The sequence below is a fragment of the Streptomyces sp. VTCC 41912 genome (genome assembly GCF_045799175.1).
In the GTDB taxonomy this organism is placed as follows: domain Bacteria; phylum Actinomycetota; class Actinomycetes; order Streptomycetales; family Streptomycetaceae; genus Streptomyces; species Streptomyces albulus_C.
In genome coordinates, this window is sequence record NZ_JBJMAB010000018.1 from 57,106 (window position 1) to 154,776 (window position 97,671).

The following is a 97,671-nucleotide window of genomic DNA, read 5'->3' on the forward strand; positions in this document are numbered from 1 at the left end:
ACGGGCGCCCGGCGGGGACGGCGGCACCGCGCACGCCCTCGACGTCGGGGCGAGCTACGGCTTCTACGCCACCCTCGGCGCGCTGGCCGCGTCGCTGCCCCACCGGGGCACCCGGGCGGCGGCGACCGGCGGGTTGCTGGCGCTGGGCGCGGTGCCGGTGGTCCGCCGCGGCCGGACGTTCACCGACGTCGGACACCTGACGGCGTTGGTGCTCGGGGTGGGCATGGGGGCCGCCGGGGCACCGGTGCGGGGGCGAGTTCCGGCCACCGGTTGGTGGCGCCGCCGACCGGCGGGCTCCACAACTCCGGCGCGGTCAGGGGTAGTCGGGACGGGCCCGGCGGCGGTCCGTCGGGGAGCGGGGTCGACGCACGGCGGGATCGCGTCACCACGGGGAGTGGTGTGAAAGACAGATCAGTGACCGTCTGGTTCAATAGGGCCATGGCCAGCCTCACAGATACCGCGACGGGTCGCAGCGACCTCGAGCCGTTCTGGCCGTCCCGACAGGCGCACGCCTTCGACCGTCTGTGTTGCCGCGCGCACTGAGCGCGGGCCCGCACCCTCCTCTTCGACACCGCTGACCGGTGTCGCCAGCCCTGCCCGCGCGCATGACGTCCCCCGACGGTCCCCTGCGCGAAAGAGCTGACGTTCGATGACCAATCTCCGTACCGTGCCTGCCGGTTCCCCCACGGCCGCCGTTCCGCATCCCGCCCACCACCGTCACCGACTGCGCGCCGTCGCACCCGACGAAGCCGTCCCGGTGCCCGCCGCCCCGGGCGCCGGCGCCACCCGCCACAGCGCCCAGCAGGTCGCCGAACTGCTGAACTCCGGGGCGACCTGGCTGCCGGCGCCGCAGCACAGCCTGCCCGCCCTGCCCGGGCAGCCGCCGATGGTCGGCTACCTCGTCCTGGTGCCGGCCGAGCAGGCCCCCGCCGCGCCGCAGCCGCCCGTCGGGCCCGCCCCGGCGTCCCGGACCGGCGACGCGACGGTGCGGATCGACCCCGAACAGCGCACCGTGCACGTCCAGGGCCGGCAGCTGGACCTGACGTACCTGGAGTTCGAGCTGCTCGCCCATATGGTCGCGCATCCGCACCGGGTGCACACCCGCGACCAGTTGGTGACCACCGTGTGGGGCTACGGGCACGTCGGCGACGGCCGCACGGTCGATGTCCACGTCGCCCGGCTGCGGCGGAAGTTGGGCACCGAGCTCCGCGGGTCGATCGTCACCGTCCGACGGGTCGGCTACAAGTACGTGCCGAGCGCCTGACCGGCCCGGTCGGGCACCCGGCCGCCGCTCGGCGGCGACCAGATGCCGCGCGACGGCCGGGTGCCGCCGAGCACCACCCGCTCGGCGGCGGCCGCCAGGGCGCGCCGGTCCAGGCCGCGCCCGGCGGTCGGCAACGCCGGATGGACGGTGGCCCGTACGGCCAGTCCGCGGGCGGCGACGACCCGGCGCAGCGACGCGGCGAAGGTGTCGGCGCCGCAGAAGGCGGCCACCGTCGTGGGGCACCCCTGCTGGACGTAGTCGACGGTGACCGGGCGGACGGGGGCGCCGGCGTCCAGCGCGGCCTGGAAGGTGGCCCGGCGGAAGCCGCCCTGGTCGGCGGTGCACCAGGTGGTGGCCTGGGGGAAGACCGCGACCGAACGGCCGGCGGCCAGGAGCGCGGACAGTTCCGCGACGGTGCGCGGGAGTCGGCGGGGGTGTGTGCGGTCGATGAAGTGGGTTCCGGCGCGCCGGGCCAGGCCGCCGACCAGCGGCCAGCTGCCGACCTCGCGCTTGGCGAGCAGGACGGCGGGCTCGACGGCGAGCAGGGCGACGATGTCCAGCCACGAGATGTGGTTGAGGACGATCAGGGTGCCCGGGGTGCGCGCCCCCGCCCCGGGGCCGGGCACCGTCAGCGGCCCGTTCGCAGCCGCCCCGCGGACCTCCAGCCCGACGCCCAGCGCCGCCAGCAGCGCCCGGGCGTGGGTCCGGAGCCGCACCGGGTCCGCCAGGTGCGGGCCGGCCGACAGGGCGCGGGCGGCCGCGCCGGTGAACGCGGCGGTGCGGCGGGCGGCCGTGGGGAGGGGGACGGGCGTGGTGGCGTGCGCGGCGCAGTGCGGGGTGCACACCGCGCGGACGTCCCAGGGGCCGTTCACCGCTCCCCCAGGAAGAAGCGGCGGTAACGGTCGCCGAGCCGCTCGATGTCCAGGACGGTGAAGAAGTCGGCGACCCCGAAGTCCGGGTCGTGGGCGGGCGCGCCGCAGATCCAGGCGCCGATGCGGAGGTAGCCGCGCAGCAGCGGGGGGAGTTGGGTGAGGACGGGGCGCTCGGGCAGCGGGCCGGTGGGGTGCCAGGGGCGGCGCGGGGCGACCAGGAACGCGGCCGGCGCGGTGTGGCGGGTGCGGGCCAGGGCCCAGGCGTGGGTGGCGGCGGTGCCGCCGTCGGCGAGCGGCACGGAGGCGCAGCCGGCGAGGTAGCGGTGGCCGGAGAGCAGGGTGTAGCGGGCCAGGGCGGCCCACATCTGGTTGATGACGGCGCCGTTGCGGTGGTCGGGGTGGACGCAGGAGCGGCCGGCCTCGATGAGGGCGGGGCGTACGGCGTCGAGCGCGGTGAGGTCGAACTCGCCGTCGGAGTAGAGGTGTTGGGTGCGGCCCGGGGGCAGCAGGCGGTAGGTTCCGACGACCGTGTCGGTGGCGGTGTGGACGACGACGAGGTGGTCGGCGAGGTCGTCGACCGGGTCGACGTCGTGGCCGGGCAGGGGGGTGTCGAGGGTGGCGCCGAGCTCGTCGCCGAAGACCTGGTGGCGCAGCCGCTGGGCGGCCCGGACCAGGTCGGGGGTGTCGGCGATCAGCGCGGTGTAGTCGGGGGCGGCGGCCGGGGCGGCGGCAGTCGCCGCGGTGGGGCCGGTGCTCGCGGCGGGGGCGGGGGTGTGCGGGGTGCCCGCTCCGCGGGTCGTCGTGGGTGCCGTGCTCATCGGAGCCTCCGTAGGTGGTGCTGGGTACACCCCCATGGGGTGCGCAACCCAATGACCTGGCGTTCTCCTACGCGGCAGACTGTTCCCGCGCCCGAGGTCCGGTCGCGTGAAGCCCAGGGAGCGTACGGATGAGGGTCCGCAGAACACTGGTCGCCGCGGCGCGGGGGCTGGCGCTGGCGGTGGCCGCGGAGGCGGGATCGGTCGTCCTCCTGGTGCTGGTCCTGCTGTCGTTGGCGCTCCTGGTCATCGGCGTGGGGGTGCTGACCACGCCGGTGGTGCTGACGTGGGCCCGCGGCCACGCCGATCTGCGGCGGGTGTGGGCGCACGCGCTGAGCGGGGTGCGGATCCCGGCCGGGTACCGCCCGTTCCCGCCGGGGCTGCGGCGCGGCCCCGCGGGCCAGTGGCGGCGCTGTGCGGTCATGTTGCGCGACCCGGCGACCTGGCGGGAACTGCTGTGGTTGGTGGTCGACCTGTCGGTGGGGCTGGCCCTGGCGCTGCTGCCGGCGACGCTGGTGGTCTACGGCGCCGGGTTCGTGCTGCTGCCGGTGGTGCAGGGGCTGACCGGAGCGGGCGGCGAACTGCTCGGGGTCGGGTCGCTGACCGTCGACCACCCGTTGCTGCTGCTCGTGGCGCCGGTGCTCGGCGCGGGGTTGCTGCGGCTGGCGTGGCGCGGCAACCCGGCGCTGTTGCGGGCGCACTTCCGCCTGGCGGCGGTGTTCCTGGCCCCGCCGCAGGCGGAGTTGGCGGACCGGGTGGCGCGGCTGACCGAGACCCGGGCCGACGCGGTGGACGCCTCGGCGGCCGAACTGCGCCGGATCGAGCGCGATCTGCACGACGGGGCGCAGGCCCGGCTGGTGGCGATGGGCATGGAGCTGGGCGTCGTCGCGGCGCTGATCGAGAAGGACCCGGCCCGCGCCAAGGAGCTGGTGGGTCGGGCCCGGGAGTCGTCCGCGGAGGCGCTGGCGGAACTCCGCGACCTGGTGCGCGGGATCCACCCGCCGGTGCTGGCCGAGCGGGGCCTGGGGGACGCGGTGCGGGCGCTGGCGCTGCGGATGGCGGTCCCGGTCGAGGTGACGGTGGAGCTGCCGCGGCGGTTGACGGCACCGGTGGAGTCGGCCGCGTACTTCGCGGTCGGCGAGCTGCTGACGAACGCCGCGAAGCACTCCGGCGCCGACCGGATCGCGGTGGACCTCCGGCACGTCGACGGCCGACTGCGGGTCACGGTGTGCGACGACGGGCGGGGCGGGGCCGCGGTGCGTCCCGCCGGGGCCGGCGGGGGCGCGGAGGGTTCGGGACTGCGCGGGGTGGCGCGCCGGCTCGGTACATTCGACGGCGTGCTCACCGTCGACTCCCCGGCGGGCGGCCCGACGTCGGTCACGATGGAGATCCCGTGCGCGTAGTCCTCGCCGAAGACCTCTTCCTCCTGCGGGACGGTCTGGTCCGGATGTTGGAGGCGTTCGACTTCGAGATCGTGGCGGCGGTGGCGTCGGGGCCCGAACTGAGCCGGGCGCTGGCCGAGCTGGAGCCGGACGTGGCGGTGGTGGACGTCCGGCTGCCGCCGTCGTTCACCGACGAGGGGTTGCAGTGCGCGCTGCGGGCCCGCGCGGCCCGGCCGGGGCTGCCGGTGCTGGTGCTGTCGCAGCACGTGGAGCAGTTGTACGCGCGGGAGTTGCTGGCGGACGGCAGCGGCGGGGTGGGGTACCTGCTCAAGGACCGGGTCTTCGACGCGGAGCAGTTCGTGGAGGCGGTGCGCCGGGTGGCGTCCGGGGGGACCGCGATGGACCCGCAGGTCATCGCCCAGCTGTTGTCCCGTCGGGCCGGGGACCGGCCGATGGCGGGGCTGACGCCGCGCGAGGTGGAGGTGATGGAGTTGGTGGCGCAGGGCCGGTCCAACGCCGCCATCGCGGCCCGGCTGGTGATCACGGAGCGGGCGGTCGCCAAGCACACCTCCAACATCTTCGGGAAGCTGGCGCTACCGCCGTCGGACGACGACAACCGCCGGGTGCTGGCGGTGCTGGCCTACTTGGACCGCGGCTGAACGCGCGCGCGGCGCCGGCTCGTCGCGGGCGTATGTGCGGTGAGTTTCGGCCAATCGGCGGCCCGTGGGCGGGGTGCACGGCGTCCCGCCGGCCGCCGTACGCCGCCAACTCCCCTGCCGGGCGGGGCGGACGGCCGTCCCGGCGCCGCTGGTGGGCGCCCCGGGCGCCGCGTACGCTGACCGGCACGGCTCACGCGAGTAAGGGGATCAGACATGGGCACCGCAGCCGACAAGGAATGGCTCTACGGCCTCGACATCTCCGACGCCGTCTGGCAGCGCCCGCCCGGCGACCCCGAAGCGGAGGCGGTGGAGATCGCCTTCCTGGAGCGCGGCGCGGTGGCGATGCGCAACTCCACCGACCCCGACGTCGTGCTGCGCTACACCGAGGCGGAGTGGCGGGCGTTCGTCCTGGGCGCCCGGGACGGGGAGTTCGACCTGGACCGGCACCAGTCGGCCTGACCCCGGCGTCGGGTCCGCCCGGGGTGCGGTCACCCGTTCGGGTCGGCCCGGTCGGTCGGTGACCATCACAGGATTCACTCGTTCCACCGAACGTGGAGCAGCAGCAGGCGGCAACCCCGCGCCCGGACCGCACCTCCCCCGTCGGTCCTGCCGACGGGGGTGACCCCATCGACGTCGAGCAGGCCGAGGCGGCCCTGGTCGAGCACTACCCCCGGCTGGCCCGGCTGGCCTACGTGGTACTGCCGCCGGGGCCCAGCCGCGGGCGGCGGGTGCTGGCCGCCCACGCCGTGGTGCAGCGGGCCCTGCCCCGGCGGGCCGGCCCCGGCGTCGTGCTGCCCGCGCAGCGCGGCGGGGACGAGGCCGTCGATCCCGGTTACGCCCTGATGCGGCTGCGGGTGCTGCGGGCGGCGCTGGCCGCCGGGCGGCGCCGGTGGCAGCCGCCGGCGCCGCTCCCCCAGGTGTGGGGCCTGCGGTTGTTCCCGCGCTCCGGCGGTGCCGACGAACTCGCCCTGGACCAGGCCCTGTCGGCGCTCTCCGGGCCGGCCCGGGCCGCGTTCGTGCTGCGGGACCTGGAGCGGCTGTCGGTCCAGGAGACCCGGCGGGTGCTGGAGGCCGCGGGGGTCGCCGACGTCCCCGCGGCACTGGCCGCCGCCGACGGGGCGGCGCTGCCGGCCGGGAGCCGGGACCGGGCGCTGCTGGAGTCGGTGGAGTTCGACCCGTGCGCCCTCCAGGCCCGCCCGACGGACCTGATCCGGCGCCGTCAGCACGGCCGGGCGGCGCTGGCGGCCGGCGCGGCGGTGCTGGTCTGCGGGGCGCTGCTGGGCCTGCCGGGCGGGGGCTGGGGGGCGGACGGCGCCGCGGCCCCGCCGTACGCCCGCAACGCCGCGGCCGAGGCGGCGCTGGACCCGGGCCGGTTGACGGTGTCCTCGGCGTCCGCCTGGAAGGGCGCGCCCCGGCCGGACTTCTCGTCCTGGCCGGCCCGCGGCGACCGGCTCGGCGACAAGGCGCTGCTGCGGCGGGCGTTGGCGGTGTGGGCCCGGCCCGGCGACGGCGTGCCGGTCACCGCGACCCCCGGCACGCCCACCGGTCCCGCCGCCGGGCCGCCCCAACTGCTCTTCGCGGGCGTGGTGGACCACGCCGTGGTGGTGCTCTTCCACGACGGGCTGCGAGTGGTGCGGTACGCGGAGCGGGTCGACGGCCAGGGGCAGGGCGACGGCTCGGGGGCGAGCCTGGACTTCGCCCGGACGGACGGCGCGACGGCGGACGTGGCGAGCGCGTTGGTGGTGGGCCGCACGGAGGGCAACGTCCGTTATCTGACGGCCCCTTGGGTCACCTCGGTGCGGCTGCTGGACCTGCTGGCGCCGGCCGCGGCGGGCCAGCCGGTCGCCGTCGAGGCGGACGGCCTGACCGCACCGGTTCCGGCGCCGCGCGCCGACGGGAACTGCGCCGGTTGGCCCGCCCTGCGGGTCGGCGGCCGGTTGGACGGGCAGCCGGGCGGGGTGCCGGGCGGGCGGTCCGACGGCGAGTTGGTGACCGACCTCGGGGAGTTGTCGCCCGCGCGCCTGACCTACGGCCCGCCGGACGCGCCGGATCCGGTGGTCGGGCCGGAGGGGCGGACGGCCTGGGCGCGGACCGCCTGCCAGCTGCCGGCGGTCCGTTCGCAGGGCGTGCGGTCGGTGAACACCTGGCGGTTCGCCCAGCAGCCGCTGCCCGAGGGCGCCGGGGTCGCGGCCTGGCTGTGCACCCGGGCGGAGACCTGGCGCGGGGCGGGCAGCCGGACGATGGCGCAGTTCCAGGCGCCGCCGCCGAGCGGGCAGCCGTACCCGACGGGGGCGGTGACCGCGCGGGCGGACGGCGGTACGGCCTGCGGTCCGCGGGCGCCCCGGGTGCTGTCGGGCGTGCTGTGGAAGAGCGGCGGCGGCCGGTGGTGGCTGCTGGCGGCGGGCAGCGAACAGGTCAGGTCGGTCGCCGCGAGCGGCGGGGTGCGGGGCCGGGCGGCGGGCCGGCTGCTGGCGGTGCCCGCCGCGGCGGGCGCGCACGCCGATCTGGTGGGCGAACTGGCCGACGGCAAGAAGGTGCGCGCGCTGCGCTGAGCCCGCGGGGCGCCGGTCGTGGCCGGCGCCCCACCCGCCCTCCCGTTTTCTCGGCTTTCGGTGTCCGGGGGGTACCGGCATTCCTTACCCGCCAGTACATTGACGCCATGTCTAATACGGCCTCGTTGCGGCCCCAGCCGGTCGCGTCCGAGCACACCCCGCTGAAGGCCCGCAACGTGGCCTTCGACTGGGCGGACACCCCCTTGCACTGGATCCCCGGCGATCCGGCCAGCACCCACACGATCAACGTCCTGCACCTGCTGCTGCCGGCCGGCGAACGCTGGTTCGTGCACGTCTACAAGCAGGCGCTGCCGTACGTCCGCGACCCCGAACTGCGGGCCGACGTCATCGGGTTCATCGGCCAGGAGGCCCTGCATGCGCAGGCGCACGACGACGTCCTGCCGCACTTGAAGGAGCAGGGGCTGGACCCGACCCCGTACACCGCGCAGGTCGACTGGCTCTTCGAGAAGCTGCTGGGTGACCGGACGCTGCCGCCGGGGCGGGCCCGCGCGTGGTGGCTGCGGGAGCGGGTGGCGATGATCGCCGCCATCGAGCACTACACGGCCTTCCTGGGCGACTGGGTGCTCAACGCCGAGGCCCTGGACGCCAAGGGCGCCGACCCCACCATGCTCGACCTGTTGCGCTGGCACGGGGCGGAGGAGGTCGAGCACCGCTCGGTGGCGTTCGACCTCTTCGTCCATCTGGACGGCGGCTACCGGCGGCGGGTGCGGACCTGGGCGACGGCCTTCTCCGCGCTGGTGTTCCTGTGGCAGCGCGGCACCCGGTTCTTCATGGAGAACGACCCGACGCTGGTGGGCCAGAAGGCCGCCGTGAAGGACTTCGTACGGGGCGGGCGGCAGGGCGTGCTGCCCACCACGGGGGCCATCGCGCGCTCCATCCCGCAGTACCTGAGCCGGACCTACCACCCGTCGCAGCACGGCAGCAGCGCGCAGGCGCTCGCCTACCTCGACCGTTCGCCCGCCGCGACCGCCGCCGCCTCCGAAGGAGCCTGAGATGCCCGCGCCCGTCCGCGTCCCGTCGTCCACCGGCCGGGGCGGCCCGCTCCGTCCGGGCCTGCCGCGGCTCCGCACCGTGCTGACGGTGGCCGGTACCGCCCTGGTGGTCCAACGGGCGCTGCGCCGGCGGATCCGGCGTTCGCCGCTGTGGCCGTTGCCCGCGTTGGAGCAGCCGATCTCCGGGCGGGGACGGGAGGCGGCCCGGAGAGCGGCCCGGGCCAACGGCCTCGACGGGGCGCAGCCGGCGCCGGGGCGGCCGGCGACGCTGCGGCTGCGGGTGGCCGAGCGCACCGAGGTGGCCGACGGGGTGGTGGCGCTCCGCCTGGAGGGCGAGCGGCTGCCCGTCTGGGAACCAGGTGCGCACCTGGACCTCGTGCTGCCCTCGGGGGCCGTGCGGCCGTACTCGTTGTGCGGCGAACCGGCCGACGCGGTACGGGCGGACGGCGGCTCGTACACCCTGGCGGTCCGGCTGATCGAGGACGGTCGGGGCGGTTCGCGGGAGGTGCACGAGGTGCTGCGGGCGGGCATGACCGTCGAGGTGCGCGGCCCCCGCAACCGCTTCCCCCTGGAGGACTGCCACGCCTACCTGTTCGTCGCGGGCGGCATCGGCATCACGCCGATCCTGCCGATGGTGCGGCAGGCCGAGGCGGAGGGGGTGCCGTGGCGGCTGGTGTACGCGGGGCGTTCGCGGGCGTCGATGCCGTTCCTGGCGGAGGTCGAGAAGCTGGCCGGGGGCGGGGCCGGCGGCGCCGGCGGCGAGCGGCTGACCGTCGTCGCGGAGGACGTGGACGGACGGCCCGATCTGGCCGCGGCGCTCGCCGACGCGCCGCCGCACGCCGCCGTCTACTGCTGCGGTCCCGAGCCGCTGATGGACGCCGTGGCCGACCTGCTGCCGGACGGGCCGGCCGGGCTGACCCTGCACACCGAGCGGTTCGCGCCGACCGCCACCGGCCCGGCCGCGGCGGGGGGCGCGGACGGGGCGTCGGACGACGTGGCGTTCGCGGTGGAGCTGCGGCGGACCGGCCGCACGGTGACCGTCCCGGCCGGCACCAGCGTGCTGCGCGCGATCCGCGAGCAGGCCCTGCCGGACCTGGCGTACTCCTGCGAGGAGGGCTTCTGCGGCACCTGCCAGCAGCGGGTGCTGGCAGGTGAGGTGGACCACCGCGACGCGTTGCTGACGGACGCGGAACGCGACGACTCGCTGCTGGTCTGCGTGTCCCGGGCGAAGCGGGGGTCCGGGCTGGTGCTGGATCTCTGACGTCGGCTCTTCGGGGCGGTGGGCGGGGGCGCAGGGCGTGCGGCACCGGGGCGAGGCGGGCGGTCCGCGCGCTGGTGCCGCCGCGCGGCCGGTCGTTAGGGTGGACGCATGACCACCGGGGCACGCCGCAGGATGGGGGTCGAGGAGCGACGGGAGCAGTTGATCGCCGTCGCGCTCGGCCTGTTCAGCCACCGCTCCCCCGACGACGTCTCGATCGACGAGATCGCCGAGGCGGCCGGCATATCGCGACCGCTGGTGTACCACTACTTCCCGGGCAAGCAGCAGCTCTACGAGGCGGCGTTGCGGCGCGCCGCCGACGAGTTGACGGCCCGGTTCGTGGAGCCGCACGAAGGCCCGCTCGGCGCCCGGCTGTTGCGCGTCATGCAGCGGTTCTTCGACTTCGTCGACGAGCACGGGCCCGGTTTCTCGGCGTTGATGCGCGGCGGCCCGGCGATCGGCTCGACCCGTACCAGCGCACTGATCGACGGCGTGCGCCAGGCCGCCTTCACGCAGATCGTCGCGCATCTGGACGTGCAGGAGCCGTCGCCGCGGCTGGAGTTGGTGGTCCGGTCGTGGATCTCGCTCGCCGAGACGACGGCGCTGCTGTGGCTGGACGGGCAGCGGCTGCCGCGCGCCGAGTTGGAACGGCAGCTGGTGCACGACTTCGCGGCCCTGGCGGCGGTCAGTGCCGCGTACGACGAGCGGATGGCGCAGGTGGTGCGCCGGATGTTGGCGGACGAGCCCGCGGACGGGATGTTCGCGGACCTGGTGGGGCGGTTGTTGGAGCTTCCGCAGCCGGCGTGACGCCGCGGGCGGTCCGGGCCCGGCGGGCACCGCCCGGCTGCGGCAGAATCCGGCCATGGACGAGATCACGTACCGGCTGGCGGAGACGGCGGGCGACCCGGCGGTTCTGGTCGGCCTCCACGACGCGGCGGCCCGTTGGATGGTGGCGCACGGCGTCGACCAGTGGAAGCCCGGCGGCAAGGACGAGGAGCACTTCCGGCTGCGGATCGCGCAGGGCGAGGTCTGGTTGGCGGAGGCCGCCGGGCGGGTGGTCGGCGGTTTCGAACTGTGGTGGGAGGACGAGCCGGCGTGGGGTCCGCAGCCGCCGGTGGCGGGGTACGTGCACCGGCTGATGGTGGACCGCTCGTGCGCGCCGGCCGGGACCGGGCGGGCGATGCTGGCCCGGGCCGAGCGGCGGATCGCCGCGTCGGGCCGGGTCTGGTCCCGTCTGGACTGCATGGCGAGCAATCCGCGGCTGCGGACGTACTACGAGGGGGCGGGCTACGCGGTCGTGGGCGAGCAGCCGTTCAAGGAGGGGGCCGGGGGCAGCCGGTACGGCGTGACGTTGCTGGAGAAGCGGGTGGCCCAGGAGGAACCGCCACCGCGCGCCCCGGGCGTCCGCCTTCCGTCCGCCGGCCCGGGTCAGCCGCGGCGGAAGACGGCGACGGTGCGGGGCGGGACGGTGAAGGTGCCCGAGGCCGGGTCGTAGGCGGCGGTCGCGGTGGTGCGGTCGGCGCCGTGCGCCTGGACGGGGTGCAGGGCGTAGGGGTGGCCGGCGAGCGCCGGGACGCTCTGGGCCTGGCGTTGCGGGGTGGCGTTGAAGACGACGACGAGGTCGGCCAGGCGCATGGTGAGGACGCCGGGGGTCTCGTCCGGGCCGGAGCGCGGGAAGGAGAGCGCGGACTGGACGGCGGCGGTGGTGGCCAGGCCGAAGGCCGGTTCGGTGGCGTGGATGCGCAGCAGGTCGCGGTAGGCGGCCGACGCGGCGTTCCGGGTGGCGCAGTCCGGGCGGAGGGCCGGGTCGGCCAACAGGGGTTTGGCGTAGGGCCACTTGTCCTTGTTGTCGGCGGCCGGCGGCAGGCCCCGGCCGAAGCCGTTGCCGGCCGTGGCGCCCCCCGGGTCGTCGGTGCACTCCCAGTGCAGCGCGTTGAACCAGTCGCCGCTGTTGAAGGAGTTGCGGTCCAGGGACTTGGAGCGCAGCAGGTCGGAGCCGGCCTGGGAGAGCGCCGGGCCCTGTGCGAGGGCGGCGGTGGCGAGGGCGACGACCTGCATCCGGGCGCGGTCGGCGGCGGAGGTGCCGGGCGGCAGTTTGTAGGCCAGGGCGTCGTAGAGGGTTTCGTTGTCGTGCGCGTCGACGTAGGCGAGGGCGTCGCCGGGGGCGGCGGCGTAGCCGGCGGGGGCGCCGCCGTAGTCGACCTGGGCGCCCGTGACGCGGCGGCCGGTGGTGTCGGTGAAGGCGTAGCCGGCGAGGTTGCCGGTGAGCCCGACCTTGATCAGGTCCTGGTAGTGCAGGAGGCGGGCGCGCTGGGCGGCGGAATCGCCGTTGGCCGGCGAGGCGTTGGGGTCGGTGGCGAGGCCGGAGGCGAAGCCCTGGACGCGGGGGTCGGCGTCGAAGGGGCCGCCGCCGCGCACCGCGTCGCGGGCCCGGTCGTTGAAGGTGGCGATGCCGGTGCCGGCCATGTTGCGCTGGGTGGCCTGGACGAAGCGGGCGTCGTCGGCGACCTCGCCGAAGTTCCAGCCCTCGCCGTAGAGGACCACCGCCTTGCCGTCGACGCCGTCCCGGGCCGGGGTGAGGGCGTCGAGGGCCTTGCGGACGGCGAGGACGTTGGCCTTGGGGTGGTGGCCCATGAGGTCGAAGCGGAAGCCGTCGACCTTGTACTGCTTGGCCCAGGTGACCACGGAGTCGACGACGAGCTTGCCCATCATGGTGTGTTCGGGTGCGGTGCCGGCGCAGCAGGTGGAGGTGGCGACGGTGCCGTCGTCGAGCAGCCGGTGGTAGTAGCCGGGCACGATGCGGTCGAGGACGGCGCGCGGATCGTCCTGACCGGCGGCGGCGGCGGTGTGGTTGTAGACGACGTCCATGACGGTGCGCAGGCCGATGCCGTTCAGGCCCTGCACCATGCGGCGGAATTCGACGGTCCGGGCGGTGCCGTCGGGGTCGGAGGCGTAGGAGCCCTCGGGGACGGTGTAGTGCAGGGGGTCGTAGCCCCAGTTGTAGCCGTCCCGGTCGGCCGTCGCGGCCACGCACTCCTGCTGACGCGCGGAGTCGGCGGGCAGGGCGGGCAGGTCGCAGGCGGGGCGCTGCTGGTCGGCGCGGCGTTCGGGGACGGAGGAGAAGTCGAAGACCGGCAGCAGGTGGACGTGGGTGGTGCCGGCGGCGGCGAGGGCCTTCAGGTGGCGCATGCCGGCGGAGTCGTCGGTGAAGGCGAGGTACTGGCCGGGGTGGCGCGAGGTGGGGTCCTCGATGGAGAAGTCGCGGACGTGGAGTTCCTGGATGCGGGCCCGGCGCAGCGGCACCGCGGCGGGCTTGCGCAGCGCGGCCCAGCCCGCGGGGGCGAGCCGGGGGTCGGCGAGGTCGACGACGAGGCTGCGGGCGGAGTCGGTGGTCAGGGCGGTGGCGTACGGGTCGGTGACCGCGTTGGTGACGGTCCGGCCGGCGTCCGGCGCCCAGACGGTGACCAGGTAGCGGTACGGCTTCCCGGCCCAGGCCCGGTCGCCCCGCACGCTCCACACCCCGCTCGCCCCGTCGCGGTGCATCGGGACGCGCCGGCCGGCCAGTTCGAGGGCGACCGTGCGGGCGGTGGGCGCCCAGACGGCGAGGGTGGGGCGACCGGCGTGGAACACCGGTCCCAGGGCGGCCCGTCGGGCGCGGGTGCCGTAGAGGTCGTCGAGGACGCCGGGGAGCTGCACGCCGGTGGTGCGCGGCCCGTCGGCGGTGCGCTGGGTGGCGACCAGGCGCCCGCGCAGGGCGGTGGCGGCCAGGGCCCGGTCGCGGGGGTCGACGGTGAAGGCCGGGTAGCCGGTCAGGTGGGGGTAGGCGGCGCGCTCGGCGGGGGTGAGGGTGCCGGGGGTGAGGCGGAGGCGGCCGGTGGGGCGTCCGTCGCGGTCGGCCGGGTCGCCGAACTCCAGTTGTGCGGCCACGGGTTGGGCGCCCTTCCAGACCACGGTGGTGCGGTCGATCCACTGGGCCTCGGCCTTGGTCAGGCCGCCGGTCGGAGCCGCCTGGGCCCGGGGCTGCGGCGGGAGGGCGAGCGCGGCGGCGCCGGCCAGCAGGGCGAGCACGGCGGCGGTCCGACGGCGGAGGCGGTGCGCGGTGGAGGGCATGGCCCCTGGTTCTAGTCGGACCGGACGCTTGCTGCAAGACCTTTCGCAAGAGATTGCAACGGTGTTACGTTCCCACCCGAGTCGGTCCGGCCGGCCGGAGGCCCACCCCACGGTGGGCCCACGCGCCCGGCCGGCCGGACCGACCGCCAAACGACCCCCGAACAGCACTTTCTGACGTCACGTCAGATACGGAGCGGCCCGGTGGAGCCACGCACCACCAGTTCCGGCTGGAAGACGAACTCGGTCCGCTGGACGGGGTTCCCCTGGATCTCCTCGATCAGCGCCCCGACCGCCGCCGTCGCCATCGCCTGCACCGGCTGCCGCACCGTGGTCAGCGGCGGGGCGGTGAACGCGATCAGCGGCGAGTCGTCGAAACCGACGACGGAGAGCCGGCCCGGGACGTCGATCCCCCGCTGCCGGGCCGCCCGCACCACGCCCAGCGCCATCAGGTCACTGCCGCAGACGATGCCCGTGCAGCCGTCGTCGAGCAGGGCGGCGGCCGCCGCGTGACCGCCCTCGACGCTGAACAGGGTGTGCGTCACGCGTCGTTCGGCCTGCCCCCTCGACAGGCCGAACGTCTCCCGGAGCGCCGCGGTGAAGCCCTCCGCCTTGCGCCGGGACGGCACGTAGCGGGCCGGCCCGACGGCCAGTCCGATGTGCTCGTGGCCCAGTTCGGCGAGGTGGCGCACGGCCGTCCGGGCCGCGGCACGGTCGTCGGGCGAGACACAGGGCGCGTCGACCCGTTCGTTGTAGCCGTTGATCAGGACGTAGGGCACGCCGCGCGAGGTGAGCCGGGTGTAACGGGAGGGGTCGGCGGCGGTGTCGGCGTGCAGGCCGGACAGGAAGACGATGCCGGTGACGCCGCGCTCCTCCAACTGCTCGACGAGCTCGTCCTCGGTGGCGCCGCCCGGCATCTGGGTGCACAGGACCGGCGTGTACCCGTGGCCCGCCAGGGACTGCTCGATGATCTGGGCGAAGGCCGGGAAGATCGGGTTGGTCAGTTCCGGGATGACCAGCCCGACCAGCCCGGCGCTGCGCCGCCGCAGCCGCACCGGACGCTCGTAGCCGAGCAGGTCGAGCGCGGCGAGCACCCGCTGACGGGTGCCCGCCGCCACGCCCGCCCGCCCGTTGAGGACGCGGCTGGCGGTCGCCTCGCTGACCTGCGCCTGGGCGGCGATGTCGGCGAGGCGCGGGGTGGGTCGGGGTGCCCGCCGGGTCACTCCGCCCACCAGATCGTGGTGTCCGCGGGAACCTCCCGCACCGGCGGGGCGGGCTCTTCCGTCGCGCCGGCGTCGGCGAACGGAGCGCGGGAGGAGAGGAGTCGACGGACCGGCGGCAGATCCAGTCGCACGGGGTCGGCCGTGGTGTTCACCGTGCAGAGCAGCCCGCCGGGGCGGCGGAAGACCAGCACGCCGTCGGGGGCGGCCAGCCACTCCACGGCGTCCCCCGCCCCCAGGCCGGGGTGCGTGCGGCGCACCGCCAGGGCGCTGCGGTACAGCTCCAGCGTGGAGGTCGCATCGCCGGTCTGGGCCGCCACGGTGAGCCCGGCCCAGTCGTCGGGCTGGGGCAGCCAGGTGTCCTGGGCGCCGAAGCCGTACGGGGGTGCGGTGCCGTCCCAGGGGAGCGGCACCCGGCAGCCGTCCCGGAGGCCGTCCTGGCCGTTGGCGCGGAAGAAGGACGGGTCCTGGCGGACCTCGTCGGGGAGGTCGGTGACCTCGGGAAGACCGAGTTCCTCGCCCTGGTAGAGGTAGGCCGAGCCGGGCAGGGCCAGCATCAGCAAGGTGGCGGCGCGGGCCCGGTCCAGGCCGCCGCCGAGGCGGGTGCGGTGGCGGACGACGTCGTGGTTGGACAGGACCCAGGTGGCCGGCGCGCCGACGGCGCCCAGGGCGGTGAGGGAGGCGTCGATGGTCGTCCGGAGCGCGGCGGCGTCCCATCCGGTGCTCAGGTAGTGGAAGTTGAAGCCCTGGTGGAGCTCGTCCGGGCGGACGTAGCGGGCGAGCCGTTCGACGGTGGGGGTCCAGGCTTCCGCGACGCCGATCCGGTCCCCCGGGTACTCGTCGAGGATCGTCCGCCAGGAGCGGTAGACGGCGTGCACGCCGTCCTGGTCGAAGAAGGGCAGCACCTGCGAGCCGATCAGGCTGGCCTGTTCACCGCGGCCGATGTCCGGCAGGCCGGGGGCCTTGACCATCCCCTGGGCGACGTCGACGCGGAAGCCGTCGATGCCCAGGTCGAGCCAGAAGCGCAGGATCGAGCGGAACTCGTCCCGGACGGCGGGGTGGTCCCAGTTGAAGTCGGGCTGTTCGGGGGCGAAGAGGTGGAGGTACCACTCGCCGTCGGGCAGCCGGGTCCAGGCGGGGCCGCCGAAGACGGACTCCCAGTCGTTGGGCGGGAGTTCGCCGTTGTCACCCCGGCCCTTGCGGAAGTGGAAGCGTTCACGCAGGACCGAGCCGGGGCCCTCGGCGAGCGCGCGGCGGAACCAGGCGTGCTGGTCGGAGCAGTGGTTGGGGACGAGGTCGACGATGATCCGCAGGCCCTGGTGGTGGGCCTCGCGGATGACCGCCTCGGCGTCCGCGAGAGTGCCGAAGAGCGGATCGGTGGCGCGGTAGTCGGCGACGTCGTAGCCGGCGTCGGCCTGCGGGGACGCGTAGAAGGGGCTCAGCCAGACGGCGTCCACGCCGAGGTCGCGCAGGTGGCCCAGGCGGTCACGGACGCCCGGCAGGTCGCCCATGCCGTCCCCGTTGCCGTCGGCGAAGCTGCGCGGGTAGATCTGGTAGATCACGGCGTCGCGCCACCAGTCGGCGGCCCGGGCGGCCGCTTTCGCCGGGGCGCCGGTCGGGTCGGGGTGAGAGCCGGGGGCGGTGGGTGGGGCGGTGGGCTGTCGGGTCATGTCATCCCTTGGTGGTGCCGGCGGTCAGTCCGGAGACGAGGTGGCGCTGGGCGAAGGCGAAGACGAGTGCGGCCGGTACGGCGATGAGCACGGCGGCGGCGGTCATCGAACCCCAGTCGTTGGTGTACTGGTTGACGAAGGTCTGCAGCCCGCCGGCGAGGGTGAGGTTCTCCTCGCCGGTCATGAAGGCGGAGGCGTAGGCGACCTCGGCCCAGGCCGTGACGAAGGTGTAGAAGCCGGTGACGGCGAGGCCGGGGCGGGCGAGCGGCAGCACCAGCCGCCAGAAGGTGCCGAACGGGTTGAGGCCGTCGACCCGGCCCGCTTCGTCGATCTCCACCGGGATGGTGTCGAAGAAGCCCTTCATCATCCAGGCGCAGAACGGGACGGCGATGGTGAGGTAGGTGAGGACCAGGCCGAGGGGCTGGTTCAGCAACCCGAGGGCGGCGAGGAGGTTGTAGAGCGGGACGATCAGCACCGCGACCGGGAACATCTGGGTGAGCAGCAGCAGCCACATCAGCGGCCGCATGCCGGGGAAGCGGAAGCGGCTGACGGCGTAGCCGGTGGTGGCGGCGGTGAAGACGCCGAGGGCGGTGGTCAGGCCGACGACGACCACGGAGTTCCCGAACCACGTGAGGAAGGAGGTGTCGACCAGCACATGGCGGTAGTTGTCGAGGCTGAAGTGGCTGACGAGGCTGGTGGTGAAGGCGTCGTTCTTGGGTTTGAAGGAGGTCACCAGCAGCCACAGCGGCGGGAAGACCGCGATGACGGCGGCGAGCGCCAGCGCCAGGTGCAGGCCCACGGAGGCCAACCGGCGCCGTTGCCCACGGGTGCGGGTGCGGGTGCGGGTGCGCGCCATGGTCACCACACCTCCCCTTGCTTGCGCAGCGCCCGGCGGTAGCCGATCGCGACCAGGGCGAGGAGGGCGAGGATGACCACGCCCCAGGTGGCGGAGGCGGAGAAGTTGCGGGGGCTGTCGACGAACGAGAGCCGGTAGGCGTAGGTCACCAGGATCTCGGTGGCGTCGCCGGGTCCGCCCCTGGTGAGCAGGAAGATCACCGGGAACATGTTGAACGTCCAGATGGTCGAGAGCAGGATCACGGTGCCGCTGACCGCGCGCAGGCCCGGCACGGTGATGTGGCGGAAGCGCTGCCAGGCGCTCGCGCCGTCCATCTCGGCGGCCTCGTAGAGCTCGCCCGGGATGGACTGGAGTCCGCCGAGCAGTGCGACGAGCATGAAGGGCACGCCCAGCCAGACGTTGACGGCGATGACCGAGAGCTTGGCCCAGGTCGGGTCGTTGAGCCACGGCACGGCGTCGATGCCGCCGCCGGCCAGCAGCTTGTTGAGGATGCCGTTCTTCTCGTTGTAGAGCATCCGCCAGGTGAAGACGGAGACGAAGGCGGGGATCGCCCACGGCAGGATCAGCGCCAGGCGGTAGGCGGTGCGGCCGCGCAGTTGGCGGTTGAGGAGGGTGGCCAGGGCGAGGCCGGTGAGGAAGGTGAGGCCGACGCATCCGACGGTCCACACCACGGTCCAGCCCAGTCGGCCCCAGAAGACGCCGTCGGTCAGCACCGCCCGGTAGTTGTCCAGGCCGGTGAAGTGGTAGGTGGCGGGGATGTGGTTCATGCCGATCGAGCGCTCGACGTTGGCCTCGTTGGCGTCGGTGAGGGAGAAGTAGACGCCGCGGACGAGGGGGATCCCGATGATGACGCCGATGACGAGGACGACCGGGGCGGTCATCGTCCAGGCGTACCAGTGGGTGCCGAACGCCCGGCGGGTCCGGGCGGTGAGCGTCACGTGTAGTCCTTGAGCAGCTTCCGGTAGGCGTCGCCGACGGACTTCGCGGCCTGTTCGGGGGTGGCGGCGCCGGTGAGCACCTTGTTCATCTGGACCTTGAGCGGTTCGAAGAGCGAGTTGCCCTCGGCGATCCAGGGGCGCTGGACGGCGCCGTCGACGGCGGGCTTGAAGAAGGAGACCATCTCGTTCTGCTTGACCGCCGGCACCGCGTAGACGGACTTGCGGGTGGGCAGCAGGCTGAGCGCGTCGGTGGTCTGCTGCTGGACCTTCGCGGAGCTCATGTACTTCACGAAGGCGTAGGCGGCCGGGAGGTTCTTGCTGCCGGCGTAGACCGAGAGGTCCCAGCCGCCCTGCGGGGAGCCCTGGGCGGCGGATCCGCCGGGGACGGGGGCGACGCCGAGGTTGTCCTTGTCGTGGAACGCCGTCCCGGCGCGGGCGCCCTCGATGTCCCAGGGGCCGTCGATCGCCATCGCGACGGTGCCGTCCTTGAGGGCCTTGAGCTGGTTCTCCTGGCCGTCGGTGGCGTCGGTGACGGCGGTCTTGGAGTCGACGAGCTGCTTGAGGGTCCGGAAGGCGCGGACGCCGGCGGCGTTGTCGATGGTGACCTTCTTGTGGGCGGCGTCGACCATGTCGCCGCCCTCGCCGTAGAGGTAGGGCAGGAACCAGTAGGGGTCGTCGCCGCGCAGGTAGAGCGCGGTGGCGCCGGTCTTGGCCTTGATCTTCTGGGCGGCGGCGGTGAGTTCGGCGACGGTCTTGGGGACGGGGACCCCGGCGTCCTTGAGGAGCTTCTTGTTGTAGAAGAGCCCGAGGGTGTCGATGACCTGCGGCACGGCGTAGGTCCTGCCGCCGAACCTGGTCGAGCCGACGGCCTGCGGGAGGTAGTCGTCGGTGCGGTCCAGGGCCGGGGTGCCGTCCAACGGGGCGAGGTAGCCGAGGTTGGCGAAGTCGGCGACCCAGGCGACCTCGGTGCGCATCACGTCGGGGGCGCCGGCCCCGCCGCCCGCGGCGTTCTTGAACTTGGCGTTGGCGTCGCCGAACGGGACGTTCACGTAGGCGACGTGGACCTTGGGGTGCTCCTTCTGGAACCCCTCGGCCAACTTCCGGTAGGTGGCCTTCTCGGCGTCGTTGGAGGTGTCCCAGAAGGTGACGGTTCCGGACAGCTCGCCGCCCGCCGAACTCCCCCCGTCGCCCCCGCCCCCGCACCCCGTCGCCGCCAGTGCCAGGCCCGCTACCAGCGCGGTGGCCAGAGCGCCACGTATGCCACGCCGCATGTGAACTCCTTTGGGAAAGCCTCGGTTGGCGGTCTGGAACGTAACAGCGCCGAAAACTTTCCGAAAGATGTTGCGAGATTTTTCTGCAAGAATTCTGGAAGCAGTTGCGGCGCCCTGGCCGGAACGCGAGCCGCCGGGGCCCTGGCGCACCGTCACCCGCCGCCCCTTGGAGCGTTGACTCCGTGGAAGCACCTTCGCCTCATGACCTGACAGGGACGGCAGATGACCCAGGAGCTCACTTCCCCCAGCCCCGCCCCCCAGGCCGCCGGACCGGACCGCGGGCAGGGATGGTGGCGCGACGCCGTCATCTACCAGGTCTACGTCCGCTCCTTCGCCGACAGCGACGGCGACGGCGTCGGCGATCTGCGCGGGGCGCGCGAACGGCTCCCCTACCTCAAGGACCTGGGCGTGGACGCCGTCTGGCTCACCCCGTTCTACGCGTCGCCGCAGGCCGACGGCGGGTACGACGTCGCCGACTACCGCGCCGTCGACCCGCTCTTCGGCGACCTCCAGGACGCCGACGCGCTGATCCGCGCCGCGCACGCGCTCGACCTGCGGGTGATCGTGGACGTCGTCCCCAACCACACCTCGGACCGCCACCCGTGGTTCCAGGACCCGGACCTGGCCCGGCAGCGCTACGTCTTCCGCCCCGGCAAGGGCGAGAACGGCGAACTCCCGCCCAACGACTGGGAGTCGGTCTTCGGCGGACCGGCCTGGACCCGCACCGACCGCGGCGACTGGTACCTGCACCTCTTCGCGCCCGAACAGCCCGACCTGGACTGGGAGCGGCCCGAGGTGCACGAGGAGTTCGCCGCGATCCTGCGCTTCTGGCTGGACCTGGGCGTGGACGGCTTCCGGGTGGACGTGGCGCACGGCATGGTCAAGGCGCCGGGCCTGCCCGACATCGGCCGCGGCGAACAGGCCCGGCTGATCGGCAGTCAGGTGCTGCCCTTCTTCGACCAGGACGGCGTGCACGCCATCCACCGCGCCTGGCGCCGGCTGCTGGACGGCTACGGCGAGGCGAGCGGGCGCGAGGTGATCGGGGTCGCCGAGGCGTGGGCCCCCAGCAGCGAGCGGCTGGCCCTGTACGTCCGCCCGGACGAGCTCCACCAGGCGTTCAACTTCCAGTTCCTGAGCACCCCGTGGGACGCCGGGGCGCTGCGCGGGGTCATCGACTCCTCGCTGGCCGCCACCGTCGCCGTCGGTGCCCCCACCACCTGGGTGCTCTCCAACCACGACGTCGTCCGGCACACCACCCGCCTCGGCGGCGGTCTGGCCCGGGCCCGCGCCGCCACCCTGCTGATGCTGGCGCTGCCCGGGTCCGCCTACCTCTACCAGGGCGAGGAGCTGGGGCTGCCGGAGGTCACCGACCTGCCGCCCGAGGCGCGCCAGGACCCGGCGTTCTTCCGCGGCCGCGTCGGCGGCGACGGGCAGAGCGGCGACGGCTGCTCCGGCGCCAGCGGCCAGGACGGCTTCCGGGACGGCTGCCGGGTGCCGCTGCCCTGGGACGGCACCGCACCCCCGTACGGCTTCGGGCCGGGGGGCAGTTGGCTGCCGCAGCCCGCCGACTGGGGCCCGCTGAGCGTCGCGGCGCAGACCGGCGACCCGGCCTCCACGCTGGAGCTGTACCGCGGCGCGCTGGAACTGCGCCGGCGCCTGCCGGGCCTGGGCGACGGGGAGATGGCGTGGCAGCCGGCCCCCGAGGGCGTCCTGGCGTTCCGCCGGCCCGGGGTGCTGTGCACCGTCAACACCCACGCCGGGGAGGCCGAGATCCCGCTGCCCGGGGAACTGCTGCTCGCCAGCGCCGCGGTGACGACCGGCGACGGCACCGCGGTGCTGCCCGGGGACAGCTGCAGCTGGTGGGCAATCTGACATGCGCCCGGTACAGTCCAGTGCCATGACCGCCCGGCTGGCCGACCTCGCAGCGCAGGCGGGTGTCAGCGAAGCCACCGTCAGTCGGGTGCTCAATGGGAAGCCCGGCGTCTCCGCCACCACCCGCCAGTCCGTGCTTGCCGCACTCGACGTGCTCGGGTACGAGCGGCCGGTGCGGCTGCGGCGGCGCAGCGCCGGCCTGGTCGGACTGATCACCCCGGAGTTGGAGAACCCGATCTTCCCAGCGTTCGCCCAGGTCATCGGGCAGGCCCTGACCCGCCAGGGGTACACCCCGGTGCTGGCGACCCAGACCCCGGGCGGCTCGACCGAGGACGAGCTCACCGAGATGCTGGTGGACCGCGGGGTGGCCGGCATCATCTTCGTCTCCGGACTGCACGCCGACACCGACGCCGACATGGGGCGCTACGAGCAGCTGCGCGGCCAGGGCGTGCCGTTCGTCCTCATCAACGGCTTCTCCGACAAGGTGCAGGCGCCGTTCGTCTCCCCCGACGACCGGACCGCGGTGGAGTTGGCGGTGACCCACCTCACCGCGCTGGGCCACCGGCGGATCGGGCTGGCGCTCGGACCGAAGCGGTTCGTGCCGGTGCAGCGGAAGATCGAGGGGTTCCTGCGCTGCGTCCAGGAGCAGCTGGGCCTGGACGCGGCCACGGCCGCGCCGCTCGTCCAGCACTCCCTCTACACCCTGGAGGGCGGGCAGGCCGCGGCGGCCGCGCTGATCGAGCAGGGCGTGACGGCGATCGTGTGCGCCAGCGACATGATGGCGCTGGGCGCGATCCGGGCGGCCCGGCAGCGCGGACTGGACGTGCCGCGGGAGATGTCCGTCGTGGGCTTCGACGACTCCCCGTTGATCGCGTTCACCGACCCGCCGCTGACGACGATCCGGCAGCCGGTGCAGGCCATGGGGCAGGCGGCGGTGCGGGCGCTGCTGGAGGAGATCGGCGGCACCCCGGCGCCGCACAGCGAGTTCGTCTTCCACCCGGAGCTGGTGGTGCGGGGGTCGACGGCCTCGGCGCCGAAGGCGGCGAAGGCGCCGCGGCCGCTGCGCGCCGCACGGTGAAGGGGTGCCCCGGGCCCGCAAGGGGTGCGGGGCGGCCCGCCGGCCCCCGTCCCGTAGGGGGATTCCCGTCCTCCTCCAGGTCGAGCCAGGGGGCCGTTTACCCGACTGGAGGATGATCGGGCGCACGTCCCTTTCTGGCAGACTGTCTGCCTATGGGTGATGCGCATGTGAGGACTCTGGACGACCTGTCAGCCGCCCCGCCAGCCAGCGGGGAGCCTGCGGACCGTCCGGCGGTCAAGGGGCGACGGGTCCGGTTCCGGGCCCCGCGCGCACCCCGGCTCTGGTTCGAGGTCCTGCTGATCGCGGTCAGCTACTGGGTCTACTCGATGATCCGCAACGCGGTGCCCGAGCAGAAGGCGCAGGCACTGCGGAACGCCGACTGGATCTGGCGCGCCGAGCACGCCCTGGGCATCGCCGTCGAGCACACCGTCAACCACGCCGTGAACTCCGTGACGTGGCTCATCGTCTCGATGAACTACTACTACGCGACGCTGCACTTCATCGTGACGATCGGCGTGCTGATCTGGCTCTACCGCTGGCATCCGGGGCGGTACGCGGCGGCCCGGCTGGCGCTCTTCGCCACCACCGGCGTGGCCCTGGTCGGCTACTACTTCTTCCCGCTGGCGCCGCCCCGGCTGATGCCGGACGGCGGCTTCGTGGACACCGTCGTGCAGCACGGCACCTGGGGCTCGATGGCGTCCGGGAACCTCGCCTCGATGTCCAACCAGTACGCCGCGATGCCGTCGATGCACATCGGCTGGTCGCTGTGGTGCGGCCTGACCATCGCGCTGCTGGCGAAGCCGGTCTGGGCCAAGGTGCTGGGCCTGCTGTACCCGGCGACGACGCTGTCCGTGATCGTCTCGACCGCCAACCACTTCTGGTTGGACGCGTTGGGCGGGGTGCTGTGCCTGGCGTTCGGCTACGGGCTGGCCCTCGCGTGGTACGGACGGCTGCCGCACCGGCTGGCGCGGCACGTGGGGACGGCGGAGCTGGCGCCCCTCGGGGCGTGACCCGGCCCGGGGTGTGACCCCGGGCACGGTGCGGCGGCGGGCCGCGGGCGGAGGGTTCGCCCGCGGCCCGTCGTCGTGGCTACCGCTCGGCGCGGTGGGTGAGGTGGCCGCCGGTCATGGTCACGAGGACCGGGGCGGTGGCCACCTCGTCGGCCGGGGCGGTGACCGGGTCGACGGCCAGCGCGGTCAGGTCGGCGCGGAAGCCGGGGGCGATCCGGCCGGCCTCGGCCTCCTCGCCGACCGGCCGGGCCGCGTGCGAGGTCAGGCCCTCCAGCGCCTGGAGTCCGGTCAGGGCCTGGTCGGGGGTGACCGGCTGCGTGTCCGGGTGGCCCGCGGGGCGGCGCAGCCGGGCGGTAGCCAGGACCTGGCGGGGGTCGTGGTGCGCGATCGGCCAGTCCGAGCCGAGGACCAGGACGGCGCCGGCGTCCCGCAGGTCGCGGCAGCGCCAGGCCCGGCCGGCGCGTTCCGCACCGACCCGCTGGGACCAGGCGTCGGTGTGGTCGGCGCGGGTGTAGTGGGTGTGGGTGGGCTGCATGGAGGCGGCGACGCCGAGCCGGGCGAACCGCGGGAGCTGGGAGTCCGGGACGGTCTCGATGTGCTCGATGCGGTGCCGGTGGCGGGCGCCGGGCCGGTCGGCGCCGAGCAGTTCGACGGTGTCCAGGACGTGGCGGACCGCGGCGTCGCCGATGGCGTGGGTGGCGGTGCGCACCCCGGCCCGGTCGAGGTGGTGGACGGCGTGGGTGTAGGCGGCGGGGTCCGGCCAGAAGGCGTCGGTGCCCTGGCCGTGGCAGTCGGGGCGTTCCAGCCAGGCGGTGCCGCCCTCGACGGTGCCGTCCATGAAGAACTTCACCCCGCCGATCCGCCAGTGGCGGCCGGCCCGGCGCTGCAGGGCGACCAGGTGGTCCAGGCCGTCGGTGTCGATGCCGGGCATGCACCAGGGGGCGAGCCGCAGCCGGACCGGGAGGGGGCCGTCCGCCTCGATGGCGGCGAGGAGTTCGGGGGCGTCCTCGTCCTCCATGTCCATGACGTGGGCGCCGGTCAGGCCGGCCGCGGCCATCTCGTGGAGCAGGCCGAGCAGCCGGGCGCGGCGGTCGGCGGCCGAGGGGCGGGGCATGGCGGGCAGCACCAGGTTCGTCGCGGCGTGCTCGACCAGGTGCCCGGTGGGGCGGCCGGTGTCGTCGCAGACCACGCTGGCGCGCTGGGCGAAGGCCCGCGGCCCGGTGATCCCGGCGGCGTCCAGGGCCCGACCGCTGGCCAGCGCCGAGTGGCCGTCGTAGAGGCGGAGGAAGGCGGGGGCGCCGGCCAGCGCGTCCTCGATCAGCTCGCGGTGGACGGGCCGGTCGCCGAAGACGTTGTGGTCCAGGCCCCAGCCGGTGAGCCAGGCGCCCGGGGGCAGTGTCCGGGCGGCGGTGGCGAGGGCCGCGCGCAGTCCGTCGAGGTCGCGGACGGCGCTCAGGTCGAGGCCGGTGGCCATCTCGACGCCCCAGACGGGGTGGCTGTGGCCGTCGGTGAGGCCCGGGACGAGGGTGGCGCCGGCCAGGTCGACGATCTCGGTGGTGGCGCCGCGCCAGTGCCGGACGTCCGCCGCGTCGCCGACCGCGACGATCCGCCCGTCCTTGACCGCGACGGCCTCGGCCCAGGGGCGGGCGGGGTCGAGGGTGCGGACCCGGGCGCCGGTCAGGACGGTGTCGGCGGCGGTGCGCGAACTGCCGGAAGGGGTGGGCGGGGTGGGCGGGGTGGCGGGGGTGGACGGCACGGGGAGCTCCTCGGTGCGGGCGGTTGGCGGGGCCGGTCCGGCCCCGGGCGGGTCGGCGGGTCAGCCGCGGGCGGCGGCCTCCTCGGGTGCGGCGGCGGACGGGCCTGCGGGGGCCGGCTCCGGGTCCGCGTCCGGTTCGGCGGCGAAGCCCGCGTAGACCGCGGGGCGGGTGCGGCGGACCCGGCGGGCCAGGAGGAGGCCGACGGCGAAGGCGGCGGGGACGGCCAGCACCAGGGCGGCGTTGGTGGCCAAGCCGGCGCCGGTCATGATGTCTATCTTGGCGATGACCAGCCACAGCGCGCCGAGCATCAGCACCGTGGCGGCGATCGGCGTGACCTGGGTGCGCAGCGCGCCCTCCTGGTGCCGGAAGCGGCGGAAGTACAGCGGCACCGCGATCGCGGTGAGCGCCTGGAGCGCCAGCAGGCCCAGCATGCCGGGGGTGTTCATCCACAGCAGCAGTTGGGTGTACGGGTCGGCGCCGGCCAGGGCGAAGCCGAGCACGACCACGACGGCGAGGACGCTCTGCACCGCGCCGGCGGCGTACGGGGAGCGGTGGCGGGGGTGGACCCGGCCGAGGACGGGGGGCAGCACCCCTTCCTGGGCCATGGCCAGGCCGTAGCGGTTGATCGCGTTGTGGAAGGCCAGTTGGGAGGCGAGGATGCTGGTGATGATGAACAGGTGCATCAGGTCGGCGGCCCAACTGCCCACGTAGCGGGTGGTGGCGGTGAAGAAGAGGCCCGCGGGGTCCGCCAGGGCGGCCTGCACGATGCGGTCGGCGCCGTACGCCTGGATGACGATCCAGATCGTGAAGGCGTAGAAGAGGCCGAGGAAGGCGACCGCGATGTAGGTGGCGCGGGGGATGGTGCGGCGGGGTTCGCGGGCCTCGTGGCGGTAGATGGCGGTGGACTCGAAGCCGGTGAAGGCGGCGAAGGCGAAGGCCAGGACGGCGCCGGTGCCGGGGACCAGGACGTGCTGCGGGGTGAAGGAGTCCAGTGCCAGGCCGTGCGCGCCGCCGTGCAGCAGGACGCCGCCGGCGAGCAGGGCGAGGATGCCGGTCTCGGCGACCAGCAGGACGCCCAGCACCTTGGCGCCGAAGTCGATGCTGCGGTAGCCGAGGAACCAGATGACGACGACGCCGGCGAGCGCGATCGGCGGCCAGGGGACGTGGATGCCCCAGAACGCCTCCAGGGCGTCCTGGGTGGCCGTGGCGAGCAGGCCGTAGACGCCGATCTGCATGCCGTTGTAGGCGAGCAGCGCCAGGGTGGCGGCGCCGAAGCCGGCCGGGCGGCCCAGTCCGCGGGTGATGAAGGCGTAGAAGCCGCCGCCGTTGCGGACGTGCCGGGCCATGGTGGTGAAGCCCACCGCGAACAGGGCCAGGGTGGCGCCGGCCAGCACGTAGCCGACCGGGGCGCCGAGGCCGCCGGCACCGAGGGCGATCGGGGAGGTGCCGGCCATCACGGTGAGCGGTGCGGCGGCGGAGATGACGAAGAAGGCGATGTCGGCGACGCCGAGCGTGCCGCGGCGCAGCGTGGCGGCGGCCGCGTCGGGCGGGGCGGTCTGCTGCGGCGCCCCGTTGGGGGACCCGGACTCTACGGCCATGGCTCGGTTGCCCTTCTGCGACCTGGACAGGGGAGAGGGAGCGGCCGTGCGCGTACGGGGGTGTGACGGCAGGGTGACCGCGGAGGGAAAGAAACCTAAAGCCTTTCGGTTTTTGGGACCGTACCCGCCGCCGTACGATTCGGGAAGACCCCGTGACGGGGACTTTCGCCGGGAGGGGACACCATGGGGCGGCCGCGGAAGGCCCTGCTCGACCGGGCGCGGATCGGCGCGACCGCACTCGAACTCGTCGACGAGAAGGGCGACTTCAGCGTTCCGGAGGTGGCCCGGCGGCTCGGCGTGCAGACCGCCTCGGTGTACCACCACGTGGACGGCCGGGCCGGGGTGATCGAGCTGCTGCGGGAGCGGGTCACCGACGCGATCGACCCCGACGCCCTGGCGGACGCCCGCTGGGACGTGGCGCTCGCCGCCTGGGCACACTCCTACCGCGCCGCGTTCGCCGCCCACCCGCGGACCATCCCGATGCTGATGACCTCACCGATCCGGGCGCCGAAGGTGCTCGCCCACTACGACCGGGTGGCCGGGCTGCTGCTCGACGCGGGCTTCGCGCCGGAGGGGGTGATGGCGGTGATCACCGGCCTGGACAACCTCGTCCTCGGCTCGGCACTGGACATGTCGGCACCGGACCCCATGTGGGAGGTCGCCGCCGGGGCCGACGCGCCGCGGCTGGCGGCGGCCCAGGACGCCAGCGCCCCGGACCGCGCCGACGCCGCGTTCGCCCTCACCCTGGCCGGGTACCTCGCGCACCTGCGGGCGCTGCTGGGCGACCCGACGGCCCCCCACGACCGGTAGCCGCCGCCCCCGGGCCCGCCGAGACCCGCGTCAGGCCCCGTAGAACAGCTCCTCGACGACGGCGCGCGCCCGCCGGGTGATCCGCCGGTAGTCGTCGACCATGTCCCCGACGTGCCCCTCCTCGTAGCCGAGGTAGCGGCCGACGGCGGCCAGCTCCCGGCCGTCCGCCGGGAAGGTGTCCCCGGGCCGGCCGCGCACCAGCATCACCGCGTTGCGCACCCGCGCCGCCAGTACCCACGCCTCGTCCAGCGTCCGGGCGTCGTCGGTGTCGATCAGTCCGGCGGCGTGCGCGGCGGCCAGCGCGTCCCGGGTCCGGGTGGTGCGCAGTCCCGGCAGCTCCCAGCCGTGCCGCAACTGCATCAACTGGACCGTCCACTCCACGTCGCTCAGGCCGCCGCGGCCCAACTTGGCGTGCGTGGTGGGGTCCGCGCCGCGGGGCAGCCGCTCGGACTCCATCCGCGCCTTGAGCCGGCGGATCTCGCGGACCGCGTCCTCGCCCAGCCCCTCGGCGGGGTAGCGCAGCGGGTCGATCAGCTCGACGAACCGCTCCCCCAACTCGACGTCGCCGGCGACCGGTTCGGCCCGCAGCAGCGCCTGCGCCTCCCACACCAGCGACCACCGCCGGTAGTACGCCGCGTACGAGGCGAGGGTGCGCACCAGCGGACCCGACCGGCCCTCCGGCCGCAGGTCCGCGTCGATGAGCAACGGCGGGTCGGCGGAGGGGAGTTGGAGCAGCCGCCGCATCTCGTTGGCGACCGCGTGGGCGGCCTTGGCGGCCTCCTGCTCGTCGGCGCCCTCGCGCGGTTCGTGGACGAACAGCACGTCGGCGTCGGAACCGTAGCTCAGCTCGTGGCCGCCGAAGCGGCCCACCCCGATCACCGCGAACCGGGTCGGCAGGGTGTCGCCCCACTGCTCGCGGACGGCGGCCCGCAGGGCGCCGGCGAGGGTCGCGGCGTTGACGTCGGAGACCGCCGAACCGACCGCGTCCACGGCGTGGCCGTGGTCGGTCTCGGCCGGGCTGGACTCGGTGCCGTACGCGCCGATGACGTCGGCGGCGGTGGTGCGGAACAACTCCCGGCGGCGCACCCCGCGGGCCGCCGCCACCGCCGCCTCGGCACCGTCGGCGCGGCCGACCGCGGCCAGCACCTCCTGTTCCAGGGCGGCCCGGCCGCGCGGCTGGAGCCCGTCGGCGGCCCCCAGCAGGGCGACCGCCTCGGGAGCGCGCAGCAGCAGGTCGGGGGCGAGCCGGCCGGCGGACAGCACCCGTGCGAGGTTCTCCGCGGCGGCGCCCTCGTCCCGCAGCAGCCGGAGGTACCAGGGGGTCTTGCCGAGCGCGTCGGAGACCTTGCGGAAGTTCAGCAGGCCGGCGTCGGGGTCGGCGGAGTCGGCGAACCAGCCGAGCAGCACCGGCAGCAGGGTCCGCTGGATCGCCGCCTTGCGGCTCACCCCGGACGCCAGCGCCTCCATGTGCCGCAGCGCGGCGACCGGATCGGCGTAGCCGAGGGCCTCCAGGCGGTGGCCGGCGGCCTTCGCCGACAGCCGGACCTCGCCGGGCTCCAGGTGCGCGACGGCGTCCAGCAGCGGCCGGTAGAACAGCTTCTCGTGCAGCCGGCGCACCTCGCGGGCGTGCCACTTCCACTCCCGGCGCAGCGAGGCGACCGGCTCGGTGCGCAGCCCCAACGACCGTGCCAGGCGCCGCAGTTCGCTCTCGTCCTCGGGCATCAGATGGGTGCGGCGCAGCCGGAACAACTGGATCCGGTGCTCCAGCGTGCGCAGGAAGCGGTAGGCGGCGTCGAGCGCGGCGGCGTCCTGGCGGCCCACGTAACCGCCGGACGCGAGCGCCGCCAGCGCGTCCAGGGTGGTGGCGCTGCGCAGCGTGGCGTCCGTGCGGCCGTGCACCAACTGGAGCAGCTGGACGGCGAATTCGACGTCCCGCAGCCCGCCGGGCCCGAGCTTGAGCTCGCGGTCGACCTGGGCGGCGGGGATGTTCTCCACCACCCTCAGGCGCATCTGGCGGACGTCGGTGACGAAGTTCTCCCGCTCGGCGACGTCCCACACCATCGGCGCCAGCGCGTCCACGTACTCCTGGCCCAGTGCCAGGTCACCGGCCATCGGGCGGGCCTTGAGCAGCGCCTGGAACTCCCAGGTCTTGGCCCACCGCTGGTAGTAGGCGAGGTGGCTGGTCAGGGTGCGCACCAACGGCCCGTTGCGGCCCTCGGGGCGCAGGTTGGCGTCCACCGGCCAGATGGTGCCCTCGGCGGTGCTGTCCGAGCACAGCCGCATCATCCGGGCGGCGAGCCGGGTCGCGGCCTGGAGCGCCTTGGCCTCCTCGGCGCCCTCCCGCGGCTCGGCGACGTAGATGACGTCCACGTCGGAGACGTAGTTCAGTTCCCGGCCGCCGCACTTGCCCATGCCGATGACCGCCAGCCGGCACTGCGCGGCGTCGCCGGGCTGCTCCTCGTAGGCGATCTCCAGGGCGGCCCGGACGGTGGCGGTGGCCAGGTCCGCGAGCTCCGCCGCGGCCTCCGCGACGTCGGTGGTGCCGCACACGTCACGGGCCGCGATACCCAGCAGGCAGCGGCGGTAGGCGGCGCGCAGCGCGTCCGCGCGCGGCCGGTCGGCGCCCCGCTCGCCCCAGATGCCGTCGGCGAGCGCCTGCTCGAACTCCGGGGTGGTGGGGTGCAGGTCGACGGACTCGTAGGTGACCAGCGACCGCCAGTCGTCCGGGTGCCGGACCAGGTGGTCGCCGAGCGCCTCGGACGCGCCCAGCACGCCCAGCAGCCGGTCGCGCAGCGGCTTGGCGGCGGCGACCGTGGCCAGCAGCTCCTGCTGCTCGGCCGGCTGGAGCGCCTCCACCATCCGGAGCAGGCCGCGCAGCGCCAGGTCGGGGTCGGACGTGCCGCCGAGCGCTTCGAGGAGCACCGAGTCGTCGCGCACGGAGGCGAGTTCGGGGGCGTCGAGCAGCGTGCCGGCCGCCGAGGGGTCGGTGAAACCGTGCCTCAGCAGCCGGGCGAAGGTGCTGCTCCGCCGTCCCTGCGGGGCGGGTAGTGCCATGGGGCGGCCTCTCGGTGGCGGGTCGGCTCGGACACGGGGCGCGGGTCCGGGCTCAGAGCACCGGCAGCATCTTCCGCAGCTCGAAGGCGGTGACCTCGGAGCGGTACTCCTCCCACTCCTGTTTCTTGTTGCGCAGGAAGAAGTCGAAGACGTGCTCGCCGAGGGTCTCGGCGACCAGTTCGCTGCGCTCCATCAGGTCGATGGCCTCGCCGAGGTTCTGCGGCAGCGGCTCGATGCCCATGGCGCGGCGCTCGGAGTCGGACAGCGCCCACACGTCGTCGTCGGCGCCGGCCGGGAGTTCGTAGCCCTCCTCGATGCCCTTCAGGCCGGCGGCGAGCAGCACCGCGTAGGAGAGGTAGGGGTTGGCGCCGGAGTCGACGGAGCGGACCTCGACGCGGGTGGAGCCCATCTTGCCGGGCTTGTACATCGGGACGCGGATCAGCGCGGAGCGGTTGTTGTGGCCCCAGCAGATGTACGAGGGGGCCTCGCCGCCGGCGCCCGCGGTGCGGTTGGCGCCGCCCCAGATGCGCTTGTAGGAGTTGACCCACTGGTTGGTGACGGCGGAGATCTCGCCGGCGTGCTTGAGCAGACCGGCGATGAAGGACCGGCCGACCTTGGAGAGCTGGTACTCCGCGCCCGACTCGTGGAAGGCGTTGCGGTCGCCCTCGAAGAGCGAGAGGTGGGTGTGCATGCCCGAACCCGGGTACTCCGAGAACGGCTTGGGCATGAAGGTGGCCTGGACGCCCTGCTCCAGCGCGACCTGCTTCATCACCAGCCGGAAGGTCATGACGTTGTCGGCGGTGGAGAGCGCGTCGGCGTAGCGCAGGTCGATCTCCTGCTGGCCGGGGGCGCCCTCGTGGTGGCTGAACTCCACCGAGATGCCCATCGACTCCAGCATGGTGATCGCCTGCCGGCGGAAGTCCATCCCGACGTTCTGCGGGGTGTGGTCGAAGTAGCCGGAGGAGTCGCCGGGGATCGGCCGGGAGCCGTCCACCGGCTTGTCCTTGAGCAGGAAGAACTCGATCTCGGGGTGGGTGTAGAAGGTGAAGCCGAGGTCGGAGGTCTTGGCCAGGATGCGCTTGAGGACGAAGCGCGGGTCGGCATACGAGGGCGAGCCGTCCGGCATCAGGATGTCGCAGAACATCCGGGCCGTGCCCGGCGCCTCGGCGCGCCACGGCAGGATCTGGAAGGTGCCGGGGTCGGGCTTGGCGATCATGTCGGACTCGTAGACGCGGGCGAAGCCCTCGATCGCGGAGCCGTCGAAGCCGATGCCCTCGTCGAACGCCTGCTCCAGCTCGGCCGGGGCCACCGCCACCGACTTCAAGAACCCGAGGACGTCGGTGAACCACAGCCGGACGAAGCGAATGTCGCGCTCTTCCAGCGTCCGGAGCACAAACTCCTGCTGCTTGTCCATGGTTCACCAATCCTTGCAGGTCATATGGCCTGTCCACGCGCGGGGATCATCGCGTTCCGGCCCACCAGTATCACGTCAGGGGGTTACCGTCACATTACGCACCCTTGGCCTGAATCAGAACCGCCGACCCGTGACCCCCTCCTCGGTTCCTTCCCGCATCTTCCCCGCCGCGACCAGGGTCAGCGCACGGCGACCCGCGAAGCGAGGGCCTTGGCCCACTCTTGGACGCTCCGTGAGCCCTCGTTGACCCGGTGTTGAGCGCTCCGTGTGCCGATGTTCGGCCGGTAAGGGCCGTTGGCAAGGGCCACCGTCATCCCAGGTCCAGCACCGCCCGGGCCACCGCCTCCGGCACGTCCGCCATGACCAGGTGGCCGGAGGGCGCGGCGACGGTGCAGCGGCCGCCCAGCTGTGCGGCGAGCGCCCGCTGCCGCGCCAGCCAGCGCAGTTCGCCCGCGGACTCGCTGCCGTCGTAGGCGGCCAGCACCGTCACCGGGACGGCCGGCATCGGGCGGTGGGCGCGCAGCGCGGCCAGGTCCGCGGCCTGGTAGGGGTAGCCGGCGTTCTCCAGGGCGCAGGCCCGCAGCACCCGACTGGTGCGGTAGCCGGCGCTCTCCCAGCGGTGTCGCGGGTGCCGGCCCACCGTCCCGGCGCGGGATATCAGGCGGCGCGCGGCCGGGCCGAGCAGCCGCGGCAGCCCGACCGCGGCGAGCGCGCCGGCCGCGCCCCGGGCCCAGGCGGTGCGGACCGCGCGCGGCAGCCGGGGCCGGGGGTCCTCCTCGACACTGCCGTCGACGAGCACCAGACCGGCGCAGCGGGCGGGGTGCATCCGGGCGAACGCCTCGGCGTGGAAACCGGCCAGCGAGTGCCCGACGACGGTGGCCGGCGCCCGGTGGCCCAGGGCGTCCAGGAGGGCGGCGATCCGGTCCGCCTCGCCGCCGAGGTCGGGCGGCGCCGCGGCCGGGGCGCTGAGGCCCAGGCCCGGACGGTCGAAGCGGACGACGGTGCGGTGCGGGACGAGCAGCGCGGCGACCGCGTCCCAGTCGAACCAGGCCATGCCGAGGCCGCCGCTGAGCACCACGACGGGGCCGGCGCCCTCGCTCAGCACGTGCAGCGGCAGCCCGCCGACGCGCACCATCCGGCCGGGGGCGGGGCGGGGGGTCATCGGTCTCCTCGCGGTGGGGTCGACGGCGTCGGGGGCAGGTCCGGGGTGCCGGTCCGGGCGGGGCGGCGGGCCAGGCACCCGGCGAGCACGGCGAGGTAGAGCGCGACCAGCAGCACCTGGAGGCGCTGGCCGACGCCGAGCGCCCAGGTGTCCCGGCCCGCGGTGAGGACGGCGACCTCGGCCAGCGTCCAGACGGTGGCGGCGAGTTCGGCGAGCACCAGGGGCGGGCCGAGGCGGGCGAGTGCGGGCCACTGGTCGTACCGGCGGGCCGCGACGGTCAGCAGGACCAGCGCGGCCAGTGCGCCGACCATCGCCAGCGTGCTGCTGACGGCGTGCGCGGTGTGGGTGGCCGGGACCAGTCCGGCGGTCTCCCGGGCGGCGCACACCGGGTCGCTGGTGGGGGCGCAGCTCAGCGGCAGTCGGGAGTCCAGCGCGGTGGCGGCGCCGAAGAGCGCCAGGGCGCTGAAGCCGGCCACCGTCCAGGGCCGGCGCTCGGTGGTGGCGAGCGCGGCGAGCGCGCCGACCAGCACCAGCAGCCCGGCGACCAGGTCGGTGGCGCGGAACAGGCCGCCCAGCGGCTGGTCGGCGGCGGCCAGCTCGCTGACGTACGCCCGCACCGGGTCCAGGCCGGTGCCTATCACCAGCTCCAGCACCCAGGCGGTGTAGGCCAGCGCGCCGAGCAGCAGCGCGACGGCGGCCGCGCCCGTGGTGCGGGGGCGGACGCCGGCGGCGGCGCCGGGTGCGGGGCGGGTCGGGGTCACGGACATCCTGGTGTTCGGGTGGTCCCGACGGCGCGTCCGGAATGCCGGATACGTCGGGAACGCGGGAAGGCCAAGAATAGGCAGATGGTCCACCGGACGCGGCGAGTGCGGCGCGATGGGCCACCTCCGGGGCCGCAGCCCCGGGAACCAGGGTGCGCCGGTAGGTCTCCGGTCGTCGAGAGGTCCGCGATGGGTGAACACCGCAAGGCCGCCGCCGCGCGGCGCGGTCACCCGTCGCGCGGACCCGGGGCGATACCCCCGGCCTGGCCGCCCCTCCCCCGCCCGACCGCCGGCTGAGTGCGCCGCAGCGCGCCCCACCGCCCCACCGCCTCCGCCGCTTCCCCCCTCCCCCGGCCCCGCCCCCGTTCTCGTACGGGGCGCCCTATCGGGCCGGGGACCGCCGGCCGGCGCCCGCGGTCGCCCTCGCCTCCCCGTCCCCGACATCGCCACGAGGTGCTCACCCCATGGATTCCCCTTCCACACACTCCCGCCGCGCCGTGCTGACCGCGGGCCTCGCGGTCGCCGGCGGCAGCCTGCTGGCCTCGTCACCCGGTGCCGCCGCCGCGACGCCGAGCCAGGACGGCCGGCGCGCCGACACCCGCCCGCGCGGCGGACGCTACGTCGACCCGCGCGGCCCGGAGGTCGCCGAGGCCGAGAGCAAGCGCGCCTTCTCCGGCCGGGTGCACCGGCTGCACCTCGAGGCACGGAAGGCCCGGATCGACATCGGCAGCCGGACGGTCGACACCTGGGTGTACGGCGACCGGCTGCCGGGCGAGGTGGTCCGGGTCACCGCGGGCGACAGCCTGTCGATGACCTTCCGCAACAGCCTGCCGCAGCCGACCACGCTGCACTGGCACGGGCTGGGGCTGCGCAACGACATGGACGGCGTCCCGGACATCACCCAGCGCCCGATCCGGCCTGGCGACTCCTTCGACTACCGCTTCCGGGTCACCCAACCGGGCACGTACTGGTTCCATCCGCACGTCGGCGTCCAGCAGGACCACGGGCTGTACGCCCCGCTGATCATCGACGACCCCAAGGAGCCGCTGGAGTACGACCACGAGTGGGTCGTCGTGCTGGACGACTGGCTCGACGGGGTGGACGGCAGCGACCCGGACGTCGTGCTCAACGAGCTCAACCACGGCCGGGGCTCCATGCACGGCAACAGCGGCTCCGGCGAAGGGCACGGCTCCGACGGCGGGCCCGCGCACGCGAGCGGCGGCCACGGCGAGGCGGCCGGTCACGGCAACCACGGCACGGGCCACGACAGCAGCCCCGGCCACGGCACGAGCAACAGCAACAGCAACAGCAACAGCAACCACCGGGACCACAGCGGTCACGGCAGCGGCAGCGCGGGGACGGCGGTCCCCGCATGGGTGCCCCCGGCCTTCCCGGACGTGGACCTCGACCGGTTCGTCCCGCACGTCAACGGCCCCGGCGAACTGGGACTGGACCTGGCCAACAAGAGCCTGCACGAGGTCGGTCTGGGCAACCTGCCGCTGCACGGCATGAGCGCCACCGCGGCCGCGGCCGCCGCATCCGCGGGCGCCGCGTCCAGGCAAGCGGCCCGGGCCAGTCGCGGGGCGCGCCGCGACGACGGCCCCGGGCACGGCCACAACGGACCCTCCCGGCTGCTGAAGAGCGGCGCCCGGAGCAACGTGCTGGGCGGCATGCCGGGCAGCGTGAACTACCCGTACCACCTCATCAACGGCCGTACGAAGACGGACCCGGAGGGCTTCCGGGCCCGGCCCGGCGACCGGATCCGGATCCGCTTCATCAACGCCGGCGGCGACACCGCCTACCGGGTGGCGCTGGGCGGCCACCACATGACCGTGACGCACACCGACGGCTACCCGGTGCAGCACGCCCGCGCCGAGCAGCTGCTCATCGGCATGGCCGAGCGCTACGACGTCCTGGTCACCGCCAAGTCCGGGGTCTTCCCGCTGGTCGCCGTCGCCGACGGCAAGGGCAAGGACAAGACCGCGCTGGCCGTGCTGCGCACCGGCAACGGCCCGACGCCGGAGCCCTCGGTCCACCCCAGGGAGCTTGAAGGACCGCTGACGACCGCGGACCGGCTGCGCGCGGCCGAGGGCGTCCGGGGCCGGTCCGGGAAGCCGGACCGGGTGCTGACCATGAAGCTCATGGGCAACATGGAGCGCTTCAACTGGTCGTTCAACGGATACCCGTACACCCCGTCACAGCGCTACGCGATCGAGGAGGGCGAGCGGGTGCGGCTGGTGTTCCGCAACCGCACCGCGATGTGGCACCCGGTCCACCTGCACGGCCACAGCTTCACGCTCCCCAACGGCGGGCCGCGCAAGGACACCACGGTCATGCGGCCCGGGCAGCGCCTCGCCGTGGACTTCGACGCCGACAACCCGGGGCTGTGGATGCTGCACTGCCACAACATCTACCACTCGGAGTCGGGGATGATGACGGTCCTCGGCTACCGGCGGAAGTGACCGCGCGCCGACCGGACCCGTGCTCCACCGGGGCGGTCGGCGGCCGTGCGGCACCCCGTTCGGCCCCCGGCAACCGCGTTGCCGGGGGCCGCCGCGCGCCGCGCCGCACCCCCATTGCGTCAGAAAGACGATTACACTGGCGGGGTGCCCCGACTTCGTCTCGCCCTCCAACAGATCGATTCCTGCGTCGGCGACCTCGCCCAAAACGCCGCGGCGGTCGTGCACGGGACCCGGCAGGCCGCCGGCCAGGGCGCGCACCTCGTCGCGTTCCCGGAGATGGCGCTGACCGGCTACCCCGTCGAGGACCTCGCCCTGCGCCCGTCGTTCGTCGAGGCGAGCCGGGCGGCACTGTCCGCACTGGCCGCCCGGCTGGCCGCGGAGGGACTGGGCGAGGTCCCGGTCGTCGTCGGCTACCTCGACCGCTGCGCGCAGGCGCTGCCCCGCTACGGCCGGCCGGCCGGCGCCCCGCAGAACGCCGCGGCGGTGCTGTACCGCGGCGCGATCGCGCTCACCTTCGCCAAGCACCACCTGCCCAACTACGGCGTCTTCGACGAGTTCCGGTACTTCGTCCCCGGCGACACCCTGCCCGTCGTCCGGGTGCACGGCGTCGACGTGGCGCTGGCCATCTGCGAGGACCTGTGGCAGGAGGGCGGCCGGGTGCCCGCCGCGCGCGAGGCCGGCGCGGGACTGCTGCTGTCCGTCAACGCCTCGCCCTACGAGCGGGACAAGGACGACACCCGGCTGGAACTGGTCCGCAAGCGGGCGCAGGAGGCCGGCTGCACCACCGCCTACCTCGCGATGACCGGCGGGCAGGACGAGCTGGTCTTCGACGGCGACTCGATCGTCGTCGACGCGGACGGCCGGGTGCTCGCCCGGGCCCCGCAGTTCGCCGAGGGCTGCGTACTGGTCGACGTGGAACTGCCGGCCGCCGCACCCGAACCGCCGTCCGGGGTGCTGACCGACGGGCTGCGGGTGGACCACGTCGTGCTCTCCACCGCACCCCCGGCGCCGGCGCCCGCCACCGCGGAGCGGGCGGCGGGGACGCTCGACGGGCACGCCGAGCGCCTGGACGACCTGGCGGAGATCTACACCGCGCTCGTCGTCGGCCTACGGGCCTACGTCACCAAGAACGGCTTCGGCAGTGTGGTGCTGGGGCTGTCCGGCGGGATCGACTCCGCGCTGGTCGCCGCGCTGGCCTGCGACGCGCTCGGCGCCGAGCAGGTGCACGCGGTCGCGATGCCCTCGCGCTACTCCAGCGAGCACTCCGTCGGCGACGCCGCCGAACTGGCCCGCCGCACCGGGCTGCACTTCCGCACGGTGCCGATCGGCCCGATGTTCGACGCGTACATGGCGACGCTGCACCTGACCGGGCTCGCCGAGGAGAACCTCCAGTCGCGGCTGCGCGGCACGACCCTGATGGCCCTCTCCAACCAGGAGGGGCACCTGGTCCTCGCCCCGGGCAACAAGTCCGAGCTGGCGTGCGGCTATTCGACCCTCTACGGCGACTCGGTCGGCGGCTACGGCCCCATCAAGGACGTCTACAAGACCGTCGTCTACGAGCTGGCGCGCTGGCGCAACGAGGCCGCCGCCGCGCGCGGCGAGACCCCGCCGATCCCCGAGCACTCGCTCAGCAAGCCGCCCAGCGCCGAACTGCGGCCCGGCCAGGTCGACACCGACTCACTGCCGGACTACGCGGTCCTGGACCGGATCCTGGAGCTGTACGTCGACCGCGACCGGGGCCGGGAGGAGATCGTGGCGCAGGGCTTCGACGCGGCGCTGGTGACCCGGGTGCTGCGGATGGTGGACCACGCCGAGTACAAGCGCCGGCAGTACCCGCCCGGCACCAAGATCTCCGCCAAGGGCTTCGGGAAGGACCGACGGCTGCCGATCACGAACCACTGGCGCGAGGGGTTCTAGGGGACCTACGGACCGCAGGGGCCCGGGGCGCGGTGCTCCCAGGCCCTCCGTACCGGGCCTACGGGCCGACGGCGTCGGCCGAGAGGGCCGCCTCCGCCGTGGCGGCCGGTGCCGGTTCGCCGTCCCGGCCGCGCGCCACGATGCGGGTGGGGGCCGTCCCGCCCGTCCCGGGGGACGCGTCGCCGGCGCCGCGGTCCAGCCGGCCGGCGACCAACGCGACCACCAGGCCGGCGGCGGCCAGCACCGCGCCGGCCAGGGTGGGCGAGGTCCAACCCCAGCCCGCCGAGAGGACCAGGCCGCCGATCCAGGCCCCGCCCGCGTTGGCCAGGTTGAACGCCGACTGGTTGGAGGCGGCGGCCAGGGTGGGGGCCTGCCGCGCCTTGTTCATCACCAGCATCTGCAGCGGCGTCGTGGTCAGGAAGCCGGTGGCGCCGATGAGCACGACGCCGACCAGCGCCGCCCACTTCACCGGGGCGGCGAAGTGGAAGGCCGCCAGGATCACGGCGAGCGCGCCCAGGGATCCGTAGAGGGTGGGGCGCAGCGCCCGGTCGGTGAGCGGTCCGGCGGCCAGCGCGCCGAGCGTCATGCCGATGCCGAAGAGGGCGAGGACCAGCGGGACCGAGCCGGCGGCGAAGCCGGTGACCTCGGTCATCATCGAGGCCAGGTAGCTGTAGACGGCGAAGATCCCGGCGAAGCCGAAGACGGTGGTGAGCAGGCCGAGCAGCACCTGGCGGTTGCCCAGGGCGCGCAGTTCGCCGCCCAGCCCGGTGTGCGGCTCGGCCGGCAGCGGCGGGATCAGCCGGGCCAGGGAGGCCATCGCGACCAGTCCGATGGCGGCCACGACGAGGAAGGTCGCGCGCCAGCCCAGGTGCTGGCCGAGCAGGGTGGCGGCGGGCACGCCGACGATGTTGGCGATGGTCAGGCCCAGGAACATGGTGGCCACCGCGCGGGCCTGGCGGCCCTCGCGCACCAGGCGGGCGGCGACCACCGCCCCGACGCCGAAGAACGCGCCGTGCGGGAGGCCGGCCAGCAGCCGGCCGGCGATCAGCAGCCCGAAGGTGGGGGCCAGGGCGGAGGCGAGGTTGCCGACCGTGAAGACCGCCATCAGCGCGACCAGCATGCGCTTGCGCGGGACGCGGGAGCCGAGGGCGGTCAGGAGGGGTGCGCCGATGACGACGCCGAGGGCGTAGGCGGAGACGAGGTAGCCGGCGGTGGGCACGGAGGTGCCCAGGTCGTCCGCGACGTCGGGCAGCAGGCCCATCATCACGAACTCGGTGGTGCCGATACCGAAGGCCGAGATCGCGAGCGCGAGCAGAGCCAAGGGCATGGAGAACCTTTCGGGGTGGGGTGGGGAGGCGCGGTGCGGCGCGCGGTGTGCGGCGCGCGACGTTCTAAAGTTCTGTATCGGAACAAAGTCTCCCAGCCCGAGTATTCCGACGCGAAAACGGGACGTGAAAAGCCCGCGTCAGCAGGACGACCCAAGGGCCGTCCCACGGAACGCGGGCTTGCGGAGCGGGGCGCGGGCGCGCCGCCGCCGGTCAGACCTTCACGGTGGCCGCCACCGGCCGGTGGTCGCTGCCGGTCGCCGGCAGCACCCACGCCTTGACCGGGTCGATCCCCTTCACCAGGATCTGGTCGATCCGGGCCATCGGGAAGCCGGCCGGCCAGCTGAAGCCGAGGCCGTCGCCGGCCGCGCCCTGGGCGGAGCGCAGCTGCGAGGTCAGCGGGGCCAACGACCGGTCGTTCATGGTGCCGTTGAGGTCGCCGAGCAGCACGACCTGCTGGACCGGGTCGGCGGAGATCGCCTCGCCGAGGGCCTGGGCGCTGCCGTCGCGCTGGTTGGCGGTGAAGCCCTTGTCGACGTAGACCCGCACCGACGGCATGTGCGCGACGTAGACCGCGACCTTCCGGCCGTCGGCGGCGGTGACGGTGGCGCGCAGCGCGCGGACCCAACCGATCTTGATGTCGACCGGCCGGGCGTCGGCCAGCGGGCGCTTGCTCCACAGACCGACGGTGCCCTGCACGGTGTGGTACGGGTACGCCTCGGCCAGGCCCTTGCGGTACGCGGGCAGGGCGGTGCCGGTCAACTCCTCCAGCGCGACCACGTCGGCGCCGGAGGCCGCGATGTCCCGGGCGGTGCCCGCCGGATCGGGGTTGCCCGCGTCGACGTTGTGGGTGAGCACGGTCAAGTTGCCGCCGGTGCCGGTCTTGTCGGTGAGCTGCCCGCCGAAGAGGCTGACCCAGGCGACGGCCGGCAGCAGCAGCGCCACCAGCGCCGTCGCCGAGCGGCGCAGCAGTGCGCAGAGGAGCAGCAGCGGAACGCCCAGCCCCAGCCAGGGCAGGAACGTCTCCAGCAAACTGCCCAGGTTCCCCACGGTGTTGGGGATCCGGGCGTGCAGCACCATGGCCAGCCCGAGGAGTACCGCGAACACCGCGAGGACGATGCCGCGCCGCCACATCCCTTCGCGCCGCCACCAGTTCCGCAGGCGCCCGGACCGGGAACCGCCCCGCTCGGACCCCTGGCCCTGTCCCGGCTCCGTCATGTACGCCTGCGCCATACCGTTGTCCTCACTGCCTTGCCGCCCTGCTCCGGTGCGCCTCACCTGTGATCGTCGACCCTAGGCGATGGCCGTGAAACGCACTCTTAGATCCGTGTTCCACCGGACCGTCTTTTGCGTTCCCGCAGGAGAGGACGGCATGCCTGCGGCCCGGGGTTCCGCTCCTACGGGTTCGTGACGGCGGCTGTGACACAACGGGCATGGTCCGGTCACACGGCCCCCGCCGCCCGGTCAGCGCGCCGACGTTCCCGGGCCGGTGCCCGGCTCGGCCGCCGGTGGCCGGACCCCCTCCAGCACCGTGTCAACGACGTCCTCCGCGAGCCCCTCGGGGAGTTGCTGCCACTCGTGGAGCAGCGCGCGGGCCAGCATCGGGCCGACGAAGAGGGCGGCGAGGGTGTCCAGGTCGCGGTCGGCGCGGATCTCACCGGTGGCCACCCCGCGCCGCAGCACCCCCAGCAGCACCTCGTGCCGGGCCCGGACGACCGTCTCGTGGTACTCCGCCCACAGTTCGGGCTGCGCCTCGACGTGACTGACGACCGTGCGCAACACGGCCGAACTGCGCTTGGCCAGACCGCGGCGGTGTAGGAACTCCAACAGCCGCACCAGGTCGTCCCGGACCGAGACGCCCTCCAGCGGCGGGCAGGGCACGTCCATCGACCGCATCACGTCGACCAGCAACGCGCTCTTGCCGGACCAGCGGCGATAGAGCGTGGCCTTGCCCACACCGGCCTCGCGGGCGATCCGCTCCATGGACAGCTCGGCTATCGGAACGCCGTCCTCGATCAGCCGGAGCACCGCCTCGACGATGGCGGAGTCGGCCGCGGCACTGCGCGGACGGCCCCGACGCCGGGGGGCCGCCCCACCCGTGCGCGCCCCGGCCGTCCGCCCGCGGTCTTCCGCCACCCGGCTCATCGTGCTGCGCCCGCCTTCCGCCCACCCCACGGCTCCGCCGCGTGCGGTGCCGGGTCCATCTTGCCCGGCAGGAACAGCACGACCACCACGGCCCCGACCATCGAGACGGCCGCCGCCCCCAGGGCGGTGACGTGCATGGCGTGCAGGAAGGCTTCGTCGGCCCGTTCGATCAGCACATGGGCGGGCAGCGGGCGGAGCCGGGCGGCGAGGCCGAGGGTGGCCTCGATGGACTCGCCGGCCGCGGTCCGCACCGGGCCCGGCACGCCGCGCAGCGCGTCGAGGGTGTGCTGGATGCCGTCGCGGTAGCTGGTGGAGAGCAGCGAGCCCAGGACGGCGACCCCGAGCGTGCCGCCGACCTGCCGGAAGATGTTGTTGAGCGCCGAGCCGGAGCCGGCCTTCTCGCGCGGTAGCGACTGCATGATCGCGACGGTGACCGGCGGCATGATGTGCGCCATCCCGGTGCCCTGGAGGAAGAACAGCACCTCCAGCACCCAGATCGGGGTGTCGGTGCCCAGCAGCAGCATCCCGGCCATCGTGACCGCGACCACCAGCATGCCGACGGTGCACACCGCGCGGGCCCCGAAGCGGTCCACCGCGAGCCGGGCCCGCGGCGCGAAGATCAGCTGGGCGGCGGCCAGCGGCAGGATCAGCAGCCCGGAGTCGAGCGGACTGTAGCCGCGCACGCTCTGGACGTAGAAGACGATGAAGAAGGTGACGCCCATCAGCGCGAAGAAGACCAGCGCGATGGCGGCGACGGCGGCCGAGAAGGCCGGTTTGCGGAAGTAGCCGATGTCGATGGACGGGTGGTCGCTGCGCTTCTGGTGGACGACGAAACCGGCCAGCACCACCAGCCCGCCGAGGACCGTGGCGAGCACTGCGGGGTCGGTGAAGTCGGCGAGCTGACCCCCCTTGATGATCCCGAAGACCAGCAGGACCAGGCCCACCACCGAGAGCAGCACCCCGGCCGGGTCCAGCTTGCCGGGGGCCGGGTCCTTGGAGTCGGGCACCACGATCACCATCGCGACCAGGGCGCACACCACGATCGGGACGTTGATCAGGAAGACCGAGCCCCACCAGTAGTGGTCCAGCAGCAGTCCGCCGGCGATCGGGCCGACGGCGATGGCCAGCCCCACCCCACCGGCCCAGACGCCGATCGCCCGGGGCTGTTCCTCGCGTTCGAAGACGTTCATCAGGATCGCGAGGGTGGCCGGCATCACGAACGCGCCGCCCAGGCCCATCAGGGCGCGGAAGGCGATGAGCTGGGTGGGCGAGGAGGAGACCGCGGCCAGCACCGAACCGGCGCCGAAGACCGCCAGGCCGAAGAGGAGGACCTTCTTCCGGCCGAGTCGGTCACCGAGCAGGCCGGAGGTGAACAGCAGCCCGGCGAAGACCAGCGTGTAGGAGTTGATCGCCCACTCCAGCTCGCTCTGGGTGGCGCCGAGGCCGGTGGGGGCCGGGGTCGCGATGGTCTTCATCGCCACGTTGAGGATGGAGTTGTCCAGCACCACGATCAGCAGGCTGAGCATCAGCACGGTGAGGATCACCCAGCGCCGACGGTGGATGTGCGCGGGGATGACCGGGGCGGCGGGAGCGCCCGGGGCGCCCGGTGGGGTCGGTGAGGTCGCCATGGCGCCACCATACGCTCATTGCGATACGGAACCGTTCCGTATCGGTGTTGGGGCGTGCCGAAGCCACCGGTTCGCCGGAATCACCGGCGTCACCGAAGTCACCGAACCCGAAGCGACCCGACAGGCCGGCCCACCACTCCCCCACCCACCCGCGCAGTCCTTCCCCCACCCACCCACCCAGACCTTCTCCCACCCCCGCCCCCTTTCCTCCCCCGAGAGGCCGTGCCAGCATGGACGGGAGTCCGGAGACACCGTCAGGGTGCTTCGAGATGGAGAAACAGGAGTCGTCACCATGACGCTTTCGCCTGCCCAGGAGCCGGCCGCGGGGGCCACCGCAGAGCCCACCGGCAAGCCCGCCAAGGAGAACACCAAGACCCTCTACGGCGGCACCGGCTCGCGCCGGGTCACGGTCCGTGACATCGCCGCCGCCAAGGGCCGCGGCGAGAAGTGGCCGATGCTCACCGCCTACGACGCGATGACCGCGTCGGTCTTCGACGAGTCCGGGATCCCGGTGCTGCTCGTCGGCGACTCGATGGGCAACTGCCACCTCGGCTACGAGTCCACCGTGCCGGTCACGATGGACGAGATCGCCCTGCTGTCCGCGGCGGTCGTGCGCGGCACCAAGCGCGCCCTGATCGTCGCCGACCTGCCGTTCGGCGCCTACCAGGAGGGCCCGGTCCAGGCCCTGCGCAACGCCACCCGACTGGTCAAGGAGGCCGGGGTCGGCGCCGTCAAGCTGGAGGGCGGCGAGCGCTCCGCACACCAGGTGGAGCTGCTCGTCTCGTCCGGCATCCCGGTGATGGCCCACGTCGGACTGACCCCGCAGTCGGTGCACGCCTACGGCGGCTACCCGGTACAGGGCCGCGGCGAGGAAGCCGCCCAGCAGCTGCTGCGGGACGCCAAGGCCGTGCAGGACGCGGGGGCGTTCGCGGTGGTCCTGGAAGCGGTGCCGGCCGAACTGGCCGCCGAGGTGACCCGTTCGCTGCACGTCCCCACCGTCGGCATCGGCGCCGGGGCCCAGTGCGACGCCCAGGTGCTGGTGTGGACCGACATGGCGGGCCTCAACGCCGGCCGGGTGCCGCGGTTCGTCAAGCAGTACCTCGCCCTGCGCGAGCTGCTCGGCGGCGCGGCCAGGGCGTTCGCCGAGGACGTGGTCGGCGGCGCCTTCCCCGCCGAGGAGCACACCTTCCACTGACCGTCCGCCGACGGGCCGTCGACAACCGTTCCGCACGGGCTGTCGGCGGCCTGTCGGTGCGCTGTCGGCGGCGGCTGGCACCTTTGCTGGCATGACGCGACAGACGATAACCACCAAGGGCGGCAACGCCGTGGAGGTGCGCGGCCTGGTCAAGCACTTCGGCGAGGTGAAGGCCGTCGACGGGGTGGACCTGAACGTGCGCGAGGGCACCGTGCTCGGCGTCCTCGGCCCCAACGGCGCGGGCAAGACCACGCTCGTGCGCTGCCTGTCCACGCTCCTGGTGCCGGACGCCGGGCACGCCGTGGTCGCCGGCTGCGACGTGGTGCGCCAGCCCCGGGCCCTGCGCCGCCGGATCGGCCTGACCGGGCAGTACGCCTCGGTCGACGAGAAGCTCTCCGGCTGGGAGAACCTCTACATGATCGGCCGGCTGCTGGACCTGTCCCGCAAGGACGCCCGGAGCCGCGCCGACGGGATGCTGGAGCGGTTCTCGCTCACCGAGGCCGCCAAGCGGCCGGCCGGGAAGTACTCCGGCGGCATGCGGCGCCGGCTCGACCTCGCCGCCTCGATGATCGGCCAACCCGCGGTCCTCTACTTGGACGAACCCACCACCGGCCTGGACCCGCGCACCCGCAACGAGGTGTGGGCGGAGGTCCGGCGCATGGTCCGCGAGGGCGCCACGGTCCTGCTGACCACCCAGTACATGGAGGAGGCCGAGCAGCTCGCCGACGAACTGGCGGTCATCGACCGCGGCCAGATGATCGCCGAGGGCCGGGTCGAGGAGCTGAAGGCCAAGGTCGGCGGGCGGACCCTCCAGGTCCGGCCGGCCGACCCGACCGAGCTGGACCGGATGGTGGGCGCCGTCGCCCAGGCCGGTCTGGACGGCATCAGCGGCGCCACCGCCGACCACGAAGAGGGCGTGGTCAACGTCCCCATCGTCAGCGACGAACAACTGACCACGGTCGTCGGGGTGTTGGGCGCCCGAGGCTTCGCACTGGCCGGGATCAGCACCCACCTGCCCAGCCTGGACGAGGTGTTCCTGGCGATCACCGGCCAGAAGACGTCCGGGGCCACCGCCCCGGAGACCGGTTCCGCTCTGCACGACGAGGAGTACGCGGGGGTGTCGGCATGAGTGCCGCGACGATGACGGTGCCGCCGGTCGGCACGACCGGCGGCGACGAGGGCCGGATCGGCCTCCGGGCCAACCTGCGGCACATCGGTGCGCTGGTGCGGCGCAACCTCGTGCAGATCAAGCACGACCCGGAGACGCTGTTCGACGCGGTGCTGATGCCGGTGATCTTCATCCTGCTGTTCGTCTACGTCTTCGGCGGCGCCATCGCCGGCAAGGGCAACCAGCACGCCTACGTGCAGTACCTGGTGCCCGGCATGATGGCGATGATGGGCATGAACATCGCCATGGCGGTGGGCAGCGGCGTCAACGAGGACTTCCGCAAGGGCGTGATGGACCGCTTCCGGACGATGCCCATCGCCCGGTCCTCGGTCCTGATCGCCAAGATCGTGGTCGAGCTCGGCCGGATGCTCCTCGCGATCGCGATCCTGCTCGGCATGGGCTTCCTGCTGGGCCTCGAAATCCACGGCTCCCTGCTGGAGTTCGCCACCGCGATCGCCCTGTCCGCGGTCTTCGGCGCCGCCCTGATGTGGATCTTCATCCTGCTGGGGCTCAGCGTGAAGACCCCGCAGGCGGTGCAGGGCATGGCGATGCTGGTCCTGATGCCGCTCCAGTTCGGCTCGTCGATCTTCGCGCCGACCCGGCAGATGCCCGGCTGGCTGGAGGCGTTCACCAAGGTCAACCCCCTCTCCAACCTCGCCGACGCGGCCCGCGCGCTGCTCAACGGCCAGGGCGCGGTGGCCCATCCGGCGCTGATCACACTCGGCTGGGCGGTGGCCATCACGGCGATCACCATGCCGCTCGCCGTGCGGAAGTTCCGCACCAAGACCTGACGCGGCGTCCGCGGGGGCGTGCCCCGCGGACCGTCCAGCCCGCCCGGCTCGCGTCAGATGAGGGCGGCGGCCTCGTCCAACGCGAGGCCGCCGCCCTCGGCATGCGCGGCCTCGTAGGCGGCGTCGCCCAGCAGGGCCCGGACGGCCTCCTCGGTGCGGGCCCGGTCCCGGCGGTTGGCCAGCGGCGTCACGTGCGGGCTGACGAGCAGCGCGTCGTGAGCGCCGATCAGCCGGGCCGCGTCCCAGGCCCCGGCCGCGCCGCGGACCGCCGTCAACACCCGGGCGCCGGTCAGCAGCAGCACCACCGGAAGGTCCGGCGCGACCAGCTCCACCAGCGGGTCCCGGACCTGGGTGACGGCCTGCCGGATCCGCGGCAGGAGTTCCGGCCCGTGCTGCCCCTCGTCCACGTCCAGCGAGACCAGCGAGGCGTCCAGCAGGCCCAGGAACATGTCGGAGTCGTGCGAGGTGAGCGCCTCCCGCACCACGAGGAACTCCCGGCGGGCCTCGTGCGTGCGGCCCTCCGTCGCCAGGTGCATGCCCAACGTCATCCGGGTGAACCACGCCGCGTCCCGGCCGCTGTGGGCGTCCTCCGCCTCGGCCAGCACCTCCTTGAGCAGCCGCCGGCCGTCCTCCGGCCGGCCGTCCTCGATCAGCACGGCGCCCAGCCGGGCCCGCAGCAGCAGCGTCTGGCCGTGCGCGCCCAGTTGCTCGGCGTACACCATCGCCGCCTCGTAGTCGCGCACCGCGGCGGCGTGGTCGCCGCGCTTCTCGGCGGACTCGCCGCGGCCGGCCAGCGCCTCGGCCGCGCCCCAGACGTCGCCGAGCCGGACAAAGATCGCGAGCGCCTCGTCGGCGTCCCGGGTCGCCCGGGGCAACTGGCCGGGGCGGTCGTTGAGGATCTTGGAGCGCAGTTGGAGGACGTAGGCCAGCTCCCAGTCGTAGCCGAAGCCGCGACAGCCCTCGACGGCCTGGTCGAGCATCTCGACCAACTCCCGCCAGCGGCCGGTCATCAGGACCGCGTGGTACCACAGCACCCCGGGCACCTTGCAGGTCTGCGGCATGCCGCCGCGGTAGGCGGCGATGATCCCGGCCAGTTCCTCCTGCCCGTCCGGGTCGCGCAGCCACTCGACGTTGCGGTCGTTGCTGGCGAGCGCCACCAGGCGGACCTCGCGGCGGGCCTCCACGAGCTGCTCGGGCGGCATCGGCGGGGGTGCGTCGATCGGCCGCGCGGGGAGCTCGGGGGCGACCTCCACGGGCCGGGCGAAGGGGTTGGGGCCGAGTGCGGCGACGGCCTCCGCCCAGGTGCAGGAGTCGCCGCGGTGGTCGCGCAACGACCAGAACCAGTGGAGCGACAGCACCAGGCACAGCCCCTCCTGCTCGTCCCCGGCGGCGACGGCCCGGCGCAGCGCGGTGCGCAGGTTGTCGTGCTCCAGCTCCAGCCGGTCGATCACCGCGCGCTGTCGGGGGCCGCGCAGCAACGGGTCGCTGGTGCGGGCCAGTTCGCGGTAGGCGACCAGGTGGCGGCGCTCGACCGCGGCCCGTTCCCCGGCCTCGTCCAGCCGCTCCCCGGCGTACTCGGCCACCGTCTCCAGCAGCCGGTAGCGCATCTGCCCGCCGGCACCCGCCCCGGTCCGCGGCGCGCGCCCGGCCGCAAGGTCGCGGGCGCCGGGGAGGCCCCGCGCGCCGGGCCCCTCGTCGGCCGGGGCGGCGACCACCAGCGACTTGTCGATCAGCGAGCCCAGCAGGCCGGCCACCTCGTACGCGGGCACGCCGTCGCCCGCGCAGACCTCCTCCGCGGCGGCCAGGTCGCACCCGCCGGCGAAGACCGACAGCCGGCGCAGCACCGCGCGTTCGGGCTCGTCGGTGAGGTCCCAGGACCAGTCGACCACCGCGCGCAGGGTCTGTTGGCGGGGCAGCAGCGTGCGGCTGCCGCTGGTCAGCAGGCGGAAACGGTCGTCGAGCCGGTCCGCGAGCTGACGGGGCGTCATCATGCGGAGGCGGGCGGCGGCGAGTTCGATCGCCAACGGCAGGCCGTCCAGCCGGCGGCAGATCTCCGCGCAGGCCAGTGCGGTCTCCTCGTCGGCGTCGAGGCGGAAGCCGGGGCGGGCGGCGGCCCCGCGGTCGGCGAGCAGCCGCAGCGCGACCGGGTCCGGCAGCGGCTCCACCGGCCGCACCACCTCGCCCGGCACGGCCAGCGGCTCCCGGCTGGTGGCCAGCACGGTCACGCCCGGGCAGGCCATCAGCAGCCGCTCGGCGAGTTCCGCGGCGGCCCCGATCACGTGCTCGCAGTTGTCCAGCACCAGCAGCATCCGACGGCCCGCGCAGTGCTCGGCGAGCCGGGCGTGCGGGTCCCGGGCGCCGTGGTCAGCGGCGGCCCGCAGCCCCTCGGCGGTGGTACCGCGGACGACGGTCTCGCGGGCCCCGAGCGCGGTCAACACCGCCTCCGGCACGGTCCGCTGATCGTCCACGGGCGCCAACTCCGCCAACCAGACACCGTGCGGCCAGGCGTCCGGCAGCGCGGCCGCTGCGGCCTCGGCGCCCTCCTGGGAGAGCCGGGTCTTGCCGGCGCCGCCCGGCCCCAGCAGCGTCACCAGCCGGTGCGCGGCGAGGTCGGCCCGCAGGGCGTCCAGGTCGTGTTCCCGGCCGACGAAGGAGGTGAGGCGGGCGCGGAGGTTGCCGGGCCGGGCGGCCGGCGGCACCGGGGCGTCCGCCGGCGCGGGCAGGGCGGCGGACGACGGCCGGGGCGGGCCCGTCGGGCCCCCCGGCGCGGCCGCCCCCTCGGGCGCCGGGGCCGCGAGGTCCGGCCGCAACAGCGCGGCGTGCAGGGCGCGCAGCTCCGGTCCGGGGTCGGCGCCCAGGCGGTCGGCGAGGTCGGCGCGTATCGCCTCGTAGGCGGCGAGCGCCTCGGCGGTGCGGCCCGCGGCGCGCAGGGCGCGCAGCCGGAGCGCCTGGAGCGGCTCGTCCAGGGGGTGGTCCTGGCAGAGCGCGCCCAGTGCGGGCAGCGCCCGGGTGGCCCGGCCCAGGGCCAGGTCGGCGGCGAAGCGGGTGCGCTGGGCGTCCAGGCGGCGGCTCTCGGCGCGGGCCGCCTCGACGGTCGCCTCGGGCAGATCGGCCAGGGCCGGCCCGCGCCACAGGGCCAGCGCCTCGTCGAGCAGGGCGGCGGCGCGGCCCGGGTCGGCGGCGTCCAGCGCCCGGCCGCCCTCCGCCGTCAGCCGCTCGAAGCGGTGCAGGTCGACCGCGTCCGGCTCGGCGCACAGCAGGTAGCCGCCGTCGACCGAGGCGATCGCGGACCGGCCCAGGGCCCGGCGGAGCCGGCCGACCAGCGCCTGGAGGGCACCGGGCGCGTCGGCCGGCGGGTCCATCCCCCAGACGTCGGCGATCAGGACGTCCGCGGGCAGCGCCCGGCCGGGGCGCAGCGCGAACGCCGCGAGCAGGGCGCGCAGCCGGGCGCCGCCGACGACGACGGGCGTGCCGTCGGCCTCGCCGACCTGGGTGGTGCCGAGAATTCCGTAACGCACCGGGCCATTGTCGGTCACCGGCGGAACTCTCCGCGTACCGAGCGGCGTTTCCGTCGGCGGGGCGCGGCCGGCAACGGGGCCGTGCGCCGGCGGCCGCACCGCGGATACGGTCGGGGCGGCCCGCCGCGGCCCGGCCCCGCCCGCGACCCACCCTTGGGAGACCCGTACCGATGACCACCGCAATCCCGCGCGCCGACCGCCGCGTCAGTCCGGTCTTCCTCGCGCTCGTCGCCGTCCTGGCGGTCTCCGGCTGGGCCGTGTGGAGCGGGACGCTCGCGGCCAGCACCGGCTTCGCGGTCTTCCTGTTCGTGACGGCGGGCTGGGTGGTGTCGCTGTGCCTGCACGAGTACGCGCACGCCCGCACCGCCCTGCACGGCGGCGACATCACGGTGGGCGCGAAGGGCTACCTCACCCTCAACCCGCTGGTCTACTCGCACGCGCTGCTGAGCATCGTGCTGCCGGTGCTCTTCGTGATCATGGGCGGGATCGGGCTGCCGGGCGGGGCGGTGTTCATCGAGCGCGGCCGGATCCGGGGCCGCTGGCGGCACAGCCTGATCTCGGCGGCCGGGCCGCTGACCAACGTCCTGTTCGCCGTGGTGGTCAGCGCGCCGTTCTGGCTGCACGCCCTGGACGGGGTGCCGGACGCCTTCCGCTACGCGCTGGCGTTCCTGGCGCTGCTCCAGGTCACCGCGGCGCTGTTGAACTTCCTCCCGGTGCCCGGGCTGGACGGCTACGGCGTGCTCGAACCGTGGCTGTCGGACCGGGTCCGGCGGCAGGTCGCGCCGATCGCGCCGTTCGGGATGCTGGCGGTCTTCGTGCTGCTGTGGGTGCCGGAGATCAACCAGGTCTTCTTCGACCTGGTGCACACGGTCCTGCGGGGACTGGGCGTGTCGACCTGGGACACCTACTGGGGCCAGGAGTTCTACCGCTTCTGGCAGGGCGAGCCGCAGGTCCCGCAGATCGGCGGGACGGCCTGACCGGGGCGCGGCCGGCGGGTCAGCCGGCGGCCTCGGCCTGGCGGGCCCGCTCCAGCTTCGCCTTGCGGAAGTAGAACCACGCCATGTTGCTGGAGACGCCGGCCAGCAGGATCCACACGATGCCGATGAAGCTGCCCCGGGCGAAGGAGACGACCGCCGCGGCGACGGCGAGCGCGCACACGGCGAGGGCGAGGACGGCGAGGCGCCGGTCCGGTCCGGGCGGGGGCAGGGAGGGCATGGGGTCGGCTCCTGTCGGGTCGTGCGGTCCGTTCCAGTGTCCCTTATGGCCCGCGCCGCCCCCGCCGCCCCCTCCCCCGCAGCGGTGTGCCGGCTCAGACGTCGGTGACCCGCAGGCCGGCGTGCGCCGTGTAGCGGCGGTTGACCGAGATCAGGTTGGCGACCAGCGACTCGACCTGGTGGGCGTTGCGCAGCCGGCCGGCGAAGACGCCGCGCATCCCGGGGATGCGGGCGGCCAGCGCCTGCACCAGGTCGGTGTCGGCGCGGCGTTCGCCGAGCACCATCACGTCGGTGTCGATGTCGGCGACCTCGGGGTCCTGGAGCAGGACGGCGGAGAGGTGGTGGAAGGCGGCGGTGACCCGGGAGTCCGGCAGCAGCGCGGCGGCCTGCTCGGCGGCGCTGCCCTCCTCCGGCTTGAGCGCGTAGGCGCCCTTCTTGTCGAAGCCGAGCGGGTTGACGCAGTCGATCACCAGCTTGCCGGCCAGCTCCTCGCGCAGCGCCTGGAGGGTCTTGGCGTGTCCCTCCCACGGCACCGCGACGATCACGGCGTCGCTGCGGCGGGCGCAGTCGGCGTTGGCGGCGCCCTCGACGCCCAGGCCGCCCAGTTGGGGGTCCTCGGCGGCGGCCTGCGCGCGCTCGGCGGCCCGGGAGCCGATGATCACCTTGTGGCCGGCCTTGGCGAACCGGTAGGCCAGGCCGCGGCCCTGGTCGCCGGTGCCGCCGAGGACGCCGATCACCAGACCGGAGACGTCGGGCAGGTCCCACGGATCGCGGGCGGCCGGCTTGGCGCCGGGGGTGGACGGGGTCTCGGCCGGGGTCGCGGCAGCGTCGGAAGAAGTCATGACAGCGATACTGTCACGCCCCGGCGCCGGTGTCGGGGGGACGTCACGCCTTGACGCTCCCCTCGGTCAATCCCGTGCGCCAGTACCGCTGGAGCACCGTCATCAGCACCATCAGCGGCAGTACGGACAGCAGCGCGCCGCCCACCGTGTACTGGTAGAGCACCGGCTGCCGGTCCGCGTAGCCCAGCCACGTCGTCAGCCCCAGTTGGACCGGGTACAGGTCGGAGTCGGAGAGCATCACCAACGGCAGGAAGTAGTTGTTCCAGATGTGCACGAACTGGAACAGGAAGACGGTGACCAGCGCCGGTCCCATCAGCCGCAGCCCCAGCCCGGCGAAGATCCGCGCCTCCCCCGCGCCGTCGATCCGGGCCGCCTCCAGGAGCGCGTCGGGCACCGCGGCGGCCGCGTAGATCCGGCACAGGTAGACCCCGAACGGGCTGACCACGCTGGGGATCAGCACCGCACCGTAGGTGTCGGCCAGGCCCAGCGCGCTGAAGAGGAGGTACAGCGGCAGGGCCAGTGCGGTGCTCGGGATCAGCACCCCGGCCAGCACCAGGCCGAAGACCGTCTCCCGCCCCCGGAAGGGGAACTTGGCCAGCGCGTAGCCCGCCGCGGCGGACAGCCCGGTGGCGCAGACCGCGCCGACGCCGGCGTAGAGCAGCGAGTTGGCGAACCAGCGGGCGTAGACGCCGTGGTCGTACGTCAGGACACCGGTGAGGTACGCCAGCGGCCGGGGGTGGTCGGAGAACCAGAAGCCGAAGGTGCCGAAGAGGTCGGCGCTGCTCTTGGTCGCCGAGACGACCAGCCAGTAGACGGGCGCGAGGAAGTAGAGGGCGGCGACGGCCAACAGGGAGCTGGTGATGATCCGTTGACGGACGGGGACCCGGGCGCTCACGGATGCTCCTCCGCTCGCCCGCCGGGGGCCTGGGTGCTCATCCGTGCTCCTTCCCTCGCCCGCCGACCAGCCGCAGGAAGCCGAACGAGGCCGCGCACGCCACCAGGGCCAGCAGCACCGCCTCGGCCGCCGCCCGGTGCTGGTTGTTGCCGACGAACGCCTCGCTGTAGGCGTGCAGGTTGGGGGTGTAGCCGGAGTCGATGGACGAGGCGAGCGGGCGCAGCACCATCGGCTCGGCGAACAGCTGGAGGGTCCCGATGATGCTGAACACGGTGGTGAGCACCAGCGCCGGGCGGAGCATCGGGAGCTTGACGTACCGGGCCACCTGCCAGGCGCCCGCGCCGTCGATCCGGGCCGCCTCGTAGAGCTCGCCGGGGACGGACTTCAGCTGGGCGATCAGCACCAGCATGGTGTAGCCGGTGAACTGCCAGGTGACGATGTTGGCGACCGACCACAGCACGCTGCCGCGGGAGAGGAAGTCGACGTTCCAGCCCACCGCTTGGGCGATCCGCACCAACGGGCTGAGGCCGGGGACGTAGAGGAAGCCCCACAGGATCGAGGCGATCACCCCGGGCACCCCGTAGGGCAGGAAGAAGGCGCTGCGGAAGAAGGTGACCCAGCGGGCGGCGGCGCTCTCCAGGAGCAGCGCCAGCGCGGTGGCGAGCGCCGTCATCAGCGGGATCTGCACGACGCCGAAGAGCAGCACCCGGCCGAAGCCGGTCAGGAACCGGTCGTCGGCCAGCGCCTGGGCGTAGTTGGCGAGGCCGGCGAAGACGTCGTGCTCGGTGCCGAGGCCGAGCGGCCCGGTGCGTGCGGTGCGCCGCAGGCTGGTCCACACCGCGTAGCAGACCGGGGCGAGGTAGCAGAGGGCGAAGAGGGCGAGGAAGGGCAGGACGAATCCGGCCGCGGCCCGGGCGTTGCGGGCGCCGGGCCGCCCGGTCCGGCGCGGGCGTCGCGCGGCGGTCGCGCTCATGTGCCGCTCTCCGCCTTGAGCCCCTTGTCCCGCAGGTCGGCGACGGTCTGGCGCTGCACCTGCGTCAGCACCGAGCGGAACGAGGTGCCGCCGGCGAGCGCGTCGGTGAAGGCGTCGCCGAGCCGCTGGAAGAGGGTGTCCACGCCCGGCCCCCACTGCCAGTCGGTGTCCACGTGCGCGCCGGCGTCGGCGAAGACCCGGCTGTAGGGCTGGCCGCCGAAGAAGTCCCTGTCCGCGTCGAGGGCGCTGGTGGCGTAGCCCGTCTTGGCGCTGGGGAAGCCGTAGCCGCCCTGGAGGAGCAGGGCGATGGACCGCGGGTCGGTGTTGAGCCAGAGCGCGAAGTCCAGGGCGTCCTTGGGGTAGCTCGCCTTGGCGAAGACGGCGGTGGTGGAGCCACCCCAGTTCGCGTACGCCCGGCCGCCGGGCTGCCACTGGGGCAGCGGGGCGGCCCGCCACTTGCCCTTGGTGCCGGGCGCGTTGCCGGCCAGCAGGGCGTCGCCCCAACTGGCGCCCACCCAGGCCGGGATGGCGCCGGTCTGGATGTCCTTGTACCAGGCGTCCCGGCGGTCCGGGACGGTCTTGACGAGCTTGCGCCGCACCAGCCCCTCCCAGTAGTCGGCGACCCGACGGGTGGGGGCGTCGTCGAGGTGCACGACCCAGGTGTCGCCGTGGGTGCTGTACCACTTGGCGCCGGCCTGCCAGGCCAGTCCGGCGAAGCGGTTGCCGTTGGTCGGGGCGAAGGTCTCGATCCAGGCGCCGTGCCGACGGACCTCCTTGGCGGCGGCCTCGTACGCGTCCCAGGTGCGCGGCACCGGGATGCCCCACCGGTCGAAGAGGTCCTGCCGGACGAACAGCCCCATCGGGCCGCTGGCCTGCGGGATGGCGTAGATCCCGGAGCCGAAGACGGACTGCCGCCACTGCCAGGCGAAGAACGCGTCGCGGTGCCGGGCGGCGCCGAGCGGGGCGAGGTCGCGCAGCCCGCCGTCCAACAGGAAGCTGGGGATCACCGGGAACTCGATCTGGCCCAGGTCCGGCGGGTTGCCGGCCTTGATGGCGGCGTGCATCTTCGCGTACTGCTCGCCGTTGACCGCCGACACCTTCTCGACCCTGACCTGGACCTCGGGGTGGTCGCGGTTCCACAGGTCCACGGGCCGGTCGATGCCCGGCACCCAGGACCAGAAGGTGAGGGTGATCTTCTGGCCCTTCCTCCGTTCCCTGGGGGCGCCGTCGTCGGCGCTGCCGCAGCCGGCGAGCGCGAGGCCGGCGGCGGCCGCGGCCGCCCCGCCGAGGACGGTTCTGCGGCGGACGCCGCCGCGGGGAGTGTCTGAAGGTGTCATGCCGGCTCCTTGAGGGGGATGCGGGGCCGCCGACGGCGGGGGTGCTGAACGGGGCACAGGTGACGAGTGGGTGCTGCGCGTTCCCTCTCCCCCACCGGGCGGGACCCGCTCACGACGGAAGGGCCCTCACCGTGGGTGGCACAGCAGCCTCGTACGGCACGGATCACTCCCCAGCCGAGCCAGGACGTAGGACGTCCCTTGTCCTGCGGACGATAAGAAGGCCCCAACTGGCCGTCAAGGCACGGCACATGACCGTTTTCCGTGTCGGCAACGGCTCCACCGACATGGAATGAAATCCCGGTGAACGCGACGATCACGACATCCGGCGAGGCGTACGACCACCGCCGGGCGCCGGGGCTACGCGGTCAACCGCCGCCGGATCCCGTCGAAGTGCCGGTGCATCGCCGCCACCGCACGCTCCCCGTCGCCCGCCTCCAACGCGTCGACGATCTCCGCATGCTGACGGCACGTCACCTCCGGGTCCGGCCGGACGTCGGCGAGGTCCTCGCGGACCCGGCGCAGCGCCGCCCAGAACGCGTCCAGCACCTCGCTCAGCAGGTGGTTGCCGAGCGACCGGTACAGCGCGAGATGGAAGGCCCGGTCGGTGGCGCTGAGCACCTCCCCGCCGCGCGCCTCCTCCGCCATCCGCCGGACCAGCGCCCTGAGCACCGCGAGGTCCTCGGCCGGCAGGCCGCGCGCCACGGTGCCGATCAGCCCCGCCTCCAGGGCCTCCCGGACCTCCATCAGCTCGTACAGGCTGGGCTCGCCCTGCTGGTGGCGGACCGCGGCCCGGAAGGCGACACCCTCGACGAACGGCTCCAGGGTGAGCGCGCCGACGTAGGTGCCGAAGCCGTGCCGGATCTCGACGATCCGCATGGCCTGGAGCGCCTTGAGCGCCTCCCGCACCGAATTGCGGCTGACGTCGAGCATGGCCACCAGTTCGGTCTCCGTGGGCAACGGATCACCCGACGTCAGCCCGCGGTCCAGGATCAACTGCTTGATCCGCGCCTGGACGTCCTCGGACATCGTGCCTCGCGCCAACCTCATCGCCCTCTTCCCTCTCCCGCACCTCATGCGCCGCACGCCACGGCCCCGTTCGGACCCCACCGGAGCGGAATCCTTGACCGGGCACCCGCGCACATGCCTATTGTGACCGCGATATCGGACATCCCATGTCTGATGTGCCAGCTCAGCGCCGCCCTTGGAGCCCCCATGGCACTCACCGTCCCGCTGCACGGCGTCATCCCCCCGGTCTGCACCCCCCTCGACCCGCACGGCGAGGTCGACACCGCCTCCCTCACCCGCCTGGTCTGCCACCTCCTCGACGCCGGCGTCCACGGCCTGTTCGCCCTGGGGTCCTCGGGCGAGGCCGCCTACCTGACCAATCATCAGCGTGCCACCGTCCTGGAGACGGTGGTCACCGCCGCCGCCGGCCGGGTGCCGGTCCTGGCCGGAGTGATCGACACCACCACCGCGCGCGTCCTGGAGCACGCCCGGACCGCCACCGCGCTCGGCGCCGACGCCCTGGTCGCCACCGCCCCCTTCTACACCCGCACCCACCCCCGCGAGATCGCCGCCCACTTCCGGCACCTGCGCACCGCCACCCGCCGCCCGCTGATCGCCTACGACATCCCGGTGTCGGTGCCCAGCAAGCTCTCCCCGGCGCTGATCCGCGAACTGGCCGAAGAGGGCACCCTGATCGGGCTCAAGGACTCCAGCGGCGACGACGGCGCGCTGCGCCGCCTGCTGGTCGCCCTCGGCGGCCGGTCCGCCCGGCACACCGGCCCGGCGCCCGACTTCGCCGTCCTCACCGGCTCCGAACTGACCGCCGACGCCGCACTGTTGGCGGGCGCGGACGGCATCGTCCCGGGCCTGGGCAACGTCGACCCGGCGGGCTACGTCCGGCTCTACGACGCCGCCCGCGCCGGCGACTGGCCCCGCGCGGCCGCCGAACAGGAGCGGCTGGTCACCCTCTTCGACCTCACCGACACCGGCCCGGAGAGCGAGATGGGCCGCAGCTCCTCCGCCCTCGGCGGCTTCAAGGCCGCCCTCGCGCTGCTGGGCGTGATCGACCACCGGGCCACCGCCCTCCCCCAGCTCCCGTTGGGCGAGGAGTCGCTCGCGGAGGTGGGACGTCGGCTGGCCGAGGCCGGCCTGCGCCCCACCGGCTGAGCCACCGACCGGGCCGCTCCGTCACCCCGCCGACGACCGCCCCGTACGGGTGACACGCCCCGCACCCGCCCCCACCGGGCCGGCCGGTGCGGCACGATGCCGCGCCATGGATGCCGTACGCGTCGCGCTGCTGCGCGAGGTCCTCGCCGGGACCGAGTGGATCGAGGCCACCCGTCGCTTCGCCGGTTCACTGCGGACCGCCGTCGCCCCGCACGGCGGCGGACTGCTGCTGGTCGGCAGCGCCGGCTACGAGCCCTGGCACCTGGCCGCCCACCTGGACGACGAGGCCGCCTGGTCCGGTCTGCCGGAGCTGTCGCCGACGCTGGTCCGCCACCGGGTCCCCGCCGGGGCCCCGGCGCACCTCGCGGTCGGGCCGGGGCGGCTGGCGGCGGCCGGGCGCGGCGCGACGCTGCTGGTGGTGACGCCGGAGCGGCCGGACGCCGGGCTGCTGGAGCGGGTGCACGACGCGCGACGCAACGGCGCCACGGTCCTCGCCCTGGACTCCGGCAACCGCGATCTGCACGCCCTGGCCCACGACGCGCTGACCACCGTCCCGCCGCTCCCGGAGGGCGCCGCGCCGCCGCCCCCGGGCCTCACGGACACCGCCGACCTCGACCTCGACACCGTCCAGCACCTGGTCAGCGCGGCCGCCGGCGAGAACGGCCGGCCCGCACCGCGCCGGCACCGCCGGTTCCGCGACCGCCTGGCCCGCATCGCCGAGGGGCTGGCGACCCCGCCGCCCCCGCGCTGGTGACCCGGCCGGCGCCGCCGGCTACGCGCCGTCGCCGTCCCCCGGGGCCCCCTTGCTGTCCTTGCTGCCCTCGCTGTCCTTGCTGTCCTTGCTGCCCTCGCCGCCCTTGCCCATGTCGTGCCACTTGGGGTCGGTCTCCCACTCCAGGTTGCGCTCGCGGGCGGTGTCCATCGCGTGCGCGGCCTCCTCACGGGTGGCGTACGGGCCGAACCGGTCGGCGGCCCGGCACTCGGGTCCTTCCTCGACCGTCCCGTGCTTGAGGCAGTAGAACCACTCGCCCGGCTTGCCGACCGTCCGCCGTTTGAACAGCGCCATTGCCGCCTCCTGTGCTTGGCTCCCGTTGCCACCATCCTGCCCGACGGCCCGCGGATACACTCGCTGGCATGTCTGGCCAGTCGCTTCTTGTCCCCGGGGAGATCTCTCCCACCCGCCCCGTTCCCGCCTCGATCCCGCGCCCCGAGTACGTCGGCAAGGACAGCCCGACCCCGTACACCGGGCCCGAGGTGCAGGACGCCGAAACCATCGAGCGGATGCGGATCGCCGGCCGGATCGCCGCCCAGGCGATGGCGGAGGCCGCCCAGCACATCGCGCCCGGCGTGACCACCGACGAACTCGACCGGGTCGCCCACGAGTTCATGTGCGACCACGGCGCCTACCCCTCCACGCTCGGCTACCGCGGCTTCCCCAAGTCCCTGTGCTCCTCGCTCAACGAGGTCATCTGCCACGGCATCCCCGACTCGACCGTCCTGAAGGACGGCGACATCGTGAACCTCGACGTGACCGCGTACATCCACGGCGTGCACGGCGACAACAACGCCACGTACCTGTGCGGTGACGTCGACGAGGAGTCGCGGCTGCTGGTGGAGCGCACCCGGGAGGCGCTCAACCGCGCGATCAAGGCCGTCAAGCCGGGCCGCCAGATCAACATCATCGGCCGGGTCATCGAGTCCTACGCCAAGCGCTTCGGCTACGGCGTGGTCCGCGACTTCACCGGCCACGGCATCAACTCGTCGTTCCACTCCGGCCTGATCGTCCCGCACTACGACAGCCCGCACCACACCACCGAGATCAAGCCCGGCATGACGTTCACGATCGAGCCGATGCTGACGCTGGGCTCGTACGCGTACGACATGTGGGAGGACGGCTGGACCGTGGTCACCAAGGACCGCAAGCGGACCGCTCAGTTCGAGCACACGCTGGTGGTCACGGAGACCGGGACCGAGATCCTTACGCTGCCCTGATCGGAACCGGCGTAGCGTTTTTACCGACAGGCTGTCGGGAACAGGTTGACCAGGGCGCGCCCTGCGTAGTTAGGTAACCCTAACCTGACGGCTGCGCGCATCCGTCGGCCTGTTCCCGCCCCACCCCTGTCCGCGCTCGCCGGCCCCCGGAGGTCCGCCTTGGAAGCGTCCAGCCCGACCCCGTCCTTCTCCACGGCCATCCGCACCGCCTCCCACGAGCAGCACACCGAGGCGGAGAACTCCGCGTTCATGAGCCACCTGCTGGGCGGCAAGCTCGGCGTCGCCGCCTACCGGCGCTACACCGAACAGCTGTGGTTCGTCTACCGCGCCCTGGAGGACGTCCCCCAGGACCTCGCCACGGACCCGGTCACGGGCCCCTTCCTCCGCCCGGAGCTGGCCCGCACCCAGGAGTTGGAGCGCGACCTCGCCCACCTCGGCGGCCCCGACTGGCGCACCGACCTGGCACCCCTGCCGGCCACCGCCGCGTACGCCGAGCGGATAGCCGCCTGCGCCCGCGACTGGCCGGCCGGCTACCTCGCCCACCACTACACCCGCTACCTCGGCGACCTCTCCGGCGGCCAGATCATCCGCGGCACCGCCGAGAAGACCTGGGGCTTCGCGCGCAAGGGCGACGGCGTCCGCTTCTACGTCTTCGAGGCCATCGGCAACCCCGCCGCCTTCAAGCGCGAGTACCGCGAACTCCTCGACGCGCTGCCCGTCGACGACCTGGAGAAGCAGCGCGTCATCGACGAGTGCAAGCGCGCCTTCGCCCTCAACAGCGCCGTCTTCCGGGAGTTGGGCGACGCGTTCCCGCTCAGCGCCTGAGCCACCGCGCCCGCCCGCGCCTGACGAGGGGCCGCCCACACCGCGGGGCGGCCCCTGCGCACGCCCAGGACCGGTCCCCGGCCGCGCACACCGCACCGCACCGCACACCGCACAAGCCCACAACTCGGGCCGCCCCAGGGCCGCGGCGGAAAACAATCGCCACCCCGACCCCACCGCCCGCCCTCGGCCACCGGGTATGGTTGCCGCCGAATCGTGCCACCCCGGCGGCCTCCCGTCCGCCCCGGTCGCCCCGAAGGAGCCCGAGCCCCATGACACGCAGGTCGCCGTTCCGGGTGCCCGCCACACTGACGTCGGCCGCGGCGGCGCTGGTGGTGCTGAGCGGATGCATGACGGTGCACGGCGAGCGCGAGGTACTGCCCGCGGTGTCGCAGGCCGACGCCGCCAAGGCGCTCACGCACTTCACCGACGGCTTCAACAAGGCCAACCGCACGCTGGACGCGGCGAAGAACACCGCGTTCGAGTCCGGTGCGCTGCTCGCCATCGACCAGGCGGGGATAAAGGCCGCGCACGGCGTCCGCCCCGACGGCAACCCGAACTTCACCCCGCTCGCGTTCACCGACGCCCACTTCACGGTGCCCCAGCAGAAGGGTTGGCCGAAGTTCTTCGTCGCGGACGCCCTCAGCAACCGCCGGGACCGGAGCGGCGAGAACACCCGCTGGTTCCTGGCGTTCAGCCGGAACGGCGTCCACGAGAAGTGGCGGGCCTCCTACCTCGCGACGTTCCCCGGCAACAACGCCCCGGAGTTGAAGGTCACCGACGGCTACGCGGAAGCGGTGCCGGTGGACGGTTCGTCGGGGCTCGCCGTCGCCCCGGGCCAGCTGAGCACGGCGTACGCGGACTACCTCAACACCGGCAAGGGCGACGTGTTCGCGCCCGGCCAGGAGACCGACCGGCTGCGGGCCTGGCGGGCCGGCCAGGCCAACCAGCCGGGGGCCCGGATCCAGTGGCAGGACCAGGCGTCGGAGCTGCCGCCGATCGCGCTGCGCACGGCGGACGGCGGGGCGCTGGTCTTCTTCTCGACCGTCTACCACCAGCAGAAGACGGTCTCCAAGGGCCTGATGATCACCGTGCCGAAGGAGCTGCGCGGGATCATGGAGGGACCGACGACGAAGAACACCACGCGGATGGCGTTCACGACGGTGTCGGGCCAGACGGTGCTGGTCCCCGCGAAGAGCGCCGGCGGCAAGATCAAGGTGCTGGACCGCATCGAGGCGAAGACGTCCGCCAAGGCGTTGTGACCGGCGCCGGCGGCCCGGCCGGTCGGCCGGGCGGCGGCGTCAACGCCCGATCGGCCAGGCCGCCGTCTCGTGGTCCGGTTCGCGGCCGATGAACTCGGCGCAGGCGTCGGTGAGCGTCTCCAGCAGCGTCAGCGGGTCCGGCAGCGGGAGCTCGGGGCCGCGCAGCCAGGTCACCGCGGGCTGGTCACCCAGGAGGGCGGACGGCGGCAGCAGGACGTAGCTGCCGCGGCAGTGCCAGCGCAGACCGGGGTGCTCGTCGAGGGTCTCGGGGTGGCAGTCCAGCTCGCACGGCCACCACTCGTCCTCGTCGTCGGGGGTGCCGCGGGTGGCCGTGAAGAAGAGCATCCGGCCGTCGCCGATGCCGGCGCCGCTGAGGCTGACCGGGCCGACGTCGACGCCGGCCGCGTCCAGCCGGTCGAGGGCGCTGCGGCCGGCCTCGACGGGGACGTCGAGGACGTCGTGCGCCATGCCGGTGGCGGTGATGAAGTTGGCCTGCGGGAGGGTGCGGACCCAGGCGGCGACCTTGTCGCGGTCGGTGGTGGCGACGGTCTGCCAGCCGAAGGAGATGGGGTGGCGGCCCGGGGTGGGACAGCCGATGCGCTCGCAGGAACAGCCGTAGCCGGCCGGGTGGGCGGCGGGGGCGACCGGGAAACCCGCGTCGACCGCCGCCATCAGCAGGTCCTCGCGGCCGCGCGCGGCCGCCGATCCCGTGTCCGTATCGCTGCCCGATCCGTTCCTCGGCCGGCGCAGCCACTGGGAGAACCTGCTCTTGCGTTCCATCAATCCCCTCACTTCGAGCGGTGGTCTGGGGTCAATGCTGCCACCATCCTGGGCCCCAGGTGACCGGTGTGCGGATCCGGGGTGAACGCGGTACGGGCGAACAGGGGCATTTCACGCCATCGCCGGCCGACCCTCCCCGACGGTCAGGCGCGCGGGCGCAGCCCTCGGAGCACCTGGTCGACGAGGGTGTCGACGAAGGCGTGGCTGAGCTCTCCGGTGCGCATGAGCCAGCGCTGTGAGAAGGGACTCAGGAGCATCTCGGTGCCGATGCGGACGTCGATGTCCGGATCCAGCTCCCCCGCCTCCTGGGCGGCGCGGAGCCGGTCGGCGTAGACGCGGATGCCGGGCTCCATGAGGCGGCCGACGAAGGTGCGGGAGAGCTCCTCGTCGTTGGCGCCGGCCGCCGCGAGGGCCCGGTAGGGGGCCTGCCAGGCGGCGTCGTTGAACTCGTCGGCGGTGGCGCGCAGGACGGTCTTGAGGTCGGCGGCGAGGTCGCCGGTGTCGGGGAGCCCCTCCTGGTCGTACTCCTCGACGACGGAGCCGAAGGCGTCCAGGAGGACGGCGGCCTTGGAGGGCCACCAACGGTAGATGGTCTGCTTGCCGACGCCGGCGCGGGCGGCGATGCCTTCGATGGTGAGCTTGTCGTAGCCGACCTCGCCGACGAGGGCGAGGGCCGCGTCGAAGATCGCCCGGCGGGAGCGTTCGCTGCGGCGGGAGGCGTCGGGGGCTGGTTTGTTGGCCATGGTCGGGAGTCTAACGAGCAAGAGGCGAGACGTATCGTCTTGACAAGACGGACCGTCTCGCTTGAGGATGGGGCCGTCAATGGAGCGAGACGAGTCGTCTCGCCGAGGGGCGGGGCGCGACGCGCTCGGGCCCGCGCCGCTCACCGGTCACGCAGGAAGGAACCCACCTCATGAGCAAGGGAAGTGCCGGCGGAATGCTCGGCGTCGGGGGCACCCGCAGCAACCTCTCGCGGGGTGCGCTGCGCGGCGCCGCCGCGAACGGACGCGGGAAGGGCGCGGCGGAGGCACAGGATCCGCAGGAACGGCGCCGCGCCCTCCTGGAGAAAATGCGCCAACGGAGCCGGAGCGCCTGACCCCGCTCCCCGGGGGCGGCGGGCGGCGGCCCGTCGCCCCCGGGGCCTGACTCAGTGCGGCCAGGCGTCGCCCCAGGCCGCGTCGCGGGCCTCGCGGTAGGCGGCGCCGTGCCGCTTGGTGACGGTCTCCCGTCGCAGGGCGTCGTCCGCGGTGCACAGGTCCAACAGCACCTGGCCCTTGCGGATCTGCGGCTTGCGGACGATCCGGGCCGCGGCCGGGCCGGCCGGCAGGCGGGTGGCGGCGACGTAGCTGAACTTCTCGTCCTCGTAGGCCAGGGACCCGCCCTTGACCTGGCGGTGCAGGGAGGACCGGCTGACCCGGGCCGAGAAGTGGCACCAGTCCTCACCGGGGACGATCGGGCAGGCGGCGCTGTGCGGGCACGGCGCGACGATCCGCAGCCCGGCGGCGACCAGTTGCTCGCGGGCCTCGCGGATCCGCAGGTAGCCCTCCGGGGTGCCCGGTTCGATCAGGACGACGGCCCGGGCGCCGGCCGCCGCGGACACCACCGCGCGACGGTCCTCCGGGCGCAGCTCGCCCAGCACGTAGGAGACGGTGACCAGATCGGTGTCGTCGGGGAGGACCAGGCCGTCGCCCAGGGCCTGGCGGCGCCAGGTGACGTCCGGCAGGATCCCGGCGGCCAGTTCGCGGCCGAGGTCCAGCGCCGGCTGCGCCCAGTCCAGGACCGTGCTGCGCGGGCCGTCCCAGGTCGCGGCGGTGGCCCAGGTGGCGGCGCCGGTGCCGCCGCCGACGTCGACGTGGGTGGCCGGGGACCAGTCCGGGACGCGGGCGGCGAAGGCGGCGAGCGCGGCCCGCACCGCCTCGAAGGTGGCCGGCATCCGGTACGCGGCATACGCGGCGACGTCACCGCGGTCCCTGAGCACCGGGGCGTCGGTGGGGGTGCGGCCCCGGTAGTTGGCGATCAGCCGCTCGACGGCCTGCGCGGCCTGCTTGGGCGGCAGGCCGTCGAGCAGGCCCGCCAGGGCGGTGCGCAGTTCATCGTGCATTCAAGAGAGTTTACGGGGGTCCCGACCCGGTCCGGTGCGGGCCGGAACGGGGTCAGGGCCGGCCCGGCGGATCCGCGTGGGCCACCGCGCGCGCCAGGTGGGTGGCCGCCGCGGCCCGCGGTGCGCTGCCGCCCGCCCGGCGCCGGGGGTGGACGGTGTTGGCGAGCAGCACCAGGAAGGTGTCGGTGGCCCGGTCCAGGACCAGGCTGGTGCCGGTGAACCCGGTGTGGCCGGCGGCGCCCCGGCCGGCCAGCTCGCCCATGAAGTACGGCTGGTCGACGGCGAAGCCGAGGCCGGGCGGGTCCAACAGGGCGGCGACCGAGGCCGGGTCGAGGATCCGGGCGGTGCCGTACGCGCCGCCGTTGAGCAGCGTGCGGCACAGCACGGCCAGGTCCTGGGCGGTGGAGAAGAGCCCCGCGTGGCCGGCGACGCCCCCCAGAGCCCAGGCGTTCTCGTCGTGCACCTCGCCGCGCAGCGGCCCCCGGTCGGCCTTGGCCCACGGGCGCCGCTGGTCCTCGGTGGCGGCCACGCCCTGCGGCGCCAGCGGCCCGTAACAGGTGCTGCCCAGCCCCAGCGGGCCGGTGATGCCGGCGCGGACCAGGGCGTCCAGGGGGCGTCCGGTGAGCCGTTCCAGCAGGAGCTGGAGGGCGAGGGGGTTGAGGTCGGAGTAGCAGTGCGCGCCGTGCGGGCCGCCGGTGGGGGCGGCGGCCTCGGCCCACAGCAGCGCCAGTTGGTCGGCCCGGTCGGCATGCGCGTGGAAGGGCAGCTCGGGCGCGAGGCCGGAGGTGTGCCGGAGGAGGTCGCGGACGGTGATGCCGGGGGCGAACGCCGGCAGGTGGGCGGCCACCGGGGCGTCCAGGGCGAGCCGCCCGCGCTCGACCTGCTGGACGGTGACGACGGCGGTGAAGAGTTTGGTGAGGGAGGCGAGGTCGAAGACGGTGCCGACCCGCATCGGCTCCCACCGGTCGCGGGGCAGGTCCAGGCCCCGGTCGCGTTCGGGGTCGTGGGCGCGGTAGCGCACCGCCCAGCCGGCGGCCGCCTCGACGGCGACCACCGGGCCCCGGCCGGCCAGCACCACCGCGCCGGGGCACCACGGGGCCCGGCCCTCCGTCAGCGCGCGCACGCCGCTGACCAGCCGTTCCGTCCAGGCGGGGTGCAGTCCCGCCGCGGCCGGCGTGCCGGGCTTCAGTCTCGGGGCGTTCGGTGCGTTCAGAGCCGAGTCCTCTCGCCTGCGGTGCGTTCCTCCTTACGCTGCCACGGACGACACATTCCCAGGAAGCTCACGAGCGCGAGAACGGCGCACGACAGTTGGACGACGGCCATCGGTACGGCCGTCCGCTCCCCCGCGATGCCCACCAGCGGCGAGGCCACCGCGCCGAGCAGGAACGTGGAGGTGCCCAGCAGCGCGGAGGCGGAACCGGCCGCGTGCGGGGTGCGCAGCAGCGCCAGGGTGTTGGTGCTCGGCATGACCAGGCCCATCGCGGACATCAGCACGAACAGCCCGGCGGCCACCGGCACCAGTCCGACCTTGCCGAAGATCCCGGACGACAGCAGCAACAGGGCCGCACCGGCCAGCGCGACCAGCACCAGGCCGACGCCGAGCACCTTGTCCAGGCCGACCCGGCCGACCAGCACCTTGCCGTTGATCTGGCCGACGGCGACCAGCCCGACGGAGTTGAGGCCGAAGAGCAGGCTGAAGGTCTGCGGGGACGCGCCGTAGATCTCCTGGATGACGAACGGCGAGGCGGAGATGTAGGCGAAGAGCGCGGCGAAGGCGAACGCGCCGACCAGGAGGTAGCCGGAGAAGACCCGGTCGGCGACGAGGTCGCGCATGGTGCGCAGGGCCGGGCCGAGGCCGCCGGGCTGCCGGCGCTCCGGCGCCAGGGTCTCGTCCAGCCGCCACCAGACCAGCAGGGTGAGCAGCAGGCCGACCACGGTGAGCACCACGAAGACCCCGCGCCAGTCCGTGACCCGCAGGATCTGGCCGCCGATGAGCGGCGCCACCACCGGCGCCACTCCGGAGATCAGCATCAGCGTGGCGAAGAAGCGGGCCATCGCCACCCCGTCGTACAGGTCGCGCACCACCGCCCGCGCGATGACGATGCCGGCCGCGCCCGCCAGCCCCTGGAGCAGGCGGAAGGCGATGAGGACCTCGGCGTTGGTGGCGAGCGCGCACAGGGCGGTGGCCAGCACGTAGACGACCATGCCGACGAGCAGCGGGCGGCGGCGGCCCCACTTGTCGCTCATCGGGCCGACGATCATCTGCCCCAGGGCCATGCCCGCGAGGCAGGTGGTGAGGGTGAGTTGGACGGTGGCGGCAGGACTGTTCAGCGCGGCGGTGACCTGCGGCAGGGCCGGCAGGTACATGTCCATGGACAGCGGCGGGACGGCGGTCAGGCCACCGAGGACGAGGGTGACGAGCAGGCTGGTGCGGCGGGACTTCGGCGGTGCGGCCGGCGCCACCGGGGCGGTGGGCGCGTCCCGCCCGGGTATCGCGGGTGTCACGGACTGTCCGGGGGTGTCGTCCCGGGTCTCGGCGGCGGGGGCCCCGGACTCTGTCATGAGCGTCTCCATGGATCGGTGATGGCGGCACCATGGTGGCACGCGGCGGTCGCCCACCGGGGCGCGCGGACGCAGTCCTTTGGTCCTACGTCCGGCGCCGGGCCCGGACGCCCGCCGACCACGCCCAGCCCGGCGGGCCGGCCGCCAACTGCCGCCCGGCCCGGGGCTCCTGGCGGCACCGCCCAGGTGACGCCCGGTTCGCGCCCGGTTCCCGCCCGGTCCGCCGCTACCCTGCCGGCATGGCATATGACGCAGAGCGGGTAGGGGCGGCACCGGAGGCACCGGTGGCGCGGGCGACGCCGGTGGCACGGGCCGGGCAGGTGGGCGGTACCGCGACCGCGGCCCGGCCGACGCTGCCCGCGCCCTCCACGCGGGGCCGGTCCCCGCGGACCGCGCCGACGCCGCAGGAGGCGCGGGAGGACGGCGCGGCGGGCCGGAGGGTGGCCCTGGTCACCGGCGCGGGTTCGGGCATCGGCCGGGCCGTCGCCCTGGCCCTGGTCGCCGACCACTGGACGGTGGTCCTGGCCGGTCGGCGCGCCGACGCGCTGGAGGAGACCGCCCGGCAGGTGGGTTACGCGGGCATCGAGGGCCCCGCGGTGCTGCCCGTACCGACCGACGTCACCCGCCCCGACGAGGTCGACGCCCTCTTCACCACGATCCGCGACCGGTTCGGCCGGCTGGACCTGCTCTTCAACAACGCGGGGGCCTTCGGGCCGCCGGTCCCGCTGGAGGAACTCTCCTACGCCGACTGGCGGGCGGTGGTCGACGTCAACCTCAACGGCGCCTTCCTGTGCGCGCAGGCCGCGTTCCGGACGATGCGGGCCCAGGAACCGCAGGGCGGCCGCATCATCAACAACGGCTCCATCTCCGCCCACGTGCCGCGGCCGCACTCGATCGCCTACACGGCCACCAAGCACGCCATGACGGGGCTGACCAAGTCGCTGTCCCTGGACGGGCGTCCGTACCGCATCGCGTGCGGTCAGATCGACATCGGCAACGCGGCCACCGAGATGACCGGCCGGATGCAGACCGGGATCCTCCAGGCCAACGGCCGCACCGAGGTCGAACCGGTGATGGACGCGGCGGACGTCGCCCGTACGGTCGTGCACATGGCGGCGCTCCCGTTGGAGGCCAACGTGCAGTTCGCGACGGTGATGGCGACCGCCATGCCGTACATCGGGCGGGGTTGAGGCATCGCGGCGCCGCCCGGGAATAGCCGGGCGGCCGCCGGAAGTTCCCCGGTGCATGACACTCGACACCACCGCCGGGGACACCGCCCGCACCTCGGAGATCCGCACGCCGGAGATCCTCCGCTACACCGCGTTCTCCGCCGACCCCGCGGGCGGCAACCCGGCCGGCGTCGTCCTGGACGCCACCGGCCTGGACGACGCCGCGCAGCTCGCCGTCGCCGCCGAACTCGGCTACTCCGAGACCGCGTTCCTCACCGCGCCGCCCGAGGGACTGGGCGAGCCGGGCCGGGCGTTCACCATCCGCTTCTTCAGCCCGCTCGCCGAGGTCGCCTTCTGCGGCCACGCCACGGTCGCCACCGCGGTCGCCCTGGCCGAGCGGCAGGGCCCCGGCGACCTGGTCTTCGCCACCCAGGCCGGCTCGGTCCCGGTCACCGTCACCCAGCAGGACGGCGCGCTGCGGGCCACCCTCACCAGCGTCGAGCCGCGCGTCGAGCCGATCTCCCCGGCCGACCTCGACGAGGCGCTGGCCGCACTGGACTGGCCGGCCGCCGACCTCGACCCGGCGCTGCCGCCGCGGATCGCCTACGCCGGCGCCCGCCACCTGGTCCTCGGCGCCGCCACCCGCGCCCGACTGGCCGAGCTCGACTACGACTTCGACCGGCTGGCCGCCCTGATGCACCGGCTGGACCTGACGACGCTCCAGTTGGTCTGGCGGGAGAGCGACACCGTCTTCCACGTCCGCGACCCGTTCCCGGTCGGCGGCGTGGTGGAGGACCCGGCGACCGGCGCCGCGGCCGCCGCCTTCGGCGCGTACACCCGCGCCCTGGGCCTGGTCACCGCCCCGGCGACGCTCACCCTGCACCAGGGGCACGACCTGGGGCGCCCCGGCCTGCTGACGGTCGACCTGCGCTCCGGCGACCCGCGCTCGCACGTCAGCGGGACCGCTACCCGGATCGCGGCGAGCGACGTCTGAGGCGGCACGGGAGGGCCCTGGGCGCGCGTCAGCCGGCGCCCGGCGCCGCCCGGCCGGGCGCACAGACGGCACCGTGCGGCGCGCAGGACACCATGACCACGCCCTGACCGGCGCCCCCGGTCGACCGGACGGTCGCACCGCCCTCCCGGTGGTCCGCTCCGAAGGTGTCGTCCCGCCACCCGAGCAGCGCCGACGCCACCACCACGATCAGCACCAGCACCGCGAAGAGCAGCAACGGCCGGGCCCGGGCCAGCCGGCGACGGACCCGCCGGGTGCGCGACCCGGCCCCGCGGTCCGCCCCGCGGGTCCCCGCGGCCGTCCCGCGGCCCGCCGTCGCGGGGCGGTGCCACCCCAGCGCCCGCGCGATCCGTCTCTTCCAATACACCAGCCGGTAGTAGTGCTTCAGCACCTCGCCGCCCCCTCGTGTGACTGCCCGGCAAAGTCCCGAGGGTACTGCCCGACGACGACAGCGGCCCCGTGCCAGTCGCGCGACGGGCGTCCGGACATTCCTGACTCCTCCCGATCCTCCGGGAGCGGCGCAACGGTAGCCCGCGCCGCATCCGCCACCGTATTCCCCGAAGTGACGAGTTTGCGACGGTGGCCCGGGGAGGCGCCCTCCCCCGGACACCACAAGGGCCCCGCTCCGACCCCCTGAGCAGGCGGGGGTGGAGCGGGGCCCTTGCGGCACCCGTACGACGCGGACGCCGACGGGTGACCGCCGTCAGCCCAGACCGGGCAGGCCCTGCACCGGCAGCTGGCCCGCGGCCGGCGCACCCTTCGTCGGCAGCGCGCCGGTCACCGCCTTCCCGGACAGCGCGTCCGTCAGCGCCGCGGTCGGCGCCGCGTCGGTCAGGCCCTTCCCGGCCCGCCCGTCGGCCGGCAGCCCACCGAGCAGCCCGCCGTCGGCGGTGGCCGCCTGCGCCGTCTCGCCCAGCAGCTCCCCGGCCGCACCGGAGGTCGCCCCGGCCGCCTGCGCCGCCGGCGGCGTCACCTTCGCCGCGGCCCGGCCGAGCGCCTGGGTCTCCGCGGGCACCACCTTGTTGACGACCTTGTCCTGGGCCCCGCCGGCGACCTGCGTCGCCTGCTGCGCGGCACCGCCCACCGTCGTCCCCAGGCTGCCGGGGTCCACGTTGCTCAGCCCGCCCAGGTCGGGGGTCTTCGGTCCGTCGGCGGCGTGGGCGCCGGCGGCCGACCCCAGCGTCATCGCGGCCGCGGCCATGCCCACTGCCGTCAGAACTCGTCGCATCAAGGCTCCTCGATGAATGGAGATGTGCTTGTGTGATGAGAACGATGAGCTACGCGGCCGGACACGCCCGACCGCCACCCACCCGGCGCGGAGAGCAACCAAGGGGCGGACACACCGCCCCGCACGCCGGCCCGCCCCAACACGCCCCGAAACGGCGGCAGTCGGCCCGACCGGACGCGAACTACCGTGCCAACGGGGGCTGTCGGGCACCAGGACGGTGACCCCCGACCACCTCGCGCTGCACCGCGAGCCGTTCGACATCCGCCACACGCACGCCACTTGGCTCGGCAACCACCGCGAAGGGCTCCCCACCCCAGGGGGTCGCAGCAGCCACGGCACCGAAGACCCGCTCCCCGTGCGCACGGCCCGGGCGGTGGCCCGGAGCGATTCGAGGGTGTCGAGGCGGACTCGTCGGCTACGGCGACGACCCGAGCTGACCGGCCTCTGCAGGGTCTCGACGTCCACCGGGCCGTTCGCCAAGAACCAGCAGCTGGGGACTCCACAGCCGCAGGCCGGCGGGACACCCCCTCCGACCAGGGCCGGAGTGAGTGTGACGGACGAGTCGGCCTGTACGCCGGGTTCTGTCTCCGGGCGACCTTGCGGTCGGCCGGGAGGCGGCCATCCATCTAGGGCTGCCGTTGCCGGCAGCCTCGTGCGGTCTACCCGCGGACTCGGGCGGGCAGCCCTCGATCGTCCGCGCAGGGCCATCAGCCGATGGCCCCTCTTGACCTTGCTCCGGGTGGGGTTTACCTAGCTGCCCAGGTCACCCTGGGCACTGGTGGTCTCTTACACCACCGTTTCACCCTTACCCGGGCCGTGCGGCCCGGGCGGTTTGCTTTCTGTGGCACTGTCCCGCGGGTCACCCCGGGTGGGCGTTACCCACCACCCTGCCCTGTGGAGCCCGGACGTTCCTCGGGAGGATCTTGCTGATCCCCACGCGACCGCCCGGCCGGCTCGTCCGCCGTGCCGACCATGCTACCTGGCGGATTCCGGCGGCTTGACCTTGCCGTTGCGGCAACGTTTCTACTGGGGCCATGCGCATCGGGGAACTCGCCGGGATCGCCGGCGTCAGCACGCGGACCGTTCGCCACTACCACCACCTGGGGCTCCTGCCCGAGCCGGAACGCCGGGCCAACGGGTACCGGGAGTACGGGCTGCGGGACGCGGTGGCGCTGGCCCGGGTGCGGCGGCTGACGGAGCTGGGGCTCGGGCTGGAGGAGGTTCGGGACGTGCTGGCCGACGACGCCGGCCGGGAGCTGCGGGAGGTGCTGGCGGAGCTGGACGAGGACCTGGCGCGGCAGGAGGCGGCGATCCGGGCCCGGCGGGCGCGGTTGGCGGAGGTGCTGCGGCGCAGCGAGGAGCCGGGTGGGCTGCCGGAGGAGGGTCCGGTGTCGGAGCAACTGGCCGAGTTGTTCGCGGAGATGGCACGGGCGTCGGCGGCGCTGCCGGGGCCGGAGCCGGCGATGGCGGCGCGGGAGCGGGAGGTACTGGCCCTGCTGGACGCGTCGGGCGACGGTCGGGCGCAGGGGGCGATGGCGGCGGCGCTGCGGGAGATGTTCGTGGCGCCGGGGTCGATGGAGCGGGCGTACGCGGCGTACGGGCTGCTGGACGAGTTGGCGGGGGCGGCGGTGGACGATCCGCGGGTGGAAGCGGCCGCGCGGGCGCTGGTGGGGTGCATTCCGGAAGAGGTCGTGGCGGCCATCGCCGCCGGTGCCGGGCCCGTGACGGGGGCGGCGCCGGGGGCGGAGGTCTGGGCGGACCTGATGTTGGCGGAGTTGGCGCCGGCGCAGGCGGCGGCGATGCGGCTGGCGATGCGGATGATCGGGGAGGGGAAGCGGTGAACTCGGTGGGCGGGCCCCGGTTCGGGGAGCGGTCGGGGCGGCTGCTGCGGCACGAGGGGCGGTGGCTGGCGAGCCTGGTGTGGTGGGTGGCGCGGCGCCGGGTGGGGGTGCCGGAGGGGGCGCGGGCCCTGCCGTACGCGGGGGCGCAGGCGGCGCTGATGTACGGGCTGACGTTCGTGTGCGTGGTGGAGACGGTCGGGGTGAGCCTGTTGCTGCGGGACCAACCGGGCCTGCACGCGGTGGCGCTGGTGGCCGACGTCTACACCGTGCTGATGGTGCTGGGGAGCCAGGCCGCGGCGGTGACCCGGCCGCATGTGCTGGGCGCGGAGGACCTGCTGGTGCGCGGCGGTGCGCGGATGGAGGTGCGGATTCCGCTGGCGTCGATCGCCTCGGTCCGCTACGACCTGCGATCCCGGCAGGACGCCAGGAGCGGTGCGGACGGCGGACGGGGGGACGGCGGGCCGCTGGAGTTGGCGATCGCCGGGCAGACCTCGGTGACGGTGGAGCTGGCCGAGCCGGTGGTTGTGGTGTGGCTGCTGGGGCGCCGGGAGACGGTGCGCACGGTCCGCTTCCATGCGGATGATGCGCGGGGCGCGGTGGGTGCGGTGCGGGGCGCGGTGGATGCCGTGCGGGCGGCGCGGTCCGTGGCGGAGCGCGGGGAGCCGGTCACGCCGGGGTGAAGAGGACCGGTTCGCGGCCCGGTTCGGCGCCGGCCAGGCGGACCCGGATGCGGTGGCCGAGGGGCAGTGCGGGACCGCCGGAGGTGGCTTCGACGGGGCCGATGACGGCCGGTTCGCAGAGGTGGACGGTGCCGCGGGTGGGGTCGTCGTCGTGCCGGTCGACGACCAGGGCGTCGAAGGTCTCGCCGACCCGGTCGCGCAGCAGGGCCGCCTCGACGAGGTCGACGCAGGCCCGCTCGACCTGGTTGGCGCGCTGGGTGCCGGTCTCCATCTCGTGCGGGAGGGCGGGGAGGGCGGCGCGGACCCAGCCGGGCGGGGCGTGGCCGGCCGCCGCGGCCAGGCACAGCTCGGAGGTGTAGCGGTCGACGAGCCGGCGCAGCGGCGCGGTGGCGTGCGCGTACGGGGCGGCGACCGCACCGTGCACGACGCTGCTGGTCGGCGGGGCGGTGCCGTCGAACACCGTGTAGCCGGCGCCGCGGAGCAGCGTGGTGCACTCCTGGAGGAACGCGGCGTGGCCGGCCCGGCGCGGGTCCAGGGTGCGGATCAGCGCCGCGTACGAGGTGTGGTGGGGCCAGTCGACGCCGAGGGCCTGGGCGGTGAGGCGGAGCCGGGCGACCGAGCCGTCCGGGGCGGCGGGCAGGGTGCGCAGGATGCCGGTGCCGGCGGCCAGCATCAGTTCGGCCGCGGCCATGCCGGTGAGCAGGGAGATCTGGGCGTTCCAGGCGGCGGCCGGGAGTGCGGCGCGGTAGGCGAGGGTGTAGGAGCCGTCGCGTTCGACGATCTCCTGCTCGGGGACGTTGAGGGAGATCGCGCCGCGGGCCGTCTCCCGTTCCTCGCGGAGCAGCCCGATCTCGCGGAGCAGGGCGAGCGGCTCCTCGGCGGTGCCGTCGTCGAGGACCCGTTGGACGCCGGCGTAGTCGAGTCGGGCGCAGGAGCGGACCAGGGCGCGGCGGACGGTGGTGCGGGCCAGTGCGCCGTCGGCGTCGAGGTCGAAGCGCCACAGGACGGCCGGGCGGTCCTGGTCGGGCAGCAGGCTGGCGGCGCCCTCGCTGAGGACGGTGGGGTGCAGCGGGACCCGTTCGTCGGGGAAGTAGAGGGTGGCCACCCGGTGGTGCGCCTCGGCGTCGAGGGCGCCGCCCGGGGTGACGAAGGAGGCGACGTCGGCGATGGCGTAGTGGACGCGGTAGCCGCCCTGGGGGCCGCGGGCGAGGAACATCGCCTGGTCCAGGTCCAGGGCGCCGGGCGGGTCGAGGGTGAACAGGGGCAGGTCGGTGGCGTCGTCCAGGGTGTGCTCGGTGACCACCTCGCCGTCGCCGGCCGGGATGCGCGGGGCCCGGGCGGCGCTCTCCGCCTCGGCCTGCGCGGTGGGCGGGAAGTGGTCGGGGACCTCCAGCCGCACCCGCAGTTCGTGCAGGGCGGCCCGGAGGGGGGCCTCCGCTGCGTCGGTCACACGGATATGGCGACGGGGCATGAAATCGAGCGTATGTCCGCCGGGAGCGGTTGGCGCGGCGTACGGGAGTCGGGCGGGCGCCGGCCCGGGGCGGCGGGGCTTCTAAGCTTTCGACGGGGCCGCACCCCCGCCCGTACCGCCGTGAAGGAGATACACCGTGCTCGTGCTGTTGCCGCCGTCCGAGGGGAAGGCCGCGGGAGGGAGCGGGAAGCCGCTGGATCTGGAGACGCTGTCGCTGCCGGGGCTGACCGCGGCGCGGGCGGAGGTCCTGGCGGAGCTCGTCGAGCTGTGCGCGGCCGACGCGGCCAAGGCCCAGGAGGTGCTGGGCCTGAGCGAGGGCCTGAAGGGCGAGGTCGCCAAGAACGCGGGGCTGCGCACCGCGGGCGCCCGGCCGGCCGGGGAGATCTACACCGGGGTGCTGTACGACGCCCTCGGGCTGGCCTCCCTGGACGCGGCGGCGCGCAAGCGGGCCGAGCGGTCGCTGCTGGTCTTCTCGGGGCTCTGGGGCGCCGTGCAGATCGGCGACCGGATCCCGTCGTACCGCTGCTCGATGGGGGTGAAGCTGCCGGGGCTGGGGGCGCTGGGGGCCTACTGGCGCGGGCCGATGGCGGAGGTGCTGCCGGCGGCCGCGGGGGACGGGCTGGTGCTGGACCTGCGGTCGGCGGCGTACGCCACGGCGTGGAAGCCCAAGGGCGAGGTGGCGGGGCGGACCGCGACGGTGCGGGTGCTCCAGTCGAAGATCGTGAACGGGGTCGAGAAGCGGTCGGTGGTCAGCCACTTCAACAAGGCGACCAAGGGACGGCTGGTGCGGGACCTGCTGGTGGCGGGGCACGAGCCGGCGGATCCGGCGGAGCTGGTGACGGCGCTCGGCGAGCTGGGGTACGTCGTGGAGGCCGAGGCCCCGGCGAAGGGCGGCAAGCCGTGGGGGCTGGACGTGATCGTCACGGAGCTGTGAGGAGGGCGGCGGGCCGTCTTCGGTACCCACCGCACGGCGCCGTTGCAGCATACGCAACGGTCATTGCAGAGAATGACGGCCCGACGCAGTATGGGCGGCGTGACTGACGCTGCCCCCGCTTCCGTGCCCTCCGCCGCACCGCCCTCCGTCCTCGGCCTCGCCCCGGTCCTCCCGGTCGTGGTCCTCGACGACGCCGCGGACGCCGTGCCGCTCGCCCGTGCGCTGGTGGCCGGCGGGCTGCCGGCGATCGAGGTGACCCTGCGCACGCCCGCCGCACTGGACGCGCTCCGCGCCGTCGCCGACGAGGTGCCCCAGGCGGTGGTCGGCGCCGGGACCGTGCTGGACCCGGGGCACGTCGCGGCGGCCCGGGCGGCCGGTGCGCGCTTCCTGGTGAGCCCCGGATGGTCGCCGCGGCTGCTGGGGGCGCTGCGGGACTCCGGGCTGCCGTTCCTGCCGGGCGTCTCGACGGCCTCGGAGGTGGTGACGCTGCTGGACGAGGGCGTCACCGAGATGAAGTTCTTCCCGGCGGAGGCGGCGGGCGGCACCAGCTACCTGAAGTCGCTGGCCGCCCCGCTGCCACGGGCCCGCTTCTGCCCGACCGGCGGGATCGGCCTGGCGTCCGCACCCTCGTACCTGGCGCTGCCCAACGTCGGCTGCGTCGGCGGCACATGGATGCTGCCGGCCGACGCACTGGCCGCCAAGGACTGGGCGCGGATCGAGGCGCTGGCCCGGCAGGCGGCGGCGCTGGGCGGCTGACGCCCCGCGGACCGCGACGCGACGACGCGATGGCACGGGGGCACCTTCGCGTCGTCGTCTCGTCGCGTCGGCTAACGCAGGTGCGAGGTGTCGTTCAGCAGGCGCACGGAGGCGTTGCCGTCGGAGTAGTACGCGACCGCGGAGAGCGAGGCGGCGGAGAGCTCCATGCGGAAGAGCGACTCCGGCGGGGCGCCCAGGGCCAGGCGGACCAGGGTCTTGATCGGGGTGACGTGGGTGACCAGCAGGACGGTCTTGCCGGCGTACCGGGCGATCAACTTGTCGCGGGTGACCGCGGTGCGGCGGGCGACCGCCGCGAAGGACTCGCCGCCGCCGGTGGGCGCCGCCTTGGCGGAACGGAGCCAGGCGTCCAGGTCCTCGGGGTGGCGCTCGCGGACCTCGGCGAAGGTCAGCCCCTCCCAGGCGCCGAAGTCGGTCTCGCGCAGTCCGTCCTCGATGCGGACGTCGAGGCCGAGCCGGGCGGCGATGGTGCCGGCGGTCTCCTGGCAGCGGCGCAGCGGGGAGCTGACCACGGCCTGGATGGTGCCGCGGGCGGCCAGCGCGGCGGCAGCCGCCTCGGCCTGCCGGCGGCCGGCCGCGGAGAGTTCGGGGTCGGTGCCGCCGCTGCCGGAGAAGCGCTTCTGGGGCGTGAGGGCGGTCTCGCCGTGCCGGAGCAGGACGAAGGTCGCCGGGGCGCCGAGGTCCGGCGCGCCCCAGCCGACCGGCGGGGCGGCGGGTGCGGCGTCCGCCGCTTCGGCGGCCGAGTCGGCGGCCCGGGCCGCGGCGCTGCGGGCGGGAGCCGCGTCGGCCGGGGCGGCGAGCGCCGCCCGGGAGTCGCGCGGCTCCCACTGCTTGCCGTTCTTGCCGGCGTCCATCGCCTCGTTGGCGAGCCGGTCGGCGTGCTTGTTGCGGGCGCGCGGGATCCACTCGTAGGTGACGCGGCCGGGCGGGAAGACCGCGGCGGCCTCGGCGGCGAGCGGCTTCATGTCCGGGTGCTTGATCTTCCAGCGGCCGGACATCTGCTCGACGACGAGCTTGGAGTCCATCCGGACGTGGACGGTGGCCTCCGGGTCGAGGTCCCGGGCGGCGCGCAGCCCGGCCAACAGGCCCTTGTACTCGGCGACGTTGTTGGTCGCCGTCCCGATGAACTCCGCGGCCTCGGCCAGTGCCTCGCCGCTCACCGGGTCGAGGACCACCGCGCCGTAGCCGGCCGGCCCCGGGTTGCCCCGGGACCCGCCGTCCGCCTCGACGAGCAGTTCGCGCGCCACGGCCTACAGCCCCGAGTCGGGCGTGCGGACCAGGATGCGGCTGCAGTTCTCGCACCGGACGACGGTGTCGGCGGCGGCGGTCCGGACGTCGTTCAGCTCGGTGATGTCCAGCTCCAGCCGGCAGCCCTCGCAGCGGCGCTGGTAGAGGCGGGCCGCGCCGATGCCGCCCTGCTTCGTGCGGATCCGGTCGTAGAGCGTGACCAGCGCCTCGGGGATGTCGGCGACGGTGAGTTCGCGCTCCTTGTTGACCGTGGCGACCTCGGCGTCGATCTCGGCGTGGGCGGCGTCCCGGCGGGCGGTGACGTCGTCGACCTTGGCCTGGAGGGCGTCGAGTCGTTCGGTCAGCTCGCGGACCCGCTCCTGGGTGGCCTCGCGGCGCTCCATGACCTCCAGGACGACGTCCTCCAGGTCGCCCTGGCGCTTGGCCAGCGAGGTCAGTTCGCGCTGGAGGCTCTCCAGGTCCTTGGGCGAGGTCACGGCGCCGGAGTCGAGGCGCTTCTGGTCGCGGGCGGCGCGCTGGCGGACCTGGTCGACGTCCTGCTCCGCCTTGGTCTGCTCGCGGCTGGTGTCGCTCTCCTCGGTCTGCGCGGCGACGAGCAGATCGCGCTGCTGGGTGAGGTCGGCCTCCAGGGTGGCCAGTTCGGCCAGTTCGGGGAGGTTCTTGCGCCGGTGCGCGAGCTGGGTGAGCCGGACGTCGAGGTTCTGGACGTCGAGGAGGCGGATCTGGTCGGCGGGCGCGGCGTTCAGCGGGGGGCTCCTGTGGTGTGGGAATTTTCCGGGGGGCGGGTGGACTGGGTGGACGCCGCGTGGGCGGTCCAGGGGTCGGTGACCGTGCGGGAGACGTGCGTGCGCAGTCCCCAGCCATGCCGGTCGGAGACCGCGTCGAGCTGGGCCGCGGCCTGCTCGCACCACGGCCATTCGGTGGCCCAGTGGGCGGCGTCCAGCAGGGCCAGCGGACGGTTCCGGCCGGTGGTCTGGGTGGCCTCGGAGGCCGGGTGGTGGCGCAGGTCGGCGGTGAGGAACGCGTCCACGCCGGCCGCCCGCACATCGTCGAAGAGGCTGTCGCCGGAGCCGCCGGAGACCGCCAGGGTGCGGATCTCGCGGTCCGGGTCGCCGGCCGCCCGGATGCCCTGCGCGGTGGCGGGCAGGTGGGCGGCGGCGTACGCGGTGAGCTCGGCCAGCGTCATCGGGTGCGGGAGTTCGCAGATCCGGCCCAGGCCGCGGCGGCCGGCCGGATCGCTCGGGTCCGGCACCAGGGGGCGCAGGATCCGCAGGTCCAGTGCGCCGGCCAGGGCGTCGGAGACGCCGGGGTCGGCGGTGTCGGCGTTGGTGTGCGCGACGTGCAGGGCGACGTCGTGCTTGATGAGGCTGTGCACCACCTTGCCCTTGAAGGTGTCGGCCGCGACCGTGGTCGTGCCGCGCAGGTAGAGCGGGTGGTGGGTGACGAGGAGGTCCGCACCGAGCCGCACGGCCTCGTCGGCGACCTCCTGGACCGGGTCGACGGCGAACAGCACCCGGCGGACCTCGGCGTCGGGGTCTCCGCAGACGGTGCCGACGGCGTCCCACCCTTCGGCCCGCTCGGGGGGCCACAGGGCGTCGAGCGCGGCGAGGACTTCAGACAGTGCGGGCACGGGGGGAAGGTTACCTCTCCCCCGTGCCCGCGCGCCGGGCCGCGGTCCGCGCGGGCGCCGCGGGCCCGTGCGGGCGGCAGGGTTCCGGCCATCCGCCCGCGCCGGGCCGCGGTCCGGGCCGGCTACTTCACGAGGAAGCCGCGCAGGTCGTCCAGGACGCTGTTGGCGGCGGTGACGCCGAGGCCGAGGTACCAGGTCTCGTCGTTGACGTTCTTGGCGTGGCCGTCCTTGACCGCCGTGAGGTTCTTCCACAGCGGGTTCTGCTCGGCGGTGTCGCGCTTGGTGGACTTGGGGTCGCCGTAGACGCCGGTGAAGATCCAGTCGGCGTCGGCCTGGTTGATGTTCTCCGGGCTGACCTCGGTGGCGAGGTCGTCGACCTGCTGGTTCTTGGGGCGGGGCAGGCCGACGTCCTTCAGGACGGTGCCGATGAAGGAGCGCTGGGCGTAGAGGCGGGTGAACTGCGGCATGTAGCGCAGCATCGTCACGGTCGGCTTCTTCGGGCCGATGTCCTCGCCGAGCTTCTCGGCCTTCGCCTCGTAGGCGGCCAGTTCGGTCTTGGCCTGCGCGGTCTTGTCCAGGGCGGCGGCGTTGAGCAGGTAGTTCTGCTTCCAGGTGAAGCCCGGGCGGATCGAGAAGACGGTCGGCGCGATCTTGCTGAGCTGCTGGTACTGCTTCTCGGCGCGCAGCTTGCTGCCCAGGATGAGGTCGGGCTTGAGGGCGTTGATGGCCTCCAGGTTGAGGCCGTTGATGGTGCCGACGCTCTTGGGGTGGCCGGCGTTCTTGGCGAGGTAGTCCGGGAGGGCGGCGTCGCCCTCGGTGGGCGCGTAGCCGACCGGCTTGATGCCGAGCGAGACGACGTTGTCGAGTTCGCCGACGTCGAGGACGACCACGCGCTTGGGTGCGGCCGGGATCGTGGTGGTGCCCATGGCGTGCTTGACGGTGCGCGGGAACTGGCCCGGCTTGGCGTCGGTGCCCATCTTCGCGGTCTCGTCGGCGGCCTTGCCGAAGTCCTTGGCGCCCTGGGCCACGGACTTCGAGCCGGCACCGCGGTCGTTGCCGCCGTCCGCGCCGGACGAACCGCAGCCGGCGAGCGCGAGGGCGCCGGCGGCGGCGAGGGCTGTGGCGGCGGCGCCGCGGCGGCGAAGGGGCATCAGGTCACTCCAGGTCGGATGCGGGCACGGTCGGGCGGGCACGGCGTGCCCGCCGCCCGTCGGCAACTTAGGTCCGCCTTACTTTAAGCATCCTTGAATTTCGAAGCACATCCACCCCTCCCGGTGCCGGCGAATCGGACAACCGCCACCCTTATGCGTGAAGACCGGCAACTGCCGTTGATCGGCCGGAAGTGCGAAAACTAACGTCCCTCCACTGGAGGTGGCCCGATGACGATCTGTGCCGGTGCGGACGCCGCGACGGCGGACGGTCCGCCCCGCGCGGCGCTGACCCTCGCCGCCGACGGCTCGTACGCGGCCCGTCTCACGCGGCACGACGACGCCGCCGCCGGGAACTGGTACCCGGAGCGCTGGACGATCGGCGGCCCGGAGCCGTACGCGGTCCCCCTGCCGGGCAGTCAGCCGGAGGAGCCGGACAGCGCCCTGCTGCCGCTCGCGGACGGCCGGGTGGTGATCGTCCGCCGGGTCGCCGACCGGTTCACCGTCTCCTTGCTCTCCCCGACCGGGCCGGGGACCCAGGAAGTGCTGGTCGGCGCGGTGGCGGCCCGGGCGCTGACGCTGCTGCCGCCCGCGCCCGGCGGGCTCGACGGCTACGCGCTGGTGCCGGCCGCCGACGGCACCGACGTGTGGCGGGTGCACGGCGGGGCGGGCGGGCCCGAGCGGGTCGCCGTGGTGCCGGGCGCGTGCACCGGCGGGGTGTGGCTGGATCACGAGGGACGACTGCTGGCGGTGGACCGGGAGTTGGCGGGTCGCACCAAGTCGGTGGTGGTCGACCTGGCGCGCGGCGGGGAGGTCAGTCCGCTGCTCCAGATCACCGCGGAGAGCGACGACCGGCTGGTGCTGGCCGATCCGGACAGCGGGCTGCTGCTGGTCCGGTCGGACGCCCCCGGCCACGACCGGCTGGGCTGGGGCGTGCTGGGCAGCGACCTGCCGGTGCGCTTCCCGGAGTGCCTGCGGGTGCCGGATGCGACGGTGACGCCGTTCGCAGTCCAGCCGGGCCGGACGTCACCGCCGGAGGGGTGTGCGGTGGCGTTCCGGCTCGACGGTCCGGCCGGGCCCCGGCTGGGCGTGTGGCGGCCCTCGGAGCGGCAGTTGCGGCAGTTCCCGGCCCCGGAGGGCTGGTTGGCGGGCAGCGGTCGGTGGGCGCCGGGCGGCGAGCTGCTGTTGCCGTACGCGACGGCGGCGGTGCCGTGCGGGGTGGCGCGGATGGCCATACCGCTGGGGCCGGTCGCCGGGGTCGGCGTGCGGGCGGACGCGCGGGGCGGGCCGGCGGTCGCGGCCGGGAAGTCCGTCGCGGCTGCCAAGGAAGCAGGGGACACGGGGGACGCGGCGGCGGGGCGGGGCTCGGAAGGTACGGAAGGTACGGAAGACACGGAGGGAGCGGGGGGCGCCGGGGGCGCGGAGGGCGCCGTTCCGTCGGGCGGCAGTGCGGAGGCAAAAGTTCCGGATGAGGCGGTTCCGCACGATCGGGGAACGACGGACGGCGAGGGGATTGTCCTGGATGCGGGTGAAAAGGACGCTGACTCCACGGCATCTCCACATCCGGAGTTCGCCGGCACGGAACCTCTCGACGGCCCTCCTCATCCCCGGATGTGCAGACCAGTTCCTCTGCAACAGGCACCTCTCGCGACCCAGGAGTCCCGGTGGAGCGCCGTTTCGGGCCCCGTTAGTATTCCGCCGGGGGCTGTGCAGCCGGTTGACCCGGCCACCGACGGCACCGCACGGGTCGCGTCCCGGCGGGAGCCGGGGGAGGTCCCGACGCGTACAGCCGTAAGCAATCCGACGGAGTGACTCTTCTCATGTCCGAAGCCCGAACCGACACGACCCAGGCGCGCCCGCAGGAGGCAGCCGCCCAGGCCGCCGAGGCCGCAGGCTCCGGTAGGCACCGCGGTCCGGCCGCCAGCGCGGAGGAGACGCAGGACGCCGCGCACGGGCGGCACCGCCGCGACTACCAGGTCCGGACCGCCTGAGCGGACCGGACAGCGCAGACGGCCGTGGCCGCCGCCCGACGCACGGGGCGGCGGCCACGGCCGTCTGCGCGCCCGCCCGGACATGCCGCCCTGACATGCCGCCCGGACGCGCTCAGTCGTGCTTGAGGCCCAGCACCTCCGCGGCCGCGAAGGTCTCGTGCGCCGGCCGCTCCGCGTAGTACGGGGTGAGCAGGCCGTCCAGTTCCTCGTAGCTGAAGACGTCCTTCGCGGTGTCGAACTTCGCCGCGATCCGGGGGCGTTCGGCGATCGCGACCATGCCGCCGTGCACGACCAGCAGTTGGCCGTTGATCCCGGCGGCGGCCGGCGAGGCGAGGTACCCGACGAGCGGTGCCACGTGTTCGGGCGCGAGCGGGTCGGGCCGGCCGTCGTCGGGGACCTCGAACCCGGCGAAGACGTCCTCGGTCATCCGGGTGCGGGCGCGCGGGCAGATGGCGTTGGTCCGCACGCCGTACTTGGCCAGCGCCAACGCGGTGGACGTGGTCAGGCCGACGACGCCGCCCTTGGCCGCGGCGTAGTTGGGCTGGCCCGCCGAGCCGGCCAGGAACGCCTCGGAGGAGGTGTTGACGATCCGTCCGAAGACCGGTCCGCCGGTCTCCTTGGAGCGGGCGCGCCAGTGGGCGGCGGCGAAATGGGTGGTGTTGAAATGGCCTTTGAGGTGGACCCGGATGACCGAGTCCCACTCGTCCTCGGTCATCGAGAACACCATCCGGTCGCGCAGGATGCCCGCGTTGTTGACGAGGACGTCCAGTTGGCCGTAGGTGTCGAGGGCCAGTTGGACGAGTGCGCCGGCCTGTTGGTGGTCGGCGACGTCGCCGGTGTGGGCGACGGCCTGGCCGCCGGCCGCGCGGATCTCCTCGGCGACCTGCTCGGCGGGGGCGGCCGAGGCGGTGCCCGACCCGTCCCGGCCGGGCTGGCCGAAGTCGTTGACGACGACCCGGGCGCCGAGCCGGGCGAGTTCCAGGGCCTCGGCCCGGCCCAGGCCGCGGCCGGCACCGGTGACGATCGCGGTCCGGCCCTCCAGTGGCTGTGCCATGCGTGTCCTCTCCTGTGCAGTCCGGGTGCGGTCCGCCTGCGGCCCGTCCCGGAGGTCTCCGCTCAGATCTCTATGCAGGTGCGCAGCGCGGCGCCCGAACGCATCTGGTCCAGGGCGTCGTTGATGCCGTCCAGCCGGACGCGGTGGGTGATCAGCCCTTCGAGGTCGATGCGGCCGGCCCGCCACAGGGCGATGGCCCGCTCGTAGGAGCGCAGCACGTCCGCGCCCCCGTAGAGCGACGGCAGGATGCGCTTCTCGTCGAAGAACAGCTCGAACATGTTGATCTGGAAGGTGTCGTCCATCGCGCCGGCGCCGACCACGCAGAGGGTGCCGCCGCGGCGGGTCGCCTCGTAGGCGGTGCGGGCGGTGGCGGACTTGCCGACGACCTCGAAGACGTAGTCGAAGCCCTCCCCCGCGGTGATCCGGCCCTTCGCGTCGGCGAGTTCCTCGGGGGCGACGGCTTCGGTGGCGCCGAACCGGAGGGCGGCCTCGCGGCGGGCCGCCACCGGGTCGACGGCGACGATCTGGGCCGCGCCGCAGGCCCGCGCCCCCTGGATGACGGAGATGCCCACGCCGCCGCAGCCGATCACCGCGACCGAGGAACCGGCCTCCACCTTCGCGGTGTTGAAGGACGCGCCCAGCCCGGTGGTGACCCCGCAGCCGATCAGGGCGGCGATCTCGTACGGGACGTCGTCCGGGATCGGGACGGCGCAGTTGGCGGCGACCACCACCTCCTCGGCGAAGGTGCCGGTCCCGGCGAAGCCGAAGACGTCACCGCCGGGGCGTTTGAAGTTGGGGGTGCCGGCGTTCATGAATCCGGCCAGGCACAGGTGCGTCTGGCCGCGCTTGCAGGACGGACAGCTGCCGCAGGCCGGCAGCCAGCACATCAGGACCCGGTCGCCCGCCTTCAGGCCGGTGACCCCGTCGCCGACGTCCAGGACCTCGCCGGCCCCCTCGTGCCCGGGGACGAAGGGTGCGGGCTGCGGCAGCACCCCGTTCATCGCGGAGAGGTCGGAGTGGCACAGTCCGGTGGCCCGGATCCTGATCCTGACCCGGCCGGGGCCGAACCCCACCGCCTCGACGTCGTCGAGCACCTCCAGCTTGTCCCGTCCGGTCTCGTGCTGTACGGCTGCGCGCATCCGAGCGGCTCCTCTCGTACGTACGACATTGCGGTGGGTCCGGCCGTGCTCCGCCGCGACCCGGTCCTAGCCGTGCTCGACCACCGTGTCCGCCAGCACCGGTGCGTCGTCCCGCTCGGGCGCGGTGACCGAGACCCGGATGCGGCCGCCGGTGCCGGACTCCGCCGGCTCCCGCCACAGGCGGATCCGCAGCGTCTCGCCCGGGAACACCACCCCGGCGAACCGCGTCGCGTACGACCGCACGCGCGCGACGTCGCCGTCCAGTGCGGTGTCCACGACGGCCTTCAGGGTCACGCCGTAGGTGCACAGGCCGTGCAGGATCGGCCGGTCGAACCCGGCGAGCGCGGCGAACTCCGGGTCGGCGTGCAGCGGGTTCCAGTCGCCGGAGAGGCGGTAGAGCAGCGCCTGGTCGGCGCGGACCAGGCGCTCGGTGGTCAGGTCGGGCGCCCGGTCGGGCAGTTCGCCGCGGACCGAGGGGCCGCGCTCGCCGCCGAAGCCGCCCTCGCCGCGGACGAAGATCTGGGTGTCGCAGGTCCACAACGGCCCGTCGTCGTCGGCCACTTCGGAGCGCAGCACGATGACCGCCGCCTTGCCCTTGTCGTAGACGGCCGGGACGGTGGAGGTCTGGGTGGCGCGGCCGCGCACGGGCAGGGCGCGGTGCACGGTGACGGTCTGGCCGCCGTGCAGGACGGCCGCCAGGTCGACCTCGATGCCGGGGGCGGAGAGCCCGCCGGCCAGCGCCATTCCGCCGCCGGCGACGGTGGCGAAGCTGGGGAGCACGTGCAGTGCGCTCTCCAGGGTGTAGCGGAGTTCGTCGGGGTCCGTGGCGGCGTGCGGTTTCTCCGCGGTGGCGGCGCCGGCGCCGATGCCGAGGTGGTAGAGCTGGACGTCCTTGTGGTCCCAGGCGAGTCCGGTGGTCCGCGGCTCGGCGGAGGTGGCCTTGGCGGCGTCGATGGGCATGGGGGTGCTGCTCTCCTTCACCACGGTGTGAGACCCCGGCCCGACCGTCCGCACCGTCGGCCGCGCCGGGGTCGTTTCGGATCGGCGGGCCCGCGCTCCCGCGTCCGGTGCGCCGGAGTCCGACGCACCCGCACTTCTAGAACGCGTTCTAGCCGATGGCAGTCATGTATAGCCGATGCGGGCCGCACCCGGAAGACCCCTGACGGCATGTCAGATGTCGGTGTCGCCGCGGCCCCGGCCACACCGCCCGGCCGCCCGGCCCGTGACATTTGTCAGCGCGCTTCCCACACCTTCGCACCTGCCGCGCGACCGGCCCCCTCCGTAATCTCAAGAACACGACCGGCGGCCCGGGAAACGGCACGGCGGAGCGCACGGCACGAGGCGAGGAACGACATGCGACTGAGACGACGACGGCAGGACGCCGGGGGCGAGGACCCCGACGGCGGAGCGCAGCAGCCCTCCTGCGGGCCGGCGCAACCCGCCGAACGGGAGGAGAAGGGCCCCGGCCGGTACGCCTTCCTGCCCTGGCTGCTGATGGGGCTGGGCGCGTTCTCCAACACCATCCAGGGCAAGTCCGGCGACCCCTGGCTGGCCGGCGTCGGCCTCCTCGCCTTCAACTCCCTCTACGTCACCGTCGTCTTCTCCGCCTTCAACCCCCGCCGGCGCGACACCCGCTTCCCGCTCGGCGCCCTGGCCGCCCTGACCGCCGTCACCTTCGCCATCGCGCTGGGCTTCGGCGGCGAGTGGTTCCTGTTCTTCCCGCTGCTGTCGCTGGCCTCGGGCACGGTGCGCGCGCTGCGCGGCAAGGCGCTCGGGATCTGGCTGATCGCGCTCAGCGGCACGGCCGGGGTCCTCTCCGGCTGGTGGGACGACGACCCCTGGAACTCGGTCAGCATCGGCTACGGCACGTTCCTGTCCGGGATGGTGACGGCCACCGTCCTCAGCCTCTTCGACACCATCCACGAACTGCGCGCCACCCGCCAGGAACTGGCCCGCAGCGCCGTGGAGAAGGAGCGGCTGCGGTTCTCCCGCGACCTGCACGACCTGCTGGGCCACACGCTGTCCGTCGTGGTGGTGAAGGCCGAGGCGGTCCGCCGGCTCGCGCCCCGCAACCTCGACGCGGCACTGGCCCAGGCCGCCGACATCGAAGCGGTGGGCCGGCAGGCGCTGACCGAGATCCGGGAGGCGGTCAGCGGCTACCGCGAGGGCAGCCTGGCGACCGAGCTGGACCGGGCCCGTTCGGCGCTGGACGGCGCCGGCATCGAGCCGGTGGTGCGACACGCCGGGCCGCCGCTGCCGCCGCAGGCCGAGGCGCTGCTGGGCTGGGTGGTCCGCGAGGGCGTCACCAACGCCGTCCGGCACAGCGGTGCCACCCGCTGCCAGATCGAGGTGCACGTGGACGACGACCGGGCGCGGCTGACGATCACGGACGACGGCCGCGGTCCCGTAAGCTCCGGTGCGTCCGACGCACCGCCCGGCACCGTGCCCGGACCGGTGGGCGGCACGGGCCTGAAGGGGCTGACCGAACGACTGGCCGCCGCGGGCGGCACACTGCGCAGCGGCCCCGACGGCCGGCGTGGATTCCGCGTGACCGCCGAACTTCCGGTGGGCGCGGCCGATCTGGCGGAGACGGAGGAGTGGGCCCGGTGATCAGGCTCCTGCTGGCCGAGGACCAGCGGATGATGATGGGCGCACTGGCGCTGCTGCTCGGTCTGGAGGACGACATGGAGGTGGTGGCCCAGGTACCGGCCGGCGACGAGATCGTCGCGGCGGCCCTGGAGACCCGTCCGGACGTCGCGCTCCTGGACATCGAACTCCCCGGCCGCAGCGGCCTGGACGCCGCCGCCGACCTGCGCGACCAACTGCCGTCGTGCAAGGTGCTGATCGTGACGACGTTCGGGCGGCCGGGCTACCTGCGCCGCGCCATGGAGGCCGGGGCGTCCGGCTTCCTGGTGAAGGACGGGCCGGTGGAGGACCTGGCGGCGGCGATCCGCCGGGTGCTGGCCGGTGAGCGGGTGATCGACCCGGGGTTGGCCGCCGCGGCGCTGAGCGCCGGCCCCAACCCGCTGACCCCGCGCGAACGCGACGTGCTGACCGCCGCGGTGGACGGCGCGACGGTCGCCGACATCGCCGCCAAGCTGCACCTGTCGCAGGCCACCGTCCGCAACTACCTCTCGGCCGCCATCGGCAAGACCGGCACCCGCAACCGCATCGAGGCGGTGCGGGCGGCCCGCCGCAACGGCTGGCTGTAGCGGCGGGCCGCCGTGGGCGGGGTCAGCCGTGGACGAGGTCCGTCCGGCGGCGCGGCAGGGCCAGCACCATCAGCGCGATGCTGACGGCCAGCACGACCGCGCCCACCAGGAAGGCCGTGCCGTAGCCGTCGGCCAGCGCCCCCCGGCCGTGCCCGGCGGCGACCTGGGAGGCCGCGACGGTGGAGAGCACCGACAGGCCCAGCGCGCCGCCCATCTGCCGCGAGGTGTTGATCAGGCCGGACACCAGGCCCTGGTCGGCCGGGTCGGCACCGGAGGTGGCGATGGCGGCGACCGGCGTCGCGGTCAGTCCCGCGCCCAGCGCCATCAGGACGCCGGGGCCCAGGATCGTCCCCAGGTAGGTGCCGTCCACCGTCAGCAGGCTCTGCCAGCCCATCCCGGCCAGCGAGACCACCGCGCCGCTGATCGCCAGCGTCTTGGCGCCGAGCCGGTTCATCAGCCGGGGCGCGAGCTTCGAGCCCAGCACGATGGACAGCGAGTGCGGCAGGAAGGACAGGCCGGCCTGGAGCGGCGTGTAGGACAGGACGTTCTGCATGTAGAGCGACAGGAAGTACCACATGGAGAACATCGCGGCGCCGGCCAGCACCATCGCGGCGTTGGCCGAGGAGACCGACCGCAGGCGGAACAGCGTCAGCGGCATCAGCGGGGCCTTGGCGCGCGCCTCCACGGCGACGAAGACCGCGAGCACCACCAGTCCGGCGGCCAGCGGCAGCAGCGCGGACGGCGCCCCCCAGCCGTGCGTCTCGGTCTGCACGATGCCGTACGCCACCAGCCCGAGCCCGCCGGTGACCAGCAGCGCGCCGGGCACGTCCAGCCGCCGGGCGGCGCCCTGCCGGCTCTCGGCGAGCCACAGCGCGGATCCGGTCAGCACCAGCGCACCCACCGGCACGTTGATCAGCAACACCCAGCGCCACGACAGGTATTCGGTGAGCACCCCGCCGACCAGGCCGCCCACCGCGCCGCCGCCCGCGCCCACCGCCGTCCAGGTCGCGATGGCCCGGGTGCGGGCCGGGCCGGCCGGGAACGACGTGGTCAAGATGGTGAGGGTGGCCGGGGAGAGCACCGCGGCGCCCACGCCCTGGATGGTGCGGGCGGCGATCAGTTGCCAGGGCTGCTGGGCGAGCCCGCCGGCGGCGCTCGCGACGGTGAACAGTGCCAGCCCGATGACGAAGATCCGCTTGCGGCCGAAGATGTCCGCGGCACGACCGCCGAGCAGCATGAAGCCGGCGAAGGTGATCACGTAGGCGTTGACGATCCACTGCAGGCCCAGTTCGGACAGGCCCAGCCCGGAGCGCATGGCGGGCAGCGCCACGTTCACGACGGAGACGTCCAGCACGACCAGGAACTGTCCGGCGCAGACCAGCAGCATCACCAGCCAGGCCGGCGCGGCCGTCCGGCGCGCGGACGCGGACAGCGTGGAGGGGGTGGCTATCGGGGGCATGCGGACCATGCTCGCATCGGACGCGCGTCCCCCGCATCGGGATATCGGTGCATCTAGCAACCGCTCGGGTCCTAGGACGAAGGACGTAGGACGGGGCGGGGCACGGAGGTGGACCGTAAGGGGTGGGGGCGGGGGTCCCCTAGGGGTCACGTGGGCCCCCGGGGAACCAACTACCCGCGGGGTGCGGAGAGTTAACGCGGACCCCGCCCCTCACTTCCGCAGCAGCGTCACCACCGCCGCGCCGCCCAGGCCGATGTTGTGGGCGAGGCCGACGCGGGCGCCGGGGACCTGGCGGTCACCGGCCGTGCCGCGGAGCTGCCAGACCAGCTCGGCCGCCTGAGCCAGGCCGGTGGCCCCGAGCGGGTGCCCCTTGGAGATCAGGCCGCCCGACGGGTTGACCACCCAGCGCCCGCCGTACGTCGTGGCGCCCTCCGCGATCAGCTTGCCCGACTCCCCCACCGGGCACATGCCCAGCGCCTCGTAGGTCAGCAACTCGTTGATCGAGAAGCAGTCGTGCAGTTCGATCACGTCGACGTCCTCGATGCCCAGGCCGCTCGCCTCGTAGACCTGGTGGGCCGCGGCCCGGCTCATCGGTGCGCCGACGACGTCGATGCAGGAGCCGGAGGCGAAGCTCTCCTCGGTGTCCGTGGTCATGGCCTGTCCGGCGATCTCCACGGCGCGGTCCGCCAGGCCGTGCTCGCGCACGAAGCGGGCGGAGACCACCACCGCCGCGGCGGCCCCGTCGGACGTCGGCGAGCACTGGAGCTTGGTCAGCGGACGGTGCACGGTGCGGGCGGCGAGGACCTCCTCGACCGTGTACACGTCCCGGAACTGGGCGTACGGATTGTGCGCGGAGTGCCGGTGGTTCTTGGCACCGACCAGGGCGAGCTGCTCGGCGGTGGTGCCGTGCCGCGCCATGTGCTCACGGGCCGCGTTGCCGAAGATCTGGGCGGTGGGCGGGGTCATCTCGAAGCCGTGCGCCGCGGCCATCACGCCGTAGTGGCGGGCGACCGGCGAGGACGCGAAGTCGCCGCCGTCCGCGCCGGCGCCCAGTGCGCCGCGCTTCATCTTCTCGAAGCCCAGCGCCAGGACGCAGTCGTTGAGGCCCGACGCGACGAACTGGCGGGCCATCATCAGCGCGGTGGAGCCGGTGGCGCAGTTGTTGTTGACGTTGTAGACGGGGACGCCGGTGAGGCCCAGTTCGTAGACGGCGCGCTGGCCGGCCGTGGACGCCTGGTAGCAGTAGCCGACCGGCACCTGCTCGACGGCGTCGTAGCCGATGCCGGCGTCGGCGAGGGCCGCGGCGCCCGCCTCCTTCGCCATGTCCCAGTACTGCCAGTCGCGGGTCTCCGGCTTTTCGAACCGGGTCATCCCGACGCCGATGATGTACGCCGTGCCGGCCATGCGGATCCTCCTGGGGCCAGGTGACGGGCGGATGCGGAGCGGGGTGGGAACGGGGGGACTGCGGGGGAACGGGGGTCAGATGAGGGGGCGGGGTTCCGGGTCGCGGGGCAGGCCGAGGAGCCGTTCCGCGACGACGTTCAGCTGCACCTGGGTGGTGCCGCCGGCGATGGTCAGGCAGCGCGACATCAAAAAGCCGTGCAGGGCCCGCTCCCCGGGGCCCTCGCGGACCGCGCCGGCCGGGCCCAGCAGTTCCAGGGCCAGATCGGCGAGCTTCTGTTGGTGCGCGGTCTGCACCAGCTTGCGGATGCTGGCGCCGGCGCCGGGCTCCTGGCCCGACACCTGCTGGAGCGTGGTGCGCAGGCCGATGCAGCCGAGCGCGTGCGCCTCGGCGAGCAGCGTGCCGACCCGGGCGCGGACCGCGCCGTCCAGTTCGGCGGAGCGGCCCAGCAGGGCCTCCAGGCCGGTGTCGAAGGTCATCTGGTCGGCCATGTGGACGCGTTCGTTGCCGAGGGTGGTGCGGGCCACCCGCCAGCCGTCGTCGACCGCGCCGACCACCGCGTCCGCCGGGAGCAGCACGTCGTCGAGGTAGACCTCGTTGAAGAGCGCGTCGCCGGTGATCTCCTTCAGCGGGCGGACGTCGACGCCCGGAGTCGACATGTCGATGACGAAGAAGGTCAGGCCGCGGTGCTTGGGCGCGTCGGGGTCGGTGCGGGCCAGCAGGATGCCGTGGTCGGCCGTGCGGGCCGCGGACGTCCACACCTTCTGGCCGTTGATCCGCCAGCCGCCGTCCGCGGTCCGCTCGGCGCGGGTGCGCAGCGACGCCAGGTCCGAACCGGCCTCCGGTTCGGAGAACAGTTGGCACCAGGACAGGTCGCCGCGGAGGGTCGGCGGCAGGTACTGCTCCTGTTGGGCGGTCGTGCCGTGGGTGAGGAGCGCCGGCACCACCCAGGTGGCGATGCCCAGTTCGGCGGTCCGGACGCCGGCGGCGGCCATCTCCTGCTGGATGGCGAGCTGTTCGACGGGGCCCGCGCCCAGGCCGTAGGGGGCTGGCAGGTGGGGCGCGGCGTAGCCGGTGGGGGCCAGTGCGCGGCGGGCGGCGGCCGGGTCCAGGCCGCGTGCGGCGTCGACGGCGGTGCGCGCCCGGTCCCGGAACTCGGCGGCCTCGGCGGGGAGTTGGAGCTGGAGTTCGCGGCGGGCGCCGGCCGCGGCGTGCCGGGCGGCGCGCAGCCGGTGGGCGTCGCCGCCGCCGAGCAGTTGGCGGGCGGTGAGGGCGCGGCGCAGGTGGAGGTGGGCGTCGTGCTCCCAGGTGAACCCGATGCCGCCGAGGATCTGGATGCAGTCCTTGGCGCAGTCGGCGGCGGCGTCCAGGGCGGTGGCGGTGGCCAGCGCGGCGACCAGCCCGCGCACCTCGGGCGGTGCGTCGACGGCCCGGGCCGCGTCCCAGACCAGGGCGCGGGCCTGTTCGCAGCGCACGAGCATCGCGGCGCACAGGTGCTTGACGCCCTGGAACTGGCCGATCGGGCGGCCGAACTGTTCGCGGACCGCGGCGTGCGCGGCGGCGGTGTGCAGCGCCCAGGCGGCGGTGCCGCAGCCCTCCGCGGCGAGGAGCACCCCGGCGAGGTCGCGGACCAGGGCGCCGTCGACGGCCAGGCGCCGGTCGGCGGGGACGGTCGCGCCGTCCGCGCGGACCTCGGCGGTCGGCCGGGTCGGATCGGCGCTGTCCTGGACGCGGACGGTGAGCGCGGCGGCGTCCACCGCCAGCCACACCGTCCCGGTGGCCGCTTCCGCGGCGAGCACGATCAGGTCGGCGTCGCCGCCGGCCAGGACGGGCGGGGCCATGCCGTCGAGAAGGTAGCCGTCGGCGCCCTCCACCGCGCTGAGCGAACCGCTGCCGAGGGCGACGGCGGCGATCCGTTCGCCGGTGGCCAGCGCCCGGACCAGCGCGCGGGGGGCGCCGCCGCGGTGCAGCAGGGCGGCGGCGAGGGCGGTCGGCAGATAGGGGCCGGGGAGGGCGGCCCGGCCGAACTCCTCCAGCACGACGGCGAGGTCGAGCAGGTCGCCGTCGCCCCCGCCGGCGGTCTCCGGCAGGTGGAGGCCGAGCAGTCCCTGCTCGGCGAGCCCGTGCCAGTGGGCGGGGCGGCCGGCCCGGGTGGCCGGGGCGTCGAGCAGTTTGCGCACGTCTTCGGGCGGTACGGCGCGCGCGGCCCAGCCACCCGCCGCCTCCGCGAGGTCACGATGGTCCTGCGTGATTCCGATGCCCATGGCGGGCAGAGTAGAACACGTTCCAATCTGACGGAAGGTCAGGAGCGGTGGGAAACGGTCGCCCGCCGGCGGGAAACGATCGGCCCCGCGCCGGAAACGGCCCGGTGAATTCCGCGTGGGCGGGCGTTCGCCATTCCGGCCGCCGATCCGCCGGCCGTTTATCGACCGGCCTTTCCACGCGCATTCCGGACGGTTCGCAGCCGCGGCACGGGGCAGCGGGCGCCCCGCCCCGGTTCCACAGGAACGGAATCGACGAATTCCCGGATGCCGGGAACGGCCGTCCGGTAACCGGAAGGGGCACGGCGCGGGGGAGAGAAACGGAAGAAGGGGACGGCGGAGGGGCCGGGGAGAACGGCGGGAAGGAGAGGCCGACCCCCGTTCCGCTCCCGCACGCCCCGTACGGCACGATCCATAGCGCACGCCCCGTACACCCCGCGGGCCCGTCCGGCCCGCGCCCCGCCCCGACCCGACCGCCGCCGCAGCCCGGCCGCACCCACCAGGAGGAAGCCCATGACCGCCCCCACGGCCCCGACCCCGCTCCGGCCGGAGATCCTCGCCGCGTTCGAGGCGGCGAAGGGCTTCATGCCGGTGGACGAGGGGCTCGCCCTGTACGCGGCGGCCGGCGAGGCGGCCGCGCTCGGGCTGCCACTGGTGGAGATCGGCACGTACTGCGGCCGCTCCACACTGCTGCTCGCCGAGGCGGCCCGCGCCGCCGGGGTACTGGCCGTCACCGTGGACCACCACCGGGGCAGCGAGGAGCAGCAGCCCGGCTGGGAGTACCACGACCCGGAGGTCGTCGATCCGGTCGTCGGCCGGATGGACACCCTGCCGACCTTCCGCCGCACCCTGCACGCCGCGGGCCTGGAGGACCGGGTGATCGCCCTGGTGGGCCGCTCGCCGCAGGCCGCGGCGGTCTGGCAGGCACCGGCCGGCCTGGTCTTCATCGACGGCGGACACACCGACGAGCACGCCACCGCCGACTACGAGGGCTGGGCCCCGCACGTCGCGGACGGCGGACTGCTGGTGGTCCACGACGTCTTCCCGGACCCGGCGGACGGCGGCCAGGCCCCGTACCGGATCTACTGCCGCGCCCTCGCGTCCGGCGCGTTCACCGAGGTCGGCGCGCACCGATCGCTGCGCGTCCTGCGGCGCACCGGGGCCGGAATCTGAGCAGGCTACGATCGCGCAGGTGTCGAACGGCAGTACTTTCCCCCCGCCCCGCCGCTCGCGCGGCATCCTCCTGCTCCTGGTGGCCGTGGTGATGGCCGTCGGAGTCGGCGGCTGGCTGGTGTGGCGGTCGCCGGGCGGCGGCCCCTCCCCCGCCGGCACCACCGCGTCCGGTTCGCCGTCCGACCGCGACGACGCCCCCACGCACGGCACGGGCAGCCCGGCACCCACCGACGGCGCACACCGCCTCCAGGGCAGGACCGTGCTCCTCGACCCCGGTCACAACCCACACAACCGCGACCACACGGCACAGATCGCCCGGCTCGTGAACATCGGCAACGAGCGCAAGGAGTGCGACACCACCGGCACCGCCACCAACGGGGGCTACGCCGAGGCGGAGTTCACCCTGGACGTCGTCCGACGGGCCCGGGCGCTGCTCCAGGCGGAGGGCGCCAAGGTCGTGCTCACCCAGGACGGCGACCGACCGTACGGACCGTGCGTGGACGAGCGGGCCGCGGCGGGGAACACGGTGCACGCCGATGCCGCGCTCTCGGTCCACGCCGACGGGTCGGACCCCGGCAACCGCGGCTTCCACGTGATCCTGCCGGCGCCGGTCGGCGCCGGGGCGGCCGACACGTCGGCCATCGTCGGGCCGTCGCGGCAGCTGGGCGAGCGCCTGGCCGACCGTTTCGCGGCGGCGACCGGAAGCGCCCGTTCCAATTACATCGGCCACGGCACCGGGCTGGACGTCCGCTCCGATCTCGGCGGGCTGAACCTCTCCACGGTGCCGAAGGTGTTCATCGAGTGCGGCAATATGCGCGACCCGAAGGACGCCGCGCAATTGACCGACGCACAGTGGCGGGAAAAGGCGGCGCGCGGGATCACGGAGGGCATTACGGACTTCTTGGCACGGTGAACGGACTTTCGGACCCACCGAACGGACTTCCGATCACGGGCCGCACCGTTACCTGGAGCGGCCCACAGGATTCGACGATAGGTTCCCTTTACGATGGGGGCCCATCGCCGTGCCTCGCACCGCGCGCCAGCGACACCGTCGACGCCCGCACGAAGTCGACCAGGAACACGAAACCGACAAAGGACCTTTACGTGAACATCCGCTCCCTCAGTCGAGGCGACGGCGTGGTGATCGGAGCAGCGGTGCTGCTGTTGATCGCCTCGTTCCTCAACCTCTCCTCGTACGGCAGCGCAAACGCCTGGCAATCGCTGGCGCTGCTGATGAGCGTCTACCTGGCCGGCGTCATCGCGGCCGCGCTGATCGTCACGGCGCGGGCGCTGCCGCAGCCGCGCAAGGTCGCCGGACTGGAGCTCGGGCAGTTCGGCGTGGCGCTGTCCGTGTTCGCCGCCTGGACCGCGTTCTGGGCGATCCTCGGCAGCGGCGGTGCGGGCGTGGGCCTGATCATCGGTCTGATCGCCGCGCTGGCACAGGCCGGCGCCGCGGTGGCCACCCCGCTCGTCCCGGCGCTGAAGGTCGCCCTGATCGGCGAGGCGCGCCCGCAGGTCGCCCACCCGTACGGCACCGCCGGCGGCGGCACCCAGGGCTACGGCTACCCGGGCGCGCAGCAGCAGGGCGGCTACGGCTACCCGGGCGGCCAGCAGCAACCCGGCGGTGCGCAGCAGCCCGGCCAGGGCTACGGCGGCCAGCCGGCGCCGGCGGCGGACTCCGGTGCCACGGCCGGCGGGGCGGCGGGGGCCACCGCCGCGGCCGGCAGCCCGGCGGACTTCTCGCCGTTCTGGTTCGCGGTACCGGTGGCCCGCCCGCTGTACGCCGAGGAGGGCTCGCCGGCACCGATCGCCGAACTCGCGCCCGGCACCTGGTACCTCGCGGTGGAGCAGCGCGGCGCCGCGCTGATCGCGCAGACCCAGGACGGTCGGCGCGGCATCCTCCAGGACACCACCGGCATCCAGCGCGGCTGACGCCGCCGCCTGACACGGTCCCGCCGCGGCCCACCCGGCCACTCCGGCCCCTCGCCCTCCCGGGCGGGGGGCCGTTGCCATGTCCGCGACGGCACCGTACAGTGCGCGGACCAGCGACCTGACGATCAATCACACCGGACGGCAACCGGTCGTCGACGGAGGGGCGGAGCCATGCGACTCGGTCTGGCACTCGGCTACTGGGGCCGCGGCCCCGACCCCCGGCACCTCGAACTCGCCCGCGAGGCCGAGCGGCTGGGCTACGACTCGGTATGGACCGCGGAAGCCTGGGGCTCCGACGCGTTCACCGCACTCACCTGGATCGCGGCACACACCTCCCGGATCAAACTGGGCACCGGCATCGCCCAGATGGCCGCCCGCACCCCCACCGCCACCGCGATGCACGCCCTCACCCTCGACCACCTCTCCGGCGGCCGGATGCTGCTCGGCCTGGGACTGTCCGGGCCGCAGGTCGTCGAGGGCTGGTACGGCCGGCCGTTCCCCAAAAGCCCCCTGACGGCCACCCGCGAGTACGTGGCCGCCATCCGCCAAGTCCTGGCCCGCGAAGGCCCGGTGACCGTCGACGGCCGCTTCCACCCACTGCCCTACCAGGGGCCGGACGGCACCGGCCTCGGCAAGCCACTGAAGCCCATCACCCACCCCCTACGGGCCGACCTGCCCGTCCTGCTGGGCGCGGAAGGCCCCCGCAACATCGCCCAGACCACCCGCATCGCGGACGGCTGGCTCCCGCTGTACTGGTCGCCCACCCGCCCCGAGGTCTACCGCGAACCGCTCGCCGACGCCCCCGACGGCTTCCTGATCGCCCCCATGACACGCGCCGTGGTCTGCGACGACGTCGCCGAAGGACTCATGCCGGTCAAAGCGATGCTCGGCTTCTACATCGGGGGGATGGGCCACGCCGCGAAGAACTTCCACGCCGACCTGATGGCACGGATGGGATTCGAGGAAGAGGCCCGACGCGTACAGCGCCTCTTCCTCGAAGGCCGCAAAGAAGAGGCCGTACTGGCCGTCCCCGACGCCTTCGCCGACGAGATCTCCCTGGTCGGCCCCCGCGAACGGATCGCCGAACGCCTGGAGTTGTGGCGCGCCGGACCCGTCACCGACCTGCTGGTGACCGCACCCGACCCAGCAACGCTACGCGTCTTGGCGGACCTCAACACCTAGGCACTGCGTTGGGCTTCTCTTCCCACGTGGTCGGCCGTCCCGCCGTGCGGGTTGCGGTTTTGCGCCTGACGGCGCGGGGCCTTGTCCGCTGCGCGGGGCTTCTTCCCACGTGGTCGGCCGTCCCGCCGTGGGGCGTCTCGCCGTTGCGCCTGCGGCGCGGGCGTTGTCCGCTGCGCGGGGCTGTTGGGTGCGGTGACGGGCCTGCGGGGGTGGTGTGCAGGACTGCTGCGCTTTACG

General features: G+C 74.4%; 84 protein-coding genes and 1 other RNA gene (1 of these 85 only partly in view). 40 read left to right on the forward strand and 45 right to left on the reverse strand.

The window, feature by feature from the left end; all coding sequences use genetic code 11:
• Both ACJ6WD_RS23855 and ACJ6WD_RS23860 read left to right on the forward strand, forming a co-directional pair.
• Nucleotides 1-403: the 3' portion of a rhomboid-like protein gene (locus ACJ6WD_RS23855; RefSeq protein ID WP_407616454.1), read on the forward strand. Its footprint begins 335 nt before the window's first position; 403 of the gene's 738 nt are visible here — the last part of the coding sequence; the start codon falls outside the window, past its left edge; it ends in the stop codon at nucleotides 401-403.
• A 246-nt stretch (nucleotides 404-649) separates the two neighbouring features.
• Nucleotides 650-1,264, forward strand: coding sequence for a winged helix-turn-helix domain-containing protein (locus ACJ6WD_RS23860; protein ID WP_233659866.1), 615 nt, complete (start codon nucleotides 650-652; stop codon nucleotides 1,262-1,264).
• Here ACJ6WD_RS23860 and ACJ6WD_RS23865 read toward each other — a convergent pair.
• Both ACJ6WD_RS23865 and ACJ6WD_RS23870 read right to left on the reverse strand, forming a co-directional pair.
• Entirely contained in the window at nucleotides 1,240-2,136 is an 897-nt protein-coding gene (locus ACJ6WD_RS23865) for a lysophospholipid acyltransferase family protein (protein ID WP_407616455.1), read from the reverse strand. The genes ACJ6WD_RS23860 and ACJ6WD_RS23865 overlap by 25 nt on opposite strands.
• A complete protein-coding gene (locus tag ACJ6WD_RS23870) occupies nucleotides 2,133-2,954 on the reverse strand; it encodes a GNAT family N-acetyltransferase (RefSeq protein ID WP_233659864.1) in 822 nt (273 codons plus the stop codon). Before ACJ6WD_RS23870 ends, ACJ6WD_RS23865 begins: the two co-directional genes overlap by 4 nt.
• Nucleotides 2,955-3,082: 128 nt before the next feature.
• On the opposite strand from ACJ6WD_RS23870, the gene ACJ6WD_RS23875 reads away from it, so the two are divergent.
• From ACJ6WD_RS23875 to ACJ6WD_RS23910, 8 genes are all read left to right on the forward strand, one after another.
• The gene (locus tag ACJ6WD_RS23875; RefSeq protein ID WP_407616456.1) at nucleotides 3,083-4,354 is read left to right on the forward strand and encodes a sensor domain-containing protein; all 1,272 of its coding nucleotides are present in this window, start codon (nucleotides 3,083-3,085) and stop codon (nucleotides 4,352-4,354) included.
• Nucleotides 4,345-4,992, forward strand: a complete 648-nt coding sequence (locus ACJ6WD_RS23880) for a response regulator transcription factor (RefSeq protein ID WP_233659862.1) — start codon at nucleotides 4,345-4,347, stop codon at nucleotides 4,990-4,992. The genes ACJ6WD_RS23875 and ACJ6WD_RS23880 overlap by 10 nt, the downstream gene beginning before the upstream one ends.
• Nucleotides 4,993-5,205: 213 nt before the next feature.
• Entirely contained in the window at nucleotides 5,206-5,451 is a 246-nt protein-coding gene (locus ACJ6WD_RS23885) for a DUF397 domain-containing protein (protein ID WP_016575957.1), read from the forward strand.
• A 92-nt stretch (nucleotides 5,452-5,543) separates the two neighbouring features.
• Nucleotides 5,544-7,544 (forward strand): hypothetical protein, encoded by a 2,001-nt coding sequence (locus tag ACJ6WD_RS23890; RefSeq protein WP_407616457.1) that lies wholly within the window; start codon nucleotides 5,544-5,546, stop codon nucleotides 7,542-7,544.
• 107 nt (nucleotides 7,545-7,651) lie between these two features.
• The gene (locus tag ACJ6WD_RS23895; RefSeq protein ID WP_407616458.1) at nucleotides 7,652-8,557 is read left to right on the forward strand and encodes a metal-dependent hydrolase; all 906 of its coding nucleotides are present in this window, start codon (nucleotides 7,652-7,654) and stop codon (nucleotides 8,555-8,557) included.
• Between the two features lies 1 nt (nucleotide 8,558).
• The gene (locus ACJ6WD_RS23900; protein ID WP_407616459.1) at nucleotides 8,559-9,818 is read left to right on the forward strand and encodes a PDR/VanB family oxidoreductase; all 1,260 of its coding nucleotides are present in this window, start codon (nucleotides 8,559-8,561) and stop codon (nucleotides 9,816-9,818) included.
• Nucleotides 9,819-9,926: 108 nt separating this feature from the next.
• Nucleotides 9,927-10,622, forward strand: coding sequence for a TetR/AcrR family transcriptional regulator (locus tag ACJ6WD_RS23905; protein ID WP_016576307.1), 696 nt, complete (start codon nucleotides 9,927-9,929; stop codon nucleotides 10,620-10,622).
• Between the two features lie 55 nt (nucleotides 10,623-10,677).
• Entirely contained in the window at nucleotides 10,678-11,310 is a 633-nt protein-coding gene (locus ACJ6WD_RS23910) for a GNAT family N-acetyltransferase (RefSeq protein ID WP_233659858.1), read from the forward strand.
• Here ACJ6WD_RS23910 and pulA read toward each other — a convergent pair.
• The 6 genes from pulA to ACJ6WD_RS23940 all read right to left on the reverse strand — a co-directional run bounded on the left by pulA (nucleotide 11,244) and on the right by ACJ6WD_RS23940 (nucleotide 19,877).
• The gene (gene pulA, locus ACJ6WD_RS23915; protein ID WP_407616460.1) at nucleotides 11,244-13,925 is read right to left on the reverse strand and encodes a pullulanase-type alpha-1,6-glucosidase; all 2,682 of its coding nucleotides are present in this window, start codon (nucleotides 13,923-13,925) and stop codon (nucleotides 11,244-11,246) included. The genes ACJ6WD_RS23910 and pulA overlap by 67 nt on opposite strands.
• Before the next feature lie 182 nt (nucleotides 13,926-14,107).
• Nucleotides 14,108-15,154: a LacI family DNA-binding transcriptional regulator gene (locus ACJ6WD_RS23920; RefSeq protein WP_407616461.1), complete on the reverse strand. Its 1,047-nt coding sequence runs from the start codon at nucleotides 15,152-15,154 to the stop codon at nucleotides 14,108-14,110.
• Entirely contained in the window at nucleotides 15,142-16,812 is a 1,671-nt protein-coding gene (locus ACJ6WD_RS23925) for an alpha-amylase family glycosyl hydrolase (protein WP_407616462.1), read from the reverse strand. The genes ACJ6WD_RS23920 and ACJ6WD_RS23925 overlap by 13 nt, the downstream gene beginning before the upstream one ends.
• 1 nt (nucleotide 16,813) lies before the next feature.
• Nucleotides 16,814-17,668: a sugar ABC transporter permease gene (locus ACJ6WD_RS23930; RefSeq protein ID WP_407616463.1), complete on the reverse strand. Its 855-nt coding sequence runs from the start codon at nucleotides 17,666-17,668 to the stop codon at nucleotides 16,814-16,816.
• Between the two features lie 2 nt (nucleotides 17,669-17,670).
• A complete protein-coding gene (locus tag ACJ6WD_RS23935; RefSeq protein ID WP_331249763.1) occupies nucleotides 17,671-18,606 on the reverse strand; it encodes a sugar ABC transporter permease in 936 nt (311 codons plus the stop codon).
• Nucleotides 18,603-19,877: an extracellular solute-binding protein gene (locus ACJ6WD_RS23940; RefSeq protein WP_233659853.1), complete on the reverse strand. Its 1,275-nt coding sequence runs from the start codon at nucleotides 19,875-19,877 to the stop codon at nucleotides 18,603-18,605. Before ACJ6WD_RS23940 ends, ACJ6WD_RS23935 begins: the two co-directional genes overlap by 4 nt.
• A gap of 222 nt (nucleotides 19,878-20,099) precedes the next feature.
• Here ACJ6WD_RS23940 and ACJ6WD_RS23945 point away from each other — a divergent pair, with 222 nt between their 5' ends.
• From ACJ6WD_RS23945 to ACJ6WD_RS23955, 3 genes are all read left to right on the forward strand, one after another.
• The gene (locus tag ACJ6WD_RS23945; RefSeq protein WP_233659852.1) at nucleotides 20,100-21,749 is read left to right on the forward strand and encodes a glycoside hydrolase family 13 protein; all 1,650 of its coding nucleotides are present in this window, start codon (nucleotides 20,100-20,102) and stop codon (nucleotides 21,747-21,749) included.
• Nucleotides 21,750-21,774: 25 nt separating this feature from the next.
• A complete protein-coding gene (locus ACJ6WD_RS23950) occupies nucleotides 21,775-22,827 on the forward strand; it encodes a LacI family DNA-binding transcriptional regulator (RefSeq protein ID WP_233659851.1) in 1,053 nt (350 codons plus the stop codon).
• Between the two features lie 152 nt (nucleotides 22,828-22,979).
• Nucleotides 22,980-23,837 (forward strand): phosphatase PAP2 family protein, encoded by an 858-nt coding sequence (locus ACJ6WD_RS23955; protein ID WP_376445010.1) that lies wholly within the window; start codon nucleotides 22,980-22,982, stop codon nucleotides 23,835-23,837.
• A 79-nt stretch (nucleotides 23,838-23,916) separates the two neighbouring features.
• Here ACJ6WD_RS23955 and ACJ6WD_RS23960 read toward each other — a convergent pair whose 3' ends face one another.
• Nucleotides 23,917-25,518 carry an amidohydrolase gene (locus ACJ6WD_RS23960; protein WP_407616479.1) on the reverse strand — a complete coding sequence of 534 codons (1,602 nt, stop codon included), beginning with the start codon at nucleotides 25,516-25,518 and terminating at the stop codon, nucleotides 23,917-23,919.
• Between the two features lie 135 nt (nucleotides 25,519-25,653).
• The gene (locus ACJ6WD_RS23965) at nucleotides 25,654-27,192 is read right to left on the reverse strand and encodes an APC family permease (RefSeq protein ID WP_233659849.1); all 1,539 of its coding nucleotides are present in this window, start codon (nucleotides 27,190-27,192) and stop codon (nucleotides 25,654-25,656) included.
• A gap of 183 nt (nucleotides 27,193-27,375) precedes the next feature.
• On the opposite strand from ACJ6WD_RS23965, the gene ACJ6WD_RS23970 reads away from it, so the two are divergent.
• The gene (locus tag ACJ6WD_RS23970) at nucleotides 27,376-28,002 is read left to right on the forward strand and encodes a TetR/AcrR family transcriptional regulator (RefSeq protein ID WP_233659848.1); all 627 of its coding nucleotides are present in this window, start codon (nucleotides 27,376-27,378) and stop codon (nucleotides 28,000-28,002) included.
• A gap of 30 nt (nucleotides 28,003-28,032) precedes the next feature.
• Here ACJ6WD_RS23970 and ACJ6WD_RS23975 read toward each other — a convergent pair whose 3' ends face one another.
• The 4 genes from ACJ6WD_RS23975 to ACJ6WD_RS23990 all read right to left on the reverse strand — a co-directional run bounded on the left by ACJ6WD_RS23975 (nucleotide 28,033) and on the right by ACJ6WD_RS23990 (nucleotide 34,399).
• Nucleotides 28,033-31,056 (reverse strand): bifunctional [glutamine synthetase] adenylyltransferase/[glutamine synthetase]-adenylyl-L-tyrosine phosphorylase, encoded by a 3,024-nt coding sequence (locus ACJ6WD_RS23975; protein WP_376440380.1) that lies wholly within the window; start codon nucleotides 31,054-31,056, stop codon nucleotides 28,033-28,035.
• Between the two features lie 52 nt (nucleotides 31,057-31,108).
• Entirely contained in the window at nucleotides 31,109-32,470 is a 1,362-nt protein-coding gene (gene glnA / locus ACJ6WD_RS23980) for a type I glutamate--ammonia ligase (protein WP_016576258.1), read from the reverse strand.
• Nucleotides 32,471-32,780: 310 nt separating this feature from the next.
• Complete coding sequence (locus ACJ6WD_RS23985; RefSeq protein WP_233659846.1) at nucleotides 32,781-33,632, reverse strand: alpha/beta fold hydrolase; 852 nt, start codon at nucleotides 33,630-33,632, stop codon at nucleotides 32,781-32,783.
• Complete coding sequence (locus ACJ6WD_RS23990) at nucleotides 33,629-34,399, reverse strand: DUF998 domain-containing protein (protein WP_407616464.1); 771 nt, start codon at nucleotides 34,397-34,399, stop codon at nucleotides 33,629-33,631. The genes ACJ6WD_RS23985 and ACJ6WD_RS23990 overlap by 4 nt, the downstream gene beginning before the upstream one ends.
• Before the next feature lie 458 nt (nucleotides 34,400-34,857).
• On the opposite strand from ACJ6WD_RS23990, the gene ACJ6WD_RS23995 reads away from it, so the two are divergent.
• Both ACJ6WD_RS23995 and ACJ6WD_RS24000 read left to right on the forward strand, forming a co-directional pair.
• Nucleotides 34,858-36,855, forward strand: a complete 1,998-nt coding sequence (locus tag ACJ6WD_RS23995; RefSeq protein WP_407616465.1) for a multicopper oxidase family protein — start codon at nucleotides 34,858-34,860, stop codon at nucleotides 36,853-36,855.
• Nucleotides 36,856-36,999: 144 nt separating this feature from the next.
• Nucleotides 37,000-38,772: an NAD+ synthase gene (locus ACJ6WD_RS24000; RefSeq protein WP_407616466.1), complete on the forward strand. Its 1,773-nt coding sequence runs from the start codon at nucleotides 37,000-37,002 to the stop codon at nucleotides 38,770-38,772.
• A gap of 58 nt (nucleotides 38,773-38,830) precedes the next feature.
• Here the strand turns inward: ACJ6WD_RS24000 and ACJ6WD_RS24005 are convergent, their stop codons facing one another.
• From ACJ6WD_RS24005 to ACJ6WD_RS24020, 4 genes are all read right to left on the reverse strand, one after another.
• Nucleotides 38,831-40,099 carry an MFS transporter gene (locus ACJ6WD_RS24005; protein ID WP_331250077.1) on the reverse strand — a complete coding sequence of 423 codons (1,269 nt, stop codon included), beginning with the start codon at nucleotides 40,097-40,099 and terminating at the stop codon, nucleotides 38,831-38,833.
• 211 nt (nucleotides 40,100-40,310) lie between these two features.
• The gene (locus tag ACJ6WD_RS24010) at nucleotides 40,311-41,231 is read right to left on the reverse strand and encodes an endonuclease/exonuclease/phosphatase family protein (RefSeq protein WP_374206850.1); all 921 of its coding nucleotides are present in this window, start codon (nucleotides 41,229-41,231) and stop codon (nucleotides 40,311-40,313) included.
• Between the two features lie 330 nt (nucleotides 41,232-41,561).
• Nucleotides 41,562-42,242, reverse strand: a complete 681-nt coding sequence (locus ACJ6WD_RS24015) for a TetR/AcrR family transcriptional regulator (protein WP_233659841.1) — start codon at nucleotides 42,240-42,242, stop codon at nucleotides 41,562-41,564.
• Entirely contained in the window at nucleotides 42,239-43,870 is a 1,632-nt protein-coding gene (locus ACJ6WD_RS24020) for an MFS transporter (protein WP_233659840.1), read from the reverse strand. Before ACJ6WD_RS24020 ends, ACJ6WD_RS24015 begins: the two co-directional genes overlap by 4 nt.
• 292 nt (nucleotides 43,871-44,162) lie before the next feature.
• On the opposite strand from ACJ6WD_RS24020, the gene panB reads away from it, so the two are divergent.
• From panB to ACJ6WD_RS24035, 3 genes are all read left to right on the forward strand, one after another.
• A complete protein-coding gene (panB, locus tag ACJ6WD_RS24025) occupies nucleotides 44,163-45,065 on the forward strand; it encodes a 3-methyl-2-oxobutanoate hydroxymethyltransferase (protein ID WP_331249342.1) in 903 nt (300 codons plus the stop codon).
• Between the two features lie 91 nt (nucleotides 45,066-45,156).
• Nucleotides 45,157-46,194 (forward strand): ATP-binding cassette domain-containing protein, encoded by a 1,038-nt coding sequence (locus ACJ6WD_RS24030; protein WP_233659838.1) that lies wholly within the window; start codon nucleotides 45,157-45,159, stop codon nucleotides 46,192-46,194.
• On the forward strand, nucleotides 46,191-47,024 hold the full coding sequence (locus ACJ6WD_RS24035; RefSeq protein ID WP_233659837.1) for an ABC transporter permease: 834 nt from the start codon (nucleotides 46,191-46,193) through the stop codon (nucleotides 47,022-47,024). Before ACJ6WD_RS24030 ends, ACJ6WD_RS24035 begins: the two co-directional genes overlap by 4 nt.
• A 53-nt stretch (nucleotides 47,025-47,077) precedes the next feature.
• On the opposite strand, the gene ACJ6WD_RS24040 is transcribed toward ACJ6WD_RS24035, so the two are convergent.
• Nucleotides 47,078-50,542, reverse strand: coding sequence for an AfsR/SARP family transcriptional regulator (locus tag ACJ6WD_RS24040; RefSeq protein ID WP_407616467.1), 3,465 nt, complete (start codon nucleotides 50,540-50,542; stop codon nucleotides 47,078-47,080).
• A gap of 170 nt (nucleotides 50,543-50,712) precedes the next feature.
• On the opposite strand from ACJ6WD_RS24040, the gene ACJ6WD_RS24045 reads away from it, so the two are divergent.
• The gene (locus ACJ6WD_RS24045; protein WP_275464940.1) at nucleotides 50,713-51,519 is read left to right on the forward strand and encodes a site-2 protease family protein; all 807 of its coding nucleotides are present in this window, start codon (nucleotides 50,713-50,715) and stop codon (nucleotides 51,517-51,519) included.
• A 19-nt stretch (nucleotides 51,520-51,538) separates the two neighbouring features.
• Here the strand turns inward: ACJ6WD_RS24045 and ACJ6WD_RS24050 are convergent, their stop codons facing one another.
• The 6 genes from ACJ6WD_RS24050 to ACJ6WD_RS24075 all read right to left on the reverse strand — a co-directional run bounded on the left by ACJ6WD_RS24050 (nucleotide 51,539) and on the right by ACJ6WD_RS24075 (nucleotide 56,829).
• Nucleotides 51,539-51,757, reverse strand: coding sequence for a hypothetical protein (locus tag ACJ6WD_RS24050; protein ID WP_233659834.1), 219 nt, complete (start codon nucleotides 51,755-51,757; stop codon nucleotides 51,539-51,541).
• Between the two features lie 94 nt (nucleotides 51,758-51,851).
• Complete coding sequence (gene npdG / locus ACJ6WD_RS24055) at nucleotides 51,852-52,598, reverse strand: NADPH-dependent F420 reductase (protein WP_407616468.1); 747 nt, start codon at nucleotides 52,596-52,598, stop codon at nucleotides 51,852-51,854.
• A 43-nt stretch (nucleotides 52,599-52,641) separates the two neighbouring features.
• The gene (locus tag ACJ6WD_RS24060; RefSeq protein WP_376555321.1) at nucleotides 52,642-53,493 is read right to left on the reverse strand and encodes a carbohydrate ABC transporter permease; all 852 of its coding nucleotides are present in this window, start codon (nucleotides 53,491-53,493) and stop codon (nucleotides 52,642-52,644) included.
• 37 nt (nucleotides 53,494-53,530) lie between these two features.
• Nucleotides 53,531-54,466, reverse strand: coding sequence for a carbohydrate ABC transporter permease (locus ACJ6WD_RS24065; protein WP_407616469.1), 936 nt, complete (start codon nucleotides 54,464-54,466; stop codon nucleotides 53,531-53,533).
• Nucleotides 54,463-55,803, reverse strand: a complete 1,341-nt coding sequence (locus ACJ6WD_RS24070; RefSeq protein WP_407616470.1) for an ABC transporter substrate-binding protein — start codon at nucleotides 55,801-55,803, stop codon at nucleotides 54,463-54,465. Before ACJ6WD_RS24070 ends, ACJ6WD_RS24065 begins: the two co-directional genes overlap by 4 nt.
• 357 nt (nucleotides 55,804-56,160) lie before the next feature.
• The gene (locus tag ACJ6WD_RS24075; protein ID WP_233659902.1) at nucleotides 56,161-56,829 is read right to left on the reverse strand and encodes a FadR/GntR family transcriptional regulator; all 669 of its coding nucleotides are present in this window, start codon (nucleotides 56,827-56,829) and stop codon (nucleotides 56,161-56,163) included.
• A gap of 186 nt (nucleotides 56,830-57,015) precedes the next feature.
• Here ACJ6WD_RS24075 and ACJ6WD_RS24080 point away from each other — a divergent pair, with 186 nt between their 5' ends.
• Both ACJ6WD_RS24080 and ACJ6WD_RS24085 read left to right on the forward strand, forming a co-directional pair.
• A complete protein-coding gene (locus ACJ6WD_RS24080) occupies nucleotides 57,016-57,975 on the forward strand; it encodes a dihydrodipicolinate synthase family protein (RefSeq protein ID WP_359827866.1) in 960 nt (319 codons plus the stop codon).
• Nucleotides 57,976-58,081: 106 nt separating this feature from the next.
• Nucleotides 58,082-58,729, forward strand: coding sequence for a hypothetical protein (locus ACJ6WD_RS24085; RefSeq protein WP_407616471.1), 648 nt, complete (start codon nucleotides 58,082-58,084; stop codon nucleotides 58,727-58,729).
• Between the two features lie 18 nt (nucleotides 58,730-58,747).
• Here the strand turns inward: ACJ6WD_RS24085 and ACJ6WD_RS24090 are convergent, their stop codons facing one another.
• Nucleotides 58,748-59,041, reverse strand: coding sequence for a hypothetical protein (locus ACJ6WD_RS24090; protein WP_407616472.1), 294 nt, complete (start codon nucleotides 59,039-59,041; stop codon nucleotides 58,748-58,750).
• Between the two features lie 68 nt (nucleotides 59,042-59,109).
• On the opposite strand from ACJ6WD_RS24090, the gene map reads away from it, so the two are divergent.
• The 3 genes from map (at nucleotide 59,110) to ACJ6WD_RS24105 (ending at nucleotide 62,051) form a co-directional block, all read left to right on the forward strand.
• On the forward strand, nucleotides 59,110-59,967 hold the full coding sequence (gene map / locus ACJ6WD_RS24095) for a type I methionyl aminopeptidase (RefSeq protein WP_233659826.1): 858 nt from the start codon (nucleotides 59,110-59,112) through the stop codon (nucleotides 59,965-59,967).
• Nucleotides 59,968-60,126: 159 nt separating this feature from the next.
• Nucleotides 60,127-60,792, forward strand: coding sequence for a heme oxygenase (biliverdin-producing) (locus tag ACJ6WD_RS24100; protein WP_233659825.1), 666 nt, complete (start codon nucleotides 60,127-60,129; stop codon nucleotides 60,790-60,792).
• A gap of 269 nt (nucleotides 60,793-61,061) precedes the next feature.
• Complete coding sequence (locus ACJ6WD_RS24105) at nucleotides 61,062-62,051, forward strand: hypothetical protein (RefSeq protein WP_233659824.1); 990 nt, start codon at nucleotides 61,062-61,064, stop codon at nucleotides 62,049-62,051.
• A 39-nt stretch (nucleotides 62,052-62,090) separates the two neighbouring features.
• Here the strand turns inward: ACJ6WD_RS24105 and ACJ6WD_RS24110 are convergent, their stop codons facing one another.
• Nucleotides 62,091-62,831, reverse strand: a complete 741-nt coding sequence (locus ACJ6WD_RS24110) for a bifunctional DNA primase/polymerase (RefSeq protein ID WP_233659823.1) — start codon at nucleotides 62,829-62,831, stop codon at nucleotides 62,091-62,093.
• 143 nt (nucleotides 62,832-62,974) lie between these two features.
• Nucleotides 62,975-63,574, reverse strand: a complete 600-nt coding sequence (locus ACJ6WD_RS24115) for a TetR/AcrR family transcriptional regulator (RefSeq protein ID WP_233659822.1) — start codon at nucleotides 63,572-63,574, stop codon at nucleotides 62,975-62,977.
• Nucleotides 63,575-63,744: 170 nt separating this feature from the next.
• On the opposite strand from ACJ6WD_RS24115, the gene ACJ6WD_RS24120 reads away from it, so the two are divergent.
• The gene (locus tag ACJ6WD_RS24120; RefSeq protein WP_016572893.1) at nucleotides 63,745-63,927 is read left to right on the forward strand and encodes a DUF6243 family protein; all 183 of its coding nucleotides are present in this window, start codon (nucleotides 63,745-63,747) and stop codon (nucleotides 63,925-63,927) included.
• A 51-nt stretch (nucleotides 63,928-63,978) separates the two neighbouring features.
• Here the strand turns inward: ACJ6WD_RS24120 and ACJ6WD_RS24125 are convergent, their stop codons facing one another.
• The 3 genes from ACJ6WD_RS24125 to ACJ6WD_RS24135 form a co-directional block, all read right to left on the reverse strand.
• The gene (locus ACJ6WD_RS24125) at nucleotides 63,979-64,932 is read right to left on the reverse strand and encodes a small ribosomal subunit Rsm22 family protein (protein WP_038518985.1); all 954 of its coding nucleotides are present in this window, start codon (nucleotides 64,930-64,932) and stop codon (nucleotides 63,979-63,981) included.
• Between the two features lie 52 nt (nucleotides 64,933-64,984).
• Nucleotides 64,985-66,055, reverse strand: coding sequence for a serine hydrolase (locus ACJ6WD_RS24130; protein WP_016572891.1), 1,071 nt, complete (start codon nucleotides 66,053-66,055; stop codon nucleotides 64,985-64,987).
• Between the two features lie 86 nt (nucleotides 66,056-66,141).
• Nucleotides 66,142-67,494 (reverse strand): Bcr/CflA family multidrug efflux MFS transporter, encoded by a 1,353-nt coding sequence (locus ACJ6WD_RS24135; RefSeq protein ID WP_233659821.1) that lies wholly within the window; start codon nucleotides 67,492-67,494, stop codon nucleotides 66,142-66,144.
• 302 nt (nucleotides 67,495-67,796) lie between these two features.
• Here ACJ6WD_RS24135 and ACJ6WD_RS24140 point away from each other — a divergent pair, with 302 nt between their 5' ends.
• Complete coding sequence (locus tag ACJ6WD_RS24140; protein ID WP_407616480.1) at nucleotides 67,797-68,684, forward strand: SDR family oxidoreductase; 888 nt, start codon at nucleotides 67,797-67,799, stop codon at nucleotides 68,682-68,684.
• A gap of 55 nt (nucleotides 68,685-68,739) precedes the next feature.
• Entirely contained in the window at nucleotides 68,740-69,657 is a 918-nt protein-coding gene (locus tag ACJ6WD_RS24145) for a PhzF family phenazine biosynthesis isomerase (RefSeq protein WP_331249330.1), read from the forward strand.
• 28 nt (nucleotides 69,658-69,685) lie between these two features.
• Here ACJ6WD_RS24145 and ACJ6WD_RS24150 read toward each other — a convergent pair whose 3' ends face one another.
• From ACJ6WD_RS24150 to rnpB, 3 genes are all read right to left on the reverse strand, one after another.
• A complete protein-coding gene (locus ACJ6WD_RS24150) occupies nucleotides 69,686-70,066 on the reverse strand; it encodes a hypothetical protein (RefSeq protein ID WP_331249329.1) in 381 nt (126 codons plus the stop codon).
• Nucleotides 70,067-70,378: 312 nt separating this feature from the next.
• Nucleotides 70,379-70,903: a hypothetical protein gene (locus tag ACJ6WD_RS24155; protein WP_233659818.1), complete on the reverse strand. Its 525-nt coding sequence runs from the start codon at nucleotides 70,901-70,903 to the stop codon at nucleotides 70,379-70,381.
• Between the two features lie 554 nt (nucleotides 70,904-71,457).
• Nucleotides 71,458-71,860: RNase P RNA component class A (rnpB, locus tag ACJ6WD_RS24160), an RNA gene on the reverse strand.
• A gap of 77 nt (nucleotides 71,861-71,937) precedes the next feature.
• Between rnpB and ACJ6WD_RS24165 the strand changes: the two genes are divergently transcribed.
• Nucleotides 71,938-72,744 (forward strand): MerR family transcriptional regulator, encoded by an 807-nt coding sequence (locus tag ACJ6WD_RS24165; RefSeq protein ID WP_331249328.1) that lies wholly within the window; start codon nucleotides 71,938-71,940, stop codon nucleotides 72,742-72,744.
• Nucleotides 72,741-73,424, forward strand: coding sequence for a hypothetical protein (locus ACJ6WD_RS24170; RefSeq protein ID WP_233659816.1), 684 nt, complete (start codon nucleotides 72,741-72,743; stop codon nucleotides 73,422-73,424). Before ACJ6WD_RS24165 ends, ACJ6WD_RS24170 begins: the two co-directional genes overlap by 4 nt.
• Here ACJ6WD_RS24170 and ACJ6WD_RS24175 read toward each other — a convergent pair.
• A complete protein-coding gene (locus tag ACJ6WD_RS24175) occupies nucleotides 73,411-74,895 on the reverse strand; it encodes an RNB domain-containing ribonuclease (RefSeq protein ID WP_233659815.1) in 1,485 nt (494 codons plus the stop codon). The genes ACJ6WD_RS24170 and ACJ6WD_RS24175 overlap by 14 nt on opposite strands.
• A gap of 136 nt (nucleotides 74,896-75,031) precedes the next feature.
• Between ACJ6WD_RS24175 and yaaA the strand changes: the two genes are divergently transcribed.
• Together yaaA and eda are read left to right on the forward strand one after the other, a co-directional pair.
• Nucleotides 75,032-75,829 (forward strand): peroxide stress protein YaaA, encoded by a 798-nt coding sequence (gene yaaA, locus ACJ6WD_RS24180; RefSeq protein ID WP_407616473.1) that lies wholly within the window; start codon nucleotides 75,032-75,034, stop codon nucleotides 75,827-75,829.
• Between the two features lie 90 nt (nucleotides 75,830-75,919).
• Nucleotides 75,920-76,585, forward strand: coding sequence for a bifunctional 4-hydroxy-2-oxoglutarate aldolase/2-dehydro-3-deoxy-phosphogluconate aldolase (eda, locus tag ACJ6WD_RS24185; RefSeq protein ID WP_233659813.1), 666 nt, complete (start codon nucleotides 75,920-75,922; stop codon nucleotides 76,583-76,585).
• 71 nt (nucleotides 76,586-76,656) lie between these two features.
• On the opposite strand, the gene ACJ6WD_RS24190 is transcribed toward eda, so the two are convergent.
• The 4 genes from ACJ6WD_RS24190 to ACJ6WD_RS24205 form a co-directional block, all read right to left on the reverse strand.
• Nucleotides 76,657-77,850: a bifunctional RNase H/acid phosphatase gene (locus ACJ6WD_RS24190; RefSeq protein ID WP_020930244.1), complete on the reverse strand. Its 1,194-nt coding sequence runs from the start codon at nucleotides 77,848-77,850 to the stop codon at nucleotides 76,657-76,659.
• Between the two features lie 3 nt (nucleotides 77,851-77,853).
• Entirely contained in the window at nucleotides 77,854-78,597 is a 744-nt protein-coding gene (locus ACJ6WD_RS24195) for a zinc ribbon domain-containing protein (protein WP_233659900.1), read from the reverse strand.
• Entirely contained in the window at nucleotides 78,594-79,481 is an 888-nt protein-coding gene (locus ACJ6WD_RS24200; RefSeq protein WP_016572883.1) for a Nif3-like dinuclear metal center hexameric protein, read from the reverse strand. The genes ACJ6WD_RS24195 and ACJ6WD_RS24200 overlap by 4 nt, the downstream gene beginning before the upstream one ends.
• A gap of 122 nt (nucleotides 79,482-79,603) precedes the next feature.
• Complete coding sequence (locus ACJ6WD_RS24205; RefSeq protein WP_407616474.1) at nucleotides 79,604-80,632, reverse strand: ABC transporter substrate-binding protein; 1,029 nt, start codon at nucleotides 80,630-80,632, stop codon at nucleotides 79,604-79,606.
• Nucleotides 80,633-80,860: 228 nt separating this feature from the next.
• Between ACJ6WD_RS24205 and ACJ6WD_RS24210 the strand changes: the two genes are divergently transcribed.
• Together ACJ6WD_RS24210 and ACJ6WD_RS24215 are read left to right on the forward strand one after the other, a co-directional pair.
• Nucleotides 80,861-82,441, forward strand: coding sequence for a hypothetical protein (locus tag ACJ6WD_RS24210; RefSeq protein WP_407616475.1), 1,581 nt, complete (start codon nucleotides 80,861-80,863; stop codon nucleotides 82,439-82,441).
• Between the two features lie 8 nt (nucleotides 82,442-82,449).
• Nucleotides 82,450-82,620: a hypothetical protein gene (locus ACJ6WD_RS24215; RefSeq protein ID WP_016571309.1), complete on the forward strand. Its 171-nt coding sequence runs from the start codon at nucleotides 82,450-82,452 to the stop codon at nucleotides 82,618-82,620.
• A 112-nt stretch (nucleotides 82,621-82,732) separates the two neighbouring features.
• On the opposite strand, the gene ACJ6WD_RS24220 is transcribed toward ACJ6WD_RS24215, so the two are convergent.
• The 3 genes from ACJ6WD_RS24220 to ACJ6WD_RS24230 all read right to left on the reverse strand — a co-directional run bounded on the left by ACJ6WD_RS24220 (nucleotide 82,733) and on the right by ACJ6WD_RS24230 (nucleotide 85,773).
• Entirely contained in the window at nucleotides 82,733-83,674 is a 942-nt protein-coding gene (locus ACJ6WD_RS24220) for a 3-oxoacyl-ACP reductase (RefSeq protein ID WP_331249323.1), read from the reverse strand.
• A 62-nt stretch (nucleotides 83,675-83,736) separates the two neighbouring features.
• Nucleotides 83,737-84,813, reverse strand: a complete 1,077-nt coding sequence (locus ACJ6WD_RS24225) for a Zn-dependent alcohol dehydrogenase (protein ID WP_407616476.1) — start codon at nucleotides 84,811-84,813, stop codon at nucleotides 83,737-83,739.
• 66 nt (nucleotides 84,814-84,879) lie between these two features.
• Nucleotides 84,880-85,773: a MaoC/PaaZ C-terminal domain-containing protein gene (locus ACJ6WD_RS24230; RefSeq protein ID WP_233659809.1), complete on the reverse strand. Its 894-nt coding sequence runs from the start codon at nucleotides 85,771-85,773 to the stop codon at nucleotides 84,880-84,882.
• 393 nt (nucleotides 85,774-86,166) lie between these two features.
• On the opposite strand from ACJ6WD_RS24230, the gene ACJ6WD_RS24235 reads away from it, so the two are divergent.
• A complete protein-coding gene (locus ACJ6WD_RS24235) occupies nucleotides 86,167-87,423 on the forward strand; it encodes a histidine kinase (RefSeq protein ID WP_407616477.1) in 1,257 nt (418 codons plus the stop codon).
• A complete protein-coding gene (locus ACJ6WD_RS24240; RefSeq protein WP_037634595.1) occupies nucleotides 87,420-88,025 on the forward strand; it encodes a response regulator transcription factor in 606 nt (201 codons plus the stop codon). Before ACJ6WD_RS24235 ends, ACJ6WD_RS24240 begins: the two co-directional genes overlap by 4 nt.
• A 22-nt stretch (nucleotides 88,026-88,047) precedes the next feature.
• Here ACJ6WD_RS24240 and ACJ6WD_RS24245 read toward each other — a convergent pair whose 3' ends face one another.
• The 3 genes from ACJ6WD_RS24245 to ACJ6WD_RS24255 form a co-directional block, all read right to left on the reverse strand.
• Nucleotides 88,048-89,493: an MFS transporter gene (locus ACJ6WD_RS24245; protein ID WP_331249319.1), complete on the reverse strand. Its 1,446-nt coding sequence runs from the start codon at nucleotides 89,491-89,493 to the stop codon at nucleotides 88,048-88,050.
• A gap of 201 nt (nucleotides 89,494-89,694) precedes the next feature.
• Nucleotides 89,695-90,888, reverse strand: a complete 1,194-nt coding sequence (locus tag ACJ6WD_RS24250) for a thiolase C-terminal domain-containing protein (protein ID WP_331249318.1) — start codon at nucleotides 90,886-90,888, stop codon at nucleotides 89,695-89,697.
• 75 nt (nucleotides 90,889-90,963) lie between these two features.
• On the reverse strand, nucleotides 90,964-93,150 hold the full coding sequence (locus ACJ6WD_RS24255; RefSeq protein WP_376558836.1) for an acyl-CoA dehydrogenase: 2,187 nt from the start codon (nucleotides 93,148-93,150) through the stop codon (nucleotides 90,964-90,966).
• A 510-nt stretch (nucleotides 93,151-93,660) separates the two neighbouring features.
• On the opposite strand from ACJ6WD_RS24255, the gene ACJ6WD_RS24260 reads away from it, so the two are divergent.
• The 4 genes from ACJ6WD_RS24260 to ACJ6WD_RS24275 all read left to right on the forward strand — a co-directional run bounded on the left by ACJ6WD_RS24260 (nucleotide 93,661) and on the right by ACJ6WD_RS24275 (nucleotide 97,434).
• A complete protein-coding gene (locus ACJ6WD_RS24260) occupies nucleotides 93,661-94,320 on the forward strand; it encodes a class I SAM-dependent methyltransferase (protein WP_016578953.1) in 660 nt (219 codons plus the stop codon).
• A 19-nt stretch (nucleotides 94,321-94,339) separates the two neighbouring features.
• On the forward strand, nucleotides 94,340-95,233 hold the full coding sequence (locus ACJ6WD_RS24265; protein WP_331250111.1) for an N-acetylmuramoyl-L-alanine amidase: 894 nt from the start codon (nucleotides 94,340-94,342) through the stop codon (nucleotides 95,231-95,233).
• Nucleotides 95,234-95,424: 191 nt separating this feature from the next.
• A complete protein-coding gene (locus ACJ6WD_RS24270) occupies nucleotides 95,425-96,252 on the forward strand; it encodes a DUF5336 domain-containing protein (protein ID WP_233659803.1) in 828 nt (275 codons plus the stop codon).
• 171 nt (nucleotides 96,253-96,423) lie between these two features.
• Nucleotides 96,424-97,434: an LLM class F420-dependent oxidoreductase gene (locus tag ACJ6WD_RS24275; protein ID WP_233659802.1), complete on the forward strand. Its 1,011-nt coding sequence runs from the start codon at nucleotides 96,424-96,426 to the stop codon at nucleotides 97,432-97,434.
• The last annotated feature ends 237 nt before the right edge of the window (nucleotides 97,435-97,671 follow it).

Coding starts and splice junctions, on each gene's coding strand:
- ACJ6WD_RS23860 (WP_233659866.1), top strand. CDS start 650: ATGACCAATCTCCGTACCGTGCCTGCCGGTTCCCCCACGGCCGCCGTT.
- ACJ6WD_RS23870 (WP_233659864.1), bottom strand. CDS start 2,954: ATGAGCACGGCACCCACGACGACCCGCGGAGCGGGCACCCCGCACACC.
- ACJ6WD_RS23875 (WP_407616456.1), top strand. CDS start 3,083: ATGAGGGTCCGCAGAACACTGGTCGCCGCGGCGCGGGGGCTGGCGCTG.
- ACJ6WD_RS23885 (WP_016575957.1), top strand. CDS start 5,206: ATGGGCACCGCAGCCGACAAGGAATGGCTCTACGGCCTCGACATCTCC.
- ACJ6WD_RS23895 (WP_407616458.1), top strand. CDS start 7,652: ATGTCTAATACGGCCTCGTTGCGGCCCCAGCCGGTCGCGTCCGAGCAC.
- ACJ6WD_RS23900 (WP_407616459.1), top strand. CDS start 8,559: ATGCCCGCGCCCGTCCGCGTCCCGTCGTCCACCGGCCGGGGCGGCCCG.
- ACJ6WD_RS23905 (WP_016576307.1), top strand. CDS start 9,927: ATGACCACCGGGGCACGCCGCAGGATGGGGGTCGAGGAGCGACGGGAG.
- ACJ6WD_RS23910 (WP_233659858.1), top strand. CDS start 10,678: ATGGACGAGATCACGTACCGGCTGGCGGAGACGGCGGGCGACCCGGCG.
- pulA (WP_407616460.1), bottom strand. CDS start 13,925: ATGCCCTCCACCGCGCACCGCCTCCGCCGTCGGACCGCCGCCGTGCTC.
- ACJ6WD_RS23925 (WP_407616462.1), bottom strand. CDS start 16,812: ATGACCCGACAGCCCACCGCCCCACCCACCGCCCCCGGCTCTCACCCC.
- ACJ6WD_RS23930 (WP_407616463.1), bottom strand. CDS start 17,668: ATGGCGCGCACCCGCACCCGCACCCGCACCCGTGGGCAACGGCGCCGG.
- ACJ6WD_RS23940 (WP_233659853.1), bottom strand. CDS start 19,877: ATGCGGCGTGGCATACGTGGCGCTCTGGCCACCGCGCTGGTAGCGGGC.
- ACJ6WD_RS23945 (WP_233659852.1), top strand. CDS start 20,100: ATGACCCAGGAGCTCACTTCCCCCAGCCCCGCCCCCCAGGCCGCCGGA.
- ACJ6WD_RS23950 (WP_233659851.1), top strand. CDS start 21,775: ATGACCGCCCGGCTGGCCGACCTCGCAGCGCAGGCGGGTGTCAGCGAA.
- ACJ6WD_RS23955 (WP_376445010.1), top strand. CDS start 22,980: ATGGGTGATGCGCATGTGAGGACTCTGGACGACCTGTCAGCCGCCCCG.
- ACJ6WD_RS23965 (WP_233659849.1), bottom strand. CDS start 27,192: ATGGCCGTAGAGTCCGGGTCCCCCAACGGGGCGCCGCAGCAGACCGCC.
- ACJ6WD_RS23970 (WP_233659848.1), top strand. CDS start 27,376: ATGGGGCGGCCGCGGAAGGCCCTGCTCGACCGGGCGCGGATCGGCGCG.
- ACJ6WD_RS23975 (WP_376440380.1), bottom strand. CDS start 31,056: ATGGCACTACCCGCCCCGCAGGGACGGCGGAGCAGCACCTTCGCCCGG.
- glnA (WP_016576258.1), bottom strand. CDS start 32,470: ATGGACAAGCAGCAGGAGTTTGTGCTCCGGACGCTGGAAGAGCGCGAC.
- ACJ6WD_RS23985 (WP_233659846.1), bottom strand. CDS start 33,632: ATGACCCCCCGCCCCGCCCCCGGCCGGATGGTGCGCGTCGGCGGGCTG.
- ACJ6WD_RS23990 (WP_407616464.1), bottom strand. CDS start 34,399: ATGTCCGTGACCCCGACCCGCCCCGCACCCGGCGCCGCCGCCGGCGTC.
- ACJ6WD_RS23995 (WP_407616465.1), top strand. CDS start 34,858: ATGGATTCCCCTTCCACACACTCCCGCCGCGCCGTGCTGACCGCGGGC.
- ACJ6WD_RS24005 (WP_331250077.1), bottom strand. CDS start 40,099: ATGCCCTTGGCTCTGCTCGCGCTCGCGATCTCGGCCTTCGGTATCGGC.
- ACJ6WD_RS24010 (WP_374206850.1), bottom strand. CDS start 41,231: ATGTGGCGGCGCGGCATCGTCCTCGCGGTGTTCGCGGTACTCCTCGGG.
- ACJ6WD_RS24015 (WP_233659841.1), bottom strand. CDS start 42,242: ATGAGCCGGGTGGCGGAAGACCGCGGGCGGACGGCCGGGGCGCGCACG.
- ACJ6WD_RS24020 (WP_233659840.1), bottom strand. CDS start 43,870: ATGGCGACCTCACCGACCCCACCGGGCGCCCCGGGCGCTCCCGCCGCC.
- panB (WP_331249342.1), top strand. CDS start 44,163: ATGACGCTTTCGCCTGCCCAGGAGCCGGCCGCGGGGGCCACCGCAGAG.
- ACJ6WD_RS24030 (WP_233659838.1), top strand. CDS start 45,157: ATGACGCGACAGACGATAACCACCAAGGGCGGCAACGCCGTGGAGGTG.
- ACJ6WD_RS24035 (WP_233659837.1), top strand. CDS start 46,191: ATGAGTGCCGCGACGATGACGGTGCCGCCGGTCGGCACGACCGGCGGC.
- ACJ6WD_RS24045 (WP_275464940.1), top strand. CDS start 50,713: ATGACCACCGCAATCCCGCGCGCCGACCGCCGCGTCAGTCCGGTCTTC.
- ACJ6WD_RS24050 (WP_233659834.1), bottom strand. CDS start 51,757: ATGCCCTCCCTGCCCCCGCCCGGACCGGACCGGCGCCTCGCCGTCCTC.
- npdG (WP_407616468.1), bottom strand. CDS start 52,598: ATGACTTCTTCCGACGCTGCCGCGACCCCGGCCGAGACCCCGTCCACC.
- ACJ6WD_RS24065 (WP_407616469.1), bottom strand. CDS start 54,466: ATGAGCGCGACCGCCGCGCGACGCCCGCGCCGGACCGGGCGGCCCGGC.
- ACJ6WD_RS24070 (WP_407616470.1), bottom strand. CDS start 55,803: ATGACACCTTCAGACACTCCCCGCGGCGGCGTCCGCCGCAGAACCGTC.
- ACJ6WD_RS24075 (WP_233659902.1), bottom strand. CDS start 56,829: ATGTCCGAGGACGTCCAGGCGCGGATCAAGCAGTTGATCCTGGACCGC.
- ACJ6WD_RS24080 (WP_359827866.1), top strand. CDS start 57,016: ATGGCACTCACCGTCCCGCTGCACGGCGTCATCCCCCCGGTCTGCACC.
- ACJ6WD_RS24085 (WP_407616471.1), top strand. CDS start 58,082: ATGGATGCCGTACGCGTCGCGCTGCTGCGCGAGGTCCTCGCCGGGACC.
- ACJ6WD_RS24090 (WP_407616472.1), bottom strand. CDS start 59,041: ATGGCGCTGTTCAAACGGCGGACGGTCGGCAAGCCGGGCGAGTGGTTC.
- map (WP_233659826.1), top strand. CDS start 59,110: ATGTCTGGCCAGTCGCTTCTTGTCCCCGGGGAGATCTCTCCCACCCGC.
- ACJ6WD_RS24105 (WP_233659824.1), top strand. CDS start 61,062: ATGACACGCAGGTCGCCGTTCCGGGTGCCCGCCACACTGACGTCGGCC.
- ACJ6WD_RS24110 (WP_233659823.1), bottom strand. CDS start 62,831: ATGGAACGCAAGAGCAGGTTCTCCCAGTGGCTGCGCCGGCCGAGGAAC.
- ACJ6WD_RS24115 (WP_233659822.1), bottom strand. CDS start 63,574: ATGGCCAACAAACCAGCCCCCGACGCCTCCCGCCGCAGCGAACGCTCC.
- ACJ6WD_RS24120 (WP_016572893.1), top strand. CDS start 63,745: ATGAGCAAGGGAAGTGCCGGCGGAATGCTCGGCGTCGGGGGCACCCGC.
- ACJ6WD_RS24125 (WP_038518985.1), bottom strand. CDS start 64,932: ATGCACGATGAACTGCGCACCGCCCTGGCGGGCCTGCTCGACGGCCTG.
- ACJ6WD_RS24135 (WP_233659821.1), bottom strand. CDS start 67,494: ATGACAGAGTCCGGGGCCCCCGCCGCCGAGACCCGGGACGACACCCCC.
- ACJ6WD_RS24145 (WP_331249330.1), top strand. CDS start 68,740: ATGACACTCGACACCACCGCCGGGGACACCGCCCGCACCTCGGAGATC.
- ACJ6WD_RS24155 (WP_233659818.1), bottom strand. CDS start 70,903: ATGCGACGAGTTCTGACGGCAGTGGGCATGGCCGCGGCCGCGATGACG.
- ACJ6WD_RS24165 (WP_331249328.1), top strand. CDS start 71,938: ATGCGCATCGGGGAACTCGCCGGGATCGCCGGCGTCAGCACGCGGACC.
- ACJ6WD_RS24175 (WP_233659815.1), bottom strand. CDS start 74,895: ATGCCCCGTCGCCATATCCGTGTGACCGACGCAGCGGAGGCCCCCCTC.
- eda (WP_233659813.1), top strand. CDS start 75,920: ATGGGCGGCGTGACTGACGCTGCCCCCGCTTCCGTGCCCTCCGCCGCA.
- ACJ6WD_RS24205 (WP_407616474.1), bottom strand. CDS start 80,632: ATGCCCCTTCGCCGCCGCGGCGCCGCCGCCACAGCCCTCGCCGCCGCC.
- ACJ6WD_RS24210 (WP_407616475.1), top strand. CDS start 80,861: ATGACGATCTGTGCCGGTGCGGACGCCGCGACGGCGGACGGTCCGCCC.
- ACJ6WD_RS24215 (WP_016571309.1), top strand. CDS start 82,450: ATGTCCGAAGCCCGAACCGACACGACCCAGGCGCGCCCGCAGGAGGCA.
- ACJ6WD_RS24220 (WP_331249323.1), bottom strand. CDS start 83,674: ATGGCACAGCCACTGGAGGGCCGGACCGCGATCGTCACCGGTGCCGGC.
- ACJ6WD_RS24225 (WP_407616476.1), bottom strand. CDS start 84,813: ATGCGCGCAGCCGTACAGCACGAGACCGGACGGGACAAGCTGGAGGTG.
- ACJ6WD_RS24230 (WP_233659809.1), bottom strand. CDS start 85,773: ATGCCCATCGACGCCGCCAAGGCCACCTCCGCCGAGCCGCGGACCACC.
- ACJ6WD_RS24235 (WP_407616477.1), top strand. CDS start 86,167: ATGCGACTGAGACGACGACGGCAGGACGCCGGGGGCGAGGACCCCGAC.
- ACJ6WD_RS24245 (WP_331249319.1), bottom strand. CDS start 89,493: ATGGTCCGCATGCCCCCGATAGCCACCCCCTCCACGCTGTCCGCGTCC.
- ACJ6WD_RS24250 (WP_331249318.1), bottom strand. CDS start 90,888: ATGGCCGGCACGGCGTACATCATCGGCGTCGGGATGACCCGGTTCGAA.
- ACJ6WD_RS24255 (WP_376558836.1), bottom strand. CDS start 93,150: ATGGGCATCGGAATCACGCAGGACCATCGTGACCTCGCGGAGGCGGCG.
- ACJ6WD_RS24260 (WP_016578953.1), top strand. CDS start 93,661: ATGACCGCCCCCACGGCCCCGACCCCGCTCCGGCCGGAGATCCTCGCC.
- ACJ6WD_RS24275 (WP_233659802.1), top strand. CDS start 96,424: ATGCGACTCGGTCTGGCACTCGGCTACTGGGGCCGCGGCCCCGACCCC.